The sequence below is a fragment of the Nonomuraea sp. NPDC051298 genome, assembly GCF_055586305.1.
In genome coordinates, this window is sequence record NZ_JBVJIM010000012.1 from 160,071 (window position 1) to 272,023 (window position 111,953).

Annotated in this window: 103 protein-coding genes and 1 pseudogene (1 of these 104 only partly in view); 36 read left to right on the plus strand and 68 right to left on the minus strand. The window is 71.7% G+C overall.

Annotation, left to right across the window (positions count from 1 at the left end; genetic code table 11):
* Positions 1–326: 326 nt before the first annotated feature.
* Positions 327–1,235 carry a proteasome subunit alpha gene (gene prcA / locus ACZ6S0_RS30805; protein WP_465922958.1) on the minus strand — a complete coding sequence of 303 codons (909 nt, stop codon included), beginning with the start codon at positions 1,233–1,235 and terminating at the stop codon, positions 327–329.
* Positions 1,236–1,256: 21 nt separating this feature from the next.
* Positions 1,257–2,105, minus strand: coding sequence for a proteasome subunit beta (prcB, locus tag ACZ6S0_RS30810; protein WP_465922814.1), 849 nt, complete (start codon positions 2,103–2,105; stop codon positions 1,257–1,259).
* A 212-nt stretch (positions 2,106–2,317) separates the two neighbouring features.
* Between prcB and ACZ6S0_RS30815 the strand changes: the two genes are divergently transcribed.
* A complete protein-coding gene (locus tag ACZ6S0_RS30815) occupies positions 2,318–3,691 on the plus strand; it encodes an extracellular solute-binding protein (RefSeq protein ID WP_465922815.1) in 1,374 nt (457 codons plus the stop codon).
* A 55-nt stretch (positions 3,692–3,746) separates the two neighbouring features.
* Positions 3,747–4,796: a DNA polymerase IV gene (locus tag ACZ6S0_RS30820; RefSeq protein WP_465922816.1), complete on the plus strand. Its 1,050-nt coding sequence runs from the start codon at positions 3,747–3,749 to the stop codon at positions 4,794–4,796.
* Between the two features lie 357 nt (positions 4,797–5,153).
* On the opposite strand, the gene ACZ6S0_RS30825 is transcribed toward ACZ6S0_RS30820, so the two are convergent.
* A complete protein-coding gene (locus ACZ6S0_RS30825; RefSeq protein ID WP_043627919.1) occupies positions 5,154–5,363 on the minus strand; it encodes a ubiquitin-like protein Pup in 210 nt (69 codons plus the stop codon).
* Positions 5,364–5,509: 146 nt separating this feature from the next.
* On the opposite strand from ACZ6S0_RS30825, the gene ACZ6S0_RS30830 reads away from it, so the two are divergent.
* On the plus strand, positions 5,510–5,914 hold the full coding sequence (locus ACZ6S0_RS30830) for a hypothetical protein (protein WP_344873561.1): 405 nt from the start codon (positions 5,510–5,512) through the stop codon (positions 5,912–5,914).
* Positions 5,915–5,939: 25 nt separating this feature from the next.
* Here ACZ6S0_RS30830 and dop read toward each other — a convergent pair whose 3' ends face one another.
* The 6 genes from dop to ACZ6S0_RS30860 all read right to left on the minus strand — a co-directional run bounded on the left by dop (position 5,940) and on the right by ACZ6S0_RS30860 (position 15,141).
* Positions 5,940–7,454, minus strand: coding sequence for a depupylase/deamidase Dop (gene dop / locus ACZ6S0_RS30835; RefSeq protein ID WP_465922817.1), 1,515 nt, complete (start codon positions 7,452–7,454; stop codon positions 5,940–5,942).
* Between the two features lie 86 nt (positions 7,455–7,540).
* Entirely contained in the window at positions 7,541–8,677 is a 1,137-nt protein-coding gene (locus ACZ6S0_RS30840) for an acyltransferase family protein (RefSeq protein ID WP_465922818.1), read from the minus strand.
* 22 nt (positions 8,678–8,699) lie between these two features.
* Complete coding sequence (locus ACZ6S0_RS30845; protein ID WP_465922819.1) at positions 8,700–9,731, minus strand: pyridoxal-phosphate dependent enzyme; 1,032 nt, start codon at positions 9,729–9,731, stop codon at positions 8,700–8,702.
* Positions 9,732–9,840: 109 nt separating this feature from the next.
* Positions 9,841–12,096: a carbamoyltransferase HypF gene (gene hypF / locus ACZ6S0_RS30850; protein ID WP_465922820.1), complete on the minus strand. Its 2,256-nt coding sequence runs from the start codon at positions 12,094–12,096 to the stop codon at positions 9,841–9,843.
* A gap of 226 nt (positions 12,097–12,322) precedes the next feature.
* Positions 12,323–14,095 (minus strand): proteasome ATPase, encoded by a 1,773-nt coding sequence (gene arc, locus ACZ6S0_RS30855; RefSeq protein WP_465922821.1) that lies wholly within the window; start codon positions 14,093–14,095, stop codon positions 12,323–12,325.
* Between the two features lie 194 nt (positions 14,096–14,289).
* The gene (locus tag ACZ6S0_RS30860; protein WP_465922822.1) at positions 14,290–15,141 is read right to left on the minus strand and encodes a tRNA (adenine-N1)-methyltransferase; all 852 of its coding nucleotides are present in this window, start codon (positions 15,139–15,141) and stop codon (positions 14,290–14,292) included.
* A gap of 55 nt (positions 15,142–15,196) precedes the next feature.
* Between ACZ6S0_RS30860 and ACZ6S0_RS30865 the strand changes: the two genes are divergently transcribed.
* Positions 15,197–16,354, plus strand: a complete 1,158-nt coding sequence (locus ACZ6S0_RS30865; RefSeq protein ID WP_465922823.1) for a GNAT family N-acetyltransferase — start codon at positions 15,197–15,199, stop codon at positions 16,352–16,354.
* A gap of 383 nt (positions 16,355–16,737) precedes the next feature.
* Entirely contained in the window at positions 16,738–17,595 is an 858-nt protein-coding gene (locus ACZ6S0_RS30870) for an SDR family oxidoreductase (protein ID WP_465922824.1), read from the plus strand.
* Between the two features lie 146 nt (positions 17,596–17,741).
* On the opposite strand, the gene ACZ6S0_RS30875 is transcribed toward ACZ6S0_RS30870, so the two are convergent.
* Both ACZ6S0_RS30875 and ACZ6S0_RS30880 read right to left on the minus strand, forming a co-directional pair.
* Positions 17,742–19,286, minus strand: a complete 1,545-nt coding sequence (locus ACZ6S0_RS30875; protein ID WP_465922825.1) for an FHA domain-containing protein — start codon at positions 19,284–19,286, stop codon at positions 17,742–17,744.
* 341 nt (positions 19,287–19,627) lie between these two features.
* A complete protein-coding gene (locus tag ACZ6S0_RS30880; protein WP_465922826.1) occupies positions 19,628–20,764 on the minus strand; it encodes a site-2 protease family protein in 1,137 nt (378 codons plus the stop codon).
* 115 nt (positions 20,765–20,879) lie between these two features.
* Here ACZ6S0_RS30880 and ACZ6S0_RS30885 point away from each other — a divergent pair, with 115 nt between their 5' ends.
* The 3 genes from ACZ6S0_RS30885 (at position 20,880) to ACZ6S0_RS30895 (ending at position 23,784) form a co-directional block, all read left to right on the plus strand.
* Complete coding sequence (locus ACZ6S0_RS30885) at positions 20,880–21,740, plus strand: RecB family exonuclease (RefSeq protein ID WP_465922827.1); 861 nt, start codon at positions 20,880–20,882, stop codon at positions 21,738–21,740.
* A gap of 98 nt (positions 21,741–21,838) precedes the next feature.
* Entirely contained in the window at positions 21,839–23,104 is a 1,266-nt protein-coding gene (locus ACZ6S0_RS30890) for a sensor histidine kinase (RefSeq protein ID WP_465922828.1), read from the plus strand.
* The gene (locus ACZ6S0_RS30895) at positions 23,101–23,784 is read left to right on the plus strand and encodes a response regulator (RefSeq protein WP_465922829.1); all 684 of its coding nucleotides are present in this window, start codon (positions 23,101–23,103) and stop codon (positions 23,782–23,784) included. Before ACZ6S0_RS30890 ends, ACZ6S0_RS30895 begins: the two co-directional genes overlap by 4 nt.
* A gap of 85 nt (positions 23,785–23,869) precedes the next feature.
* Here ACZ6S0_RS30895 and ACZ6S0_RS30900 read toward each other — a convergent pair whose 3' ends face one another.
* The 8 genes from ACZ6S0_RS30900 to metH all read right to left on the minus strand — a co-directional run bounded on the left by ACZ6S0_RS30900 (position 23,870) and on the right by metH (position 35,007).
* Positions 23,870–24,895 (minus strand): ABC transporter ATP-binding protein, encoded by a 1,026-nt coding sequence (locus ACZ6S0_RS30900; protein ID WP_465922830.1) that lies wholly within the window; start codon positions 24,893–24,895, stop codon positions 23,870–23,872.
* Positions 24,892–25,917, minus strand: coding sequence for an ABC transporter ATP-binding protein (locus ACZ6S0_RS30905; RefSeq protein ID WP_465922831.1), 1,026 nt, complete (start codon positions 25,915–25,917; stop codon positions 24,892–24,894). The genes ACZ6S0_RS30900 and ACZ6S0_RS30905 overlap by 4 nt, the downstream gene beginning before the upstream one ends.
* Entirely contained in the window at positions 25,914–26,927 is a 1,014-nt protein-coding gene (locus ACZ6S0_RS30910) for an ABC transporter permease (protein WP_465922959.1), read from the minus strand. The genes ACZ6S0_RS30905 and ACZ6S0_RS30910 overlap by 4 nt, the downstream gene beginning before the upstream one ends.
* Positions 26,928–27,013: 86 nt before the next feature.
* Positions 27,014–28,780 carry an ABC transporter substrate-binding protein gene (locus ACZ6S0_RS30915; RefSeq protein ID WP_465922832.1) on the minus strand — a complete coding sequence of 589 codons (1,767 nt, stop codon included), beginning with the start codon at positions 28,778–28,780 and terminating at the stop codon, positions 27,014–27,016.
* 50 nt (positions 28,781–28,830) lie between these two features.
* Positions 28,831–29,823, minus strand: a complete 993-nt coding sequence (locus ACZ6S0_RS30920; RefSeq protein ID WP_465922833.1) for an ABC transporter permease — start codon at positions 29,821–29,823, stop codon at positions 28,831–28,833.
* Between the two features lie 237 nt (positions 29,824–30,060).
* On the minus strand, positions 30,061–30,585 hold the full coding sequence (locus ACZ6S0_RS30925) for a cellulose synthase (protein ID WP_465922834.1): 525 nt from the start codon (positions 30,583–30,585) through the stop codon (positions 30,061–30,063).
* Positions 30,586–30,701: 116 nt separating this feature from the next.
* On the minus strand, positions 30,702–31,346 hold the full coding sequence (locus ACZ6S0_RS30930; protein WP_465922835.1) for an HAD family hydrolase: 645 nt from the start codon (positions 31,344–31,346) through the stop codon (positions 30,702–30,704).
* A 193-nt stretch (positions 31,347–31,539) separates the two neighbouring features.
* Entirely contained in the window at positions 31,540–35,007 is a 3,468-nt protein-coding gene (gene metH, locus ACZ6S0_RS30935; protein WP_465922836.1) for a methionine synthase, read from the minus strand.
* Between the two features lie 417 nt (positions 35,008–35,424).
* Here metH and ACZ6S0_RS30940 point away from each other — a divergent pair, with 417 nt between their 5' ends.
* Together ACZ6S0_RS30940 and ACZ6S0_RS30945 are read left to right on the plus strand one after the other, a co-directional pair.
* On the plus strand, positions 35,425–36,279 hold the full coding sequence (locus ACZ6S0_RS30940; RefSeq protein WP_344895776.1) for a PAC2 family protein: 855 nt from the start codon (positions 35,425–35,427) through the stop codon (positions 36,277–36,279).
* Positions 36,280–36,788: 509 nt separating this feature from the next.
* The gene (locus tag ACZ6S0_RS30945) at positions 36,789–37,112 is read left to right on the plus strand and encodes a TetR/AcrR family transcriptional regulator C-terminal domain-containing protein (RefSeq protein WP_465922837.1); all 324 of its coding nucleotides are present in this window, start codon (positions 36,789–36,791) and stop codon (positions 37,110–37,112) included.
* A gap of 19 nt (positions 37,113–37,131) precedes the next feature.
* On the opposite strand, the gene ACZ6S0_RS30950 is transcribed toward ACZ6S0_RS30945, so the two are convergent.
* Positions 37,132–37,848 (minus strand): sirohydrochlorin chelatase, encoded by a 717-nt coding sequence (locus tag ACZ6S0_RS30950; RefSeq protein WP_465922838.1) that lies wholly within the window; start codon positions 37,846–37,848, stop codon positions 37,132–37,134.
* Complete coding sequence (locus ACZ6S0_RS30955; protein ID WP_465922839.1) at positions 37,845–39,014, minus strand: uroporphyrinogen-III synthase; 1,170 nt, start codon at positions 39,012–39,014, stop codon at positions 37,845–37,847. Before ACZ6S0_RS30955 ends, ACZ6S0_RS30950 begins: the two co-directional genes overlap by 4 nt.
* 258 nt (positions 39,015–39,272) lie before the next feature.
* Here ACZ6S0_RS30955 and ACZ6S0_RS30960 point away from each other — a divergent pair, with 258 nt between their 5' ends.
* Positions 39,273–39,785 carry a peptide deformylase gene (locus ACZ6S0_RS30960; protein ID WP_465922840.1) on the plus strand — a complete coding sequence of 171 codons (513 nt, stop codon included), beginning with the start codon at positions 39,273–39,275 and terminating at the stop codon, positions 39,783–39,785.
* On the opposite strand, the gene ACZ6S0_RS30965 is transcribed toward ACZ6S0_RS30960, so the two are convergent.
* Together ACZ6S0_RS30965 and ACZ6S0_RS30970 are read right to left on the minus strand one after the other, a co-directional pair.
* Complete coding sequence (locus tag ACZ6S0_RS30965) at positions 39,724–40,008, minus strand: WhiB family transcriptional regulator (protein ID WP_465922841.1); 285 nt, start codon at positions 40,006–40,008, stop codon at positions 39,724–39,726. The genes ACZ6S0_RS30960 and ACZ6S0_RS30965 overlap by 62 nt on opposite strands.
* Positions 40,009–40,063: 55 nt before the next feature.
* Positions 40,064–40,657, minus strand: a complete 594-nt coding sequence (locus ACZ6S0_RS30970; protein WP_344895758.1) for a D-glycero-alpha-D-manno-heptose-1,7-bisphosphate 7-phosphatase — start codon at positions 40,655–40,657, stop codon at positions 40,064–40,066.
* Between the two features lie 145 nt (positions 40,658–40,802).
* On the opposite strand from ACZ6S0_RS30970, the gene ACZ6S0_RS30975 reads away from it, so the two are divergent.
* Complete coding sequence (locus ACZ6S0_RS30975; protein ID WP_465922842.1) at positions 40,803–41,765, plus strand: UDP-glucuronic acid decarboxylase family protein; 963 nt, start codon at positions 40,803–40,805, stop codon at positions 41,763–41,765.
* A gap of 68 nt (positions 41,766–41,833) precedes the next feature.
* On the opposite strand, the gene mshC is transcribed toward ACZ6S0_RS30975, so the two are convergent.
* From mshC to ACZ6S0_RS31000, 5 genes are read right to left on the minus strand one after another with little or no spacing between them, the layout of a single operon-like run.
* Entirely contained in the window at positions 41,834–43,060 is a 1,227-nt protein-coding gene (mshC, locus tag ACZ6S0_RS30980; protein ID WP_465922843.1) for a cysteine--1-D-myo-inosityl 2-amino-2-deoxy-alpha-D-glucopyranoside ligase, read from the minus strand.
* Positions 43,061–43,070: 10 nt separating this feature from the next.
* Positions 43,071–43,721 (minus strand): NRDE family protein, encoded by a 651-nt coding sequence (locus ACZ6S0_RS30985; RefSeq protein WP_465922844.1) that lies wholly within the window; start codon positions 43,719–43,721, stop codon positions 43,071–43,073.
* 32 nt (positions 43,722–43,753) lie between these two features.
* Positions 43,754–44,518 (minus strand): SCO1664 family protein, encoded by a 765-nt coding sequence (locus ACZ6S0_RS30990; protein WP_465922845.1) that lies wholly within the window; start codon positions 44,516–44,518, stop codon positions 43,754–43,756.
* A complete protein-coding gene (locus ACZ6S0_RS30995) occupies positions 44,515–45,063 on the minus strand; it encodes a DUF3090 domain-containing protein (RefSeq protein WP_465922846.1) in 549 nt (182 codons plus the stop codon). Before ACZ6S0_RS30995 ends, ACZ6S0_RS30990 begins: the two co-directional genes overlap by 4 nt.
* A 9-nt stretch (positions 45,064–45,072) precedes the next feature.
* The gene (locus ACZ6S0_RS31000) at positions 45,073–45,759 is read right to left on the minus strand and encodes a histidine phosphatase family protein (RefSeq protein ID WP_465922847.1); all 687 of its coding nucleotides are present in this window, start codon (positions 45,757–45,759) and stop codon (positions 45,073–45,075) included.
* A 64-nt stretch (positions 45,760–45,823) separates the two neighbouring features.
* Here ACZ6S0_RS31000 and ACZ6S0_RS31005 point away from each other — a divergent pair, with 64 nt between their 5' ends.
* Positions 45,824–46,771, plus strand: coding sequence for an aldo/keto reductase (locus tag ACZ6S0_RS31005; RefSeq protein WP_465922848.1), 948 nt, complete (start codon positions 45,824–45,826; stop codon positions 46,769–46,771).
* 247 nt (positions 46,772–47,018) lie between these two features.
* Complete coding sequence (locus ACZ6S0_RS31010; RefSeq protein WP_465922849.1) at positions 47,019–47,864, plus strand: hypothetical protein; 846 nt, start codon at positions 47,019–47,021, stop codon at positions 47,862–47,864.
* 59 nt (positions 47,865–47,923) lie between these two features.
* On the opposite strand, the gene fabI is transcribed toward ACZ6S0_RS31010, so the two are convergent.
* Both fabI and ACZ6S0_RS31020 read right to left on the minus strand, forming a co-directional pair.
* Complete coding sequence (gene fabI, locus ACZ6S0_RS31015; RefSeq protein ID WP_465922850.1) at positions 47,924–48,688, minus strand: enoyl-ACP reductase FabI; 765 nt, start codon at positions 48,686–48,688, stop codon at positions 47,924–47,926.
* A gap of 2 nt (positions 48,689–48,690) precedes the next feature.
* Complete coding sequence (locus ACZ6S0_RS31020; RefSeq protein ID WP_344895165.1) at positions 48,691–49,386, minus strand: beta-ketoacyl-ACP reductase; 696 nt, start codon at positions 49,384–49,386, stop codon at positions 48,691–48,693.
* A gap of 77 nt (positions 49,387–49,463) precedes the next feature.
* On the opposite strand from ACZ6S0_RS31020, the gene ACZ6S0_RS31025 reads away from it, so the two are divergent.
* Together ACZ6S0_RS31025 and ACZ6S0_RS31030 are read left to right on the plus strand one after the other, a co-directional pair.
* On the plus strand, positions 49,464–50,957 hold the full coding sequence (locus ACZ6S0_RS31025; protein WP_465922851.1) for a TldD/PmbA family protein: 1,494 nt from the start codon (positions 49,464–49,466) through the stop codon (positions 50,955–50,957).
* Positions 50,954–52,324, plus strand: coding sequence for a metallopeptidase TldD-related protein (locus tag ACZ6S0_RS31030; protein WP_465922852.1), 1,371 nt, complete (start codon positions 50,954–50,956; stop codon positions 52,322–52,324). Before ACZ6S0_RS31025 ends, ACZ6S0_RS31030 begins: the two co-directional genes overlap by 4 nt.
* A 260-nt stretch (positions 52,325–52,584) precedes the next feature.
* Here the strand turns inward: ACZ6S0_RS31030 and ACZ6S0_RS31035 are convergent, their stop codons facing one another.
* Positions 52,585–52,797 (minus strand): dodecin, encoded by a 213-nt coding sequence (locus tag ACZ6S0_RS31035; RefSeq protein ID WP_344873910.1) that lies wholly within the window; start codon positions 52,795–52,797, stop codon positions 52,585–52,587.
* A 20-nt stretch (positions 52,798–52,817) separates the two neighbouring features.
* On the opposite strand from ACZ6S0_RS31035, the gene ACZ6S0_RS31040 reads away from it, so the two are divergent.
* Positions 52,818–53,210, plus strand: coding sequence for a DUF3099 domain-containing protein (locus tag ACZ6S0_RS31040; protein WP_465922853.1), 393 nt, complete (start codon positions 52,818–52,820; stop codon positions 53,208–53,210).
* A gap of 307 nt (positions 53,211–53,517) precedes the next feature.
* Here ACZ6S0_RS31040 and ACZ6S0_RS31045 read toward each other — a convergent pair whose 3' ends face one another.
* The 3 genes from ACZ6S0_RS31045 to ACZ6S0_RS31055 form a co-directional block, all read right to left on the minus strand.
* Positions 53,518–53,775: a DUF6457 domain-containing protein gene (locus ACZ6S0_RS31045; protein ID WP_465922854.1), complete on the minus strand. Its 258-nt coding sequence runs from the start codon at positions 53,773–53,775 to the stop codon at positions 53,518–53,520.
* Positions 53,776–53,957: 182 nt separating this feature from the next.
* Positions 53,958–54,947 (minus strand): GTP 3',8-cyclase MoaA, encoded by a 990-nt coding sequence (moaA, locus tag ACZ6S0_RS31050; protein ID WP_465922855.1) that lies wholly within the window; start codon positions 54,945–54,947, stop codon positions 53,958–53,960.
* A gap of 117 nt (positions 54,948–55,064) precedes the next feature.
* Positions 55,065–55,475, minus strand: a complete 411-nt coding sequence (locus tag ACZ6S0_RS31055) for a winged helix-turn-helix transcriptional regulator (protein WP_465922856.1) — start codon at positions 55,473–55,475, stop codon at positions 55,065–55,067.
* 111 nt (positions 55,476–55,586) lie between these two features.
* Between ACZ6S0_RS31055 and ACZ6S0_RS31060 the strand changes: the two genes are divergently transcribed.
* Together ACZ6S0_RS31060 and ACZ6S0_RS31065 are read left to right on the plus strand one after the other, a co-directional pair.
* Positions 55,587–56,240, plus strand: coding sequence for an NAD(P)-dependent oxidoreductase (locus ACZ6S0_RS31060; protein WP_465922857.1), 654 nt, complete (start codon positions 55,587–55,589; stop codon positions 56,238–56,240).
* 110 nt (positions 56,241–56,350) lie between these two features.
* Entirely contained in the window at positions 56,351–56,812 is a 462-nt protein-coding gene (locus ACZ6S0_RS31065; RefSeq protein WP_465922858.1) for a MerR family transcriptional regulator, read from the plus strand.
* 224 nt (positions 56,813–57,036) lie between these two features.
* Here the strand turns inward: ACZ6S0_RS31065 and ACZ6S0_RS31070 are convergent, their stop codons facing one another.
* The 3 genes from ACZ6S0_RS31070 to ACZ6S0_RS31080 form a co-directional block, all read right to left on the minus strand.
* Complete coding sequence (locus ACZ6S0_RS31070) at positions 57,037–57,525, minus strand: hypothetical protein (protein ID WP_465922859.1); 489 nt, start codon at positions 57,523–57,525, stop codon at positions 57,037–57,039.
* A 154-nt stretch (positions 57,526–57,679) separates the two neighbouring features.
* Positions 57,680–59,161 carry a hypothetical protein gene (locus ACZ6S0_RS31075; RefSeq protein ID WP_465922860.1) on the minus strand — a complete coding sequence of 494 codons (1,482 nt, stop codon included), beginning with the start codon at positions 59,159–59,161 and terminating at the stop codon, positions 57,680–57,682.
* 145 nt (positions 59,162–59,306) lie between these two features.
* On the minus strand, positions 59,307–61,145 hold the full coding sequence (locus tag ACZ6S0_RS31080; RefSeq protein WP_465922861.1) for an AMP-dependent synthetase/ligase: 1,839 nt from the start codon (positions 61,143–61,145) through the stop codon (positions 59,307–59,309).
* Between the two features lie 213 nt (positions 61,146–61,358).
* Between ACZ6S0_RS31080 and ACZ6S0_RS31085 the strand changes: the two are divergent.
* From ACZ6S0_RS31085 to ACZ6S0_RS31095, 3 genes and pseudogenes are all read left to right on the plus strand, one after another.
* Positions 61,359–62,402, plus strand: a pseudogene (locus tag ACZ6S0_RS31085) (peptide MFS transporter); the annotation flags it as partial.
* 85 nt (positions 62,403–62,487) lie between these two features.
* Complete coding sequence (locus tag ACZ6S0_RS31090) at positions 62,488–62,766, plus strand: hypothetical protein (RefSeq protein WP_465922862.1); 279 nt, start codon at positions 62,488–62,490, stop codon at positions 62,764–62,766.
* Positions 62,767–62,777: 11 nt separating this feature from the next.
* Positions 62,778–63,389 carry a trimeric intracellular cation channel family protein gene (locus ACZ6S0_RS31095; protein ID WP_344873887.1) on the plus strand — a complete coding sequence of 204 codons (612 nt, stop codon included), beginning with the start codon at positions 62,778–62,780 and terminating at the stop codon, positions 63,387–63,389.
* A gap of 43 nt (positions 63,390–63,432) precedes the next feature.
* On the opposite strand, the gene yczR is transcribed toward ACZ6S0_RS31095, so the two are convergent.
* Positions 63,433–64,863, minus strand: a complete 1,431-nt coding sequence (gene yczR, locus ACZ6S0_RS31100; RefSeq protein ID WP_465922863.1) for a MocR-like transcription factor YczR — start codon at positions 64,861–64,863, stop codon at positions 63,433–63,435.
* 63 nt (positions 64,864–64,926) lie between these two features.
* On the opposite strand from yczR, the gene yczE reads away from it, so the two are divergent.
* The 4 genes from yczE to ACZ6S0_RS31120 all read left to right on the plus strand — a co-directional run bounded on the left by yczE (position 64,927) and on the right by ACZ6S0_RS31120 (position 69,926).
* Positions 64,927–65,529 (plus strand): membrane protein YczE, encoded by a 603-nt coding sequence (gene yczE, locus ACZ6S0_RS31105; RefSeq protein ID WP_465922864.1) that lies wholly within the window; start codon positions 64,927–64,929, stop codon positions 65,527–65,529.
* Positions 65,530–65,609: 80 nt separating this feature from the next.
* Complete coding sequence (locus ACZ6S0_RS31110; RefSeq protein ID WP_465922865.1) at positions 65,610–67,373, plus strand: glycoside hydrolase family 15 protein; 1,764 nt, start codon at positions 65,610–65,612, stop codon at positions 67,371–67,373.
* Between the two features lie 172 nt (positions 67,374–67,545).
* Positions 67,546–69,261, plus strand: coding sequence for a CehA/McbA family metallohydrolase domain-containing protein (locus ACZ6S0_RS31115; protein WP_465922866.1), 1,716 nt, complete (start codon positions 67,546–67,548; stop codon positions 69,259–69,261).
* The gene (locus ACZ6S0_RS31120) at positions 69,258–69,926 is read left to right on the plus strand and encodes a hypothetical protein (protein ID WP_465922867.1); all 669 of its coding nucleotides are present in this window, start codon (positions 69,258–69,260) and stop codon (positions 69,924–69,926) included. Before ACZ6S0_RS31115 ends, ACZ6S0_RS31120 begins: the two co-directional genes overlap by 4 nt.
* Before the next feature lie 22 nt (positions 69,927–69,948).
* Here ACZ6S0_RS31120 and ACZ6S0_RS31125 read toward each other — a convergent pair whose 3' ends face one another.
* The gene (locus ACZ6S0_RS31125) at positions 69,949–70,518 is read right to left on the minus strand and encodes a TetR/AcrR family transcriptional regulator (protein WP_465922868.1); all 570 of its coding nucleotides are present in this window, start codon (positions 70,516–70,518) and stop codon (positions 69,949–69,951) included.
* Positions 70,519–70,614: 96 nt separating this feature from the next.
* Between ACZ6S0_RS31125 and ACZ6S0_RS31130 the strand changes: the two genes are divergently transcribed.
* Entirely contained in the window at positions 70,615–71,451 is an 837-nt protein-coding gene (locus tag ACZ6S0_RS31130) for an SDR family oxidoreductase (protein WP_465922869.1), read from the plus strand.
* Positions 71,452–71,565: 114 nt separating this feature from the next.
* Here ACZ6S0_RS31130 and ACZ6S0_RS31135 read toward each other — a convergent pair whose 3' ends face one another.
* Positions 71,566–72,510: a lytic transglycosylase domain-containing protein gene (locus ACZ6S0_RS31135; protein ID WP_465922870.1), complete on the minus strand. Its 945-nt coding sequence runs from the start codon at positions 72,508–72,510 to the stop codon at positions 71,566–71,568.
* 309 nt (positions 72,511–72,819) lie between these two features.
* Here ACZ6S0_RS31135 and ACZ6S0_RS31140 point away from each other — a divergent pair, with 309 nt between their 5' ends.
* A complete protein-coding gene (locus tag ACZ6S0_RS31140; protein WP_465922871.1) occupies positions 72,820–74,718 on the plus strand; it encodes an aldehyde ferredoxin oxidoreductase C-terminal domain-containing protein in 1,899 nt (632 codons plus the stop codon).
* A gap of 52 nt (positions 74,719–74,770) precedes the next feature.
* Entirely contained in the window at positions 74,771–75,142 is a 372-nt protein-coding gene (locus ACZ6S0_RS31145; protein ID WP_465922872.1) for a dihydrofolate reductase family protein, read from the plus strand.
* A gap of 18 nt (positions 75,143–75,160) precedes the next feature.
* Here ACZ6S0_RS31145 and ACZ6S0_RS31150 read toward each other — a convergent pair whose 3' ends face one another.
* The 4 genes from ACZ6S0_RS31150 to ACZ6S0_RS31165 form a co-directional block, all read right to left on the minus strand.
* Positions 75,161–75,799, minus strand: a complete 639-nt coding sequence (locus tag ACZ6S0_RS31150) for a nitroreductase family protein (RefSeq protein ID WP_465922873.1) — start codon at positions 75,797–75,799, stop codon at positions 75,161–75,163.
* Between the two features lie 96 nt (positions 75,800–75,895).
* Positions 75,896–76,273, minus strand: coding sequence for a YchJ family protein (locus ACZ6S0_RS31155; RefSeq protein WP_465922874.1), 378 nt, complete (start codon positions 76,271–76,273; stop codon positions 75,896–75,898).
* 5 nt (positions 76,274–76,278) lie between these two features.
* Positions 76,279–77,112, minus strand: coding sequence for an NAD-dependent protein deacetylase (locus ACZ6S0_RS31160; protein WP_465922875.1), 834 nt, complete (start codon positions 77,110–77,112; stop codon positions 76,279–76,281).
* A 79-nt stretch (positions 77,113–77,191) separates the two neighbouring features.
* Positions 77,192–80,212, minus strand: coding sequence for a hypothetical protein (locus tag ACZ6S0_RS31165; RefSeq protein ID WP_465922876.1), 3,021 nt, complete (start codon positions 80,210–80,212; stop codon positions 77,192–77,194).
* A gap of 498 nt (positions 80,213–80,710) precedes the next feature.
* Between ACZ6S0_RS31165 and ACZ6S0_RS31170 the strand changes: the two genes are divergently transcribed.
* Positions 80,711–81,835 carry a PP2C family protein-serine/threonine phosphatase gene (locus tag ACZ6S0_RS31170; protein ID WP_465922877.1) on the plus strand — a complete coding sequence of 375 codons (1,125 nt, stop codon included), beginning with the start codon at positions 80,711–80,713 and terminating at the stop codon, positions 81,833–81,835.
* A 12-nt stretch (positions 81,836–81,847) separates the two neighbouring features.
* On the opposite strand, the gene ACZ6S0_RS31175 is transcribed toward ACZ6S0_RS31170, so the two are convergent.
* Genes ACZ6S0_RS31175 through ACZ6S0_RS31185 form a run of 3 tightly spaced genes read right to left on the minus strand, consistent with a single transcriptional unit; the run spans position 81,848 to position 83,363 of the window.
* Positions 81,848–82,252: a hypothetical protein gene (locus ACZ6S0_RS31175; RefSeq protein ID WP_465922878.1), complete on the minus strand. Its 405-nt coding sequence runs from the start codon at positions 82,250–82,252 to the stop codon at positions 81,848–81,850.
* Positions 82,249–82,656 (minus strand): hypothetical protein, encoded by a 408-nt coding sequence (locus ACZ6S0_RS31180; protein WP_465922879.1) that lies wholly within the window; start codon positions 82,654–82,656, stop codon positions 82,249–82,251. The genes ACZ6S0_RS31175 and ACZ6S0_RS31180 overlap by 4 nt, the downstream gene beginning before the upstream one ends.
* Positions 82,657–82,688: 32 nt before the next feature.
* Positions 82,689–83,363, minus strand: a complete 675-nt coding sequence (locus tag ACZ6S0_RS31185; RefSeq protein WP_465922880.1) for a hypothetical protein — start codon at positions 83,361–83,363, stop codon at positions 82,689–82,691.
* A gap of 225 nt (positions 83,364–83,588) precedes the next feature.
* Here ACZ6S0_RS31185 and ACZ6S0_RS31190 point away from each other — a divergent pair, with 225 nt between their 5' ends.
* Positions 83,589–85,892: an ATP-binding cassette domain-containing protein gene (locus ACZ6S0_RS31190; RefSeq protein WP_465922881.1), complete on the plus strand. Its 2,304-nt coding sequence runs from the start codon at positions 83,589–83,591 to the stop codon at positions 85,890–85,892.
* Between the two features lie 53 nt (positions 85,893–85,945).
* Here ACZ6S0_RS31190 and ACZ6S0_RS31195 read toward each other — a convergent pair whose 3' ends face one another.
* The 3 genes from ACZ6S0_RS31195 to ACZ6S0_RS31205 are packed head-to-tail and all read right to left on the minus strand — an operon-like array spanning position 85,946 to position 88,517.
* Complete coding sequence (locus tag ACZ6S0_RS31195; RefSeq protein ID WP_465922882.1) at positions 85,946–86,863, minus strand: hypothetical protein; 918 nt, start codon at positions 86,861–86,863, stop codon at positions 85,946–85,948.
* Between the two features lie 33 nt (positions 86,864–86,896).
* A complete protein-coding gene (locus tag ACZ6S0_RS31200) occupies positions 86,897–87,793 on the minus strand; it encodes a S66 peptidase family protein (RefSeq protein WP_465922883.1) in 897 nt (298 codons plus the stop codon).
* Positions 87,780–88,517: an SIR2 family NAD-dependent protein deacylase gene (locus ACZ6S0_RS31205; RefSeq protein WP_465922884.1), complete on the minus strand. Its 738-nt coding sequence runs from the start codon at positions 88,515–88,517 to the stop codon at positions 87,780–87,782. Before ACZ6S0_RS31205 ends, ACZ6S0_RS31200 begins: the two co-directional genes overlap by 14 nt.
* Positions 88,518–88,547: 30 nt before the next feature.
* Between ACZ6S0_RS31205 and ACZ6S0_RS31210 the strand changes: the two genes are divergently transcribed.
* Positions 88,548–89,432, plus strand: coding sequence for a sulfotransferase family protein (locus ACZ6S0_RS31210; protein ID WP_465922885.1), 885 nt, complete (start codon positions 88,548–88,550; stop codon positions 89,430–89,432).
* On the opposite strand, the gene ACZ6S0_RS31215 is transcribed toward ACZ6S0_RS31210, so the two are convergent.
* From ACZ6S0_RS31215 to ACZ6S0_RS31235, 5 genes are all read right to left on the minus strand, one after another.
* The gene (locus ACZ6S0_RS31215) at positions 89,404–91,290 is read right to left on the minus strand and encodes an ABC transporter ATP-binding protein (RefSeq protein WP_465922886.1); all 1,887 of its coding nucleotides are present in this window, start codon (positions 91,288–91,290) and stop codon (positions 89,404–89,406) included. The two genes, ACZ6S0_RS31210 and ACZ6S0_RS31215, sit on opposite strands and share 29 nt — an antisense overlap.
* A gap of 240 nt (positions 91,291–91,530) precedes the next feature.
* On the minus strand, positions 91,531–92,346 hold the full coding sequence (locus ACZ6S0_RS31220) for an enoyl-CoA hydratase/isomerase family protein (protein ID WP_465922887.1): 816 nt from the start codon (positions 92,344–92,346) through the stop codon (positions 91,531–91,533).
* 125 nt (positions 92,347–92,471) lie between these two features.
* On the minus strand, positions 92,472–92,687 hold the full coding sequence (locus ACZ6S0_RS31225) for a helix-turn-helix domain-containing protein (protein WP_020547488.1): 216 nt from the start codon (positions 92,685–92,687) through the stop codon (positions 92,472–92,474).
* Between the two features lie 113 nt (positions 92,688–92,800).
* Complete coding sequence (locus tag ACZ6S0_RS31230) at positions 92,801–94,399, minus strand: ABC-F family ATP-binding cassette domain-containing protein (protein WP_465922888.1); 1,599 nt, start codon at positions 94,397–94,399, stop codon at positions 92,801–92,803.
* A 260-nt stretch (positions 94,400–94,659) separates the two neighbouring features.
* The gene (locus ACZ6S0_RS31235; protein ID WP_465922889.1) at positions 94,660–95,316 is read right to left on the minus strand and encodes an acVLRF1 family peptidyl-tRNA hydrolase; all 657 of its coding nucleotides are present in this window, start codon (positions 95,314–95,316) and stop codon (positions 94,660–94,662) included.
* A 170-nt stretch (positions 95,317–95,486) separates the two neighbouring features.
* On the opposite strand from ACZ6S0_RS31235, the gene ACZ6S0_RS31240 reads away from it, so the two are divergent.
* A complete protein-coding gene (locus ACZ6S0_RS31240) occupies positions 95,487–96,542 on the plus strand; it encodes an EAL domain-containing protein (protein WP_465922890.1) in 1,056 nt (351 codons plus the stop codon).
* A 29-nt stretch (positions 96,543–96,571) separates the two neighbouring features.
* The gene (locus ACZ6S0_RS31245) at positions 96,572–97,885 is read left to right on the plus strand and encodes an aminotransferase class V-fold PLP-dependent enzyme (protein ID WP_465922891.1); all 1,314 of its coding nucleotides are present in this window, start codon (positions 96,572–96,574) and stop codon (positions 97,883–97,885) included.
* A 68-nt stretch (positions 97,886–97,953) separates the two neighbouring features.
* Here the strand turns inward: ACZ6S0_RS31245 and hisG are convergent, their stop codons facing one another.
* The 12 genes from hisG to ACZ6S0_RS31305 form a co-directional block, all read right to left on the minus strand.
* A complete protein-coding gene (hisG, locus tag ACZ6S0_RS31250) occupies positions 97,954–98,799 on the minus strand; it encodes an ATP phosphoribosyltransferase (protein WP_465922892.1) in 846 nt (281 codons plus the stop codon).
* 61 nt (positions 98,800–98,860) lie between these two features.
* Positions 98,861–99,124, minus strand: coding sequence for a phosphoribosyl-ATP diphosphatase (locus ACZ6S0_RS31255; protein WP_344873829.1), 264 nt, complete (start codon positions 99,122–99,124; stop codon positions 98,861–98,863).
* A gap of 265 nt (positions 99,125–99,389) precedes the next feature.
* A complete protein-coding gene (locus ACZ6S0_RS31260; protein WP_465922893.1) occupies positions 99,390–101,390 on the minus strand; it encodes a DEAD/DEAH box helicase in 2,001 nt (666 codons plus the stop codon).
* Between the two features lie 312 nt (positions 101,391–101,702).
* The gene (locus ACZ6S0_RS31265; protein WP_465922894.1) at positions 101,703–102,062 is read right to left on the minus strand and encodes a metal-sulfur cluster assembly factor; all 360 of its coding nucleotides are present in this window, start codon (positions 102,060–102,062) and stop codon (positions 101,703–101,705) included.
* Positions 102,059–102,496 (minus strand): Fe-S cluster assembly sulfur transfer protein SufU, encoded by a 438-nt coding sequence (gene sufU / locus ACZ6S0_RS31270; protein WP_344873823.1) that lies wholly within the window; start codon positions 102,494–102,496, stop codon positions 102,059–102,061. The genes ACZ6S0_RS31265 and sufU overlap by 4 nt, the downstream gene beginning before the upstream one ends.
* A gap of 2 nt (positions 102,497–102,498) precedes the next feature.
* Positions 102,499–103,755 (minus strand): cysteine desulfurase, encoded by a 1,257-nt coding sequence (locus tag ACZ6S0_RS31275; protein WP_465922895.1) that lies wholly within the window; start codon positions 103,753–103,755, stop codon positions 102,499–102,501.
* The gene (gene sufC / locus ACZ6S0_RS31280) at positions 103,752–104,498 is read right to left on the minus strand and encodes a Fe-S cluster assembly ATPase SufC (RefSeq protein WP_344873819.1); all 747 of its coding nucleotides are present in this window, start codon (positions 104,496–104,498) and stop codon (positions 103,752–103,754) included. The genes ACZ6S0_RS31275 and sufC overlap by 4 nt, the downstream gene beginning before the upstream one ends.
* A 4-nt stretch (positions 104,499–104,502) precedes the next feature.
* Positions 104,503–104,829, minus strand: coding sequence for a non-heme iron oxygenase ferredoxin subunit (locus ACZ6S0_RS31285; protein ID WP_344873817.1), 327 nt, complete (start codon positions 104,827–104,829; stop codon positions 104,503–104,505).
* Entirely contained in the window at positions 104,826–105,953 is a 1,128-nt protein-coding gene (gene sufD, locus ACZ6S0_RS31290) for a Fe-S cluster assembly protein SufD (RefSeq protein WP_465922896.1), read from the minus strand. The genes ACZ6S0_RS31285 and sufD overlap by 4 nt, the downstream gene beginning before the upstream one ends.
* Complete coding sequence (gene sufB, locus ACZ6S0_RS31295) at positions 105,953–107,365, minus strand: Fe-S cluster assembly protein SufB (RefSeq protein ID WP_465922897.1); 1,413 nt, start codon at positions 107,363–107,365, stop codon at positions 105,953–105,955. Before sufB ends, sufD begins: the two co-directional genes overlap by 1 nt.
* On the minus strand, positions 107,362–108,060 hold the full coding sequence (locus tag ACZ6S0_RS31300; protein WP_465922898.1) for a helix-turn-helix transcriptional regulator: 699 nt from the start codon (positions 108,058–108,060) through the stop codon (positions 107,362–107,364). Before ACZ6S0_RS31300 ends, sufB begins: the two co-directional genes overlap by 4 nt.
* Positions 108,061–108,156: 96 nt before the next feature.
* Positions 108,157–109,392 carry a multidrug effflux MFS transporter gene (locus ACZ6S0_RS31305; RefSeq protein WP_465922899.1) on the minus strand — a complete coding sequence of 412 codons (1,236 nt, stop codon included), beginning with the start codon at positions 109,390–109,392 and terminating at the stop codon, positions 108,157–108,159.
* Positions 109,393–109,597: 205 nt separating this feature from the next.
* On the opposite strand from ACZ6S0_RS31305, the gene ACZ6S0_RS31310 reads away from it, so the two are divergent.
* A complete protein-coding gene (locus tag ACZ6S0_RS31310) occupies positions 109,598–110,506 on the plus strand; it encodes an ABC transporter ATP-binding protein (protein WP_465922900.1) in 909 nt (302 codons plus the stop codon).
* A gap of 43 nt (positions 110,507–110,549) precedes the next feature.
* Positions 110,550–111,317, plus strand: coding sequence for an ABC transporter permease (locus ACZ6S0_RS31315; protein WP_465922901.1), 768 nt, complete (start codon positions 110,550–110,552; stop codon positions 111,315–111,317).
* On the opposite strand, the gene ACZ6S0_RS31320 is transcribed toward ACZ6S0_RS31315, so the two are convergent.
* Positions 111,279–111,953 carry the 3' portion of an MFS transporter gene (locus tag ACZ6S0_RS31320; RefSeq protein WP_465922902.1) on the minus strand. It continues 552 nt past the right edge of the window, so only the last 675 of its 1,227 coding nucleotides appear in the window; its start codon lies off the right edge, out of view; its stop codon occupies positions 111,279–111,281. The two genes, ACZ6S0_RS31315 and ACZ6S0_RS31320, sit on opposite strands and share 39 nt — an antisense overlap.

Below are 111,953 nucleotides of genomic sequence, written 5' to 3' on the forward strand. Positions count from 1 at the left end.
AAGACGCGAAGACGCGAAGACGCGAAGACGCGAAGACGCGAAGACGCGAAGACGCGAAGACGCGAAGACGCGAAGACGCGAAGACGCGAAGACGCGAAGACGCGAAGACGCGAAGACGCGAAGACGCGAAGACGCGGAGGCGCGAAGACGCGGAGGCGCGGAGATGCGGGTGGGATCTGGGCGTGTGGGGGTCTGGTGAACCCCGGGTGTGGGCGGGGGTTCGGGTGCGTGGGGTGCCGGTGAACCGGGTTTCGGCGTGTCGTCGTGCTCAGACGCGGACGCCGGAGGCCATCGCATGGCGGCCCCCGGCGTGAGCGTTACGCGTTCTAGAGCGGCGACGACCCGTCGTCGAGCGGGCCCTCAGGGGCCGTGGGCGGCGGACCGGAGGGGGACTCCCCCGTGGAGCCGCCCGTGGAGCCGCCCGAGGACTCACCCTTGGACTCACCCTTGGAGTCGTTCTTGGAGTCGTTCTTGGAGCCGCCGGCCGAGCCGCCGCCGGAGCCCTCGGCGGACTCCCCGGACGGCGGTGGGCTGGGCGCGGGCGGCGGGGTGGAGGTCTGGGCGAGCAGCCGCTCCAGCCGGGCCCCGGTCAGCCGCAGGAACTTGCGGTGCTCGCGGTTGCGGTCGAGCACCGCCACCTCGAGCTGCCCCACCGGGGGACGCTCCCCACCCGGCTCGGTCAGCGCCGTCAGCGCCACCTCCAGCGCGTCGGCCAGCGACATCGACTCGCGGTAGCGCTCCTTCAGCCGGGTCGCCACCGCCTCGGCCTGACCGCCCATGGCCGCGAAACCGTGCTCGTCGAACACCGACCCGTCGAACGTGAGGCGGTAGATGGCGTCGCCGTCCTTGGTCTCGCCGACCTCGGCGACGACGACCTCCACCTCCAGCGACTTGATCGACTCGGTGAAGATGCGGCCCAGGTTGGAGGCGTAGAGGTTGGCCAGGCCGCGGCCGGTCACGTCGGAGCGGTCGTAGGTGTAGCCGTTGATGTCGGCGTAGCGGATGCCGCCGAGCCGCAGCTCCTCGAACTCGTTGTAGCGGCCCACCGCGGCGAACCCGATGCGGTCGTAGATCTCGCTGATCTTGTGCAGCGCCCGCGACGGGTTGGGCGCGACGAACAGGATGCCGTCGACATATTGGAGCACGACCACGGAACGGCCCCGCGCGATGCCCTTGCGCGCGTAGTCGGCCTTGTCCCGCATGATCTGTTCAGGGGACGCATATCCGAAAGGCATGGACACGTGTGGTGGTCCTTTCTAGCGCAGCGGGGCGATGGGGCCGTCGGGCGAGATCACGCGGGCGTCGAGCATCTGCTGCACGTGGCCGGCGACGTCGTCGTCGGACAGGCGGCGGAAGCCGTCGGCGTCGATCACGGACACGATGGGCCAGATCTTCCTGTTGACGTCGGGCCCGCCGGTCGCCGAGTCGTCGTCGGCGGCGTCGTAGAGCGCCTGGATCAGCGTCATCACGATGTCGTCGGCCGACGCGCCGTCGCGGTAGAGCTTCTTCAGCGACCCGCGCGCGAAGATCGAGCCCGACCCGATCGCGTCGAATCTCTCCCGCTCGTACGGCCCCCCGGCCACGTCGTAGCTGAAGATGCGCCCCTCGTCCCTGACCGGGTCGTAGGCGGCGAACAGCGGGACCACCACGAGCCCCTGCATCGCCATGGCGAGGTTGCCCCTGATCATGGTGGCCAGCCGGTTGGCCTTGCCCTGGACCGACATCGTGCGGCCCTCGAGCTTTTCGTAGTGCTCCAGCTCGACCCGGTAGAGGCGGGCGAACTCGATGCCGGTGCTGGCCGTGCCCGCGATGCCCATGCACGAGTAGTCGTCGGCCCGGAACACCTTCTCCACGTCACGCTGCGAGATGACGTTGCCGGACGTGGCCCTCCGGTCGCCCGCCATGATCACCCCACCGGCGAAGGTGGCGGCCACGATCGTGGTCGCGTGCGGAACCTGGTCGCCGATCGGGGTGGCCAGCACCTCTCCCCGCCGGGGCAGCAACTCAGGCGCATACGAGCTGACGAACTCCGTGAACGAGGAACTTCCGTTGTTCTGGAAAAGCTGGTTCACCAAGCCGACGGGCAGATCCCTGTGCGATGCCACGCGACTCCCTCCAAACGTTCAGTGTTCCTAGGGCGACCCTACTCATGTTGGGTTGCTGTCTGCACTTCCCACGATCAGCTCACGGCGAACCACCCAAATGTGCCGCCCGAAAGGCCCTGTTGGCGCGGAAGGTCGTGCTCGGCTCGTTCTTTACGGCCGCCACGGCCCGTGCGATTGTCGGTATGTCTGCACGTCCTGAACGGGAGGCCGACATGTCACTCCCCAGCCGACCTGCGCTGATCGGGGCCATCGCGGTACTCGCCCTCACCTCCTGCGGCACCGGCACGGGCACGGGCACGGACACCGGCGGCGTCACCCTCACCATCGCCGCCAACTCCATCGAGGGCGGGAAGAACTCGGAGACCGCCCAATGGATCAAGCAGTGGGTGATCCCCGAGTTCGAGCGGACCCACCCCGACGTCAAGGTGCTGTTCCAGCCCAGCGGGGTCGACGACGAGCAGTACAAGACCAAGCTCGCGCTCGACCTCAAGGCGAAGGCCGGCGCCGACGTCATCGACCTCGACGGCATCTGGGTCGGCGAGTTCGCCCAGGCCGGGTACATCAGGCCGCTGGCCGAGGTCGGCGGCGCCACCGTCGAGCAGTGGGAAGGCTGGGCCCAGATCCCGCAGGCGGTGCAGGGCCTCGGCATCTTCGACGGCAAGAAGTACGGCCTGCCCCAGGGCACCGACGGCCGCGTCCTGTTCTACAACAGGACCCTGTTCAGGAAGGCCGGGCTGCCCGAGACCTGGCAGCCCAGGAGCTGGCAGGAGATCATCGACGCCGGCGCCAGGCTCAAGGCCGCCGGCGTGCCCGTCCCCATCCAGATCAACGCCGGCTCCGCCATGGGCGAGGCCACCACCATGCAGGGCGTGCTCCCCCTGCTGGCCGGCGCCGGAGCCGAGGTCTACGCCGGCGGCAAGTGGGCCGGGGCCTCCCAGTCCATGAAGGACGTGCTCGGCTTCTACCGGCAGATCTACGGCGGCAGCGGCCTCGGCGACCCCAAGCTCCAGCAGGAGGCCAAGGGCCGCGACAAGTCCTTCACCCAGTTCGCCGAGGGCGGGATAGGCATACTCGCCGAGAGCGACTACTTCTGGCGCTCCGTCATCGAACCGCAGGCCGGCGTCGCGCCCATGAAGGACCGCGACCAGGCCGTCGGCTACGCCAAGATCCCCGCCAGGCAGCCCGGCGCCGGGATCCGCGGCCAGGACTTCGTCAGCATGTCGGGCGGGGCCGTAAGAGTGCTCAACCCGTTCTCGAAGAACCCCCGGGCGGCCTGGAACCTGCTGGCCTTCATGCACTCGGCCGCCGCCACCAAGTCGCAGCTCGCCGGACAGGTGCGGATCAGCTCACGCGCCGACGTCAACGACGAGGTGCTCACCGCCGACCCGATGCTCAAGTACATCGCCGACGAGATCCTCCCCCTGACCGCCTACCGGCCGGGGCTGGCCGTCTACCCGCAGGTGTCCGCGGCCCTGCAGGAGGCCACCGCCGCCGTCGTCAGCGGTACGGGCGCCGACGAGGCGGCCACCGCCTACCAGGGCGAGCTCGAGGAACTGGTCGGCGGCGCGGCCAACGTCGCAGGCTGACCCCCCACCGGGCTCGGGCCCGGACACCACCTCCCCGCAGGACATACTGGGAGCCATGGGCACCACGTCCGCCAGGCGCTGGATCCTGCACCTCGACCTCGACCAGTTCATCGCGGCCGTCGAGCTCCTGCGGCATCCCGAGCTGCGCGGCAGGCCCGTCGTCGTCGGCGGCTCAGGCGACCCCACCCAGCCCCGTACGGTCGCCGCCACCGCCACCTACGAGGCCCGCGAGCACGGTGTGCACTCCGGCATGCCGCTGCGCACCGCCCTGCGGCGCTGCCCGGAGGCCGTCTTCCTGCCCAGCGACCCGCCCGCCTACGAGGCCGCCTCGGAGCGCGTCATGGCCGTCCTGCGCGACTTCCCCGTGCTCGTCGAGGTCTGGGGCTGGGACGAGGCGTTCCTCGGCGCCACCACCGACGATCCCGAGGCCCTCGCCGCGGACCTCCAGCACGCCGTACGCGCCCGCACCCACCTCGACTGCTCCATCGGCATCGGCGACAACAAGCACCAGGCCAAACTCGCCTCCGGGTTCGCCAAGCCCGCCGGGATCCACCGCCTCACCGGCGACAACTGGGCCGAGACGATGAACCACCGGCCCACCGACGCCCTCTGGGGCATCGGCGCCAGGACCGCCAGGAAGCTCGCCGCCCTCGGCCTGCGCACCGTCGCCCAGCTCGCCGCCGCCGACCCCGCCGAGCTGGCCCGTCACTTCGGCCCCACCAACGGCCCCTGGTACCGCTATCTGGCCCTCGGCAAGGGCGAGGCCGAGGTCGTCACCACTCCCTGGATCGCCCGCGGGCACAGCCGCGAGACCACCTTCACCTACGACCTCACCGACCCGGCAGAGGTGCCCCGCCACATCACCGGCCTCGCCGAACGGGTCACCCGCGACGCCGCCGACGCCGGTCGCGAGATCATCCGGGTCTCGGTCAAGATCCGCACCACTCCGTTCCTGACGCGTACCCGCCAGGCCAAGCTCCCCGCGCCCACCACCGACCCCGCCACCGTCAACCGCGCCGCCCTCGACCTCCTGGGCCGCCACGACCTCACCCGCCCGATCCGCCTGCTCGGCGTGGCCGTCGAGTACACCATGCCCGACCCCTGACCACGCTCACCCCAACCACGACACCCCCACTGAACCCCCGCCGGAGCCGCGCCCCGCGAGCGGGCGCGACAGAGAATGCCCCGGACCTGCCCGCCCTGGAGACCGTGGCCGGCGAACACGCCCGGGACGACCCGTCAGATGGCGCGGAGCCCGCCCTGGCGGGGCGAGCGTGCGCTCGAAGCCGTCGTCTTCACTGCTGTCCGTAACGCTGTCTTTGCCGCTGTCTTCGATGCCGTCTTCGGTGCTGCCATCGACGCCGATCGACGCCGTGGCGGTGCTGGAGCGGACGGTCCGCTCCCGGGTTTCCCGATCTCGCTCGCGCGCGTCACGAAGGCGTGACACGACTCGCGGGAGCGTCTACTGCCCGCCCTTCTGCACGTACGACCGCACGAACTCCTCGGCGTTCTCCTCGAGGACCTCGTCGATCTCGTCGAGGATCGCGTCGACGTCGTCGGTGAGCTTCTCCTGCCGTTCCTGGACGTCGGGCGCCGCCGAGGCCTCGGTCTCCTCGACTTCGGACTCGCGCCGACCGGCCTGCTTCTGACCGCCGGTGTCCTTGGTTGCCATGTCGTACCTCCGCTTGGGGGACTGCCTCTACCGCATATCTTCCCCGAACCGGGCGACATTTCGCGCCGATCGCCCAGTGATCTTGCATGGTTGACTGGATAGCGTTCCTATCCAATAATGAATCCCCGACCACGTAGGAGGTTGAGATGTCCCCTTTGTCCCTGAGTACGGCAGGTGTGCTCCTCATCACAGTCCCGTTGGTGGCCTTCGGCGGCGTGTCGCTGCTGTCGTTCCTCATGCGGAACGTCCCCGGCTACCTCGACAACCCCGTACGCCGCGGCCTGTGGCGGGCCGGTCACGCCCACGCGGGCGTGCTGGTGCTGTTCGCCCTGGTGGCGATGGTGTACGTGGACCAGGCGGCGCTGCCCGACCCGGTGAAGGCCCTGACCAGGACGCTGATCGTGGCCGCGCCGATCCTGATGCCGCTGGGCTTCTTCCTGTCGGTGGTCCGGCCGCGTGACACGAAGCCGAGCAGGCTGATCTGGCTCACCGTGGCGGGCGGCGTGGGCCTCGCGGCGGGCACGCTGACACTGGGGATCGGCCTGCTGTGAAGCGCCGGTGTGGCGGGGAGGCGGGTCAGTCGCCGCCCGTGAGCGCGGCGACGAGGTCGGCGGCGGTGCGGCAGCGGTCGAACAGCTCGCCCACGTGGGCCTTGGTGCCGCGCAGGGGTTCGAGGGTCGGGACGCGCTGGAGCGACTCTCTGCCCGGGATGTCGAAGATGACGGAGTCCCACGAGGCCGCGGCCACGGACTCGCTGTACTGGCGCAGGCAACGGCCGCGGAAGTAGGCCCGGGTGTCGCTGGGCGGGTGCTCCACGGCCCGCTGGACGTCGTCCTCGGTGACCAGGCGCTGCATGCGCCCGCGGGCGACGAGGCGGTTGTAGAGGCCGCGGTCGGGGCGGATGTCGCTGTACTGGAGGTCGACGAGCTGGAGCCGGGGGTGGGACCAGGCGAGGCCGTCACGGCTGCGGTAGCCCTCGAGCAGCTCGAGCTTGGCGACCCAGTCGAGCTCACGGGAGAGCTGCATGGGGTCTTCCGCGAGGCGGGTGAGCACGGACTCCCACCGGTCGAGGACGTCCTTGTTCATCTCCTCCTGGGCGGTGCCGCGCTCCTCGACGTATTTGCGGGCCTGCTCCAGGTATTCCATCTGGAGCTGGACGGCGGTGAGCCGGCGGCCGTCGCGCATGGGGATCTCGTAGCGGCAGCTCGGGTCGTGGGAGACGGCCCGCAGGGCCTGCACGGGGTTCTCGACGGCGAGGTCGCGGGTGAGGAAGCCCTCCTCGATCATGGCGAGGACCAGGGCGGTGGACCCGAGCTTCAGATACGTGGAGATCTCGGACATGTTGGCGTCGCCGATGATGACGTGCAGCCGGCGGTACTTCTCGGGGTCGGCGTGCGGCTCGTCGCGGGTGTTGATGATGGGCCGCTTGAGCGTGGTCTCCAGGCCCACCTCGACCTCGAAGAAGTCGGCGCGCTGGCTGATCTGGAAGCCCTCGCCCCTGGAGTCCTGGCCGATGCCGACCTTGCCGGCCCCGACCACGACCTGCCGGGAGACGAAGAACGGGGTGAGGTGCCGGACGATGTCGGCGAACGGGGTCGCGCGCCGCATCAGGTAGTTCTCGTGGCAGCCGTAGGAGGCGCCCTTGGCGTCGGTGTTGTTCTTGTAGAGCTGGATGGGCGCGTTGGAGGGGACGGCGGACGCGCGGGTGGCGGCGTCGTACATGACCCGCTCGCCGGCCTTGTCCCAGATGACGGCCGCCCGGGGGTTGGTGCACTCGGGCGAGCTGTACTCGGGGTGGGCGTGGTCGACGTAGAGCCGGGCGCCGTTGGTGAGGATGACGTTGGCCAGCCCGAGGTCCTCGTCGGTGAGCTGGCTGGAATCGGCCACCTCCCTGGCCAGGTCGAAGCCGCGCGCGTCGCGGAGCGGGTTTTCCTCCTCGAAGTCCCACCGTGCTCTGCGCGCGCGGGCCGCCGAGGCGGCCAGGTAGGCGTTCACGACCTGTGAGGAGGTCACCATCGCGTTGGCGCCTGGCTGGCCGGGTACGGAGATGCCGTACTCGGTCTCGATCCCCATCACCCGACGCACCGTCATGCAACACCCTCTGTTCGTCCGGGTCTGTCTATCCGCCGTTTATATGCCCGAGCCTATGCCCTTCACAGTGCCCCAGGGTCACAGAGTTATGGCACCGACGCCTTTTCCACCCCTACGGCAGGAGCTGCCGTGATTTGTGCGGATCTGCGGGGCTTGAGTAGCCGCTGGATGGGTCGTTCGGCAAAGGAGTAGACCAGATACGACACGACGATCGCGGCCACCGTCGTGACCGTGGCCACGGCCCAGGGCGGCAGGTCCCCGGTGAGCAGCGGGATCAGGGCCACCGCGACGACGCTATGGAACAGGTAAAGCGGGTATGTCGTGCCGCCGAGCGCGGTGAGCGTCCGTGAGGGCCTGAGCCGGAGCAGGCCGAGCGCCACGAGGGACGTCACGACGAAGATCAGGGTGATGGTGATGATCACGCCGGTGTCCGTGACGGGCATGTTCTTGAACCCGGCCACTTCGATGCGGCCGTGCACGCGGCCGAGGGCGGAGTCGATGGACAGCGCGTACCCGGCGGCGACGTAGAGCCACGGGAGCCAGGCGCTGCCGTGTTTGTGGATGAGGTAGAGAGCCATGCCGGCGACGAAGTAGGGCGCGTAGTTGGGCATGACGATCTCGTTGACGAGGTCGCTGACGGCGGTGTCGTCGAACCATCTCGCGCCGACCACCGCGGCCAGCCAGACGCCGCAGAAGACCAGCACCCGCCCGTACGTCACCCCGACGATCACCAGGATGGACATCAGCAGGTAGAAGCGCAGCTCGGCCCAGAGCGACCAGTAGACGCCGCTGGCATCGGTGATCTTGAATAACCGCTGGAACATGGTGGCGTTCACCAGGTAATCACCTGGGGAAAGTTTTGGGTCCAGCGCCTTGGCCCCGGTCAGGCCGTAGAGGGCGGCGACGGCGGCCAGGCTGAGCCAGTACGCGGGGTAGAGCCGTACGAGGCGGGAGCGGGCGAACGCGCCCAGGCCGCGCCCCCAGACGCTCATGAGGATGACGAACCCGCTGATGATGAAGAACAGCTCGACGCCCAGGATGCCCAGCCCCGCGACGGGGGCCAGCGCCGGGAACAGCTCGGCGGGCCGATCCCCCCACACCGACGCGTAGGCGACCAGGTAGTGGAAGGCGACGACGGCCAGGGCGGCGAGGAAACGCAGGAGGTCGAGTTCGGCCAGCCGGCCGTCCCCGCGAGCGTGTTTCGACCGGTTCGGTGCGTGCACGCCATATTGGACGTAACTCTGATCACTTCGGTTCCACCGGTCCCTCAGTTCCCACCAGCAACACGTGAGAGGCGTCGTCGAGGGCGAGCGCGGCGCGGGCGGAGGGGGTGAGGGCGAGCAGCCCGGCGGCTCCGGCGGCCCCGCACTCGGACAGCGCCACGTCGTGACCGGAGAGCAGGCGGGCGGCGCCGGCGGCCTGCTCGTCGCTGATGGTGACGTAGAGGTCGGCCAGGTGCCGCAGCAGGCGGTGGGCGATCAGGGACGGCTCACGGCAGTCGAGCCGGCCGAGGGTCGTGTGGCCGCCGGGGACGCGGACGGGGTGACCGGCGCGGGCGCTCTCCAGCAGGCAGGGCGCGCCGTCCGGCTCGACGACGACGATCCTGGGCCGCTCGCCCCACCGGTCGCGTACGTACCCGGCCGCGGCGGCGGCCAGCCCGCCCACCCCCGCCTGGACGAACACGTGCGTGAACGACGCCCCCGGCGGGTCGGCCAGCTCGTCGAACAGGACGCTGTAGCCCCGCATGACGTCCAGGGGGACGTCGGTGTAGCCCTCCCACGAGCTGTCGGCCACGAGCCGCCAGCCGTGCTCCCTGGCGGCGTCCGTGGCGGCCGCCATGCTGGCCTCGTAGTCGTGGCCGCTGCGCCGTACGTCGGCGCCGAGGCCGCGCAGCCGGTGCGCGAACGCCTCGGGGACGCCCTCGCTGAGGTACACCACGCAGGGCACGCCCACCTCGGCGGCGCCGGCGGCGACGGAGATCCCGTGGTTCCCCGCGCTGGCGCAGACGAACGGCGCGCCGCCGGGGTCGCGCTCGGCCAGCAGGTGCACGGCGTACGCGCCGCCGAGCGCCTTGAAGCTGCCCAGCCCCATGCGCCCGCTCTCGTCCTTGACGTGCACGGCCCCGGTCCCGGCCAGCCCGGGGATGGTGTGGACGGGCGTCGGCCGGTAGCCGGGGTGCCGGGCGAAGCGGGCGCGGGCCAGGCGGGCGTGCTCGGCGCCGATGAGCGCGCGGTCGTGGGCGGTGTACGGGGCGCGGGCGGGGTTCAGGTACTCCATGATCGCCATGCTAGGCGCGGCGCCCCCGCTCCCCCGGGCAACGCGTCGACCGACGACAGACGACCGAGGCACGGGGTGCGGGGGTGGGTGCGGGGTGCGGAGTGCGGGTTCAGGCGCCGTCCTGGGCGGCGGCGACGGCTGCCTGGCCGAGGCTGAGTCCGCCGTCGTTCGGCGGCACCCGTACGTGCGTCAGCACCCGGAACCCGGCCGCCCGCAGCCGCTCGGCGGTGCGTTCGAGCAGCAGCGCGTTCTGGAAGACCCCGCCGGACAGCGCGACGGCGGTCAGCCCGGTCGACTGCCGGATCGCGGCGCAGGCGCGGGTGACGACGGCGGCCAGCCCGTTGTGGAAGCGGCCCGCGATGACACCGCTGTCCACCCCGGCGGCGAGGTCGGCGGCGGCGGCGCGTACCAGGTCGCCGGACTGCACGACGAGCGGGCCCGCCCCGGTGACCTCGGCGGCGTAGACGCCGGTCTCCGCGGGGTCGGCGTGCTGTTCGAGCTCGATGGCGGCCTGCCCCTCGTACGTGATCCTGTCGCGGATGCCGAGCAGCGCCGAGACGGCGTCGAACAGGCGGCCGGCGCTGGAGGTGAGCGGCGAGTTGAGCCCGCCGGCGGCCAGGCGCAGCACGTCGGCCCAGTGGTCGGCGTTGCGTTCCGCCACGGCCAGGCCGGGGTGCTCGTCGCGCAGGTAGGCGGCGGCCATGCGCCACGGCTGGCGGATGGCGGCGACGCCGCCAGGCATGGGGACCTGGGCGAGGTGGCCGAGGCGTTCGTAGCCGGTCAGGTCGGCGCGCAGGAACTCGCCGCCCCACAGCGTGCCGTCGGGGCCGTGGCCCAGCCCGTCGAAGGCGACGCCGATCACGGGGCCGCGGTCGCCGTTGTCGGCCAGACAGGACGCGATGTGGGCGTGGTGGTGCTGGACGGCGACGTGGTCGACGCCGGCGATCTCCAGGGCATGGCGGGTGGACAGGTAGTCGGGGTGCGGATCGTACGCCACGACCTCGGGACGGATGCCGAACAGGCCGCAGAAGTGCTCGATGCCGTCGGCGAAGGCACGCAGGGTGTCGTGGTTCTCCAGGTCGCCGAGGTGCTGGGAGAGGAACGCGCGCCGGCCCAGGGCCAGGCAGAAGGTGCTCTTCAGCTCGGCGCCGCAGGCGAGCACGGGCCTGCGCACGGTGCGGCGCAGGGCGAGCGGCTCGGGCGCGTAGCCACGGGCGCGGCGCAGCACGGTGACCCCACCGGCGAGGGGCCTCACGACGGAGTCGTCGGCACGGACGTGGATGGGGCGGTCGTGGGTGAGGAAGGCGTCGGCGATGCCGCCGAGGCGGGTCAGGGCGTCGGCGTCCTCGTACGCGATGGGCTCGTCGCAGACGTTGCCGCTGGTCAGCACCATGGGCTCGGCCAGCTCCGCGAGCAGCAGGTGGTGCAGGGCCGTGTAGGGCAGCATGATCCCGAGGCTGCGGTTGCCGGGCGCGACGGACGGGGCGACGGGCGCGCCCGAGCGGCGGGGCAGCAGCACGACGGGCCGCGCCCGGCCGGTGAGGAGCGCCGCGGCGCTGTCGTCGATCTCGCACAGCCTGCGGGCCTGGCGGAGGTCGGCGGCCATCACCGCGAACGGTTTCTCCTCTCGGTGCTTGCGCCCGCGCAGGGCCGCGACGGCCCGTTCGTCGGAGGCGGTCACGGCCAGGTGGTAGCCGCCCAGCCCCTTGACGGCGACGACGCGCCCGGCGCGCAGCAGGGTGGCGGCGCAGGCGACGGGGTCGCCGCACAGCTCGGTGCCGCGGGCGTCGCGCAGCCGCAGCCGGGGGCCGCAGGCGGGGCAGCAGGTGGGCTGGGCGTGGAAGCGGCGGTCAGCGGGGTCGTGGTATTCGCGGGCGCAGTCTTCGCACATGCCGAACCCGGCCATGGTGGTCAGCGGCCGGTCATAGGGGACGCCGCGGACGATGGTGAATCGGGGGCCGCAGTCGGTGCAGTTGACGAACGGATACCGGTGGCGGCGGTCGCCGGGATCGGCGAGTTCGCGCAGGCAGTCGTCGCAGGTGGCGGTGTCGGCGGAGACGAGCGCGCGACCGGGCCCGGCCGGGTCGCTGGCCGCGATCGTGAACCCGCGGTGCCCGGCGGGCTCGCCGCTGACGACGGTGACGCGTTCGATCTCCGACAGGGCGGGGGCGTCGCGTTCGAGCGCGGTCAGGAACTCCTCGACTCCGGTGAGGGCCCCCTCGACCTCGATGTGCACGCCGTTCACGTCGTTGTGCACCCGTCCGGCCAGGCCCAGCCGGTTGGCGAGGGAGTAGACGAAGGGGCGGAACCCGACCCCCTGGACGATGCCCTCGACGTGCACGTCCACCCGTTTGAGCGTGGTCATCTGCCAAGTGTGCGCCTGATCGGGGTGACGCGCATGCCTATCGGCCGTGTCGGCGCGCCTTGTGGCCCAGCCTCACACCGGCCTCACACCGGCCTCCGGCGCGTACGGCGGGCGGGCGGCCGAGGACCGGCCCAGGACCAGCCCGGGACCAGCCCGGCGGGCAGGCCGGGAAAGGCGGCAGGGCCGCGCCACACGTATGGTGCGCGGCCCTGCCGTCCAGGGGGCCTTACAGGTATTGGCCGGTGTTGGCGACGGTGTCGATGGACCGGCCGGCTTCGGTGCCCTGCTTGCCGGAGACCAGCGTGCGGATGTAGACGATCCGCTCGCCCTTCTTGCCGGAGATGCGGGCCCAGTCGTCGGGGTTGGTGGTGTTGGGCAGGTCTTCGTTCTCGGAGAACTCGTCCACGCAGGCCGTGAGCAGGTGCTGCACCCGCAGGCCCTTCTGGCCGCTGTCGAGGAACTGCTTGATCGCCATCTTCTTGCCCCGGTCGACGATGTTCTGGATCATCGCGCCGGAGTTGAAGTCCTTGAAGTAGAGCACTTCCTTGTCGCCGTTGGCGTAGGTCACCTCGAGGAAGCGGTTTTCCTCGCTCTCGGTGTACATGCGCTCGACGACGCTCTGGATCATCCCCTGGATCGTGGCCTCGCGGGAGTCGGAGTGCTCCGTGAGGTCCTCGGGGTGCAGGGGCAGGTCGGCGACGAGGTACTTCGAGAAGATGTCCTTGGCCGCCTCGGCGTCCGGCCGCTCGATCTTGATCTTGACGTCCAGGCGGCCGGGCCGCAGGATCGCCGGGTCGATCATGTCCTCGCGGTTGGAGGCGCCGATGACGATGACGTTCTCCAGGCCCTCGACGCCGTCGATCTCCGACAGGAGCTGAGGGACGATGGTGTTCTCCACGTCGGACGACACGCCGGAGCCCCGGGTGCGGAAGATCGAGTCCATCTCGTCGAAGAACACGATCACCGGTGTGCCCTCCGAGGCCTTCTCACGAGCGCGCTGGAAGACCAGGCGGATGTGCCGCTCGGTCTCGCCGACGTACTTGTTGAGCAGCTCCGGGCCCTTGATGTTGAGGAAGAAGCTCTTGCCGGACTGGCCGGTCTTCTCCGCGACCTGCTTGGCCAGGGAGTTGGCGACCGCCTTGGCGATGAGCGTCTTGCCGCAGCCGGGCGGGCCGTAGAGCAGCACGCCCTTCGGGGGACGGAGCTTGTGCTCGCGGAACAGGTCGGCGTGCAGGTAGGGCAGCTCGATGGCGTCCCTGATCTGCTCGATCTGCCGCGACAGGCCGCCGATCTCCTCGTAGGAGATGTCGGGGACCTCTTCGAGCACCAGCTCTTCGACTTCGGACTTGGGTATGCGCTCGTAGACGTAGCCCGAACGAGGCTCGAGCAGCAGCGAGTCGCCCGCCCTGATGGGCTGGCCGACCAGCGACTCGGCCAGTCGCACGACGCGCTCCTCGTCGGCGTGTGAGATGACCAGGGCCCGCTTGCCCTCGTCGAGCAGTTCTTTGAGCATCACGATCTCGCCGACCTCTTCGTAGCCGAGAGCTTCGACCACGTTGAGCGCCTCGTTGAGCATGACCTCCTGGCCACGCCGGAGCGAGTCGACGTCGACGGCCGGGCTGACGTTCACCCGGAGCTTGCGGCCGCCGGTGAACACCTCGATCGTGCCGTCTTCTCTGGCCTCCAGGAAGGTGCCGAAACCGGACGGCGGCTGCGCCAGCCGGTCGACCTCCTCCTTGAGGGCGACGATCTGGTCCCTGGCCTCCTTGAGGGTTGCCACCAGGCGCTCGTTCTGGCCGGTCACGGCCGCGAGATTCGCCTGTGCCTCATGAAGACGCTCTTCGAGGACCCTGGCCTGACGGGGTGACTCGGCCAGCTTCCGCCTCAGCGCGGTGATCTCCTCCTGGAGGAAGGAGACCTGTGTTGAAAGATCAGCGACCTCCCGTTCGCGCTGCGCGGCTCGAGCCTCAGCATCATCGCGAGCTGCCACGCCCGTCACCTCCTTCCCAGTCGAGGGCGACTACTAAGGACCTTACCTATCTCGGGCCCCTCCGTAACCTGGCCGGGCAGTGTTCGTCGAGTGACATCCAGTATTCGTTGAATAATCCTCAATAGTGCGTTTAATACTCCCAGCAGCCGAACACGGCGATCTGTTCCCGTGTCACGCACGAGCGCACCCTCGTGGCCAAATTGTCATAGTTCTTCGGTGGTCCCCTTCGGTCGTCGACGGCGCGGCGGCGGGGTCACGCCGTCGGCCATGCGGCGGGCGGTGACCAGGAACCCGGTGTGGCCGATCATCCGGTGATCGGGCCGCACGGCGAGCCCTTCCACATGCCAGTCGCGAACCAGGGTCTCCCACGCATGCGGCTCGGTGAAACACCCATGATCGCGAATGGCCTCGACCGTCTTGGACATCTGCGTCGTCGTAGCCACATAACAGCAGATCACGCCGCCGGGGGTGAGCGCCTTGGCCGCCGCGTCGACACACTCCCAGGGGGCGAGCATGTCGAGGATGACGCGGTCGACGTCGATCTCGTCGATGGAGGCCACCAGGTCGCCGACGACCAGGCGCCAGTTGTCGTCCATGGGTCCGCCGTAGAACTTCTCCACGTTCTTGCGCGCGACGTCGGCGAACTCCTGGCGGCGCTCGTAGGACGTGACGTGCCCTTCGGGGCCGACCGCGCGCAGCAGGAAGCACGTCAGCGCGCCGGAGCCGACACCGGCCTCGACGACGCGGGCCCCGGGGAAGACGTCGGCCATGCCGACGATCATCGAGGCGTCCTTGGGATAGATGACGGCCGCCCCGCGCGGCATGGCCAGCGTGTAGTCCTGCAGCAGATGCCGGAAGGCGAGGTATTGGGTGCCGCCGGAGGAGCGCACGACGGAGCCCTCGGGCTGCCCGATCAGGTCGCTGTGCGGGATGGCGCCCTTGTGGGTGTGGAAGACGCCGTCCTCTTTGAGCGTGATCGTGTGGCGCTTGTTCTTGGGGTCGGTGAGCTGCACCTGATCACCCACCTGGAAAGGCCCATGCCTGCGGAAACCCATGGCGGCAAGGGTATAGGGCTTTCACGTGCGTCCGGACGCGCGATATCTATGGGGGATGCTCCCGCGCGACGTGATCTCGACCGGCTCCCTGATCCTTCGGCCCCCGGCGAAAGCCGACGCCGAGGCGATCGTGAAGATGTGCGACGACCCGGTGACGGCCCGGTTCATGCCGCTGCTGCCGCGTCCCTACACCCGGGAACACGCGCTCGCCTACGTCAAGGACGCCGCGGCCACGTGGCACGACGGCGGCGCCGAGTACACGATCACTCAGGACGGGCGGTTCGCCGGCTCGATCGGGGTGCGCCCGCCGGACCACTGGGGCGTGACGGAGCTGGGCTACGTGGTGGCGCCGTGGGCGCGGGGCGGGGGGCTGGCCGCGACGGCGGCGCGCGGGGTGACCGACTGGCTGTTCGACCAGGGGGTGCGCCGGGTCGAGCTGCAGGCCGAGGTGGAGAACGTGGCGAGCCTGCTGGTGGCGTTGAGAGCGGGTTTCCGCGAGGAGGGGCGGCGGCGGGACGCCAAGCGGCTGCGGGACGGGCGGTTCGCCGACTTCGTGATGTTCGGCAGGCTGCGCGGGGAGGGGGTGGAGCGGGTCGAGCCGTACCTGCCGTTCTTCGAGGACGGGGAGCTGGGCGACGGCGTGGTGCGGCTGACGCCGATGGCGGCCGGGGACGCCGAGGACTACCACCGGATGATGAGCGACCCCAGCGTGGCGGCGTACGCGGTGACTCCGGCCACGACGCTGGAGGACGACGAGCGGCGCTGCCGCTGCACCGGCTACTGGTGGGTGTCGGGCCAGCGGGTGGAGCTGGCGGTCAGGGACGCGGCGTCCGGGGCGTTCGCCGGGCACGTGCAGCTCGTACAGGTGGCGCCGACGCTGGGGCAGGCGATGATCGGCTACTCGCTGGCGCCGTCCTTCCGTGGCAGGGGGTTCATGACGCGGGCGGTCCGGCTGCTGGTGGAGTGGGCGTTCTCGAGCACGCCGCTGCACCGGATCGTGGCGGGGACCGACGCGGGCAACACGGCCTCGCAGGCGGTGCTGGAACGGGCCGGGTTCCTGCGGGAGGGCCTGCACCGGGAGCTGTTGCCCAAGCCGGACGGGAGCCGGGCGGACGACGTGCAGTGGGCCGTGCTGCGCCCGTCGGGCAGGACCGGGAACGGAGCCGTGCGGGCAGCGGGCCGGGATCCTCGGCACGGGGCGGCCGGGGCCTGACCGGCCCCTTCGAGCCGGGCCGCATCCAGGTGATGCGGACGTCCGGTTGGGGCCCGAATCCTCGCCGGGGACGCGATTCCACGCCGCCCCTTTCCGAAAGGTCTTCCCCATTTCCGGGCCGAACAAGATATACCTAGAATTTCCGGAAATGGCCCGCCGACGAGCGCCTCCCGAACGCCGCCGAGGCTGGAACGGCAAGCCCGCCCCAGACAGACCGGCACGGTCGGACCGGCCCAGACGGATCCCGCACGGGCAGACCGTCCCAGACGGATCCGGCACAGGCGGAGCGGTGCGGGCGGACCGGTGCGGGCGGACCGGTGCGCGGGCATTGTGACGGAGACGGCAGGCACTGCGGGAGCGCCTGAGCGGTAGCGTGCCGTTCCGTGCGGATTCTCATCGTGGGCGGGAGTGGGTTCCTGGGCGGCGAGTTGGTCCGGTTGTGCGTCGAGCGAGGTCATGACGTGGGGGCGACCCATCTGTCCCGGCCCGGCGGTCACCCGCGCGCCGAATGGCTCCCGATGGACGTGCGTTCACGCGACGACGTGCTCTCCGTGCTCGGCGCGTTCCGGCCCGAGGTGACGATCAACGCCGCCTACCGTCAGGCCGACTGGGCGACCACGGCGGACGGCGCGGCGCACGTGGCCGCGGCGGTCGCGCGGGCGGGCGGGCGGCTGGTGCACGTCTCCAGCGACGCCGTCTTCTCCGGCGACGCGCCCCGGTACGACGAGACGTGCCCGCCCGACCCGGTCACCCCGTACGGGGCGGCCAAGGCGGCGGCCGAGACCGCCGTACGGGCCCTGCTGCCCCGCTCCGCGATCGCCAGGACCTCGCTGATCATCGGGGACGGCGGCTCACCCCACGAGGCGCTGGTGCGCTCTCTGGCCTCGCGTTCCGGCCCGGCCGCCCAGCCCGGCGGGGCGGGCGCGAGCGGCCCGGTGTTGTTCACGGACGACGTGCGCTGCCCCGTACACGTCGGCGACCTGGCGGCGGCGCTGCTGGAGGTGGCCGTGCGGGAGCTGTCCGGCGTGCGGCACGTGGCGGGGGCCGACGCGCTGACCCGGTACGAGCTGGGCGTGCTGATCGCCCGCAGGGACGGCCTGGACCCCGCGCGCCTGCCCTCGGGACGCCGGGCCGACGCCGGGGTGCCGGGCCCACTGGAGGTGCGCCTGGACTGCACGGCCACGCAACGGTCCCTGACGACCCGCCTCCGCGGCGCCCACGAGTTCCTCACACCCGTGTGACGCGCCCCCGACGGCGACGGCCCACGTGACGACACCACCGGCCGACACCACCGGACGGCGTGCCAAGGCGAGCACCAGCGCGCCAAGGCGCGCGCCAGGCCCTCGGCGTCTTGGGCGCGGGCCGGGGCGGACGTCAGCGCGTCAGGCTAGCCCCGGTGCGCCTCGAAGCGGAGGGTCCGGGAGACCCCCACGCGCACGGTGGTGCCGGGTGCGATCGTGACGGGCTCGTTGGGCGGGATGTCGTAGAAGTTCGGGTCGCCGGGCGGCTGGATCTGGGTGCCGTTGACCGAGCCCAGGTCCACCAGGTTGACGTCCCAGCCGTCGAGCGCGACCCGCAGGTGGCGGCGCGAGACCGAGCCGTCGGGGCTGGTGACCTTGGCGGGCCTGGCGGTGCCCCCTGCCACCTCCGGCGCGCGCTCGGGGTCGCGCCCCAGCAGGTAGTCGCTCTCCAGGGGCAGCGCCGTGCCGTCGTCGAGGATGAGGACGCCGAGCGAGGGCCGCGGGCCCTTGTAGGGGACGAGGGTGCGCTGCACCAGGGCGATGCCGCAGACCGCGCAGTAGGGCACGCGGGGGTCGTTGAAGTGGTCGTTCTTGCAGTCGACCCCGTAGACCAGCGGGCGGTCGCCGTGCTGCTCCTGCTGCTGCTCCTGCTGGGGCGGCGGGCCGGGGTGGTCGAAGTGGTCGGGCTGGCCGAGCAGCGGCGGCGCGGGCTGGTCGTAGTGGTCGGGCGGGCCCAGGTGCTGCGGGACCTGCGGGTCAGGGGCGCCGTTGCCGGCGGGGAGCGGCTCGTCGTAGGAGGGGAACTGCTGCTCGGACAGGGACGCGGGCTGCTCCGTCGGGGGCGGGAACGAAGGCTCGTGCGGCGGCGGATAAGGCGGCTCGTGCGAGGGCTGGAACGAGGGCTCGTGCGGCGGCGGGTAGGGCGGCTCGTGCGGCGGGTAAGGGGGCTCGTGCGGCGGCGGGTAAGAGGGCTCCGGCGGCGTGAGGTAGGAGGGCTGCTCCTGCGGGGGGAGGAAGGGCGGCGGCTCCATGGCCGGCGGCGCGGGCTGCGGGCCCGAGGCGGGGCCGGGGACGGCCGGGGGCTGGTCGGCCAGCGGGTAGGGGGGCCGCTCGACGGGTGGCTGCGCCGGCGGCTGGATCAGGTCGGCCTCGAGGTGGAAGGCGGTGGCGGCCATCTCGCTGGTCAACGGCCTGGACGGGGCGGAGGCGGCCGCGGGCCGGTCGGTGAAGTCGCCGACGAGGCCGCCGCCGTGCACGATGCCGCCCTCCAAACGGACCGCGGGGTGCGGGCTGCCCGCGCCGGGCAGGCTCAGCTCGACGCTTTCGACGGGGCCGCTGACCAGCCGGTCGGCCCAGGTCAGGGAGTCACTGCCGGCCAGCCGCGTCTGGCCCGCGGAGGTGCCGATGGTGGCCGCGGCGGACCCGCTCACCAGGACGGCGACGCCGCCGCCGACGGGACCGGCGACCGCGCACGTGACGGGGTCGCCCGCCATGTTGGCCGCCAGCACCTGCGCGGCGCGGCGGGCCAGCGCCCGGCCGTCGCCGCCGGAGGCGGCCGTCTCGCGCAGCGCCCCCAGCAGGTCGTCGGCGGCCGACTCGGCCGAGTCGCACACCAGCAGCAGCCCACCCACGTAGGCGACCAGCCCGTTTCCAGGAAGCGGACGCACCACTCCGAAGCCCTGGCCGGTCATGAGTCCTCCCTCATGACGACCGTGCTGCGCTCATTGGTGCCCTCGCTGCGCTCGGTCACTCAACTCTCCTCCCCGGAAACCGGCGGTATTACGGCACCCGCACTGCCGTGCCGGTCACCAGCCATACGCATACCCAGACGACGAGGCCGTGTCGCGGCCCCCTCATCTCGATTCGATGAACCGGTCGACCGCAACAAACCCCTCAACTGTGCAAGTTTGGCCAAACAGCACACTATCGGCCAGTCACCGCATATCAGAAATCGCCGATGCCGGCCCCGGCAGACCCGAATCCGCTGGGCACGACCCTATCCATGGCCTGCCGCTTAAACGAGTGGGACTTTTCAGACCCCGGTGAAAACCCTGTTCACATCGGCCGTGGCGAGCACTCCGAAGATCTGTCCGCCGCTTTCCACCAGCAGATATTCGCTGCCCGGCGCCTCGCGCATGGCGTCGATGAGCGGCTCGCCCACGAGGTCGGCGTCGAGCACCATGGCGGGCTCGATCGACTTGGCCATGGAGCCGACGTTCACCCAGGGACGGCGGTGCTCGGGGGTGGCCTGGACGGCGGCCTCGTTGACGATGGCCAGCGGCCTGCCCTCGTGGTCGACGACGACCAGCGCGCCCGCGCCCCGCTCGGCGGCCTGGCGCAGCGCCTCGGCCAGGGGCGTCTCCGCGGTCACCGGGATGGCCCTGCGCGCCAGGGCGCGGGCGTTGACCTGCGGGATCCGCTGCCGGATCTTGGCGATGCGCAGCGACTGGGTGGCCCCCATCCAGATGAACGACGCCAGCACCAGCGGCCACACCAGGTCGAAGGGATTGAACTCGCGCCCGCTCGTCAGCGCGGTCGCCAGCGGGAAGACCACCAGCAGCGCCGCCAGCACCCGCCCGCCCCAGGCCGCCACGATCGTGCCGGAGCCGGGGCTGCCGCTCACCTTCCACACCCCGGCGCGCAGCATCCGGCCGCCGTCGAGCGGCAGCCCCGGCAGCAGGTTGAACACGCCGACGATGAGGTTGGCGAACCAGAGCTGCCAGGTGAGCACCTCGAGGATGCCGCCGTCGTTGATCACGAAGATGTCGAGGATCAGGCCCAGCCCGGCCAGCCCCAGCGAGAGCGCGGGCCCCGCCGCGGCGACCATGAACTCCTTGCCCGGCGTGGGCGGCTCCTTCTCGATCTCCGACACGCCGCCCAGGAGATAGAGGGTGATCCTGCGGACCGGCAGCCCGTACGCCTTGGCCAGCACGCTGTGGGCCAGCTCGTGCAGCAGCACCGAGACGTACAGCAGCACGGCGAACACGAACGCCACCGCGTAGGCGGCGAAGTCGTCGAGATGGGGCAGCATGGCCCGCATCTGGGGGCCGAACATCACGGTGATGAAGGCCGCCACCAGGAACCATGTCCACGAGACGTACACCGGAATGCCGAACGGCTTCCCCATCCGAAGACCGGAGAACTCCTGCCGCGGGCTCTGCTCGCTCACCGCACTCCTTGAACGTCCATTACGTGCTGTTGCTGCCTTGATGCTACGCGCCCGATCACGTGATCCTCGTCCCGCAGAGGTTATTCTGTCGGCGTCTTGACCTAGAGTGCGGTGCATGACGTTGACCGAACCGGTGATCATCGGAGCTCTCTCCCCCTCCCGGGCGGGCGATTTCATGACGTGTCCGCTGCTCTATCGCTTCCGGGTGATCGATCAGCTCCCGGAGCAGCCCTCGCAGGCGGCGGTGCGCGGCACGGTGGTCCACGCGGTGCTGGAGCGCCTCTACGATCTGCCCGCGCCGCGCCGTTCGGTCGAGGCGGCGCTGGAGCTGCTGGAGCCGCAGTGGGAGCGGCTGCTGGCCGACGACCCGCAATACGCGCGGATGTTCGCCGACGACGGCGAGCGGGCCGAGTGGCTGGGCCAGGCGCGGGCCATGCTGGAGCGCTACTTCACGCTGGAGGACCCGACGCGGCTGGAGCCGGCCGAGCGCGAGCTCTACGTGGAGGCGGTGCTCGACGGAGGGCTGCTGCTGCGGGGCTACGTCGACCGGCTCGACGTGGCGCCGACCGGCGAGGTCCGGGTGGTCGACTACAAGACGGGCAGCGCGCCGGGGCCCGACTTCGAGGCCAAGGCGCTGTTCCAGATGAAGTTCTACGCGCTGGTGCTGTGGCGGCTGCGCGGGCGGGTGCCGCGGCTGCTGCAGCTCGTCTATCTCGGCGGGCAGGGCGAGGTCCTGCGCTACGCGCCCGACGAGGCCGACCTGCTGGCCACCGAGCGCAAGGTGATGGCGCTGTGGGCGGCGATCGAGCGGTCGCTGGAGACGGGCGAGTGGCGGGCCCGGCGCAGCCGCCTGTGCGACTGGTGCGACCACCAGGCCCTGTGCCCGGAGTTCGGCGGCACCCCGCCGCCGGTGCCCGACCGCCAGCCCGGCGACACGCTGCGCGGCAGCCGTCGATCGGCCACGGACGAGCTCTGACGCGCCGCGGTCGCACGGCCACGGAGCGGGGCGCCGATCGGCGGTTATCCTCCCGAGGGAGGAGGTTACGGGCTCTCACCTGGTCTTACAGTGAAGCCGTGCGCATAGATCGGAGCAGGCTCCACGACACGGTGCTGGCCGGGGTGGTGGCGGCGGCCTCCGTGGCGCTGTTCGTGCTCTACGGGCCCGATCGCCTGCAGGCCGAGGGCGTGCCGGTCGAGGGCATGCGGCCGCCCGACCCGTTCGGCGCGCTGCTGCTGGTGCTGGCCTGCGCGCCGCTGGCCGTGCGCCGCCGCTGGCCGCTGGCGGCGATGTGCGCGGGGCTGGTGCCCGAGACGCTGCTCAACGCGATGGGCTACGGCACTGGCGTGTCCAGCCTGTCCGGCATGGTGCTGCTGTACTCGGTGGCCTCCTACCGAGGGCTGGCGATCTCGCTGGTTGCGCTGGTGCTGACGCTGATCGCCTTCGTGACGGGCGCGGCGGGCGGCCCGGCCGGGGCGGCGAGCTGGAACGAGTACGTGGTCGTGGCCGTCGTCATGGTGGCCGTGTGGGGCGCGGGCCGGAGCCTGCGGCTGCGCCGGGCCTACCTGGAGGAGCTGAGAGACCGGGCGGCGCGGCTGGAACGGGCGCACGCGGCCGACACGCGGGCGGCGCGGGCCGAGGAGCGTTCACGGATCGCCCGCGAGCTGCACGACGTGGTGGCCCACCACGTGAGCGTGATGACGGTGCAGGCCGCGGCGGCGCGGCGGGTGCTGGCCGCCGATCCCGACCTGGCGCGCGAGGCGCTGTCGGCGATCGAGCACACGGGGCGGCTGGCGATGGCGGAGATGCGCAACATCGTGGGCGTGCTGCGTACCGACAGCAGGCCGGGAGCGCGGGCCGAGCTGGGCCCGCAGCCAGGCATGCGGGACCTGCCGGCGCTGGTGGAACAGATGCGGGAGGCGGGGCTGGCGACGCGGCTGCAGGTGGAGGGTGAGCCGCTGTCGCTGCCCGCGGGGGTGGACCTGGCCGCGTACCGGCTGGTCCAGGAGGGGCTGACCAACAGCCTGCGGCACGCGGGGGCCGGGGCGAAGGCCGTGGTGACGGTCCGGCACGAGCCGCACGAGCTGGACGTACGGGTGGAGGACGACGGCAGGGGCACGGCGCCCGGCCCGCAGTCCGCCCCGCAGCCCACCCCGCAGCCCGCAGCGCACGGCTGGGCCGACGGCTGGGACGCGGTCCAGGAGCCCGCGCTGCCGCCGGGGCACGGTTTGCTGGGCATTCGCGAACGGGTGGCCCTCTATGGTGGAATCCTGAACATCGGTCCGCTACCGGGGGGCGGTTTCGAAGTGCGGGCGAGGTTCCCGTTGAAGGACGGCCAATGACGATCAGAGTGCTGCTCGTGGACGACCAGCCGCTGCTGCGCACCGGGTTCCGCCTGATCCTGGAGGCCGAGCCCGACATCACGGTGGTGGGCCAGGCAGGAGACGGAAAAGACGCGCAGGAGCAGACCAGGGCGCTGCTGCCCGACGTGGTGCTGATGGACATCCGGATGCCCGGCGTCGACGGCATCGAGGCGACCCGCAGGATCGTGCGCGAGGCGGCGCCCACCGCGCACGTGCCGAAGGTGCTGGTGCTGACCACGTTCGACCTCGACGAGTACATCGTGGAGGCGCTGCGCGCGGGCGCTTCCGGGTTCCTGCTGAAGGACGTGCCGCCCGACGAGCTGGTGCAGGCCATCCGCGTGGTGGCGGCGGGCGACGCGATCGTGGCGCCGAGCGTGACGCGGCGGCTGCTCGACCGGTTCTCCACGCGGCTGCCGTCGGCGTACGAGCAGGCGGCCCCCGCGCGGCTCGACCGGCTCACCGAGCGGGAGCTGGAGGTGCTCCGGCTCATCGCCAAGGGCATGTCGAACGCGGAGATCGCGGCCAAGCTCGTGGTGAGCGAGACGACGGTCAAGACGCACGTCGGCAACGTGCTCACCAAGCTGGGGCTGCGTGACCGGGTGCAGGCCGTGGTGCTGGCCTACGAGACCGGGCTCATCACCCCCGGAGCCATTTCCTAGCAGACCCTCACGACAGCCCGGTTCGCGGCAGGCCAGGGCGCCGCCGCCCGCCGTTCTCGTTCGGTGGCGGGCGGCGCGCCGCCGGTCAGCCGGCCTCGGCCTGGGCGGCGGCGGTGGACACCTCGGGGGCGTTCTCCGGGAAGTGGCAGGCCACCTGGTGGCCGTCGGCCCGCGTTTCCAGCGGCGGCTCCACCGTCTTGCAGATCTCCTGCGCCTTCCAGCAGCGCGTGTGGAAGCGGCAGGCGGGCGGCGGGTTGAGCGGGCTGGGCACGTCGCCGGTCAGCCGGATGCGGTCGCGGTCCTTGCGGGCCTTCGGGTCGGGCACGGGCACGGCCGACATCAGCGCGTTGGTGTACGGGTGCATGGGCGAGCTGTACAGCCGCTTGCGGTCGGCGATCTCGACGATCTTGCCCAGGTACATGACGGCGACCCGGTCGCTGATGTGCCGCACCACCGACAGGTCGTGGGCGATCACGACGTAGGTCAGGTCCAGCTCGGTCTGCAGGTCCTCCAGCAGGTTGACGACCTGGGCCTGGATGGACACGTCGAGCGCGGAGACCGGCTCGTCGGCGATGATCAGCTTGGGCTTGAGCGCGAGCGTGCGGGCGATGCCGATGCGCTGGCGCTGCCCGCCGGAGAACTCGTGCGGGTAGCGGTTGTAGTGCTCGGGGTTGAGCCCGACCACTTCGAGAATGTCCTGGACGGCCTTCTTGACGCCGTGCTCGGTCCGCACGCCCTGGATCCGGAAGGGCGCGCCGACGATGGCGCCGACCGTGTGGCGCGGGTTGAGCGACGAGTACGGGTCCTGGAAGATCATCTGCATGTCGCGCCGGAGCGGCCGGAGCCGGCCCTGGCCCATGTGCGTGATGTCCTGGCCCTCGAAGAGGATCTTGCCGCCGGTGGGCTCCAGCAGCCGCGTCACCAGCCGTCCCGTGGTGGACTTGCCGCAGCCCGACTCCCCCACCAGCCCGAGCGTCTCGCCCTTGAACACGTCGAAACTGATCCCGTCGACCGCCTTGACGGCGCCGACCTGCCTTTTGAGCAGGCCCTTCGTCACGGGAAAGTGCTTCTCCACGTTCTGCACGGAAAGAAGCGGCTCGTTGTCACTCACTGGGTCTCCAGCACTGGCTTGATCTCGTTCTGCCACAGATCCTGCCGTTCGCTTCTGGTCAGATGGCAGCGCACCAGGTGGCCACCCTCGGTCTCGGCGAGGGCCGGCACCTCGGTTCCCGCCTTGCCCTCGGTGCGCTCGGCGTACGGGCAGCGGGGGTGGAAGGCACAGCCCTGCGGCACGTTGATCAGGGACGGCGGCGAGCCCTTGATCGGCATGAGCCGCTCGGTGGGCTCGCGGTCGAGGCGCGGCATCGAGCCCAGCAGGCCCCAGGTGTAGGGGTGCTCGGGCCGGTAGAAGAGGTCGTCGGCGGTGCCGTACTCGACGCACTTGCCGGCGTACATGACGAGGATGTCGTTGGACAGCTCGGCCACCACGCCCAGGTCGTGCGTGATGACGATCAGCGCCGAGTTGAACTCGCGCTGCAGGTCGCGCATCAGGTCGAGGATCTGCGCCTGCACGGTCACGTCGAGCGCGGTGGTCGGCTCGTCGGCGATGAGCAGCTCGGGGTCGCACGACAGCGCCATCGCGATCATGGCGCGCTGCCGCATGCCGCCGGAGAACTCGTGCGGGTAGCTGTCGACTCGCCTGCCCGGCTCGGGGATGCCGACCCGGCCGAGCATGTCGACGGCGTGCTTGCGGGCCACCTGCTTGGAGACGTTGTTGTGGATCCGGTACGCCTCGATGATCTGGTGACCGACCGTGTAGTACGGGTGCATCGACGACAGCGGATCCTGGAAGATCATCGCCATCTTCTTGCCCCGCAGCCCGCGTACGTGCTCGCCGGAGGCGCCGATGAGCTCCTCCCCGTCGAGCCAGATCTCCCCGGAGATCCGCGCGCTGCTGCCCTTGTGCAGGCCGAGCACGCCGAGGCTGGTCACGCTCTTGCCGGAGCCCGACTCGCCCACGATGCCCAGGGTCTTGCCGCGCTCGACGCCGAACGACAGGCCGTCGACGGACTTGACCAGGCCGTCGTCGGTCGGGAAATGGATCTTCAGGTCCTTGACCTCAAGGAAGCTCACGACAACCTCACCCTCGGGTCGACGACGGCGTACAGCAGGTCGACGATCAGGCTCGCCACGACCACGAATCCGGCGGCGACCAGCACGACGCCCATGACCTGTGGCAGGTCCTGGTTCCTGATGGCCAGGATGGCGAACTGGCCCAGCCCGGGCAGAGTATAGGTGGTCTCGGTGAGCACGGCGCCGCCGATCAGCAGGCCGAAGTCGATGCCGAAGAGGGTCAGGATCGGGGTGAGCGCGGCGCGCAGGCCGTGCTTGACCACGACCTGGTTCTCGCGCAGGCCCTTGGCCCTGGCGGTGCGGATGTAGTCCTCCCCCATGGTCTCCAGCATCCCGGCCCGGGTGAGACGCGCGTAGCCGGCGGCGAACAGGAAGGCCAGCGTGATCCACGGCAGCAGCAGGTTGTAGGCCCACTGCGCGGGATTGGCGGTGAAGTCGGTCCACGCGCCGCCCGGCGGCGTCCAGCCCAGCCCGTAGCTGAAGACGACCAGCGAGATCATGCCGGTGAAGAAGATGGGCAGCGAGACGCCGGCCAGCGCGGTGCCCATCGAGAGCCGGTCGAACAGGCTGCCCCTGCGCAGCGCCGAGATCACTCCCACGCCCACTCCGGCCACGACCCAGATGAAGGCCGCGCCGATGGCCAGGGAGAACGTCACCGGCATCCGGTCCACCAGGTCCGGCCAGACGGGCTGGCCGCTGAGGAAGGAGTAGCCGAAGCACGGTGCCGGGCACTGTTCGACGCCGGCGCCGTAGTCGTACGTGGCGCCGGTGAAGATGCCCTTGACGAACCTGCCGTACTGCACGATCACCGGGTCGTTGAAGCCCAGCCGCTCCGCCACCAGATGGACGGTCTCCGGCGTGGCCGCACGCCCGACATATCGCGACGCCATGGCCTCCGGCGTCGCGCCGGCCCACTGGGGGACGACGAAGAAGATGCCGAACGTGACCATGCTGATCACGATGAGCATGGCGAATGCGCCGATCAGACGCCTGATGATGTATGTGACCACCGCTACCGGCCGAGTGGCCCGCCCGCCGCGCGGGCGGGCCACTCCTGCCTTCACCTGCCTTCGCTAGATCCCCGAACCTCGCCTGGTCACTCGACGCCGAGCAAGATGTAGTCGTACATGCTCTGGCCCTCGTTGTAGGCGACGTTCGTCACGCCCTGTCCGCGCATGAGCAGCGACTTGGCCCACACCACCGGAAGGATGGAGGCGTCCTCCATGACCTTCTTGTCGACGTCGACCCAGAGCTTGGCGCGGGCGGCGGTGTCGAGCTCGGCCGAGGCCTGGTCGATCAGCTTGTCGACCTCGGGGTTCTTGACACTCAGGTTGTAGTTGCCCGCGTCGCGGATGGTACGGCTGTCCACGATGGCCTGCATGAAGCCGTAACCGTCGGGCCAGTCGGAGCCCCAGCCGTGACCGGCCAGGCCGATGCCGTTCTTCTTGACGTAGTCGACGTTGCCGGCGTAGTCGGAGAAGTAGCTGGAGGCCGGGAAGCCCTTGAGGTCGAGCTTGATGTTGACCTTGGCCAGCGCCTGCTGCATCGCCTCGGCCAGCGCCTTCTCACGCGGACGGTCGGAGCGGAAGGCCATGGTGGTGGAGAACCCGTTGGGCTGCCCGCAGGCGGTCAGCGCCTCCTTGGCCTTGGTCACGTCGCCCTTGTTCTCGGGCGTGGTGTACAGGTCGAACTTCTCCTGGCCGACGATGGGGGGCGGCATGACGTTGGTGGCGATGTCGCCGCCGGCCAGCGGGCCTCCGTAGGCGGTCTGGTTGGCGACGCGGTCGGCGGCCCACATCACGGCCTTGCGGCAGTCGACGTTGTCCAGCGGGGGCGTGTCGGGGATGACCGAGACGTACCAGAGCCTGGGGATGGTCGGGTTGTCCGTACGGGCCTTCAGCGCCGGGTCGGGCAGCACCTTGCCGAGCGCGGCCGGCTGCATGCCGGTGCCCGGGATGTCGAGCTGGATGGCACCGGAGATGAGCTGGTTGTCCAGGTCGTCGGCGTTGACGTTGAGCTGGACCTCGACCCTGTCCGGCAGCGCCGGGCGGTTCGGGTCGGTCGCCGGGTCCCAGTTCTCGTTGCGGACGAGCGTGAAGCGCTTGCCGATCTCGTTCGTCTCGAACTTGTACGGGCCGGAGGAGACGACCTTCTCCTTGTACTTCGCGCCCGTGTCCTTGGCCTGCGGCACCGGGGCCGTCATCGGCATCTGGACGACGTAGTCCATGGACGCGAACGGCTTCTTCAGGTGGAAGACCACCGTGCTGTCGTCGGTCGCCTCGACGGCGGCCTTGTAGTCGACGTCGGGGGTCTCGTAGACGCCCTTGAAGTCCTCCGGCCAGGCGAGCAGCTCGTTGAGGTAGGAGGGGCCGTGCGTGAACGTCTTCTTGTCCCACGACCGCGCCACCGCGTACGCCACGTCCTTGGCGGTGATCGGGCTGCCGTCCTCGAACTTCAGGCCGCTCTTGAGCTTGTACGTCCAGGTCTTGCCGTCGGGGCTGGCCTGGCCGAGCCCTTCCGCCAGGTCGGGGATGACGGTGTTGCCCTCGGGGCCGGGCCCCGGCTTGTACATCGTCAGCGTCCGCCAGTAGAGGCGGCCGAAGTTGAACGAGTAGCCGTAGTACGTGTCAGCCGGGTCGAGGCTGTCCCAGTCGGAGGAGTGGGCCGCCTTGAGCGTCCCGCCCTTCTTCGTGGACGGGTTGTACACCTGGGTCAGGGCGGAGTTGAACGCGGGTTGCGCGCCCGCGCCGCCGGAGGCCGACTGGGCGGGCTGCTGCGGTGTGCCGCCACCTCCGCCACAGGCGGAGAGCACTAGAGCGAGCGCCGCTGTCGCGACCCCTGCCAGTGCGGTTTTCCTTCTCATTGACTAACCCCTTGGTTGGTGTGATGCGGGGGATGAAACGTTCGCGGAACTCAGCGCGCGCGCGGGTCGAAGGCGTCCCTCAACCCGTCGCCGAACAGGTTGAACGCGAGGACGGTGATGAAGATCGCCAGCCCGGGGAAGAGCACGAAGTGGGGCAGCGTGTAGAAGCGGACCGCCTCGGAGAGCATGCCACCCCAGGTCGGGGTGGGCGGGTTGATGCCGACGCCGAGGAACGAGAGCGCGGCCTCGAAGAGGATGTTGGTCGGGATCAGCAGGGTCGAGTACACCAGGATCGGCGCCATGAGGTTCGGCAGCACCTCGCGGAAGAGGATGTAGCCGTTGCGCGCTCCCAGGCTCTTGGCCGCGTCCACGAACTCGCGTTCGCGCAGCGACAGCGTCTGGCCGCGGACGATGCGGCCGATGCTGGGCCAACTGAAGAAGCCGATGATGAAGATCAGCATCGCGATGCGCAGGCCGTTGCCCTCCAGCCCGAACCCCTCGTCAGGGATGACGCCGGCCAGCGCGATCGCGAAGACCAGCAACGGGAAGGCGAGGAAGACGTCCATGAGCCGGCCGATGACCTGGTCGACCCAGCCGCCGAAGTAGCCGGCGATGACGCCCAGTGTGGTGCCGATGATGACGGACACGATCGTGGCCAGGAAGCCGATCAGCAACGAGATCCAGGCGCCGGCCACGATCCGGCTGAAGATGTCGCGCCCGTTGACCGGCTCGACGCCGAGCAGGTAGTCGCCGCTCACGCCGCCGAAGGTGCCCTTGGGCAGGAGCGTGTTCTGGTCGATCTGGTCCTGGTGGAACTCCAGGGGCGGGTGACCGAACGCGGAGATGATGGGCGAGGAGAACACCGCCAACAGGATCAGTAGCACGACGACGACGCCGCCGCCGAGAGCGATCTTGTCGCGGCGCAGCCGCATCCAGGCGATCCGGGTGAGCGACCGGCCCTGGATGGCCTTGCCCGCTCCCGCGAGCACAGACTCCGGTCGCGCTTCTGCGGTGGAACCGGAAACGTCTAGCGGTGCGGTCATGCCGAATAGCCCCCTGCTGCCGAACGACGCTGTCTATTGCGTACTGACTTTAGACCGCGGGACGCGACCTCAGGAGGCAGAATCTATGGGCTGAGCTGCGCTGACTAGTCCCTCAGACCGCTATGTGGCTAATCTGTGATTGTTGCGAAACTCATTCGTATCGATCTTGAATGGAATGTCTAGGGTGCGTTCCGGTTCCGTCTCGGAACCGTGACACAAGCGCGTCAGGGGCTGGATTTAGCTGATGCCGCGGCGCTTGAGCAACTCCTCGATGTCGGCGAAATCGTCGTCGCCCTTACCCTGCTGCTTGGCGTTGACGGCGGGCTGCGGGCGGGTCGCCGCCGCGCCGCTCGCCGCCGGCCGGCCCGCCGCGGGCGCCTGGGGCGGCTGGCCCGCCGCCGGTCGCGCGGACCTCTCGGACGGCGTGTCGGCGTCCTTCCCGCGCCCGGCCGACAGCTTCCTGCCGCGGATCACCCCCGACACCACGAACAGCACCACCGACAGCCCCGCCAGCGCCACGCCCGCCCACACGCCGGGATTGAACACCAGGCCGGTCACGAACCCCACCACGGTCGTGCCGACGGTCCACAACGCCTGCAGCGCGCCGGTCAGAAAGGCCGCCAGGGGCAGCAGCGCCCAGGCGGTCACCCGCATGCCGGCGGCCGCGCCCCTGCGCCTGAAGGCCAGGAACGCCAGCACCAGACCGGCGATGCTCACCCCGGCGCACAGCGGCAACCAGGCGATCGTGTTGAAGGTGTCCATGTCGCAGCCCCCTCGTCGTGGCTTCCTGCACTCCATCCTGGCACGCGAAACCGCGCCCGCCCCTCCTCCGCGAGAACCACTTTCCCCCTAGGGGAGCCGTCTCGGGGGCTTTCGTCTCAGGAGTGCGCCAGGGCCCTCAGGTCCGCGACCGCGACCTCGGCCAGCGACGTGACCACCAGCCGTCCCGGCGCGGGCTCGATGGGCAGCAGGCTCGGCACGGCCACGACGGCGCAGCCCGCCGCGGTCGCGGCGGCCACGCCGTTCGGGGAGTCCTCCAGCACCACGCAGCGCACCGGCTCCACCCCGAGCAGCCGGGCGGCCGTCAGGTACGGCTCCGGGTCCGGCTTCGTCCGGGTGACGTCGTCGGCGGTGACCACGCAGTCGAAGCGGTCTCTGCCGACGCTCTTGAGCACCGCGTCGGCGATCTCCCTGAGCGAGGACGTGACCAGCCCCACCGGCACGCCCTCGTCCCGCAGCGCGTCGAGCAGCTCGGAGGCGCCCGGCAGGACAGGTACCCCGGCCGTCAGGCGCGCCACCATCCCGCTGATCATCCATTCGCGCACCACGGCGGGCCGCACGTCCGCGCCGGAGACGGCCAGCATGTAGTCGACCGTGCGCTCCATGGAGCCGCCGAGCAGGTGCACCTGGTGTTCGGGCGTCCACTCGGCGCCGAGCCTGGCCATCACCTCGGTCTCGATCTCCAGCCAGACGCGCTCGCTGTCCACCAGCAGGCCGTCCATGTCGAAGAAGACCGCTTCCATCCCTCTCCCCGATCGGTAGTGCATGTGTGTGATCCCTTATGTCATGGTGCCCGCCGCGCGTGAACGGCGGGCGAGCCCACCCCCGCCCGCCCGTGAACAGCGGCTATGACTCCCCGGCCCGGCTCGTGCGCCGGGGTGCACCGTTCCAGAGCCCGCGGGCGGGCGCGGCGGGGACGCCGCCCGGGACGGGTGGTCAGACGTTGAAGTATTTGGCCTCGGGGTGGTGGGCGACCAGGGCGGAGGTGGCCTGCTCGGGGTGGAGCTGGAACTCCTCCGACAGCGTCACCCCGATGCGCTCAGGGTCGAGCAGCTCGAACAGTTGCCGCTGGTCCTCCAGGTTCGGGCAGGCCGGGTAGCCGAAGGAGTAGCGGCAGCCCTGGATGTTGACCTTGAGCATGTCGTCCAGCGACTCCTCGCCGCCGATGCTCCACTCGGAGCGGACCCGGGCGTGCCAGTATTCGGCCAGCGCCTCCGTGAGCTGCACCGACAGGCCGTGCAGCTCCAGGTAGTCGCGGTAGGCGTCTTTGGCGAACAGCTCGGCCGTGGCCTCGGAGATCTTCGACCCCATGGTGGCCACCTGGAAGCCGACCACGTCGACCTCGCCGGAGTCTTTGGCGCGGAAGAAGTCGGACAGGCACAGGTGCCGGTCACGGCGCTGGCGCGGGAAGGTGAAGCGGGTGCGCTCGCCGCCGTCGTCGCCGAGGATGATCAGCGAGTCGCCGTCGGAGACGCACGGGAAGTAGCCGTAGACGACGGCCGCCTCCAGCAGGCCCTCGGTCTGCATGCGGTCGAGCCACATGCGCAGCCGCGGCCGGCCCTCGGTCTCGACCAGCTCCTCGTAGCCGGGGCCGTCGCCGCCCCTGGTGGGCTTGAGCCCCCACTGCCCGAGGAACAGGGCGCGTTCGTCGAGGTAGGCGGCGTAGTCGGCCAGCGGGATGCCCTTGACCACCCGGTCGCCGTGGAAGGGGGAGCGCGGCACCGGGTTGACGGTGGCCACGTCGGAGCGGGCGGGCAGCTCCGCGACGGGGGTGCGCTGGAGCACCGCGCCGGTCTTGACCCGCCGCTCGCGCAGCGGCGGCAGCGTCGCGCCGGCCACGCCGCGCTTGACGGCCATGAACGCGTCCATCAGCCGCAGCCCCTCGAACGCGTCGCGGGCGTAACGCACCTCGCCCTCGAACAGCTCGGCCAGGTCCTGCTCGACGTAGGCACGGGTCAGGGCGGCGCCGCCGAGCAGCACCGGATAGTGCTGCGACAGGCCCCTGGAGTTCATCTCCTCCAGGTTTTCCCTCATGATGACCGTCGACTTCACCAGCAGCCCCGACATGCCGATGACGTCGGCCCGCTGCTCGTCGGCGGCCTCCAGGATGGCCGAGACCGGCTGCTTGATGCCCAGGTTGACCACCTGGTAGCCGTTGTTGGACAGGATGATGTCGACGAGGTTCTTGCCGATGTCGTGCACGTCGCCCTTGACGGTGGCCAGCACGATGCGGCCCTTCGTCTCGCCCTCGACCCGGTCCATGTGGGGCTCGAGGTGGGCCACGGCGGTCTTCATCACCTCGGCCGACTGCAGCACGAAGGGAAGCTGCATCTGCCCGGACCCGAACAGCTCGCCGACCGTCTTCATGCCGTCGAGCAGCACGTCGTTGATGATCTCAAGGGCGGGCCGCTGGTCGAGCGCGGTGTCGAGGTCGGCCTCGAGGCCCTTCTTCTCGCCGTCGACGATGCGCCGCTTGAGCCGCTCCCACAGCGGCAGCGCGGCCAGTTCCTCGGCCTTGCCGGCGCGCAGGGCGGCGGCGTCGACTCCCTCGAACAGCTCCATGAACCGCTGCAGCGGGTCGTAGCCGTCGCGGCGGCGGTCGTAGACCATGTCGAGGGCGACCTGGCGCTGCTCGTCGGGGATGCGGGCCATCGGCAGGATCTTGGAGGCGTGCACGATGGCGGAGTCGAGCCCGGCGTTGACGCACTCGTTGAGGAAGACCGAGTTGAGCACCATGCGGGCGGCCGGGTTGAGGCCGAAGCTGATGTTGGACAGGCCCAGCGTGGTCTGCACGGCCGGGTAGCGGCGCTTCAGCTCGCGGATGGCCTCGATGGTCTCGACGCCGTCGCGCCTGGTCTCCTCCTGGCCGGTGGCGATGGGGAAGGTCAGGCAGTCGACGATGATGTCCTCGACGCGCATGCCCCAGTTGGCGGTCAGGTCCTCGACGAGGCGGGTGGCCACGCGCACCTTCCAGTCGGCGGTGCGGGCTTGGCCCTCCTCGTCGATGGTCAGGGCGACGACGGCCGCGCCGTGCTCGCTCACGAGCCGCATGATCTTCTGGAAGCGGGAGTCGGGGCCGTCGCCGTCCTCGTAGTTGACGGAGTTGACCGCGGCGCGCCCGCCGAGCATCTCGAGACCGGCCTGCAGCACCGCGGGCTCGGTGGAGTCGAGCATGATCGGCAGGGTGGAGGCGGTGGCGAAGCGGAAGGCCAGCTCCTTCATGTCGGCCACGCCGTCGCGGCCCACGTAGTCGACGCACAGGTCGAGCATGTGGGCGCCGTCGCGGGCCTGGTCGCGGGCCGTCTCGACGCAGTCGTCCCAGCGGCCCGCCAGCATGGCCTCGCGGAAGGCCTTGGAGCCGTTGGTGTTGCAGCGCTCGCCGATGGCCAGGTAGGAGGTGTCCTGGCGGAACGGGACGGTCTGGTAGAGCGAGGAGGCGCCCGGCTCGGGGCGGGGGCGGCGCTGGACCGGCTGGTTGCCGCGCACCCGCTCGACCACCTGGCGCAGGTGCTCGGGGGTGGTGCCGCAGCAACCGCCGACCAGGGACAAGCCGTAGTCGCGGGTGAAGGAGCCGTGGGCGTCGGCCAGCTCCGCCGCGGTGAGCGGGTAGTGGGCGCCGTCGGAGGTCAGCACGGGCAGACCGGCGTTGGGCATACAGGACAGCTTGAGCCGGGAGTGGCGGGCGAGATAGCGCAGGTGCTCGCTCATCTCGGCCGGGCCCGTCGCGCAGTTGAGGCCGATGATGTCGACGCCGAGCGGCTCGATCGCGGTCAGCGCGGCGCCGATCTCGGAGCCGAGCAGCATGGCGCCGTTGGTCTCGATCGTCACCTGCGCGATGATCGGGATGTCGCGGCCGGACGCCTCAGCGGCCCGCCTGGCGCCGATGACGGCGGCCTTGACCTGGAGCAGGTCCTGGCAGGTCTCGATGATCAGGGCGTCGGCGCCGCCCGCGATCAGGCCGGCGGCGTTGTCGCGGTAGGCGTCACGCAGACTCGCGTAGGGCAGGTGGCCCAGGGTGGGCAGCTTGGTGCCGGGGCCCATGGAGCCGAGCACGAAGCGCGGCTGGTCGGGCGTGGCCCAGCGGTCGGCCGACTCGCGGGCGATGCGGGCGCCGGCCTCGGAGTATTCGTAGACGCGGTCGGCGATGTCGTATTCGCCGAGCGCGGCCAGGTTGGCGCCGAAGGTGTTGGTCTCCACGCAGTCGACGCCGACGGCGAAGTAGGCGTCGTGGACGCCGCGCACGATGTCGGGCCGGGTGACGTTGAGCACCTCGTTGCAGCCCTCGTGCCCGTGGAAGTCGTCGAGCGTGGGGTCCTGCGCCTGGAGCATCGTGCCCATCGCCCCGTCGGCCACGATGACGCGCTGGGACAACACTTCTCGGAAGGACGGGGAGGAGATGCTCATGGGAAGAGCTTATCGGGTGCCGTTCGAACGCCGGTCGCGCGCGGCTCCGGCGCGGTTGGGCACGCTCCCGCGCCGATCTCCGCCGGACGTTGTTGTACGGAGTGTCAATTGTCGGGGCGAGTTCGCGTGCCGCGTAACCGGGTTTCCGCCCCACGCCCGGATGGGCAGACTTCCTCGCCCACCCGCGCGTACGCAGGCGGCGAGACCGCCCATCACCAGGCATTACTCTACAGAGTCAGACAAATTCGCACCCCCAGTGACCGTGCCGCGAGGGCCGGCGCGGAGGCCGCGAGACGGGCGGCAGGCGGGTACGCGCCGCGCGAAAGGAGCGCGGAGGGCGGTTCCGGGGGAGATCCGTGACGGTGACACCCCCTTACCGCATAGGCTTAGCGAGACGATGGAGAGAGGAGGCGACACGTGATAGAGCTCGAAGGGCTCCCCGAGCTCGTCGACCCGGTGCTCATCGCCGCGTTCGAGGGGTGGAACGACGCGGGCGAGGCCTCCAGCGGTGTGATCGCCCATCTCGAGTCCGCCTGGAAGGCCGAGCCGCTCGTCGCGCTCGACCCCGACGACTACTACGACTTCCAGGTGACCCGCCCCGTCGTCGAGATGCACGACGGGCTGACCCAGTCGATCGTCTGGCCGACGACGCGGCTGCTGCGCGCCCGCCCGCCGGGGCTCGAGCGCGACGTCGTGCTGCTGCGCGGCATCGAGCCCAACATGCGCTGGCGCTCGTTCTGCGCCGACATCATCTACATCTGCCGCGAGCTGGGCATCGAGCTGGCGGTCATGCTGGGCGCGCTGCTCAACGACTCGCCCCACACCCGCCCCGTGCCCATCCTGGGCGGCGCCACCGACGCCGGCCTGGCCCGCTCGACGAACCTGGAGCTGAGCCGCTACGAGGGCCCGACCGGGATCGTGGGGGTGCTGCAGCACGCGTTCGGGCAGGCGGGGCTCGACGCCATCTCGCTGTGGGCGTCGGTGCCGCACTACGTCGCCCAGCCGCCCAACCCGAAGGCCACGCTGGCGCTGCTGCGGCGGCTCGAGGACGTGCTGGAGATCCCGATGCCGCTGGGCGACCTCGACGAGGAGGCCAAGGCGTGGGAGCGCGGCGTCGACGAGCTGGCCTCGCAGGACAGCGAGGTGGCCGACTACGTCAAGGAGCTGGAGGAGCGGAAGGACGCCGCCGAGCTGCCCGAGGCGAGCGGCGACGCGATCGCGGCCGAGTTCGAGCGCTACCTGCGCCGCCGCGACCGCGACACCGACGGCTGACCCCAACGGCTGGCCCGCCCCCGACTGCCGGTCCGGCATCAGTCCGGCCCGACCCCGACTACCGGTCCGACCCGTTGTTGACACCGGTCCGACACTGACAGCCAACCTTCAGCAACCAAAGCCGAGCGCTTTTCGCGGTTTCGGGTAATAATCGGTGACCCGTACAAGATTACACCAAGCTGGGGCCCCAGATTAGCGGACGAGAACCCGCGAGCACCGCGGCTACGCATGTGATGCCTACTCAACCGACCGCGCACGTTAGGCACGCCATGGCGACATCCCACGTAGACCCGTACCACACGAGCCAGGACACTCGGCGGCGCGTCCTCGAGATGGCCGTCTCACTGAGGGAGGACCGCACCGGCGGTTCGGTGGACTACTTCCTCGCCCTGTTACAGGACCGGCTCCCCTCGTGGTTGAGCCTGCTCCACGATCTCTCCCGCCGCATCGGAAAAGGGTCTGTATCCGACAATCTTCTGCCAGTTGCACAAGCGGGTATTGACTACTACATGGACATACAAAGTGCCGCGCTTCCGGCCTTCACCTCTCCCAAGGTGACCGTCCGGTTCCGCCAGGCCGTCCGCGACAACGATCTCGGCCCCCGTACGGAGACCGCGCCGCTGGCCGCGTACCTCATGGCCGAGCAGGCGCTGGGCCGGGTGCGGTCCGACGCGGACCCGGAGGCGAGCGCGCGGCTGCTGGTGGCGGGCTGCTTCCACCGGGCCTACATCGAGATGTTCATGGGCGCCGACGCCGGGCCCGCCCGCGAGGCCAGCGCCCGCGAGATCATCCGGGAGCTGCGGCTGGAACCCGCCGTCGTCCGGCCCGCCTGATCCTCGCCCTCCGCGGGGGTCAGGCCCGGCGCAGGGCACGCGGCTCGGCGGCGGACCGGTGGCGGCGCACGGCCTCGTCGTAGCGGTGCCAGATCAGCGCGGCCACGTCCGGGTCGGCCCCCAGGGGCTCGCTGACCGGGCCCGCGCCGGCCGAGGCCAGCCGGTCGTGGAAGAAGCCGGGCGCCAGCACGTACGAGGCGATCGCCACCCGGGCGGCCGGTGTCGAGCCGAGCCGGTCCATCGCCTCCTCCAGCGACGGCGCCCCCGAGGCGGCGAAGGCGGCCGTCACCGGGCGCGCCAGGCGCACGGCGAGCAGGTGGGCGGCGGCGCGCACGTCGGCCAGGGCCGCGGGGTCGGACGAGCCCGCCGCGCCGAGCAGCACGGCGTCCGTGCCCCGCAGGCCCGCCCGCGCCAGCTTGCGCGCCAGGGCCGAGGTCAGCAGCCGGTGCGGCCCCAGCCAGCCGGCCACGATCGCGTCCCGGCGGTGCTCGGCGACGATCTCCGGCAGGTCGATGTGCGCGTGGTAGCCGCCCGCCAGCAGCAGCGGGACCACGACCACCGGGCCGCGCACCACGGGCAGCACCTCGGCCAGGAGCGGCGAGCTGATCTCCAGGTAGGCGAGTTCCACGCGGTGCCGGGGACGGGCCCCGGCGACCGTCTCCGCCAGCGCCGACAGGGTCCGCTCCCCCGCGGTGCTGCGCGTGCCGTGCGCGGCCAGGACGAGTGCGGGCCTCACCGCTCTTCCATCTCGTACCGGCAGGCCAGCCGGTAGCCCCGTTTGACGACCGTCTCGACGATCCCGCCGGAGCCGAGGGCGCGGCGCAGGCGGGTGATGGCCATCTCCACGGCGTGCTCGGCCGACTCGCGGGTGGCGCTGCCCGGCAGCACCGTACGCAGGTCGGCCCGCGACACCACGTGCCCCGGCTTGTCGGCCAGGCGCTTGAGCACCGCCATGGGGGCGGGCGGGAGCGGCCGCAGCTCGCCGTCCACGACGACGGCGTGGCCGCGGATCTCCAGCCGGTGCTCGCCCGCCATGAGCCGGGTGACGCCGTGCTCGGGCAGGTGCCGGGCCAGGGCGCGGGCCAGCGCGCCGAGCCGCGAGCGGTCGGGCTGCAACGTGGGAACGCCGCGCGAGGTCAGCGGGTCGGCGGTCACGGGCCCCACGCAGGCGGCCACCACCGTGTCGCCGAACGCGGCCAGCAGCGCGTCCTCCAACCCTTCCGCGCGGGCGGCGCCCAGCATGGCGTGCACGGCCGGCGCGCTGGTGAAGGCGACCGCGTCCACCGAGCCGGAGACGGTCTGGCTGATCAGGCGGCGCAGCGGCGAGATGTCGCGGTACGGCAGCCACCGGTAGACCGGGATCTCGATCACCTCCGCCCCGGCCTCGCGCAGCTCGGCCACGAACCCGTCGAGCGGCTCACCGTGCTGCTGCACCGCGATGCGCCGCCCGTCCAGGTCCTGGGCCAGCAGGTACTCCTTGACCTCCTGGCAGGACTCGGTGGCGGGCGTCCAGTGGTCGTTGAGCCCGGCGGCGCGCACCGCTCCCCTGGCCTTGGGGCCGCGGGTCAGCAGGCGGGCCTTCGACAGGTGCTCGCCCAGGTCGCCGGACAGGCCCCAGCCCTCGGCCGCGGCCATCCAGCCGCGAAAGCCCACGCCCGTGGTGACCACCACGTCGTCGAGCGGCTCCTCCAGGCTCCAGCGGGTGGCCGCGAGCAGGTCGGCGTCCTCGGCCAGGGGGACGAGGCGGATCGCGGGAGCGCTGACCACGCGGGCGCCGCGGCGCTCCAGCAGGGCCCCGAACTCCTCGCGCCGCCTCGTCGCGGTCACGCCGACGGTGAAGCCCGACAGTGCGTCGGGCGCGGTCTCCGGGGAAGGGCCGCTCTCCAGGGGTAGCGCACTCATGCCCGCACCTCCAGATGCTCAGGCCGTGGGCCGGACCGGTGGCCAGCCCGGGGGTGAGGCCGGGGGTCAGCCCGGGGGTCGGCGCCGCCTGGCCGGGCCCCGAGCACCCGGCCAGGCATCACAGGCGCGTGTGACGCAAGTGAGATCACCCTCCGATACTGCTTTCGGGTGGTTTCACCCCTGGGTCTCCCCTGTTACCGCTGTGCTACAAGGCAGGCCCCGCACGGTTGGCGGGACGCAACCGGGGAAATGGTCGTGGTGACGACGCCGCCTATCGGGGAGTTGCGGGTGACGGTCCGGCCCATACGCACGTTCGACGATCCGGTGCTCCGCTCGGTCGCGGCACCGGTCCAGGATTTCGACCGCGAGCTGCGGCAACTGGTCAAGTCGCTGACGGCCACGATGCGCGCGGGAGCCGGGCGCGCGGGGCTGGCGGCCCCGCAGATCGGGGAGCCGGTGCGGGTGGTGGTCTACTCCTACGACGGCAAGTCGGGCCATCTGGTCAATCCGCGTCTGGAGCTGTCGGAGCGGCGCGTCACGGCCGACGAGGCGTGCCTGTCGGCGCCCGGGCTGTGGTGGCCACTGGAACGTTCCTACATGGTCACCGCGCGTGGCCGTGACATGTTCGGCAAACCCGTGACCGTGCGGGCGCTGGGCGTGCTGGCGCGGGTGCTGCAGCACGAGGCCGACCACCTCGACGGCGTGCTGTTCAGTGACCACCTCGAAGCGGCCGAACGGGAACGCTTTCTCGCCGAGGCTCTGCCAGGCTGAGCTCACGCCGCTGGCCGGGGTCGGTGCCGCCCCAGACGCCGTACGCCTGCCTGGTGTCCAGCGCGTACTTCAGGCACGTCTCACGTACGGGGCAGCGTCCGCACACCTGCTTGGCCCGCTCGACCTGCGACTGGCTCGGCCCCTGCGTGGAGATCGGGAAGAACAGCTCCGGGTCCAGGCCGAGGCAGGCGGCCCTGCGGGTCCACTCGAGCATCATCGTCATGCTGTTCGCGCCTACCCACGCCTCCGGGCGTCATGCCTGGTGGGGCCGGTGATCCTCACCAGCGGCTCCACCCCAGGGCGCGGGTCCAGGGGGCGGAGACGACGGGCACCGGCCCGTCCGCGTCGTTCAGCACCCGGTCCACGACGCCGATCAGGTCCTCCGCGACCTCGGCGGCCTGCTGGATCTCCTCCTGCGGCGTCAGCGGGGTCGGGACCAGGATCCCCCTGGCCCCCGCGGCCCTGGCGGCGTCCATGTCGCGGCCGATGTCGCCCACGACCACGCAGTCACGGGGGCTGACGTCGAGCACGGCGGCGGCTCTGATGACGAGCCCGGGGGCGGGTTTGCGGCAGGTGCAGCCGTCGGTGTCGTCGTGCACGCAGATCGCCCACGCGTCGAACGGTCCGAGCAGCTCCTCCACCCTGGCGTTCACCTGGCCCATCTCGTCCGGCGACAGCAGGCCCTTGGCGATGCCCGACTGGTTGGTGACCACGGCCACGGGCACGTCGGCGCGTCTGAGTCTGGCCAGCGCCTCCACCGCGCCCGGCATGGGCTCGACGAGGCCCGGGTCGCCGTTGTACGGCACGTCCCTGATCAAGGTTCCGTCCCGGTCGAAGAGCACGGCGCCGGGTCGTCGCTTTTCGAACACCATTCACCTCCGTCGCGTGCCCGGCAGCTACCCGGCCCCCGTACCGGCAAACAGCGGCTCCAGGGCCGTTCCCGCTCACTCAAGGTTTAACAGTCGTCTCTCTCGGTAGCGTTCTCGACATTCTCGACGCTGCCATGGAGGTCACGTCATGAGGGCTCTGGTCACCGGGGGCGCCGGGTTTCTCGGCTCCTATCTGTGCGAGCGGCTGCTGGAGGAGGGTGCGGAGGTCGTCTGCATGGACAGCTTCCTCACCGGCGGGCCGCGCAACGTCGAGCATCTCCTCGAGCGTCCCGAGTTCCGGCTCATCGAGTGCGACCTGACCGGGTACGTGCACGTGCCCGACCGGCTGGATCTCGTGCTGCACTTCGCCTCGGCCGCCTCGCCGGCCGACTACCTGCGCTACCCGATCGAGACCCTGCGGGTGGGCAGCGTCGGCACGCTGCACGCGCTGGGCCTGGCCAGGGAGAAGGGCGCCAGGTTCGTGCTGGCCTCCACCAGCGAGGTGTACGGCGACCCGCTGGAGCACCCGCAGCGGGAGACGTACTGGGGGAACGTCAACCCGGTGGGCCCGCGCAGCGTGTACGACGAGGCCAAGCGCTTCGCCGAGTCGCTCACCACCGCGTACCGGCAGTCGCGCGGCACCGACACGGGCATCGTGCGCATCTTCAACACCTACGGCCCGCGCATGCGCCCGTTCGACGGCCGGGCGATCCCGACGTTCATCCGGCAGGCGCTGACCGGCGAGCCGATCACGATCACCGGCGACGGGTCGCAGACCCGCTCCATCTGCTACGTCGACGACACCGTGTCGGGCATCCTGGCCATGGCCCGCAGCGACTTCGCCGGGCCGGTCAACATCGGCAACCCGGACGAGCTGACCATGCTCGACCTGGCCGCCCTCGTCAGGGACCTGGCCGGGTCGACGTCGGAGCTGCGCTTCATCGACCGCCCCGCCGACGACCCGACAGTACGGCGGCCCGACACCTCGCTGGCGGCCGAACGGCTCGGCTGGCAGGCCGAGATCCCGGCGAAGGAGGGGTTGCGGCGCACGATCGAGTGGTTCTCGGAGGAACTGGCCACGGCCGAGCACCTCGAACGCGTCCAGACCTGACACCCGGCCACGACCCCCACCGCTCCGGCACCCGGCCTCCCGCTCCTGGCGCGGGAGGGCGGGTGCGGTCAGCGCAGGGCGAGGCCGAGGAGCGCGTCGGCGAGGTCGCGGACGAGGCCAGGGGCGGCGGCGTCGGTGCCGCCGCCCGCGAGTGCCTCCTCGGCCCAGGCGTCGATCGCGGCCAGCGCGCCCGGCGAGTCGAGGTCGTCGGCCAGCCGCCCGCGTACGGTCGCCAGCAGCCCGTCGGCCCGCGGCCCGGCGGGCAGCGCGACGGCCGAGCGCCACAGCGCCAGCCTGCGCTCGGCCGCGGCCATCAGCTCGGGCGTGTACTCCCAGTCGGCCCGGTAGTGGTGGGCCAGCAGCACCAGCCGGATCGCCATCGGGTCGTGCTCCTGGCGCAGCTTGGAGACGAAGACCAGGTTGCCCTTGGACTTCGACATCTTCTCGCCGTCGAGCGCCACCATCCCGGCGTGCGTGTAGAACTTGGCGAACGGCCACTCACCGGTCGCGGCGTGCCCCTCGGAGGCGCCGCACTCGTGGTGCGGGAAGATCAGGTCGGAGCCGCCGCCGGCCACGTCGTAGCCGGGGCCCAGGTTGCCGAGGGCGATCGCGGTGCACTCGATGTGCCAGCCGGGCCGGCCGCGGCCCAGCCCCGACTCCCACGAGGGCTCGCCCGGCCGCTCGGCCCGCCACAGCAGCCAGTCGAGCGGGTGGCGCTTGCCCGGCCGGTCGGGGTCGCCGCCGCGCTCGGCGAACAGGGCCGGCATCTCCCGCTCGTCGTAACCGGACACCTGGCCGAACTTGGGGGCATCGGCCACGCTGAAGTAGACGTCGCCGTCGAGGTCGTACGTCACGCCCTTGGCCGCCAGCTTGCCGATCAGGTCGGCCACCTCGCCGATGACCTCGGTGACGCCGACGTATTCGCGGGGCGGCAGGATCCGCAGCGCCTCCATGTCGCCGCGGAACAGCTCGATCTCCCGCTCGGCCAGGTCGTGCCAGTCGATGCCGGTCTGCGCGGCCCGTTCGAGCAGCGGGTCGTCCACGTCGGTGGCGTTCTGGGTGTAGTGGACCTGGTGGCCCGCGTCGCGCCACATCCGGCCCACGAGGTCGAAGGCGTGGTAGGTGTTGGCGTGGCCGAGGTGGGTGGCGTCGTAGGGGGTGATGCCGCAGACGTACATCCTGGCGGTCGGGCCGGGATCGGTCTGCCTCACCTGCCTGGCCGACGTGTCGTAGAGACTCAGCGGAATGCTCTCACCAGGGAGCTGTGGAACGTTCTGGGCAGACCACGATCTCATGCCTTTGAGCCTATCCGTCCCGGTCGTCGGTCAGGTCGGTGAAGTCGTACGTCACGCCGTCCTGGGCGATCACGACCTCCATCGCCGACAGGGAGGCGAAGACCCGTCCGTCGGGGGTCTCGTGCCGGACGATGAGCGCGCCGGGGTCGGACGACGGATCGGCCTGGATGAGGTCGCCCCAGTGGGAGGCGGCGCGGAAGCGGGGCAGGTGGGCGGCGACCCGCTCGTCCTCGGGGTCGAGGCCGGAGTTGACGACCATGCTGGTGCCCTCGGGCAGGCCGGACTCGGTCATGCGCTCGCCGTCCCAGCTCAGCAGCCGCACCCGCGCGAGGTCGGCCAGCACGAGGTGGAACGGGTCGTAGCGGCTCAGGTCGGCGCCCGGCGGCTCCCCCGTGTACGCCGCCCGCAGCGCCAGGTCGCCCCGCGAGACCCGGGTGGTCTCCTCCGCCGCCCGGCCGTGACCGTTGAGCAGCGCGGCGGCGCGGCGGGCCGCCGGGTTGACGGCCAGCCAGGTGCCGCCCGCCTTGAGGTCGCGTCCGCCGATCACTCCCGGGTATTCCGGCCAGTGCTCCCCCGGCCCCTCCCAGGGCCGGTCGGTGAACTCGTCTCTCACGCCCATGAGCGTCAGCGACCGCCCGGTTCTCACGATCAGCGTGCACATGAGCACAGGGTATTAGACGGGTTTGGGGTATTTCAGATGGGGGGCCAGGGTATAGCCGGCCAGCCCTCCGACGGGTACGGATGCACCCCCGTGTCGAGCAGCCGCCGCACCCGCTGCCACGTGGCCTCCACCTCGGCCAGCGTGAGCAGCTCGCGCAGCCGCCGCCCGAGCGCGCCCGCCTCGATGTCGCGCTCGAGCTTGGCCAGCACCGCCACCGCCTCGCGGGCCAGCGGCTTGCCGCGCCACTGCCACAGGACCGTGCGCAGTTTGTCCTCGACGGAGAAGCAGACCCCGTGGTCGACGCCGTACACGTGGCCGGTGGGCAGCGGCAGCAGGTGCCCGCCCTTGCGGTCGGCGTTGTTGATCACCGCGTCGAAGACGGCCATCCGGCGTACGACCGGGTTGCGGCTCTTGACCAGCCGCATGAGGTCGATCTCGCGCTCGGTGTCGATCCAGAGCTGGACCATGCCCGGCCCGAAGGGGCCGTCGCGGTAGACCGTGGGCGGCACGACGCGCCAGCCGGTCGCCTGCGAGACCTCGAAGGCGGCGACCTCGCGGGCGGCGAGGGTGCCGTCGGGGAAGTCCCACAGCGGGCGCTCGCCGCGTACGGGCTTGTAGACGCAGGCCGCCGAGCGGGAGCCCAGCTTGACCGAGCAGTAGAGCGTCATGTTGGTCGCCTCGACGAGGCGGCCCGCGACCTCCAGGCTGCCGTCGCGCAGCAGCGTGAGCGCCTCCTCGTCGTGCATGGCAGGCGGGGGGGCGGGCTGGACGGCCGGTTCGCTCTCCGGAGCGGTCATGAAGCCGCCTCACCCCCGCGGTAGCCGTTGAGGCGTACGCAGACGTGTCCGGTGGCGTCGAGCGGCTGCCCGCACAGGGGGCACGGCGGCCGGCCCGCCGCGACGATCTGGAGTGCGCGCTGGGTGAAGGCGCGGGCGGCTCCCGCGCTGATGCGCACGCGCAGCACCGCCGGGTCGGGCATCTCGAGGTCGTCTTCCTCCACGACCTCCTGCGCCTCTATCACCACCTGCGACTTCTCGGCGTCCCAGGTGAGCGCCATGGTGCCGACGCGGAAGTCCTCCGCGACCGGCGAGTCGAGCGGCCCGTCGTCGGTCAGGTCGGCCGGGGCGAGCGCGGGCACGTGAGCGGTGCCCCCGCTGAGCCGCAGCACCTCGTCGAGCAGCTCGTCGAGCCTGCCCGCGAGCGCCGCGACCTGCAATTTCTCCAGCGCCACCGTGGTCAGTCTGCCCTCGGCCCTGGCCTGCAGAAAAAAGACCCGCGCGCCCGGCTGCCCCAAGGCACCGGCGACGAACCTCTCTGGTGGGTCGTAGTCGAAGACCGGCATAGCCTGACCTTACGTGGTTCCGGGTCCACCGCCGACGGCGGCATCGCTCCCGGTGATGTTTTCTCCCCCGTCTTTTTCCTCCGAATCCTCGGGTAGCCGCAATTCCCCCATATCGTTAACCTTGAGAACAAAGGGACGCAAGGGGGCATAGCGAATGACGGTGAGGGCCGCAGGATCGGCTGTTATCCGCTGAAACTGATCAAGATGGAGCCCCAGAGCGTCCGCGACGATCGCCTTGATCACGTCACCGTGGCTGCAAACCAGGTAGACACCCTTCTCTCCGAGGTGTCGATTCCACTCCCTGACCGCCGCGACCGCGCGGTGCTGCATCTCCGGCAGCGACTCCCCTCCCGGGAACGTCACCGCGCTCGGATGCGCCTGCACCACCCGCCACAGCGGCTCCTTGGCCAGCTCCGCCAGCGGCCGGCCGGTCCACTCGCCGTAGCCGCACTCGATGAACCGGTCGTCGGTCCGCACCTCGATCCCGCGTCCTTCCGCGACTGATTGGGCCGTTTCCCGGCAGCGCTCCAGCGGACTGGAGACAATGGCATCGAGCTTGACGCCCGCGACGCGCTCGGCGAGCGCGACGGCCTGCGCCCTGCCCGCCTCGCTCAGGTGCACCCCCGGGGTACGGCCGGCCAGCACCGGCCCGGTGAGGTCCGTCAGCCCGTGCCGGGCCAGAAGCAACGTGGTCATCCCGCAAGTGTCGCAGGCGTCGATCACGACGTTTCAACGACCTGGACGGTAACCTGGCGGGATCATGGAGCAGCGCTATGTCGGCCACAGCGGCCTGTCGGTGTCCCGGCTGGGGCTCGGCACGATGACCTGGGGGCGTGACACCGACGCGGACGAGGCCGCCGCCCAGCTCCGCACGTTCCTCGACGCGGGCGGCAACCTCGTCGACACGGCCGACGTCTACACCGGTGGCGACTCCGAGCGGCTGCTGGGCCGGATGCTGCGCGACTCTGTGCCGCGCTCGGAGCTGGTGATCTCCACCAAGGCGGTGGTGACGCCGACGGGCCGCCGTCCCCGCGACGCCTCCCGGCGCCACCTGATCGCCGCGGTCGACGACTCGCTCAACCGGCTCGGGCTCGACTACGTCGACCTGTGGCAACTGCACACGTACGACGAAGCGGTGCCCCTGGAGGAGACCCTGGCCGCGCTCGACGCGATCGTCTCCTCCGGCCGCGCGGTCTACGCGGGCGTGTGCGACTACGCCGGCTGGCAGCTCGCCGCCGCCGCCGTCTCCCAGCGGATGGTCCCGGGCCGCATCCCGATCACCGCGGCCCAGGCCGAATACTCGCTGCTGGCCCGCGAGCCCGAGCGCGAGCTGCTGCCCGCCGCCGCGCACCTCGGGGTGGGCGTGCTGGCCTGGTCGCCGCTCGGGCGCGGGGTGCTGACCGGCAAATACCGCACCGGCATCCCGGCCGACTCACGCGCGGCGACCCCGCACTTCGCCGACTTCGTCCGCCCCTACCTCGACGAGCGCAGCCGCCGGGTCGTCGAGTCCGTCATGACCGCCGCCGACGGGCTCGGCGTCTCGCCGCTGGCCGTGGCGCTGTCGTGGGTGCGCGACCAGCCGGGGGTCGCCTCGGCGATCGTCGGAGCCCGTACGCATGCGCAGCTCAAAGGCGTTCTCCCCGCGGAGGACGTGGTGCTGCCGATAGAGATCCGAGAGGCCCTCGATGACGTGTCGTCACTCGACTGACGCGCCCTGCACTCCCCGGGCCGACACGGCCGGCCGCCCCGTCGACGGCCCGTGCGCCTCCCCCGGCGCGGAGTGCCACCACTCGCGCGCGCCGGACCGCCGCGCGGGCGGTCGCGCCGACGGGGAACCAGAGACAGTCTCGCTTATCACTACTCGATACCGAATCGCAACTTTACCCAGGAAACGCCTGCGTCTGACGGTCGCTGTCCATCAGGATTTCCTCCGTAAGCGACGCAGGAGGGGACGGATGGGGAGCAGGGCCGCGATCTCGGCCGGAGTTCTCGCGGTGGCGCTGGCGGCCGTCCCCGTGGCGGCGCCCGCCGCCTCGGCCGCCGTACAGGACTGCACGCGCGACGGGGGCCTGCTCGCCGGGGTGACCAACACCCTGTGCAACGTCGTGCAGGCCGTCACCGGCACCGTCGACACCCTGACCGGGGGCACCGCCGACAAGGTCACCGACGGGGTCGACAAGACCACCGACGAGGTGCTGAGCCGCGTCGGGGAGGCGGCGCCGACCACCAGGTCCACCCCCACGGAACGCCCTGCCCCCTCGGCCACCGAGTCCGCCCCCGAGCCGGACAGTTCGGGGCTGATGCCCGACCCGCTCGGCTCCGTGTGCGTGCCGGTGCTGGCCTGCGAGGGTGAGGTCGTCGGCACGATGACGCCGCGCCCCACGCCCTCGCCGTCGCCGTCGGCCGGGCGTACACAGGGCACGCGCGACGGCGGGGCGTCGGCGTCCGCCTCGGCGATGCCGCGCGCCACCCGCCCGGAGAGCAGGCAGCCGCAGACCGCCGACACGGGCCGGCCGGTGCAGGAGAAGGAGACGGCGCGGGCCGAGGAGCCGCGGGTCGACCTGTTGTGGCCCAACCCGTTCGCGCACGAGCTGGCCGTGCCGATGCAGAACCAGCAGGTCGTGCGGCCCAGCCCGCCCGCCTCCGACGTGCTCGGCACGGCGCTCACGATCGCGCTGCTGGGCTCGGCGGTGCTGGCCACGCGGATCGTGCAGCAGCGGCGGCACCGGGCCGAGCCCGCCGAGACGATCCCGTTCGAGCCCGGCCGCACGGCGGGCAACGGCCGCCACCGGCTCGCCTGACCCCGCCTCCCCGTCCCCGGCGGGCGGGGCCGGGGAGGCGGTCTCCCGTGAAGGGGCGGCTATCCGCCGATGGCGTGGACGCCGCCGTCGACGTGGACGATCTCACCCGTCGTCGCGGGGAACCAGTCGGACATCAACGCCACGCACGCCTTGGCCGCCGGGATCGTGTCGGACAGGTCCCAGCCCAGCGGCGCCTTCTCCGGCCAACTGTCCTCGAACTCCTTGAAGCCCGGGATCGACTTGGCGGCCATCGTCCGCAGCGGCCCGGCCGCCACCAGGTTGACCCGGATGTTCTGCTTGCCCAGGTCGCGCGCCAGATAGCGGTTGCAGGACTCGAGGCCCGCCTTGGCCACGCCCATCCAGTCGTAGACCGGCCACGCCTTGGTGGCGTCGAAGTCGATGCCGACCACCGCGCCACCCTCCTTCATGAGGGGCAGGCAGGCCACGGCCAGCGACTTGAACGAGTAGGTCGACACCTGCACCGCCGTGGCGACGTCGTCCCACGGGGTGTTGAGGAAGTTGCCCCCCAGCGCCGACTGCGGCGCGAAGGCGATCGAGTGGACCACCCCGTCGAGGCCGTCGACGTGCTCGCCGACCCGGGCCGCGAGCGTGTCGAGGTGCTCGGTGTTCTGGACGTCGAGCTCCAGCACCGGCGCGGGCGCGGGCAGGCGCTTGGCGATGCGCTCGACCAGGCTCAGCCGCCCGAACCCGGTCAGCACGACCGTCGCGCCCTCCTCCTGGGCGAGCTTGGCCACCGAGAACGCGATCGAGGCGTCGGTCAGGACGCCCGTCACGAGGATCCGCTTGCCTTCGAGAATGCCCATCGTCAGTGCCCCATTCCGAGTCCGCCGTCGACCGGGATCACGGCCCCGGTGATGTAGGAGGCGTCGTCGCCGGCCAGGAAGCGCACGACGCGAGCCACCTCCTCGGGTGCCGCCTGCCGCCCGAGGGGGATGTTGGCCACGATCGCCTCCTGGTCGAGGCCGGCGGTCATGTCGGTGGCGACGAAGCCGGGCGACACGACGTTGACCGTGATGTTGCGCGAGCCGTATTCGCGCGCCATGGATCGGGCGAAGCCGATCAGACCGGCCTTGGAGGCGGCGTAGTTGGTCTGCCCGGCCTGGCCGCTCAGGCCGATGACGGAGGAGATGAAGATGACCCGGCCGCGCTTGAGCCGCATCATGGGCCTGATGGCCCGCTTGGCGACCCGGTAGGCGCCGGTGAGGTTGGCGTCGATGACGTCGGTGAAGGTCTCCTCCTTCATCATCGCCAGCAGGGTGTCCTTGGTGATGCCGGCGTTGGAGACCAGGACCTCGACCGGGCCGTGCTCGGCCTCCACCTTGTCGAAGGCGGCCTCGACGTCGGCGGTGCTGGTGACGTCGCAGCGCACGCCGAACAGGCCCTCGGGAGGCTCCCCCGATCGGTAGGTGACCGCGACGGCGTCGCCCGTCGCGGCGAGTTCACGGGCGATCGCGAGGCCTATGCCGCGATTGCCCCCGGTGACGAGTACTGAGCGTGCCATGACACCTGACGCTATCCCCTACCGGCGGGTATCCGCTTGTCCGGGGGGCACAAGATCACAGGGTTAGGATCGTTGACATGCGCCAGATCGATCCCGATTTCCTGGAGCTGCCCCTGCGGCAGCTCGCGGACGCCGCCTTGCAACGCGCTCGCGACCTCGGCGCCGAGCACGCCGACTTCCGGCTCGAACGCGTCAGGGCCGAGACCCTGAGCCTGTACGACGCCCGCCTCGAGGGCGCCATGGACGCCGACGACCTGGGTTACGCCGTGCGTGTCGTCAAGGGCGGCACGTGGGGCTTCGCCGCCGGCATCCGCCTGACCCCCGAGGCCGCCGCCGTGGTGGCCGAGCAGGCGGTGCGGGTGGCCGAGGTGAGCGCCCCGATCAACCGGGAGCCCATCGAGCTGGCTCCGGAGCCGGTGCACGCCGAGGCGGTGTGGGTGTCGGCCTACGACGTCGACCCGTTCGAGGTGGCCTCGGCCGACAAGGTGAGCCTGCTCGCCGACTGGTCGGCCGGGCTGCTGAAGGGCGCCGACCACGTCTCGGCCCGGCTGCTGCAGGTCAAGGAGCAGAAGTTCTACGCCGACACGGCCGGCACGGTGACCACGCAGCAGCGGGTGCGGGTGCACCCGAAGCTCAACGCGATGAAGGCGACCGCCGGCGGCTTCGACGACATGTCGACGATCGCGCCGCCGGTCGGCCGCGGCTACGAATACCTGACCGGCACCGGCTGGGACTGGCAGGACGAGCTGTCCAGGCTGCCTGAGCTGCTGGCGGAGAAGCTGGCCGCGCCGTCGGTCGAGGCGGGCGACTACGACCTGGTGATCGACCCGTCCAACCTGTGGCTGACGATCCACGAGTCGATCGGCCACGCCACCGAGCTGGACCGGGCGCTGGGCTACGAGGCGGCGTACGCGGGCACCAGCTTCGCCACCTTCGACCAGCTCGGCGAGCTGGTCTACGGCTCGCCGCTGATGAACGTGACCGGCGACAGGACCGTCACCCACGGCCTGGCCACGATCGGCTACGACGACGAGGGCGTGCGGGGGCAGAGCTTCGACATCGTCAAGGACGGCGTCCTCGTGGGCTACCAGCTCGACCGCAGGATGGCGCTGATGAAGGGCTTCGGCCGCTCGAACGGGTGCGCGTTCGCCGACTCCCCCGGCCACATGCCGATCCAGCGCATGGCGAACGTCTCGCTGGCCGCGGCCCCCGGCGGCCCTTCGACCGACGAGCTGATCGCCGGGGTCGAGCGGGGCGTCTACATCGTCGGCGACAAGAGCTGGTCGATCGACATGCAGCGCTACAACTTCCAGTTCACGGGGCAGCGGGCCTACAAGATCTCGCACGGCAGGCTCGACGGGCAGCTCAGAGACTTCGCCTACCAGGCCACGACCACGGACTTCTGGCAGTCGATGGACGCGGTCGGCGGGCCGGAGACGTACGTGCTCGGCGGCGCCTTCAACTGCGGCAAGGGGCAGCCGGGGCAGGTCGCGCCGGTCAGCCACGGGTGCCCGTCGGCGCTGTTCAGGGGCGTACGGATCCTCAACACGGTGCAGGAGGGCGGAAAGTGACGCCTCAGGAGATGGTGGAGAGGGCGCTCGCGCTCTCCGCGAACGACGACTGCGTGGTGCTGGTGGACGAGGGGTCCACCGCCAACCTGCGCTTCGCGGGCAACACGCTGACCACGAACGGGGTCGCCCGCTCGTCCAGGCTGACCGTGATCTCGATCGCGGGGCAGGGCGTGGGGGTGGTGTCGCGCTCCGCCGTACGCGACGAGCAGCTCGCCGACGTGGTGGCCGCGGCCGACGCGGCGGCGCGCGACGCCCGGCCCGCCGAGGACGCCCGCGCGCTGGTCGAGGCGGCCCCCGCCGCCCCGCACTGGGACGACGAGGTGCGGCCGACCGACATCGGGGTCTTCGAGGGGTTCGCGCCCGCGCTCGGCGAGGCGTTCGCGGCGGCGGAGTCCGGCGACAGGAAGCTGTACGGTTTCGCGGAGCACTCGCTGACCTCCACGTTCCTCGGCACGTCGACCGGCGTGCGGCTGCGGCACGACCAGCCGACCGGGCGGCTCGAGCTCAACGCCAAGTCCGGCGACCTCAAGCGCTCGGCGTGGACCGGCGTGTCCACCCAGGACTTCACCGACGTCGACGTGGCCGCGCTCGGCTCCTCGCTGGCCCAGCGGCTGGAGTGGGCCAAGAACCGGGTCGACCTGCCGGCGGGCCGCTACGAGACGCTGCTGCCGCCGAGCGCGGTGGCCGACCTGATGATCTACCTGTTCTGGTCGGCGGGGGCGAGAGACGCGCTCGACGGGCGTTCGGTGTTCGCCAAGCCCGGCGGGGGCACGCGGGTGGGCGAGCAGCTCGCCACCCTGCCCGTGTCGCTGACGAGCGATCCGGCGGCGGCGGGCGTCGCGTGCGCGCCGTTCGTGACGGCCCACGCCTCCAGCCGGGAGAGTTCGGTTTTCGACAACGGGTTGCCGTTGGCGCGTACCGACTGGATCCGTGACGGGCGGCTGGAGGCGCTGCTGCAGACCCGCTACTCGGCGGAGCTGAGCGGGCTGCCGGTGACGCCCGGCGTCGACAACCTGATCATGACGGGGCCCGACGGCGGGCGGCCGCTGGAGGAGATGATCGCCGCCACGCGGCACGGCCTGCTGGTCACCTGCCTGTGGTACATCCGCGAGGTCGACCCGCAGACGCTGCTGGTCACCGGGCTGACCCGCGACGGGGTCTACCTGGTGGAGCACGGGGAGGTCGTGGGCGAGGTGAACAACTTCCGGTTCAACGAGAGCCCGGTCGACCTGCTGGGGCGGGTGTCCGAGGTGGGGGCGAGCGAGCGTACGCTGCCGCGCGAGTGGAGCGACTACTTCCAGCGGACCGTGATGCCGGCGGTGCGGGTGCCCGACTTCAACATGTCCACGGTCAGCCAGGCGAGCTGACCCCGCCCGTCCCCGCGCCCCTTCCAGGGCCCCTGCCGGGCATCCCGGACGGGGCCCGCGCGGCCCTGCGGCCTGTTCGGCCCTGCGGCCTGTTCGGCCCTGCGGCCTGTTCGGCCCTGCGGGCGGAGAAGGGCTGAGAGGGGCGCTGCGCGGCGCCGAGGGGGCGGGGGAGGGCGGGAGGCACCCGTGATCTCCTGCGCCCTCTCGCCGCCCCTGGCGGGTTCGCCGGCCGTCCCGGATGGTCGCCGGGGCCGGGCGGGTCAGGCGTCCTCGAGGCGGAAGCCGACCTTCATGCCGACCTGGAAGTGCGCGACCTCCCCCGCGTCCAGGTGCCCCCGGATCTCCGTCACCTCGAACCAGTCGAGGTGACGCAGCGTCTCCGACGCTCTCCTGAGGCCGTTGCGGATGGCCTGGTCGACGCTCTCACCCGAGGTGCCGACGATCTCGGTGACCCGATAGGTACGATCCGTCATCTCCACATCCTCCTTACCTGATGGCCATGATCGCATGCCCCCCGAACGCGTTCCGGGCCACCTTCGCCACCGACCCCATCCGGGTCTACGGTGGAAGTATGAAGGGGTGGCGCAGGAAGTCGGACGTCCACCAGGTGACGGACGCCAAGCCGTCGCTGTCGGCCGACATCCGCAGACGCGAGATCAGCTACCTGATCAAGATGGGGATCCGCACGCTCTGCCTGATCCTGGCGGTCGTGGTGCCGGTGCCGTGGCCGTACCGCCTGCTCTTCATCGCCGGCGCGGTCTTTTTGCCATACATAGCCGTAATCGGGGCCAATGAGAGGGGCGAGCCCGCCCCACCGCCTACCTTTCAGTCCCCTGAAGCTAACCAAACCGAGATACCGCTGCATCGACGCGAGATCGGGTCGTGACTAAGTCTTGACGCATCCCATGGGTTGTAGGTGTACGCTTTAGCCAAGCGCTCCGGTCCCCCGTCGGAGTGCTGGTGCCGGCGTTCCGGGCCCCCGTCGGAACGCCGATGAAGCGACGCCGGGTGGTTTGCCCCCGTAACCACCCGGCGTCGCCCTTTTCCCGGACAAATTTTCGATCAGCGCCTGCCGTCCAGGGCAGATTGGGTAGGGCGGCTTTCCCGAAATCGTTTGCACCCGCTCCCGCAACCGTTATTCACAGGAAATCTTCAGGCGGGAGCGGGCTTGACTTGAAGAGTTCGTTCGAGTGTCAGCGGTCGGTCAGGGTCTCGGTGGTCGCCTCGCCCCAGTTCTTCGCCAATGTGGTCAGTTTCGCCACAGCGTCCTCAGAGGCCGTGCCGGCCCCCTGAGCGAGCCCGAGCAGATACGCCGTCAGCGGCGCGGCCGGCCTCGCGACCCCGTGGGCGACCTCCTTGGTGAGGTCGAGGATCTGGTCGCGGTCCACACTGGCCGGGTCGATCCCCAGCTCCTTGCAGGCCAGGATGGTCCATTCGTGCAGTACGTTCATGCGAGCCTCCTTCAGGTCGTCCATTGTGTCGCAATCGAGGCGATGCGGGGCGGCCGGGAGTGCCGGGCGGACGCGTGCGAGCGGGGGCGGAGGCCCGTGAGCAGGCGACCGTGCGTACGCGGGCCGGGCGTGTCGCCGGAGGTGGCGGGGCGTGCCCGGGGGCCTCGTCGCGCGGGGCCTCGTCAGCCGCCGATGGCGGACATGGGGCGGGACGGCTGCAGGAACGACGGATCGTCGATGCCGTGCCCGGCGCGCTTGCGTGCGACGGCCGCGGTCCACCGCGCGGCGAGTTCCTCGTCGGAGGCGCCCGCGCGCATCGGCGTCTTGAGGTCGGACTCCTCGGTGGCGAACAGGCAGTTGCGCACCTGACCGTCGGCGGTGAGCCGGACGCGGTCGCAGGCCCCGCAGAACGGGCGCGTCACCGAGCCGATCACGCCCACCCTGGCGGGCCCCCCGTCCACCAGGAACCGCTCCGCCGGAGCGCTGCCGCGCTCCTCCAGGCCGTCGGGCACGAGGGCGTACGCCTCGGACAGGAGCCGCAGGATCTCGTCGGCGGTCACCATGTTCTCGCGGCTCCAGCCGTGCTGGGCGTCCAGCGGCATCTGCTCGATGAAGCGCAGCTCGTAGCCCTGGTCGAGACACCAGCGCAGCAGCGGCACGGCCTCGTGGTCGTTGACGCCGCGCATCAGCACGGAGTTCACCTTGACCGGGCGCAGGCCCGCGCGGTCGGCGGCGGCCAGCCCCGCGACCACGTCGGCGTGCCGGTCGCGGTGCGCGAGCCGTTTGAACGTGGCCGGGTCGAGCGTGTCGAGGGAGACGTTGACCCGGTGAAGCCCGGCCTCGGCCAGGGCGTCGGCCAGGCGGGCCAGCCCGATGCCATTCGTGGTGAGGGAGACCTGGGGCTCGGGGGTCAGGGCCGTGGTGCGGGCGACGATGTCGACCAGCTCGCGCCTGAGGAGGGGCTCGCCGCCGGTGTAGCGGACCTCGGTGATGCCCAGGTGCTCGACGCCGATCGTCACCAGCCGGACGATCTCGTCGGCGGTGAGGAGCTGGGCGTTCGGCAGCCATTCGAGGCCCTCGGGGGGCATGCAGTACGTACAGCGGAGGTTGCACTTGTCCGTGAGGGACACCCGCAGATCCGTCGCCACCCGTCCGAACGAGTCTCGCAACATGGGCGTCACCTCCTGTTAGCTCGCCTGGCGGCCCAGCCTATGACGACCGTCGGCCGGGCCTCAAAATCCGGCGCCTCGTGGCACGTCAACACATTGTCCCCTAGATCGATTCCTTGCTCACCTGGTGGGGCGGGTGGTCGCGGGGCCGGTGGACCACGGGACGGCGGCCGACCAGGAGTCGCGGGCGCGCACCAGCTCGTCCAGGTGCCTGCGCGACCACTCACATCCGGCGTTCATCGGTTCGAGGAGGCTGCGGCCGAGGTCGGTCAGCTCGTACACGACGCGCGGCGGTATCTCGTCGTACGCGGTGCGCGTGAGCAGGCCGTCGCGCTCCATGGCGCGCAGGGACGCGGTGAGCACCTTCGGGGTGATGCCGCGCAGCGGCGTCTGGAGCTCGGTGAAGCGCCGTGGCCCGGACTCCAGGCAGCGGATGATCTTCGCGGTCCATTTGTCGCCGATGCGGATGGGCGCGGCGACCGGAGGGCAGCCGGTGAACATGTCGGGATCCAGCGGGGCTGAGTCGGCCATCCCGTCATCGTAGGTAACTATCGTTGCGGAAAGCGACGCCCCCGCCTCTACCGTCTGCGTGGTGACCGGCGTGCCGGTCACCGGTCGAAGGTTTCGCGGACGGGAGTCGGGATGAGCAGAATCGTGGTGTTCGGGGCCGGTGGGCGGGCCGGGCGCAGGGTCGTCGAGGAGGCGGCCGGGCGCGGGCACGACGTCACCGCCGTGGTACGGGATCCGGCGCGGCACCCGGATCCGTACGGTGGCGGCGACAGGGTACGCGTGGTCGCGGGAGACGTCACCGACGGCGACAGCGTGGCGGCGGTGGCCGCCGGGCACGACGCGGCGGTGCAGGCGACGGCACGGCTGGACGTGCCGTCGGTCGAGTTCTACACCGCGGCCACGCGCGCGCTGGTGGACGGGCTGGCGCGGGCCGGGGTGCCGCGGCTGGTGGCGGTGGGCATCGGAAGCCTGCTGGAGGTCTCCCCCGGGGTCCGGCTCATCGACACGCCCGGCTTCCCCGCCGAGGCGCGGGAGTTCTCGCTGGGGCACGCGGCCGAGTTGGAGGTGCTGGCGGGGGCGGCGCTCGACTGGGTGGTGGTCGCGCCGCCGCCGGTGCTCCTGGACGAGCAGGCGGCCAGGACCGGACGCCACCGGTTCGGGGACGGGCGGGTGCCGGAGTCCGCGCAGGGGGATCCGGTGTTCTCCTTCGCGGATCTGGCGGTGGCGCTCGTGGACGAGGTGGAGTCACCCGCGCACCACCGGGTCCAGGTCGCCGTGTCCTACTGAGGCGCCGTGTCCTACTGAGGCGCCGTGTCCTACTGAGGTGCCGTGTCCTGCTGAGGCACCGGGTCCGCCGCTCTTTGACAGCCGGATCCGATCCGCAGGTTAATGTGAACATGAAGTCGGCCACGGAGATGGGCATCGGCGAGTTGGCGGCGCGGTTCGGGCTGGCCACGCACGTGTTGCGGCACTGGGAGACGATGGGGCTGATCCGGCCGGTGCGGCGCAGCGGCGGACGGCGGAGATACAGCGAGGACCAGGTCTCCCGGGTGACGATGATCGTGCGGGGGAAGGCGGCCGGGCTGCGCCTGGAGCAGTTGCGCGAGATGTTCGAGGCCGGGTCCGCCGGGGAGCGGCGGGAGTTGCTGCGGCGGCACCGGGCCGAGCTGGAGTGGCGGGTCCGGCAGGTGGAGGCGTCGAAGACGCTGGTCGAGCACGCGCTGGAGTGCTCGGAGCCGGATTTCACGCTGTGCCCGAAATTTCGGGCGATGTGCGCGCAGGGCCTGCCGGACGGACTCTCCGCCTCCGCACATCACTGGCCCGCGCACAGCCATCCCGCGCAGGACGGCCCAGGGTAGGGCGACTCGGGGTAGGGCGACTCGGGGTAGGGCGACTCGGGGCAGAGTCACTCAGGTCACGGCGGCTCGGGGCAGGACGGCTCGGGGCAGAGCCACTCAAGTCACGGCGGCTCGGGGCAGGACGGCTCGGGGGTGCTGGGGGCTGTCGAACGCTGAACGCCCGGCCGTGGTGGCCAGGCGTTCAGGTGGTGCGTGTTCGGCTGTGGCCGGTGGGCCGGGTGCCGTCAGCGGCGGCCGACGACCTTCACCCAGTCCGTGCCCTCCGAGGAGGAGAGGTACTGGCTGCCCTCGAACACCGCGCGCCACGTGCCCGACGTACGGGCCGGCACCGACAGTTCGAAGTAGCCCTTGCCGGTGGTGCGGACCGTGTCCACGTGCTCCCACCGGCCGCTGCCGGCGGGCTTGAAGAGGATCACGATCCGCTTCCACGCCAGGCGGTGCCAGTTCTCCTGCTTCTTGCAGCGATCGGCGTGGTGCACCGAGACGAAGCCGCTGATGTAGTCCTCGTCACACTGGACGGACAGCTTGCCCTGGATGTCGAGGGGCCTGCCCCGCCAGGCGGGCTCGGGGTTGACGTCGAGTTGGAGGCTGGTGTGGCCGCCGGCGACGTCGGGGTCGAGGCCCGGGTCGTCCGCGAGCGCGGGCGAGGCGGCCGTGGCCACCACCGTCGCGCCCAGGGCGGCAGCCGCCAGGCCGGCGGCTAGGCGTCGCATCTTCAAATCAGAATCCTTCCCCGTCCGAAAAACGAACCCCAAAATGGGGCACGTCAACCAATGACGCGTAAGGCCAAGGAAAAGTTGCGACGAAGTTGATCACGATTCCGCAACGACATATTGCGAAATGCGTGGGGGGTTATTGATTAATGGCTTACTGTTCGATTTGTCGGGATTTAGAGGTTTCTGTAGCGTAGTGTCCGGTTCCGGGATAGTGGACGCGCCAGTGGCCGCCCGTACGTCCCTGCACCGTGCCGACGAACTCCCCGGCCGCGTCGGTCGTGGTCTCCCCCACCCGCTCCCACCGCGAGGTGGTGTCGGGACGCCAGAGGATCTCCAGCCGCTGCTTGGCGAACGGGCCGTAGTCGGTCAGGCCGCGCGGGTCCACCCGGGTGAGCGAGCCGCGCAGCCGGACGCCGTCCGCCTGGGCCGACTTCTCCGCCCGTACCGACGCGAGCTTGGTCTCGCGCTTCAGCTCGAACGAGGCGTACTGCGTGACCGTCGCCCCGTCGCGGCCCTTGGCGGTGGCGGTGATCGTCCAGGTTCCGGTGGGGTAGAAGCGGTTCAGCCGCTTGTCGGGCAGGAAGCGCCAGGTCTGCCAGCCGTCCGTCATCCGGTACGGGCTGGGCATCAGACGCCACACCAGCCGGGGCGGGATCTCCGGGGTGACCTGGCCGGGGATCCCCACCTTGGGCGCCGCGGCGTAGACCGGGAACGGCTGCGGGTCCAGCACGGCGGCGTCCGGCTGCACGTGAGCGTGGCTCGGGTACTCGTGGACGGGACGCGGGTGGGTGGACGTCCGGTTCGGGCCTGCCTGGCCTGGCTGCGGGTACGTGGTGCCCGGCTGCTGTTTCGGGCCGGGCTGCGCGTGTCCGGCGGTGTGCGGGTAGGCGGCGGGGCCGCCCCTGCCGGGTGCGACGGGCGCCGGTGTGCTGACCGTGCCCGAGCCGGCGACAGGGGCCGCGACCTGGGACGGCGCGTGCGGCCGCGTTCCCGCGTGGGTGCGCGGCCGTACTCCCGCCTCGGTGCGCGGCCGCGCTCCCGCCTCGGCGTGCGGCCGCGTTCCCGCCTGGGTGTGTGGCCGCGTCGCGTGGGTGTGCGGCCGCGTTCCCGCGTGAGTCTGTGGCCGCGTTCTTTCTGGGACGTGCGTCGATGCCTGGGCCGCGGTGAGGGGCGGGGTGAGGGCCTGTGACTGGGCCGGGTTCTGGCCGGGCGCCAGGACCTGGGCCTGGACGGGCGGCCGTGCCGGTGTCTGGGCGGTGGCCTGACCCGGTGCCTGCGCCGGGTGCTGGACCGGCGCCTGGCCGGGGACCGCTGGTGGCTGTGCTGGTGGCTGGGCCGGTGGCTGTGCTGGCGGCTGGGCCGGCGGCTGGCCGGGTGCGGCGACCGGCGGGGTCGGCGGCGTCTGGGCGGGCGGGGCGCCGGGCTCGACCTTGACGGTGACGCCGTCCTTGCCCCGTGCGCCTCTGGCGATCACGTCGATCACCAGGCGGACGGAACCGCGCGCCCCGACCACGGGCTCTGCGGGCCGTACGGTGATGGAGCGGATTTCGGGTTCGGACGCTGCGGCGGTGGCGGGCGCGGGCGCCGTGAGCGACCCCGCCGCGAGCGAGACGAGAAGAAGGCTTCTGCTCATGATCGAGACGGTAGGAACCGGCCGGTAATGGCCAGGACCACAACACACGCCCCGAATGGCAAAAACTCGGCTCAGCCCGCACACACCCCCCGGCTGAACGTGGGCCGTCACAGACGCGAACGGGCTGCCCACCGGCTTCGACGGTTCAGTGCGGGCCGTATAAGCGCTCGATGAGGTCGGCGTACCTGGCGTGGATGACGCGGCGCTTGAGCTTGAGGCTCGGCGTCAGCTCCTCGGTCTCGGCCGTCCACTCCGTGCCCAGCAGCGCCCACCTCTTCACCTGCTGCACCCGCGCCAGCTTGGCGTTGGCGGCCCGTATCGCCGCATCGATCTCCCTCAGCACGTCGTGGTGCTCGGCCAGTTCGGCGAGGGTGGTGAAGGCGATGCCGCGGGCCTGGGCCCAGCCGGGCGCGACCTCGGGGTCCAGGGTGAGCAGGGCCACCGGGTGGGGCCGGTCGTCGCCGTACGCCAGGGCCTGGCCGATGAGGCTGTGCTCTGTGAGGCGGTTCTCGATCTCGGCCGGGGAGATGTTCTCGCCGCCGGCCGTGATGATCAGCTCCTTCTTGCGGTCGACGACCCGGTAGAAGCCGTCCTCGTCGACCGTGCCGATGTCGCCGGTGTGCAGCCAGCCGTCGGCGTCGATCAACTCGGCGGTGGCCTCGGGACGGTTGAGGTAGCCGAGGGTGTTGAGCGGGCTGCGGGTGAGGAGTTCGCCGTCCTCGGCGATGCGGATCTCGACGCCGGGCTCGGCCGTGCCGACGGTGCCCAGGCGGTAGCGGGCGGGGCTGTTGCCGGTGAAGGCGCCGGTCGTCTCGGTCATGCCGTACACGTCGATGACCTTGATGCCGAGGCCGGCGTAGAAGCGCTGCACCTCGGCGGACAGCGGGGCGGCGCCGGTGGCGGTCCACTCGGCGCGGTCGAACCCGATCATGCCGCGGATGACCGACAGCAGCGCGGCGTCGGCCTTCTCGTACGCGTCCCGGATCTCGGGGGTGACGGTGTGGCCGTACTGGCCTGCCTCGACGTACGCGACGCCCGCCGCCATGGCCTCGCGTACGGCGGCCTGCCGCTCCTCTGGCTGGGTGGCGAGGACGGCCAGCAGGCGGGCCATCATCTTCTCCCACACCCGGGGCACGCCGAAGAACACCATCGGCCTGACCTGCCCCAGCGTGGCGGCCAGGTTGGCCAGGTCGGTGCAGAAGTGCACGTGGGACGCCTTGGCCAGGGGCAGGTAGAGGCTCAGGGCGCGCTCGGCGATGTGCGCGTAGGTGAGGTAGGAGATCTGCGTGCCGCCCGTGGGCAGCGAGGTGAGCCGGTCGGTGGCGGCGACCTCGTAGAAGATGTTGGTGTGGGTGAGCGGCACGCCCTTGGGGGTGCCGGTGGTGCCGGAGGTGTAGAGCACGGTGGCCATGTCGGAGGGGGTGACGGCGCGCCAGCGCGACTCGATCGAGCCGGGGTCGGCGGCCAGCCGCTCGCGGCCGAGGTCGAGGAAGTCGGCCCAGCTCATGAAGCGTTCGCCGGGCGGGGTCTCCGCGAGCATGATGATCTTGCGGAGGCCGTCCAGCGAGTCGAGCACCGGCTCCCAGCGGGCGAGTTCGGCCCGGCCGCCGAGCACGGCGTAGCGGGCGCGGACGTCGGTGGCCACGAACGCGATCTGGTCGGGAGCGAAGGTGGAGTAGATCGTGCAGCCGACGCCGCCCGCGTGCACGGCCCCGAGGTCGGCCAGGACGTGTTCGCTGCGGTTGACCATCATGAGCGCCACGGCCTCGCCGGGTTCGAGACCGAGCGCGACGAAGGCGGCGGCGATCTCCAGCACCCGCTGCCGCGCCTGGCCGTACGTCAGCGTGCTCCAGCCGTCGCCGTCGGGATCGGAGTACGCGGGGGCGTCGTGATGCCGCTCGGCCGTCTGCCTGAGCTGTTCGCACACCGTTCGGCCAGAGATCTGCCGCTCGATCTCGGCCCGGACTTCGAGGACATCGGCCATGGCACCCGCCTCCAGTCAGTATTCACTTGCGTGAATGGCATGCATCGCACCACAGGCCCGGGGTGGCGGCAAGCGCTTGTGAGAAAACACCAACACCCTTCACGTAAAGTGATCGAACGATCGCGTAGTGTGTTTCGGGGGGCGTGGATGCGGGAGGGCGGGCGGACGTTCCTCGGGCATCCCTGGGGCCTGGCCACGCTGTTCTGCACGGAGATGTGGGAGCGCTTCTCGTGGTACGGCCTGCGCGCCATCCTGGCCACCTTCATGGCCGCCTCGCCCGCGCACCAGGGGCTGGGCCTGTCGCAGGAGACGTCCCAGGCGGTCGTCGGCATCTACGGCGCGCTCATCTACCTCGTGGCGCTGCCGGGCGGCTGGATCGCCGACCGGATCCTGGGGGCGCGGCGCTCGGTGTTCTGGGGCGGGTTCGTCATCATGCTCGGGCACGTCAGCCTGGCGATCCCGGTGACGTCGCCGTTCTTCGTCTGGCTGGGGCTGCTGCTCATCATCACCGGCACCGGCCTGCTCAAGCCGAACATCTCGGTCATGGTCGGCCGCCTCTACCCCGACGAGGACGACGGGCGCAGGGACGCCGGGTTCTCGCTGTTCTATCTGGGCGTCAACCTGGGCGCCTTCTTCGCCCCCATCGTGGTCGGCCACCTGGCCGCGGGCGACCGCTGGCACCTGGGCTTCAGCGCGGCGGCGATCGGCATGGCGCTGGGCCTGATCCAGTACGTCTGGGGCGGGCGGGCCCTGCGCGGCGTCGGCGAGCGCCCCGGCCTGCGCCTGTCCCGCCGGGAACGCCACCGGCTCAGCCGCCTCGTGGCGCTCGGCGTCGCGCTGACCGCGCTCGCGCTGGCAGCGTGGGCGGCGACCGGCACGCTCACCGTCGACCGGTTCACCGTGGCCGTCACGGTGGTCATCCTGATCGTGCCGATCGTCTGCTTCGCCGTCATCCTGCTGGGCGGCCACGGCCTGTCCGAGGACGAGCGCGTCCGGATGCGGGCCTACGTCTGGCTGTTCGCGGCGGCGGCGGTCTTCTGGATGATCTACGACCTGGCGCCGAGCAAGCTGCTGTTCTTCGCCGCCGACCACACCGACCTGTCGCTGTCGGGCATCCCGATCCAGGCCGCCACGACGCAGGCGTTCAACCCGCTGTTCATCATGGTCTTCGTGCCGGTGTTCGCGGCGTTGTGGGTGCGGCTGGGCACGCGGGTGAGCACGCCGCAGAAGTTCGCGTTCGCGCTGGTCATGATAGGGCTGAGCTTCGTGGTCATGGCCGTGGCGGCGGCGCTGGCCGGGCAGGGTGTCGGTGTGGTGGCTGGTGGCGGTCTACCTGATCCAGGTGTTCGGCGAGCTGGCGCTGAGCCCGGTCGGGCTGTCGGTGACGACGAAGCTGGCGCCGGAGGCGTACAAGGGGCAGATGCTGGGTGTCTGGTTCATCTCGGTGTCGGTGGGCGACGCGGTCGGCGGGCAGACGGGGCGGCTCGGCCGGGTGCTCTCGGAGCCGGCGTACTATCTGCTGCTGGCGGTCGTGGCGGTGGCGGCGGGGCTGGCGTTGTTCGCGTTCGCCCGCAGGCTCCGGGCGATGATGGCGGAGCACCATGAGCCTCTCATGCGGTAGACATTCCGAACGTGTCTGAACTACTCGACCTCGCGGGAATCTTCGTCTTCGCCCTGTCGGGCGCGCTCATGGGCGTGCGCAAACGGCTGGACGTGGTCGGCATGGGGGTGCTGGCCGAGATGACCGCGCTGGGCGGCGGCGTCGTCCGCGACCTCATACTCAACGTGCGCCCGGCCGCCTTCCAGAGCCTCGGGTACGTGCTGGTGCCGCTGGTCGCGACGGTGATCGTCTTCTTCTTCCATCCGCACGTGGCCCGGGTGATGCCGGCGATCCTCGTGCTGGACGCGGCCGGGCTCGGCCTGTTCTGCGCGGTCGGCACGGAGAAGGCCATGGAGTACGGCCTCAGCCCCCTGCACTCCACCCTCCTCGGGGTCACCACGGCGGTGGGCGGCGGCATGCTGCGCGACGTGCTGGCCGGGGAGATCCCCACCCTGCTGTACGACCGGCAGCTCTACGCGGTGCCGGCCCTGCTGGGCTCGGCGGTGATGGCGGCCCTGTCGGCGTACGGGCTGCACGGGTGGCCGGCCACGCTGGCGGCGGCGGTGCTCGCGTTCGGACTGCGGATCACGGCCATGCGGCGCAAGTGGCGGGCGCCGCTGGCCAGGGGCGTCGGCGGGGACTGAGCACGCGGGCCGTGCACGCACGCCATCTCGGTCAGCGAGGCGCTCACACCATCGCGATCAGCGAGTCCGAGGGGCGGGGCGGGCCGAGCGGGCCGTGGTCGCGGGCGGCCCGGACCCGGATGATCGCGTCGGCCAGCACCTGGGGCGGCTGGGTGAAGGGCAGGCGCAGGTAGCCCTCCAGGGTGCCCTCCAGGCCGAACCAGGGGCCGGGCGCGAGGCGTACGCCGTGGCTGGCCGCCGCCTCCGCGAGCGGGGTCGAGCCACCGCGGTCCAGGCGCACCCACAGGGCGCCGCCGCCGCGCGGCGGCTCGTACGTCCACTCGGGCAGGTGCTCGCGCAGCCCCGCCACCAGGGCGTCGCGCGAGGCCCGCAGCGTGCGGCGGCGCTCGGCGCGCGTCTCCTCCAGCCGGTCGAACAGGCGGGCCACGACGAGCTGCTCCAGGACCGGGCCGGCCAGGTCGACCGAGGCGCGGAAGCCGGCCAGGCGGCGGATCAGCGCGGCGGTGGCGCGGATCCAGCCGATGCGCAGGCCGCCCCACCACAGCTTGGAGGCCGACCCGACGCTGATCACGCGGCTGTCGGTGTCGAAGGCGGCCAGCGGGGAGGTGTGCGGCACCTCGTCCAGGACCAGCTCCGACCAGGACTCGTCCGCCAGCAGCAGCGTGTCGGACCGCCGGGCGGCGCCGACGACGGCGGCGCGTACGGGGTCCTCCATGAGAGCGCCCGTCGGGTTCTGGAAGTCGGGCATGAGGTAGGCCAGCCGCGCCCCGGACTGGCGCATCGCCCCGGCGACCGCGTCCGGCTGCCAGCCCGCGTGGGAGATCCCGACCGGGACGATGCGGGCGCCGCGGTGCCGGGCCGCGTCGATGGCGTGCGGATAGGTCGGCGACTCCACCACCACCGGGTCGCCCGCACCGACGAGCAGGCCGAGGACGAGTTGGACGGCGTGCTGGGCGCCGGCGGTGACGAGGATCTGCTCCGGCCGGGTGGCCACGCCCCTGACGGTGTAGCGGGCGGCGATGCGTTCCCTGAGCGCGGGCAGGCCCATGGGGTCGTAGCCGTTGCCCATGCCGTAGCGGGGCAGGTCGGCCACGGCCTGCGCCATGGCGTCGGCCAGGGCCGACGGCGCGGGCGGGGCGGCGGCGTGGAGCTGGATGAGGCCGTCGCCGTCGGTGCTCAGCCACGGGTTGTCGGCGGTGGTGGCCGGGTCGGGCAGGGCGGTCCAGCTTCCCGAGCCCTGGCGGCTCTCCAGGTAGCCGCGTTCGCGCAGCAGGTCGTAGGCCGCGGTGATGGTGGTGCGGCTGACCTTGAGGGTCTCGGCGAGGTGGCGTTCGGCGGGCATGCGGACGCGTACGGGGATCTGGCCGTCCATGATCAGCCCGCGTACGGCGTCGGCGAGGGCGCGGTAGTACGGCCGCGCCGCCGGCTCCACCCCGACCAGCCGGGCCACCTGTCCTGCTGACATATGCCTCATAAGGCCACTTTTCGTGATTGGCCCTGTATTTGGCAAGTCCGAGGATGCCACCGTGGAGCCATCATGAGCGAGACAACCGTCCCCCGGCCCAGCTCTCTTCCCGCCCGGCTCCTGCGGCTCTACGGCGGCCTGGCGATGTACGGGCTCGGCATCGGCCTGCAGGTCGAGTCCGGCCTCGGCAACGGCCCCTGGGACGTCTTCCACCAGGGCGTGGGCCTGCGCGCGGGGCTGTCCATCGGGACGGTCATCATCATCGTGGGCGCCCTGGTGATGCTGCTGTGGATCCCGCTGAAGCAGCGGCCCGGCCTCGGCACGGTCAGCAACGTGGTGTTCGTCGGCCTGTTCGCCGACGCCGCGATGTACCTGCTGCCCGCGGCCGGGCACCTGGCACTCCAGGCGTGCTACGTGGCGCTGGGCGTGTCCTCCATCGCGCTGGCCACGGTCCTGTACATCGGGGCCGGGATGGGGGCGGGCCCGCGCGACGGCATCATGACGGGCCTGGTGCGGCTCGGGCTCTCGGTACGGCTCTCCCGCCTGCTCATCGAGGTCACCGTGCTGTTCGCCGGCTGGCTGATGGGCGGGACGGTGGGCGTCGGCACCCTGGTGTTCGCGCTGGCCATCGGGCCGCTGACGCAGCTACTGACCCGCTGGTTCCCCCTGACGTGATCCCGTGACCGGGGCCGGGCATGACGCGACATGATCGACCCGGCCACGGGATCACCCCCGCGCCGAGTAGCTTCTAGGGCATGCGGATCGAGGATTACGCCCTGATCGGTGACATGCAGTCGGCCGCGCTCGTGGCGCGCGACGGTTCGATCGACTGGCTCTGCCTGCCGAGGTTCGACTCCCCCTCGTGCTTCGCGGCGCTGCTCGGCAGCGAGCGCAACGGGCACTGGTGGCTCGGGCCCACCGGCAGGAGACCGGCGACCCGGCGACGCTACCGGCCCGACACGCTGGTCCTGGAGAGCGAGTGGGACACCCCGACGGGGACCGTCCGGGTGATCGACTTCATGCCGCCCCGCGACCGCAACCCCGACGTCGTACGCATCGTCGAGGGTGTCTCCGGCTCCGTCGAGGTCTCCACGCAACTGCGGGTGCGCTTCGACTACGGGCGCATCGTGCCGTGGGTGCGGCGTACGGACGGGCATCTGCAGGCCATCGGCGGGCCCGACTCCGCGTGGCTGCACTCCCCCGTGCCGCTCAAGGGCGGCGACTACGCCCACCGGGCCACCTTCACCGTCGAGGAGGGCGACCGGCTGCCGTTCGTGTTCACCTGGCACCCCTCCCACGAGCCGATGCCGCCGCGGATCGAGTCCGAGGAGCAGCTCGCCGAGACCGAGGCGTTCTGGGCGGAGTGGGTGGCCCGATGCACCTACCAGGGGCCCTACCGGGAGGCCGTGGTCCGGTCGCTGATCACGCTCAAGGGCCTCACGTACGCGCCGACCGGCGGCATCGTGGCCGCGCCCACCACGTCCCTGCCCGAGGACATCGGCGGGGTGCGCAACTGGGACTACCGCTTCTGCTGGCTGCGCGACGCGACGCTGACGCTCGACGCGCTGATCAGCTCCGGCTACCTGGAGGAGGCCGCCGACTGGCGGTCGTGGCTGCTGCGCGCCATCGCCGGCCGACCGCAGGACCTGCAGATCATGTACGGCGTCGCGGGCGAGCGCCGCCTGCCCGAGCTGCGCCTCGACTGGCTCGACGGCTACGAGGGCTCCCGCCCGGTGCGCATCGGGAACGAGGCGGTCACGCAGCTCCAGCTCGACGTGTACGGCGAGGTGATGAACTGCCTCTACGTCTCGCGCACCAGCGGCCTGTCGGCCGACGACCGGGCGTGGAGCATCCAGCGCCAGCTCCTCGACTACGTGGAGGACCACTGGGACGAGCCCGACGAGGGCCTGTGGGAGGTCCGCGGGCCGCGGCGGCACTTCGTGCACTCGAAGGTGATGTGCTGGGTGGCGCTCGACCGGGCGGTCAGGTACGTCGAGGACTTCGGGCGTACCGGGCCGGTGGACAAGTGGCGCACGCTGCGCGACGTCATCCACGCGGAGATCTGCGAGCAGGGCTACGACGCGCGGCGCAACACCTTCACCCAGTCGTACGGCTCGGCGGAGCTGGACGCGGCGCTGCTCATGCTCCCCATGGTGGGCTTCCTGCCCATCGACGACCCCAGGGTGAAGGGCACGGTGGCGGCGATCGAGAACGAGCTGATGTCCGACGGTTTCGTCCTGCGTTACCCCATCGCCGCCGACAACGACGTGGACGGCCTGCCGGGCGGCGAGGGCGCGTTCCTGGCGTGCAGCTTCTGGCTGGTCGAGGTCATGGCGATGCAGGGGCGCAAGGAGGAGGCGGAGGCCCTGTTCGAGCGGCTGCTCGCGCTGCGCAACGACGTGGGGCTGCTGGCGGAGGAGTGGGACCCGCGCTACGACCGTCTGGTCGGCAACTTCCCGCAGGCGTTCAGCCACGTTCCCCTGGTGCACGCCGCCCGCGCCCTGTCGCGGCTGTCCTGAGCCTTCGGGGGTTCGCCCGTTCTGGACAGATCATCCCTTTCGCCGCAATACCTCCTTAGCGGGCATCTGACAGGCACGTCCCGATCTTCTGACGTTCATGTCCGGTTCATCCGATTCCGCCACGCTCCCGCCGTAGCCGGAGCACCCTCCCGGCGGGACGGAGCGACACCCCATGAGCCATGGGCACCACCACCACGGGCACGACCACACGCACGACCACGAGCACGGGCGCCTCGGGGACAACGAGGCCGCCGAGGCGCGGGACCTGTCGATTCCCGACGGCGAACTGCCGCCGGACCAGCTCACCCGGCGGCGCATGTTCCGCCGCGCCGGGCTGCTCGGCGCCGGGCTGACCGCCGTAGGCGTGCTCGGCACGCAGGGCCAGGCGGCCGCCACCACCCGGGACGAAGGCCGCGGCCACGAGCCCAGGGACGGCTACCAGTGGCTGGCCGGTGACCACCACATCCACACCCAGTACAGCTCCGACGGCATCTACCGGGTCATCGACCAGGTACGCCACGGCAACGCGTACGGCCTGGGCTGGATGGTCATCACCGACCACGGCAGCACCACGCACGCCAAGATCGGGGTGGACAAGGTCAACCCCGACATCGTCGCGGCCCGCGCCGCCGTCAAGGACACGCTGGTCTTCCAGGGCCTGGAGTGGAACATTCCAGCGGCCGAGCACGGCACCGTGTTCGTCGCCCCCGGGCGGGGCGAGGTCGAGACGCTCAAGGAGTTCGAGAACTCCTTCGACGGGTCGGTGAAGGGCGCGAGCTCCAACACGCCGCAGAACGAGGCGCTGGCCATCGCCGGGCTGAACTTCCTGGCCGAGGCCGTACGCAAGCGGCGGGTGCCGGACGCGCTGTTCTTCGCCAACCACCCGTCCAGGAAGGGCATCGACTCCCCGCACGAGATCCGCGGCTGGCGCGACACCGCGCCGTCCATCGCGGTCGGCATGGAGGGCGCCCCCGGCCACCAGGCCGCCGGCATCCCCAAGCCGAACGGCCCCGGCGGCGGGCGCGGCTTCTACGACAGCAACCCCGGCGCCGACTCCTTCCCCGGCTACCCGGCCGAGAGCTACAAGACCTTCGGCGGGTTCGACTGGATGACCGCGACCGTGGGCGGCCTGTGGGACAGCCTCCTGGCCGAGGGCAAGCCGTGGTGGATCACCGCGAACTCCGACTCCCACTCGGTGCACGGCGACACCAGCGAACGCGGCCCAGGCAGCGACTTCAACGCCAACGGCCGCTACGAGGACCCCGTCTACAAGGGCGTGCCCAACTTCGGCTCCGGCGACTTCTGGCCCGGCTACTACAGCAGGACGCACGTCGGCGCGCAGAGCTTCTCCTACGGCGCGGTCATGGACGGCCTGCGCGCCGGGCGGATCTGGGTCGACCACGGCGGCCTGATCAGCGGCCTCGTGGTGCGGGCCCGCCAGACCGGCACCGGGCAGCGCGGGGTCACGCTCGGCGACACCCTCCAGGTGCGCAAGGGCGCCCGCGTCGAGCTGGCCATCGAGATCACCCTCGCCGGGCGGCCGAACTGGGTCCAGGTCGTCCCCACACTGGCCCGGGTGGACGTCATCCAGGGCGACGTGACCGGCCCGGTCTCCGACAAGGACGCCTTCACCACGCCGAACACGAAGGTCGTGCAGTCGTACGAGGTGAACAAGAGCACCGGCACCGTCACCTTCACCTACCGGCTCGACGCCATCGACCGTCCGGTGTACGTGCGGCTGCGCGGCACCGACGGCAAGCGCAGCGCCCCGGGGCTGCTGGGCGCGGCGGTGGACCCGCACGGCCCGCAGATCGACGTGTACGGCGACGCCGACCCGTGGAACGACCTGTGGTTCTACAGCAACCCGATCTGGATCCTGCCGCGTTGACGAACCTCGAACCGGTGACCGGCCGGCCGCCGGTGCTGGGCATCGACGCGGGGACGCGGACGCTTCGTGAGGCCGAGCACCTGCTCCACATCGTGGCGCGGGCGCTCGGCCTGCCCGGCGACGCGGTCGGCTGCACCCACTTCGTCCCGGCGGGGCAGGCGGGCGACGAGCCGCACGTCGCCTGCTCGCTGGCCGTGCCAGAACCCATCACGGCGACGGTGCCGGAGCTGATGGCGAAGCTGATGTCGGAGTCGGCGTCGGAGCTGATGGCGGAGCTGATGGCGGGGTCGGCGTCGGAGGTGTCGTGGGCGCTGTCGTGGGCGCTGGGCGACGCGGGTACGGGGCCGCTGGCCGCGGGGGCGGCGCTCGCCGCGGCCGAGCACGCGGAGCGCCGCGGCGGGCGGGTCGTCACCTTCCCCGGCCGCGACCTGCTCACCGGCATCCTCGGCGCGGGCGCCATCCGCGACGGCTCGGCCATCGACCGGGTGCTCGTGCTGGCCTCTCCCGGCCCGCCCGCCGACGACGTGCCGGTGGTGACCAACGACCACGTCAGGCCCGTCTGGCGGGACGGCCTCATGACCCTGCTCACCATGCCGGCCGCCGAGGGCCGGCTCACCCCGGCCGAGGTGCCGAACCCCACCCCCTGCTGCGCCGACCACGCCTGACCGCCCGCCGGACCCGCGTCCGTCAGTGCTGTCCGAGCAGGGCTTTGGTGACTGCGGTGACCGCGGTGACCACGGCGGTGCGGTGTTCTCGAAGGCGTTGACCGCTGTCCTCATCGTGAGGGTTGCGGATCTTCGCTTCGGTCGTGTTCCAGCTCATGACCATGCCCAGCACGATCATCATGACGTCCGTGGCGAGTGACATCCCGACGCCGTAGTGCTCGGCAACGGCTGCGGCCTTGGAGGCGTGGGCTTCCACTTCGCCCGCGGAGGCTTCCGGGGTCTCCAGCATCTTCCACTGGTTCAGACGCTGCACTCCGGGGTCGGCTACCAGGGCGTCGAAGAGCGCGCCGGCGTATCCGGGAAGGTTGTCCGGAGTGAAGGGAGCTGCGTCCGCCAGGATGCGCAGCCGGTCCGCCATGACCGCGTCGAACAGGGCCTCCTTGGAGCCGAAGTGGTGGTATGCGGCTTGTTTGTTCACCGAGGCGGCCTCGGCGATCCGGGCGACTCGGGCGCCGGCCATGCCGACCCTGAGGAACTCCTCGTATGCGGCGGTCAGCAGTCGCGCGCGTGTGGCGGCGGGGTCGTACGGCATGCCCCCATCCTATTTCAACCGTCCGTTTGACATCATCCGCGGCCGCCCCTAGGTTCAAGAATGTCAATCAACCGGTTGAAACAGAAGGGTGACGTCATGACATCGAAGACTTGGTTCATCACGGGAGCCACCGCGGGCATCGGCCGCGCTGTCACCGAGCAGCTCCTCGCCGCAGGACACCGTGTAGCCGCCACGGCGCGGCGTACCGAGGCTCTGGTTGACCTGGCGCAGAAGTACCCGGACCTGTTGTGGACAGCGGCGCTGGATGTGACCGACACCAAGGCGCTGCGTGCCGTCGTCGATCGCGTCTTCGCTGAGGTGGGGCCGGTGGATGTGGTGTTCTCCAACGCGGGACGCGGTTCGGTCGGTGCGGCCGAGGAACTGTCGGACCAGGCGATCGATGACCAGATCGCGCTGAACATGACCGCGCCGATTCAGCTACTGCGGGCCGTGCTTCCGCACCTGCGGGAACAGGGCGGGGGCCGGTTCATCCAGACCTCGACCATGGGCGCGCACATCTCCACCCCCGGCGCCGGCATGTACCACGCCTCGAAGTGGGGCGTGGAGGGCTTCTTCGAGTCCGTGATCCCTGAGGTCGCCCCCTTCGGCGTCCAGATCACCATGGTCGAGCCCGGCATCATCCGCACCACCTTCGGCGCCAACCTCGACATCGCGCCGGGGATGCCCGAGTACGCCGACGGCCCGGCCGGCCAGCTCCGCAGCTATCTCGAAACCGTCGGCAGCGTCACCGCCGAGGCGCCCGGAGACCCGCAGAAGGTCGCCTCCGCGATCATTGCCTCGGCCGACGCGAGCCAGGCGCCCCGCCGCCTGGCCCTCGGCAGCGACGCCTACGACGCCATACGGATCGCTCTGACCGGCCGCATCGCCGAGCTCGACGCCGGCAAGGCGACCGCCGTCTCCACCGACTTCTGACACCACCCGGCTCAGCCACCGGGCCGTCGTGCCTCACCCACGCCACGACCGGTGCGCGCAAGGGTGGCAGTCCTGTGATCGGCTACAAACGCGCCCGGCCATAAGCCGATACAGCTAGGGGCCGGTCAGGCGGCGCTCACCTGCCGTGGTCAGCACGAACACCTGCCAGTTGTAGTAGGCGTAGTACGCCCGCGGATCGCGCTTGATCTGGCGGGCGTGCAGCAGGATCGCCTCCACGTACGCCTGCGAGGGGTTGTAGGCGTGCAGCGCCCGCCGGTAGTCGCGCGGGGCTCCGCTGGCCTTGAGGTAGTTGGCCGCTCCCATGACCGCGTCGCGCGGGTTCTGGACGTCGCCGCCCAGCCCGTACGCCTTCCAGGTCGCCGGCATGAACTGCATCGGACCCTGGGCACCAGCGTGGCTGTCGGACCTCACCCGGCCGAACTTCGTCTCCGCGAACATCACCGCCGCCAGCACCTCCCACTCCACCCCGAACCGCCGTTCGGCCTTCTTGAAGAGGCCGAGCAGCTCGGCGGCGGGGCGGGCCCGCTGGGTCTTGAACACGGCCGCCGGCTTGATGGGCCTGGCCAGGGCGAGCAGCCCGCGGATGGCGGCCGTGTTGTCCTTGGCCTGGGCGGCCAGTCCGGCGGGCAGGCGGGCGAAGGCGCGGGAGGCCAGCTCGGGGTGGCGGGCGGCGTGGCGGTAGATGCGCTGCTGGTACAGGGCCAGCAGCTCGACGTCCGCGGGCGGCCGGGCGGACGCCGCCGAGTCGCCCTCGGTCCAGGCGTCGATGGCCTGGCCGAGCTTGGCGGTGGTGTCGCGCAGGGCCGTGGCCAGGCGGGCGGCGTTCTCGGGGATCTTCTCGTCGGGCGCGGGGAGCGGCTCCTCCCGCGCGGCTTCGGCACTCGCCGACGGGGCGGGCGTCGCCGACGGAGCGGGAGTCGCGGCGTGCTCCTGGGCGGAGGGCCCGCGCGCGGGAACGCCGCGAGCGCCGTCGGCGGGGATCGCGCAGGCCGCCACCGCGAAGAACACCGCGGACCACGCCGCGAGGCGCGCTGGCACCCCCCGGGAGACGGTCACGAGGATGGGCCCGGAGATCGGCCCGGCGGTGGGCGCGGCGGTGGGTCCGGCGGTGGGTCCGGGGGTGGGTCCGGCGGTGGGTCCGGGGGTGGGCGGGCGGCCCCGGCGGGGGCGTCGACTGCGGCGGTGGAGTCGTGGGTGCTGCGGGCGTGCCTCCATGGCAACGCAACCTACCGGTGCGGCGGCGGGGACGCCTCACATGGCGCGGCGGGTCGCGGGTCTTCGTGGCCGGCTTGCGTCCGCCGGGCGAGGTGTGATGTCGTGCCGCTCCTGGCTCTAGGAGGATTTGTCATGCCGTTCATCGTGGATGTGACCAGCGGGAACGTGGAGTGGGAAGATCGGTCCGCGGAGAGGGGGCACTACGGGGGATCCGTTCTCGGGCTGCGGTTGATGAGTGAGCGCACGCCTGCCGGGCTCGACCCGTACGACCCTCGGGCCCTGCTGTACGTGGCGGCCGGGAGGCTGGGCGGCACGGCCGCGCCGGGGCTGGCCAAGGCCGTGTTCCTGGCCAAGTCGCCGTTGACCGGGGTGGCCGGGGAGGCGCACGCGCTCGGGCCGTTCGCGGCGGGGATGCGGGCCGCCGGGGCCGAGGCGGTGGCGGTCGTGGGGCGGGCGGAGCGGCTGTCGTACGTGCTGGTGGCGGGCGGGGAGTTGAGCGTGCACGAGTGCGAGGAACTGCGCGGGCTCGGCATCGCCGCCACCACCGACGCGCTGCGGGCCAGGCACGGCGCGGGCGCGCACGTGGCGGCGATCGGCCCGGCCGGGGAGAGCCTCGTCCGGTACGCGAGCGTGGTGACCGACCACGCCTTCGCGGCCGGGCGATACGGGCTGGGGGCGGTCTTCGGGTCCAAGAACCTCAAGGCGATGGTGTGCGTGGGCGACGCGCCGGTCGAGGTCGCCGACCCGGCGGCGGTCGCGGAGCTGGCCGCGTACTATCGGGCGGCGCTGGCCACGAACCCGCTCGCCGCTCTCCAGGCCGGGGAGCCGGGGTTCGCGGGGTGGGCAGGTGACCCGCTCGACCCGGGGTACGCCGCGGTGCGCAACTTCTCGGTGCCCGGCCCGCCCGGCCTGCGCGTCCCGGCCGCCGCCGACTACGACGGCCGCGCCGTCTCCACCACCGGCTCCTGCCCCGGCTGCCCGAACGACTGCCTCAAGGTCTACGCCCCGCCGTCCCGCCCCACGCCCGCGCCGGAGCCCGGTGCGCGCGCCTCCGGGCAGGAGACCGCGGCGGACGCCACGGCCGGGCCCGCGCGTGGCGTCGGTGAGCGGCGGACGGGTGGGCTGGGGCAGGAGGCGTTCCTGTCGCTCGGGTGGAACCTGGGCATCGACGACCTCGACACCGTCCTGGCCGCCAACGCCCGCTGCAACGACCTCGGCCTCGACCCCGTCTCGCTGGGCGGGACGCTCGCGTTCGCCATGGAGTGCGCCGAGCGCGGCCTGCTGCCCGGCGGCCCCGCCTTCGGGGACGCGGCGGCGCTGCCGGGGCTGATCGAGGACGTGGCCGCCAGGTCCGGCCCGCTCGGCGACCTGCTCGCGGAGGGCTCGGCGAGGGCGGCGCGGCGCATCGGGCCGGGCGCGGAGGCGTACGCGATGACGGTCAAGGGCGCCGAGCTGCCGTGCTTCGACCCGCGCCCGCAGCCGGGCGTCGGCCTCGGCTACGCGATCGCGCCCGGCGGCCCGCGCTACGACGCCTTGGAGCACGACCTCGACTTCGACCCCGTCGCCGGGCTCGCGTACAGCTTCCCCGAGGCGGCCCGCGTCGGCGCCGCCCCGGCCCCGGCGGGCGAGCTGGACGAGGAGCGCGGCCGTCGCAGCGCCCGGCTGCTGCGGTTGTGGAGCGGGCTCGACGCGCTCAACGTGTGCGTCTTCGCCTCCTCCCCGACCAGGCCGCTCACCGTCGACCGCCTGGCCGCCCTGGTCACGGCGGTGCTCGGGACGGAGTTCACACCGGCGGACCTGCTGGCGGCGGGCCAGGCCCGGCTGGACGAGATGCGCGCGTACGCCCTGCGGGAGGCCGCCGCGCGGCCGGAGGGCGACGGGTTCCCCGCGCGACTGGAGGAGGAGCTTCCCGCGCGGTTCCACGAGGAGCCGATCACCGCGGGTCCGCACCGGGGGGCGGTGCTCGGCCGGGAGGCGTTCGCGCGGGCCGTCGCCGCCTTCCGCGAGGAGCTGGGCCGGCCGCTCCGATGAGTTCCGCCGGGATCCGCCGTCTCAACTCCGGCGGCCTTTCGAGAGGTGGATCATGAGCAAGCTGCTGTACTCGGTGAGCGTGTCGGCGGACGGCTTCATCGCGGGACCGGGAGGCGACATGTCCTGGCTGGCCCCGTTCACGGGGCCGAACCCGCTGGTCGACGACCTCATCGGCCAGGTGGGCGCGATCCTGGCGGGCAACCGCACCTTCCGTGGCGACGATCCGTACCGGGACACGGACGCCGAGGGCGAGGCGTTCGGCGGTGGCTGGGAGGGGCCCCAGTTCGTGCTGACGCACCACATCCCCGAGACGCCGGTGCCGGGCGTGGAGTTCGCCGGTGACCTGGCGAGCGCCGTCGCCGCGGCGAAGGCCGCCGCCGGCGGCAAGTACGTCAACGTGCTCGGCGCCGACGTCGCCCGCTGACGAACCGGCCGCGGGCCCTCACCAGTGATCGAGGTGGAGCACCTCGTCGAGCGGCTGACGGGAGGCGGGCTGGAACGTCTCCCCCGTGTAGTACGCCGTGGGCACCAGCACGCCCTGCCGCACGTCGCCGGGGATGCCGAGCAACTCGGCGATCTCGCCCTCGTACGCCAGGTGCAGCGTGGTCCAGGCCGTGCCCAGACCTCGGGCGCGGGCGGCGAGCATGTAGCTCCACGCGGCCGGCAGCAGCGACCCCCAGAGCCCGGCCTGGTTGCCCTCGGGCAGGCCGCCGGGCACCGTGATGCAGGCGAGCACCAGCACCGGCACCTCACCCATCCGGTCGGCCAGGTAGGCGGCGCTGTCGGACACCCGCCGCTGCGTCACCGACCGGGCCGGATCGTCCTGGAACAGTTTCCCGGCCGACGACTCCGAGTCGTAGTACCTGCGCCACGAGCGCCCGTAGTAGTCGCCGATCGCCTGGCGCCGGGCGGCGTCGGTCACCACGATCCAGTGCCAGCCCTGAGCGTTGCCCCCGGTGGGCGCCTGAAGGGCGATCTCCAGGCACTCGCGGACCAGGCCCATCGGGACGGGACGGGTGAGGTCGAGGCGTTTGCGCACGCTGCGCGTGGTGGTGAGCAACTCGTCTGCTGAGATCGTCATGCGGTCATCATGCCCATTTCCGGACGCCCGTTTCCGCACCCGGCCGCAGTCCTCGACCCGGCTCCCGCTGCTCCCCGCCGCGCCCGCCCGCGCGTTCTACAGCGCGCCCAGGTAGACCCAGCGGCCCTCGTGGCGGACGAACCGGCTGTGCTCCTCCATCTCCCCCGGCCGGCCACGGTCGAGGTAGTGGGCGCGGAAGCGTACGGTGCCCTCGGTGTGCACGACGCTGCCCCCGGCGCTCTCCAGCACCTCCAGCCGCACCCACGTCACCCGCTTGTCCAGCCCGGCGCGGGCCGGTCGGGTGGTGGGGTGCCAGGTGCGCAGCAGGTAACCCTCGTCGCGCACGCCGAACGCGGCGAAGCGGGAGCGCATGAGCTGCTCGGCGGTGGCGGCCGCCGCCTCGCCCCGGTGGAACCTGCCGCAGCAGTCGGGGTAGTCGGCGGGCAGGCCGCAGGGGCAGGCGCGGGCGGGCATGGGCACTATTCTGCCCCGAGGAGAGCGGTGAGGTCGGTCAGGGTCGAGCCGAGCGGGGCGTCGAGGGTGAGTGACGCGTCGGCGTCGCCGCCCGTCGGCCCCTGGTTGACGATCGCGATGGGGAGGCCGAGCGCGGCGGCCTTGGTGACGAACCGCAGCCCCGACCTGATCGCCAGGGACGACCCGAGCACGAGCAACGCCTGCGCCCCGCCCACCATGGCGAAGCACTCGTCCACGCGCGGCCGGGGCACGTTCTCGCCGAAGAACACCACGTCCGGCTTGAGCAGCCCCCCGCAGCCCGTGCAGTCGACCACCCGGAACCCCGCCACCTGCTCGTCGGTGAGCACGGCGTCGCCGTCGGGGTTGATCACGCCGTCGGCCTCCCATCCGGGGTTCGCCTCGTTCAGGCGGTGCTCCAGCTCGGCGCGCGGGGTGCGTTCGCGGCACGACAGGCAGGCCACGCGGTCGAGCCCGCCGTGCAGCTCGATCACCCGCCGCGCCCCGGCGGCCTGGTGCAGGCCGTCGACGTTCTGCGTGACGATGCCGGTCAGCAGGCCGTGCCGCTCCAGCGCGGCCACCGCCCGGTGCCCGGCGTTGGGCCGGGCATGCCCGATCTCCCGCCAGCCGACGTGACTGCGCGCCCAGTATCGCTGCCGGGCCTGCGCGCTGCCGACGAACCGCTGGTACGTCATCGGGTCCGCGCGCCGCGCCCGGCCGGTCGGCCCCCGGTAGTCGGGGATGCCCGACTCGGTCGACAGCCCCGCCCCGCTGAGCACGGCCACCCCGCCCCGGGCGACGAGCCCGGCCAGCTCATCCACCTTCGTGGTGCTCGGTGTCACGTCTCTATGGTGCCCCAGCTCCCAGATGACTCGGCCGCCGGTCCGCCCGGGCCGCGGCGGACCCCGCGCACCGGGCGGATCAGCCGTCCGCGCCCGGCCACGGGTACGGGTGCACGAAAGGCCGCCGCGGCGGGTTCGCCCGGGGCGCCCACCCGGGGCGGCCGTCGCGAGCCGCTGCGCCGCCTCTCTCCGTACGGAGGGTGGCGGCGGTGTCCCGTTTCTCCCCGGCTGCCCGCAGGTAGACGCAGCGCAGTTCGGCGGCGAACCGCTGTGCGCCCTCCCGCAGCCAGCACTCGTCCGGCCCCGGCAGCACCTCGGTCACCGTGACCCGGTCCGTCCCCGCCGCCAGGTGGGCCAGCCCTTCCAGGAGAGCGGGCGAACGCGTGTCGACGTAGGCGGGCTCCCGTTCGCGTCCCGTCGAGGCGAAGAACGCGACAGGCAGGTCGTACGCCTCCCTCAGGCGGGCCATCGCCACCAGGAGGTCGCGATCGCCGCCCGCCTGCCCCAGCTCCTCGAACGAGGCCCGCCCCACCTGCCAGCGCCGCTTCGACATGACGACGTTGTCCCAGGTCAGCCGGGGCGTGTGCGGCCCGTCGAGCAGGCGGGGCAGCCGGACCCTGGGCAGCGCCAGCGCGGTGTGCAGGGCGGTGTCGTGCTCGCCGTTGTGGAACAGCAGCGGCTCGTCCATCCCCTTGGCGTGCAGGACCGCACGCTGCCCGTCGCTGTGCACGTACAGCTCGTCGAGCCCGATGCGGCGGCGGTCCTGGCCGGCCGCCACGCCGCCCAGCTCCAGCACGGGCCCCGGCAGCTCCAGCGGCGGCACCCCGCCACTGCGGCGCGAGATGACGTTGAGCACGCGGAACCCGGACAGGGCCCGCCCGACCGCCGCGTCCCGCTCCGCGAGGCACGCGGCGGCCTCGTCGTGGAACTGCAGGGCCCAGGGGGTGAGCAGCACCGCGTCGTGGAGGCGGCCGAGGACGAGCGGCGTCGTCCCCGGCTCGTACGCCTCCAGCGCGGACACCGCCACCATGACGTCGGCCGAGCACAGCACGGGCGCGGCCGGTGGGGCGGGTTCGTCGAGCAGCCCGGCGAGGTCCAGCTCGGACGTGCCCGCAGGAGCCTCGCGTACGAGGGCGGCCACGCGCTCGGCGAGCCTGCCGCCGTGCTCGATCTCGAGGTCGCCGGTCGCCCGCAGGGCCTCGGACAGTTCGTACGTGCCCGGGCCGAGCCGCCCGGCCAGCAGCCGGTTGGTCCGCAGCCTGGTCAGCTCGGCCTCCTCGGCGAGCAGGCCGAGCACCCGGGGCACCCGCTCGCGCAGGTCGGCCGCGAGCGCGCCGCCCACGGTGACCCGCAGCGTCCCGGCGGCGGCTTCGTGCACGGTCGCCCGATCGTCGCGCCGCCCGCCCCCGGCGAGCGACTGGACGCGGCGCTGCACGGCCAGCTTCACGTCGGGGGACGCGGTGGGGTAATGGGCGAGCAGTTCGCCGATCTCGTCGACGCGCCGGGCCGTCGGCAGCTCCGCGTCCTGGACCGGCTTCGTCCCGGCCCGTCCGCGCTGCGCCGGTACGCCGACTGAGGCCACGAACCTCCGCCTGGCCGCCCCGGACGCCTCCACGAGCCCCCGCCCGCGCACCCCCCGCGCCTCGGACGGCTCAGGCCGGTCTACGTGCTCGCGCCCCTCGGGGGTCTCGCGCACGTCGGCGGGCCGCCGCGCCTCCGAGGGCTCCCGTACCCGGGAGGACTCGCCGCCGTCCGGGCGGCCCAGCGCCTTCGAGGGCTCCCGTACCCCGGAGGACTCACCGCCATCCGTGCGGCCCAGCGCCTTCGAGGGCTCCCGTACCCCGGAGGACTCATCGCCATCCGTGCGGCCCAGTGGCTCCGAGGGCTCCCGTGCCCCGGAGCGCTCGGCGGCCTCCGCGAGCCCCGGCGCCCCCGACGGCTCGCCGGCCTCGGCTCTGGTGAGGCTGCACTCGCAGGCGTCCGCTCCCCTGACGCGCCCGCGCCCTGTCGGGCCCGGTGACCCGGAGGGCGGAGGGGAGGCCGGGGGCCTGGCGGACAGGCGGTCGCGCAGCCAGCCCAGCGGGTCGCAGACGGTGGCGGGCGGGCAGAGGTCGTGGGTGAGAAGGCCGCGCCGCACCGCGACGGCCAGCGCCGCGGAGGCGCGTTCCATGCCGGTCCCCGTCTCGGCCGCGATCTCGGCCAGCGTACGGCCGCCGTCGCAGTGCCCCACGAACGCCGCCCCGTCGGCGACCGCCCCCGTCCACGTCTTGCGCCGCGGCACCAGCCCCGCCGCGAGCGCGGGGTCGGCGAGGATGCGCTGCTGGAGCGCCTCGCTCACCTGCGCGGCCGGGTGCGCCACCCGGCGCGCCCACTCCCGGTGCCCCGCCCAGACGTAGCCGGACGGGCCGGGCCCGACGCTCCCGTAGTTGACGGGCCCGTAGCACCCCTCAGTCTCGCAGGCGGCCGACAGCCGCTGCACCTGGAAGGCGAGCCTCCTGCGCAGCGCGCCACCGTCGGCACCACCGTCGGCACCACCGTCGGCACCACCGTCGGCGCCTCCCCGCTCAGAGCGCCCGGCGGCGTTTCTGTGCGTGCTCCCCACGACACCCCGGTGCGGGCCTCCCTTGGCCGCGTCGCTCCGCAGGTCCCGGTAGAGGCCGGGCTCGGCGCACACGAGCGCGTCGAGGAAGCGCTCGTCGGCCAGGAGTCCGTTCACGGCCGTCCGCGAGAAGGCCGCGTCGCCCGGGACCAGCCCGGCCAGCGTGCGGCGCGCCTCCTCCAGCCGCTCCGTCACCTCGTTCCACGCCGCCGGCCAGTGGCCGGGAAGCGGCGTGCCGGGCGGCAGCGGGCGCAGGTCACGCAGGCGCCCCCGCAGCCCGCGCGGCAACCGCCCGCCCTCCGCCGCCCCTTCCCGAGGGGGGCCCGCGCCGCACGCGGGCGCGTCGGCGAGCAGGTCGAGTGCCCGTCTCTCCAGCCGTACGACCGCCGCGGCCGCCTCCGCCGCCCTGGGATAGACCAGGGACAGGACGAGCTCCCACGAGAACCCGGCGCCGCGGACGACCACGGCCGGCAGCAGGGTCCAGTCGTGCTCGATGTCCATGAGGACCGCTCCCTTTCCTGACACGAATTCGCCGCCGCACCCGCTTCTCAACTCAGATGCTTACAAGATCGATTTCCAATGTCAACGCGTTTGGCGATTAAAAGAAAGTGAGAACCCGCAATCCCTCTCCCCACCCCACGAAGATTTACCGTCGTACGCCAGCAAATCCCGCCATAAGGGACAGCGCTGTTTACTTTGAGTAGCCGTACTACCTATCCTTCCAGTACACAGCGTCATCGATCACACCCTCCCCTCGCCCGGGAAAGAGCACCGACACGAATTAACACCTCCACAGAACGCCTCCAGAATTTCCTAGCTGGAAAACCAGAAAGAACCACAGGGAACAACCGAACAACGGCCGTCCCGAATATTCGCGCGAATGCGTCCCCCGCCGTTGTCTTTCGGCTGCCGGGGCAAGCCGGGGTCAAGGGTGCGCGCCAACACGTCGGAGAGGGGAAACAGACTGATAGAAGATGACATGGGGGTGAAGGGGGAACAGTGAAGGACGACCCTCGGCGGCGACCGCGGCGCAGGACCGGGCCACACCTGTGGACGCCGGTGTTCGTGGTGGGCCTCCTCGTGGTCACCCTCGTGATCGTCGCCCTCGACGTGATCACGGGCACGGCGCTGCGCCTCTTCCCGCTGCTGATCTTCCTGCCGGCCATCGTGGCCGCCCTCGGCGCGGTCTGGCAGACGGTCGTCGCGTCGGTGTGGGTGCTGGTGGTGGAGGTGTGCACCGCCTTCTACCTGGGCGGGGCGCCCGGCGACATCCTGCTGGCGGCCGCGTTCACCGGCGTGTTCGGGATGTTGAGCGTGATCGGCTGCCGCTACCGGGTGAGCCGCGAGGAGGAGGTCCACCGGCTGCGCTCGGCGGCCACCGCCCTCCAGGAACTCATCGTGCGCCCCCTGCCCCTCCGTACGGCGCAGGTGACCATGGAGGGCCTCTACCACCCGGTGGAGGAGGAGGCCGCCGTGGGCGGCGACATCTACGACGTGGCCGTCTCCCGGCGCGGCACGAGGGTGATCATCGCGGACGTCCAGGGCAAGGGCCTGTCGGCGATCGGCACGGCGCTGGCGCTGCTGGGGTCGTTCAGGGAGGCGGCCTACCGGGAGGAGACGCTCACGGGCGTCGTGGCCGCCCTGGAGAACTCCGTGGTCAGGCACAACTTCTTCGCCACCAGGAGGGGCGAGCTGGAGCGGCTGGTGACCGCCCTCGTGCTCGACTTCGGCCCGGAGACGGGCGAGTCGGTCGAGGTGGTCAACTGCGGCCACATCCCCCCGTACATCCTGCACGACGGCGACGCCTACCAGGTGAACCTGGGTGAGCCCGCCGTGCCGCTCGGCCTGGCGGCGCTGGCGAGGTCGCCGCGCAGGCGCGTGCGCTTCACGTTCCCGTACGGCGCGACGCTGCTGCTGTGCACCGACGGGGTGACCGAGGCCCGCGACCCGGGCGGCCACTTCTACCCGCTGGAGGAGCGGCTGCACGCCTGGGCCGAGGCCCCGCCCGGCGACCTCGCCAGCACGCTGGGCGAGGACCTGCGGGTCTTCACCCGGTCGACGCCGCGCGACGACATCGCGATCCTCAGCCTCCGCAGGACAGGACCGCCTCCCGGCCGGCCATGACCCCCTGTGGTCTCAGGTGAGCAGCTCGTTCACCGTGACGGTCGCCACGGCGTCGAGCGCCTGCTGCCCGGCCTGCCGGACGAACGGCGCCAGCGTCGCGCCCGTCGCCCCGCCCGTCGCCAGGGTCTCGGCCAGCGCGGCGGCGGTGAGCGCGTACTGGAGCAGGGTGACGCCCTTGTGGGCGAGCACGATCGAGGCGGACACCTTCAGCCCCAGCCCCAGGACCCGCGTCTCGCCGCCGGCCGCGTCGTGGTGCGGCTCCCCCTCGGCGCCCGCGGCGTGGTGCTCCCGCATGGCGGCGGCGTGCTCGTCGTGCTCGTCGCCCATCCGGACCAGCGCCTCCTCGTCACCGTCGGAGTACACCCGCCCGAGGAACACCTCGATCGGCGCCAGCGCGGCCGGCAGTTCGAGGCTCACCGGACGCCACCGGCGACGGCCGCCCCGCCGCCCGCCGCGCCGCCCGCCGCACTGCCTGTCACACTGCCTGCCCCGCCGCCCGTCGCGCTGCCTGCCCCGTCACCTGCCCCGTCACCTGCGCTGCCACCTGCCCTGTCACTCGCCCCGTCACTCGCTGTCTCCCGCCCGGCGAGACAGGTGGCGGGGTGGCCCGGATGGCGGGCCGCGTGCTCGTCCCGAGCCGTGCGGTAGCACAGGCCGAGGGCCCGGCTGACGGGATTGTTGACGCCCCAGGGGGTGCCGTAGGCCGCCATGCGTTCATGGAAGGCCCTGGCGCGCGCCGCCGCCTCCGCGCACGTGGTGGCGACGTCCCTCGCCACGCGGCGCGGCCGGACCCGGTCGTCGACTCTCAGCCCGTCACCCACACGTTCCCCCTCGGGTCACCCACACTCTCCCCTTACGAACGCGGCCGGATTCCGGCCATCATCGCGGACATGCCCTGCGCGTACGCCCGCATCCGCTGCACGCTCAGCTCCCTCAGCTCCGCCACCCTGGCCATGACCTGCTCGGTGCCTGCACCGGCCCCGGCCCGCCGCCGCAGCACCGCCGCGTCCAGGTCGTCGAGGGCGGCGTTGACCGCGGCGGTCACGCGTTCCCCCAGCGCCCGCGTCCCGCCGTACAGGGCGCGGGGCGCCACGCTCAGCGACACCAGCCGGGGCCCCGGCGCGCACACGGCGCTCACCAGCCCCTCGGACCTGCCGCGCACGTCGTCGTCGCGCACACCGCCGATCGTCTCCAGCATCTCCACGAGCCGGTCGAACAGCTCGCCCAGCTCGATCCCCGGCACCCCTGACGGCACCTCGGCCTCCGCGCGCAGCGCGGCTGCGCTCACCTCGATCGAGGCCGTCACGCGCGCCATCCGCGCGTCCAGATCGGCCCGCACGGCGCGCAGCTCCCTGGCCAGCGCCAACGGTTCGACGAACGGCACGGCCTCCTCGCCGGGGACCTCCCGGCCGAAGGCTCCGTCCACCGCCTCGGCCACGCGCCCGGCCACGATCTCGGGCCGCTCACGCAGCAGGCGGGGGTCGATCACGAGCGAGACGAGCCTCCCGTGCGCGAGCATCGCGCGCACGCCGGACTCACGATGATTCCCCAGCAACTCGACGAACTCCGGCCGACGTTCTCCACCACCGCTGTCACGGTACCCAGAGGGGCGGTGACCTGCGACGGCGATCGCCGGTCGTTCCCCACGAGTTCACGACCTGTTGTCGCGCCGCCCGATCATCCCCGCGTCGATGTAAGCTGTCCCGGCCAATCCCCTTACAGCATAAAAAGTCGGCCGAGATGGAAGGGTTCCGTGCTCTCCAGCCACCAGGCAAGCACCGTACAGTCCCGCGATCACAGCGCCGCGGACAGCCACGACCACATCCAGGTCCGTGGCGCCAGGGAGAACAACCTCAAGGGCGTCTCCCTCGAGATCCCCAAGCGGCGTCTCACCGTCTTCACCGGAGTGTCCGGCTCCGGCAAGTCCTCGCTCGTCTTCGACACCATCGCGGCGGAGTCGCGGCGGCTGATCGACGAGACGTACACCGCGTTCGTCCAGGCGTTCATGCCGAGCCTGGCCCGTCCCGACGTCGACGCGCTGCACAACCTGAGCGCGGCGATCATCGTGGACCAGGAGCGGATGGGCGCCAACGCCCGTTCCACTGTGGGCACCGCCACCGACGCGCACACCATGCTGCGGATCATCTTCAGCCGGATCGCCGAGCCCCACGTCGGTTCTGCGGGCGCCTTCAGCTTCAACCTCGCCGAGGGCATGTGCCCCCGGTGCGAGGGGCTGGGCAAGGCGACCGAGATCGACGTGGACGAACTGGTCGACCGGGAGCTGTCGCTCAACGAGGGCGCGATCAAGGCCCCTGGTTACCCCGTCGACAGTTGGTCCTGGCAGGTCGTGGCCGGCTCAGGGCTGTTCGACCCCGCCGTCAAGCTGAAGGACTTCACCCCCGAGCAGTGGGACGACCTGCTGCACAAGCCCGCCACGAAGCTCAAGTACGGCACCAGCAACTTCACCTACGAGGGCCTGGCCGTCCGCGTCCGGCGCGCCTACCTGGGCAAGGACCGCGACTCGCTGCAGCCCGCGGCGCGCGCCTTCGCCGACCGCGCGCTCAAACTGGCCTCCTGCCCGTCCTGCGGCGGCTCCCGGCTGAACGAGGCCGCGCTCTCGGCCCGCATCCACGGCAGGAACATCGCCGACTGCTCGGCCATGCAGATCAACGAGCTGGCCGGCTTCGTGCGCGGCATCGGCAACCCGGCGGTCGGGCCGGTGCTGGAGGGGCTGCGTTCGACCCTCGACTCGCTGGTCGAGATCGGGCTGGGCTACCTCAGCCTCGACCGCGAGTCGGGCACGCTGTCGGGCGGCGAGGCGCAGCGGGTCAAGATGGTGCGCCATCTCAACTCCAGCCTGACCGACGTCACGTACGTCTTCGACGAGCCCACGGCCGGGCTGCACCCGCACGACATCCAGCGGATGAACAACCTGCTGCTGCAGCTCCGCGACAAGGGCAACACGGTGCTCGTGGTCGAGCACAAGCCGGAGACGATCGCGATCGCCGACCACGTGGTGGACCTCGGGCCGGGCGCGGGCACCAGCGGCGGCCGGATCTGCTACGCCGGCGACCTCGACGGGCTGCCCGCCTCGGGCACGCTGACCGGCCGCTACCTCGACCACCGCGTCCGGCTGCGTGACGACGTCCGCAAGCCGACCGGCCACCTGCCGATCAGGAACGCCACCCTGCACAACCTGCGCGACGTGAGCGTGGACCTCCCGCTCGGCGTGCTGACCGTGGTGACGGGCGTGGCGGGGTCGGGCAAGAGCAGCCTGATCCACGGGCACGTGGCCGGGCTGGACGGCGTGGTGGTGGCCGACCAGTCGCCGATCCGCGGCTCGCGGCGGAGCAACCCGGCCACCTACACCGGCGTGCTCGACCCGATCCGCACCGCCTTCGCCAAGGCCAACGGGGTCAAGGCGGGCCTGTTCAGCGCCAACTCCGAGGGCGCCTGCCCGGCCTGCAAGGGCATCGGGCTCATCTACACCGACCTGGCCATGATGGCCACGGTGGCCTCGGTGTGCGAGCAGTGCGAGGGCCGCCGGTTCACGCCGGAGGTGCTGACGTACCGGCTGCGCGGCAAGAACATCAGCGAGGTGCTGGAGATGCCCGTGGCCGAGGCCCGCGAGTTCTTCCCCAGCGGGCAGGCCGGCACGATCCTCGACCGCCTGGTGTCCGTCGGCCTCGGCTACCTGGGCCTGGGCCAGCCGCTCACGACGCTGTCGGGCGGCGAGCGGCAGCGGCTCAAGCTGGCCATCCACATGGCCAGGAACGGCAGCACGTACGTGCTGGACGAGCCCACCACCGGGCTGCACCTGGCCGACGTGGACAAGCTCCTGTCGCTGCTCGACCGCCTGGTGGACGACGGCAACACGGTCATCGTCATCGAGCACCACCAGGCCGTCATGGCCCACGCCGACTGGATCGTGGACCTCGGCCCAGGGGCCGGTCACGACGGCGGCCAGGTGGTCTTCTCCGGGACCCCGGGTGAGCTGGTGGCGACCGGCGACTCGCTCACGGCCATCCACCTGCGCGACTACGTCAACCGCCCCTGACATCCGGCCCGCCCTTCCCGCCCTTCCCACCGGGGAGGGCGGGCGCCGGAGCGTCAGACGGCCAGGCGGGCGAGGACGCGGGCGAACTCCGGCGGCGGCGCCACCACGAGCCTGGTCTGCCCGCTCTGGCCGACGATGTCGGCCTTGATGTGCGTCAGCCGCTCCCGGTGCCACCAGTACACCTGGGAGCTGAGCCCGTCGGTGCGGGCCGCGTGCACCCGCAGCCGCTCGATGGCCCGGACGACGCCGATCCCGTCGACGGGGTGCACGAGCAGCGTGTACGGGTCCGGCAGCACGACGAGCACCCCGTCGGCGGGCACCGGCAGGTACTCCTCCAGCCAGCGCAGATGCGTGGCGGCCGACGGGCTCGCCGCGGTCAGCCTGGTCACCGGCGTGCCCGACAGTCCGATGCCCTCCAGCCACAGCCGGTCCTGCCCGCGTACGTTGGCCACGGCCAGGTCGAGGGCCTGCCCGGTGGGCAGCGGCCAGCACCCCGACTCCTCGGGCCGTACGGGCCGCCCGCCCACAGTGAGCAGTTCGACCAGGTCGGCGTTGAGGTGACGGCCGACCACGCGGGTCAGGTCGGGCACCTCGTCCACGGCCTCCACCCGGGTCCCCAGCAGAGGTCTGGCCTGGTCCAGGTCGCACACGTCGAACCGCTCGCCGGACGTGGCCACGGCGTGCGCGAGGTGCTCGGAGACCAGCATCGGCCAGTCCTCCCTGGCCCTGCGCCCGGCCTCGCGGCGCAGCCCGGTCAGCTTGACCAGCAGCTCGGCGCCGTCACCGGGCGCCCTGACCGGCCCGTCTCCGAGCGGCCCGTCGCCGGTGGGCCTGAGCGTCACGGAGCGGCCGTCGTGGGCGAATTCGAAGGAGTATCCGAGGGACTCCGCGACGAGGGCCACCAGCGAGTCGAGGTCGACGTCCTCCACCGGGCGGCGCGGGGGCTCGCGGTCACGACTGAACAAGCTCACGCGCCGTGTCCCTTTCTGTCGGATTCGTCCCTCCTACCTTGCCTGTTCCTGATTGCGGGTCACGCCGGTCAGCGAGCACGATTCGGTATCGATAACACCAAGTGCCCCAAGCCACACACTCATCTGCGGCGTCCCATGCCCCACCGGCAACCCCGCCAGAATCGGCACTCCGAGCGGCTTCAGCCGGTCCTCGAGCACCAGGTACGGGTCGCCGCAGTCGACCCACGACCCGAGCGCGATCCCCCGCACCCCGTCGAACGCGCCCGACTGCAGGAGCTGGGTGAGCATGCGGTCGACCCGGTACGGCTCCTCGCCGATGTCCTCCAGGAACGCGATCCGCCCGGCGAACGACGGCTGCCACCTGGTGCCGCACATCGACGCGAGCAGCGACAGGTTACCGCCGCTCAGCACCCCCTCGGCCCGCCCCGGCGCGAGCACCCGGTCACCCGTGGCCACGGTACGCGTGCCGAACAGCGCCTCGCGCAGGCTCTCCCACGTACGCGGCTCCGGCCCCTCGTCGTCACCGGCGATGGGGTCGCAGGCGGCCATCGGCCCGTGCAGCGTGGACACGCCCAGCTCGATGGCGAAGGCGTTGTGCAGCGCCGTGATGTCGCTCGACCCGAGCAGCACCTTGGGCCCCGCCGCCCGCATGGCGTCCCAGTCGAGCAGGCCGAGCAGGCGGCCCGCGCCGTACCCGCCGCGGCAGCAGAACACCCCGGAGACGGCCGGGTCGCACCACGCCTCCTGCAGGTCGGCGGCCCTGGCGGTGTCATCGCCCGCCAGGAAGTCGAGGGGCTGGCGGTCGAGCGCGTGCGCGCCGACCACCACCTTCAGCCCGAGGCCCGTCAGCCGCTCGACGCCGCGGCGCAGCAGGTCGGCGCTGGGCGGCCCGGACGGCGAGACGACGGCGACGGTGTCACCTGGCCGCATCGATCAACTCCTTGACGAGTGCCGGCAGGGCTTCCCCGATCGGCTCGTGGATCACCTGGTCGGCGTAGGGGTCGTAGGGCGTGGGGGCGGCGTTCACGATCACCAGGCGAGCGCCGGCGTCGAGCGCCTCGCCGCAGAGCCCGGCGGCCGGGTGCACGGTCAGCGACGTGCCCACCGCCACGAACAGGTCGCACGAGCGGGCCGCGTCCAGCGCCGCGCCCAGCACCTCGGGCCTGAGCGACTGGCCGAAGGAGATCGTGTTCGACTTCTGGAGGCCGCCGCAGCGGGGGCACGGCGGGTCGGCCTCGCCCGCGGCCACCCTGGCCAGCACCTCGCTCATGGGCGTGATCAGGTCGCAGGACAGGCACTCCGCGCGGTGCAGGGTGCCGTGCAGCTCGATGATCTTCTCCGGGGCGGAGCCGGCCCGCTGGTGCAGCTCGTCGATGTTCTGGGTGATCAGGGCGCGCAGCAGCCCCGCGCGCTCCAGGTCGACGAGGGCTCCGTGGGCGGCGTTCGGCCGCGCGTCCCAGGCCGGGTGAACGAGCCTGGCCTGCCACGAGGCGCGCCTGACCTCGGGGTCGGCCAGGTAGCGGTCGATGGTCGCGTTGGCCTCGGCCGCCGGGTTCCTGGTCCACACCCCCTGCGGGCCCCGGTAGTCGGGGATGCCGGAATCGGTGGAGATGCCCGCTCCGGTGAGCACCGACACTGACGTTGGCTCGGTCACGTGGCAAACGGTGTCACACTTACCTCTCGTATGCGACTTCCGCCCCACATCCTCGTGGTCAACGGCATCAAGGTCCGCCGGCCGGTCTTCCTGCTCGGAGCGCCGCATTCCGGCGTGGACCTCCTGGCCCGCGCCCTGAAACGCTCCCCCGGCTTCCACGTGACGATGGGCCGCGCGAGCGTGGCGCACGTGGTGTACGCCTTCGCCCGCAAGCCGTCCATCGCCCGCACGTCGGGGGCCGTACGCGTGATGCGCGACGCCCTCGCCGAGTCGTGGCAGGTGCTGCCCCGCTCGTGCGGCGAATGCGCCGAGCCGTGCCGGGACGCGGGCGGCGTGACCGGCACCGGTCCCTGCGTCTCGGCCACCGACGTCACCCGGTTCGGCGACGGCAGCCCCGACCTGCTCTACAGCGTGCCCACGCTGCTCCAGGCGTTCCCCGACGCCCGGTTCGTGCAGCTCGTCCGCGACGGCAGGGACGTCGTGGCCGACATGCTGGCCGATCCGACGTGCCTGGCCTGGTTCAAGCCCGCCATGGTGGCGGAGCAGACCGAGTTCCCCAACGCGTTCCTGGGCGTCAACAAGGACGAGCACCTGCCACGGTGGAAGACCATGCCGACGGCGGGCAAGAGCGCGCTGCGCTGGCGCAGCGCGGTGCGGCTCAGCGCCGAGCTGCGCCGTGAGCTGCCCGAGCCGCAGCTCCTGACGATGCGCTACGAGGAGCTGGTGAACCAGCCGCCGCAGTCGGTGGCCACCCTGGCGGAGTTTCTGGGCACGCGGGTGTCGAAGGTCGTCCTGTACGACACCCGCGTGCCCAAGGTCGGCGCCTGGCGGACCCGGCTGCGCCCCGACGACCTGGAGCTGGTGGAGAAGGTGGCCAGGGAGGAGCTCACCCGGCTGGGCTACCTGAAGAGCTGAACTGGGTGCGGTACAGCTCGGCGTAGAGCCCGCCGCGCGCCAGCAGCTCATCGTGCCCGCCGCGCTCGGCGATGCGGCCGTCGTGGACCACGAGGATCTCGTCGGCCTCCCTGATCGTCGACAGCCGGTGCGCGATGACCAGCGACGTGCGCCCCTCCAGCGCCGTCTTCAGCGCCACCTGCACGGCCGCCTCCGACTCGGAGTCGAGGTGGGCGGTGGCCTCGTCGAGGACGACCACGCGCGGCGCCTTCAGCAGCAGCCGGGCCAGCGCCAGCCGCTGCTTCTCGCCGCCCGACAGGCGGTAGCCGCGCTCGCCCACCACGGTCTCCAGCCCCTCGGGCAGGCCCTCGACCAGCTCGCCGATCTGCGCGGCGCGCAGCGCCTCCCAGATCTCCTCGTCGCTCGCCTCAGGACGGGCGTAGCGGAGGTTGGCCCCGATCGTGTCGTGGAAGAGGTGGGCGTCCTGCATGACCACGCCCACGGTGTCGCGCAGCGAGTCGAGCGTGGCCTCGCGCACGTCGAGCCCGTTGATCCGCACCGCGCCCTCGTTGACGTCGTAGAGCCGCGACACCAGCGAGGTCATCGTGGTCTTGCCCGCGCCGCTGTGGCCGACGAGCGCGATGAGCTGCCCGGGGGCGGCCGTGAACGACACGCCCTTGAGCACCGGCTGGGACGGGCCGGTGTCCTGCCTGGCCACCGACTCCAGCGAGGCCAGCGACACCTCGGCGGCGGCCGGGTAGCGGAAGCGCACGTCGTCGAACTCGATCGTCACCGGGCCGCCGGGCACCAGCACCGCGCCCGGCCGCTGCGCCACCATGGGCTCGAGGTCGAGGATCTCGAAGACGCGGTCGAAGCTCACGAGCGCGGTCATCACGTCGACGTGCACGTTGGACAGGGACGTGAGCGGGCCGTACAGGCGCATCAGCAGCGCGGCCAGGGCCACCAGGGTGCCCAGCTCGAAGGCGCCGGAGATCGACAGGACGCCGCCGATGCCGTAGACGAGGGCCGTAGCCAGCGCCGCGATCAGGCCGAGTGCGACCCGGAACACGGTGCCGTACATGGCGACTGTCACGCCGACGTCGCGCACCCTGGCCGCCCGGCGACCGAACACCTCGGCGTCGTCGGCCGGCCGGCCGTAGAGCTTGGCGACCGTCGCCCCCGCCACGTTGAAGCGCTCGGTGGTGACCGAGCTCATCTCGGCGTCGAGCTGCATCTGCTCGCGGGTCAGCACCGACATGCGGCGGCCGACGTATTTCGCGGGCACGACGAAGATCGGCAGCAGCACCAGCGCGACCAGCGTGACCTGCCACGACAGCACCAGCATCGCGCCCAGCACCAGCACGAGGCTCACGACGTTGGCGACGACCGAGGACAGGGTGCTCGTCAGCGCGCGCTGGGCGCCGATCACGTCGGTGTTGAGCCTGCTGACCAGCGCGCCGGTCTGGGCGCGCATGAAGAACGCGACCGGCATGCGCTGCACGTGGTCGAACACCTCGGTGCGCAGGTCGTAGATCAGGCCCTCGCCGATGCGGGCCGAGAACCAGCGCTGCACCAGGGTCAGCCCGGCGTCCACGACCGCGAGCGCGGCGATCGCCACGGCCAGGCCGACGACCACGCCGGGCCGCCGGGGCAGGATGCCGTCGTCGATGATCGCCTTCATCAGCAGCGGGTTGGCGATCACGATCACCGCGCCGGCCACGACGAGCACCAGGAACGCCGTGATGTGCCTGAGGTGCGGGCGGGCGTAGTGGGCGATGCGCCGCACGGTGCCGGGCCGCAGCCGCTGCTTGGTGACCGAGCCGTCGCGCCGCAGGGACGCCATCACCTGGGGCCCGAAGCCACCGCCCATCATCGCCATCCGGCAGATCCCTCCTCTGTCGAGGACGACAGCGTTGCCGGGGCAGGTGCGGATTCCCGGCTCAGCTCACCGCGAAACTCGCCCCTCTGCGTCCGGAATGTGGGGGACCGTCCGGACGTGTACCGCCTTCTGCGCCCCGCTGAGACCCCTTGGCGTCCCGCTCACCGGGATCTGCTGGTCAGGGGGCCGGGAAGGGTTTGACGCCGCTCCACGGGCGACACAGAGGCGCGCGCCGGACCGTCAGCCGAAGAGGGCCTTGATCCGTGCGGCCTGCTCGACCGCCTCGGCCGCACTCTGCTCCTCCAGGGTGCGTCCCAGCGCCCCCTGGAGGAGCCGCTTGGTCGCGACAGCAGCGTCCCTGTCGGTGGACAGCAACTGCGCGGCCTTGTCCTGTACCGCTTGTTCCAGGTCGCCCCCGGCGACCACTTTCTCCGCGAGGCCGATGCGCACGGCCTCTTCGGCGTGCACGATCCTGGCGGTCAGGCAGATGTCGATCGCCTTGGCCAGGCCGACCAGATCGACGAGGGGCTTGGTCCCCGTGAGATCGGGCACCAGACCCAGGGCGGGCTCTTTCATGCAGAACGCGACATCCTCGGCCACGATCCGCAGATCACAGGCGAGCGCGAGTTGGAATCCCGCACCGATCGCGTGCCCCTGCACTGCTGCGATGGAAACGATCTCCGGGCGGCGCAGCCACAGGAACCCCGCTTGGGCCTGACTGACGCGCTGCTCGAAGCCGGCGCCCTCGCTCTTGGCCGCCGAACTGAACGAGCCCTGTCCGGGCACCCCCTCAGGTGTGAACATTCGCAGGTCGATCCCTGCCGAGAAGGACGGTCCCTCACCTTTCACGACGACGACGCGCACCTGCTCGGGCAGGCTCTCGCCGATGCGAGCCAGCTCCGACCATGTCGCGAACGTCTGAGCGTTGCGCTTTTCCGGCCGGTCCAGCGTGATCGTCGCTATCTCACCGTCCACCTCGAGGCGAACTCCGCTCCGTGCCGAGCCGGAGTCGTCGTCCGCGTTCCCCCCGCGCTGTCGCGCCTGCGCTTCCGCCATCGCCCGCTCCCTCGCGTCCGGACTGCTGACCGTCGCGCCCGAGCCTACAGAACATGGTTCTGGCTCGGGCGCGACGTCGGCCGACTAAGGACGGGCGGCTGCGGTCGCACGTTCCGAGGCGGTCGTCAGCGCTTGGACTTGCCCCGGGTCGCCCCGCCGCGCCCACGCAGAGTCACACCGGACTCGCTCAGGATGCGGTGGATGAACCCGTAGGACCGACCGGTCGAAGCTGCCAGGGCGCGGATGCTTTCGCCCGCGGCGTAGCGCTTCTTGAGATCGCCGGCCAGTTTTTCCCGGTCGGCCCCGGTGACCCGGGTGCCCTTCTTCAGTGTCTCGGCCACGAGTACCTCCTGTAGTGCCGGACTTCCGCAGCGTTACTCCGCCATGATCAGTCATTTCAGCGGGATCGGCTACCTACTCCACGGGAAAAGATCCGTACCCACTCAAATTAAGATCAGGCAAGTGCCACAAGATCGGAAAATTCGTCGCTCCATGCGTCTTCAGTTCCGTCAGGTAGCAAGATCACCCTATCCGGTGACAGGGCGTCAACGGCACCCTCGTCATGTGTGACTAGGACGATTGCTCCTGAATACGACCTCAGAGCATTGAGAACCTGCTCGCGACTGACCGGATCGAGGTTGTTCGTGGGCTCGTCGAGAAGGAGGACATTGGCGCTCGAGAGCACCAGGATCGCGAGAGCGAGACGGGTCTTCTCACCGCCGGACAGCACGCCCGCGGGCTTGTCGACGTCGTCGCCGGTGAACAGGAACGAGCCCAGCACCTTGCGCAACTCGGTGTCGGTGAACTCGCCGCCGGCCGAACGCATGTTCTCCAGCAGGGTGCGGCCGGGGTCGAGGGTCTCGTGCTCCTGCGCGTAGTAGCCGACTTTCAGGCCGTGTCCCGGCCTGAGCGCGCCGGTGTCGGGGCGCTCGATGCCGCCCAGCAGGCGCAGCAGCGTGGTCTTCCCCGCACCGTTCAGGCCCAGGATGACCACCCGGTGACCTCGGTCGATGGCCACGTCGACGTCGGTGAAGACCTCCAGCGACCCGTACGACTTGGACAGTCCCTCGGCCATGAGCGGCGTGCGCCCGCACGGCTGCGGCTCGGGGAAGCGCAGCCGCGCCACCTTGTCGCTCTGACGCTCCTCCTCGGTGCCCGAGAGCAGCCGGTGCGCCCGGCGCATCATGTCCTGGGCCGCCTTCGCCTTGGTGGCCTTGGCGCGCATCTTGTCGGCCTGCGCCAGCAGCGCACCGGCCTGTTTCTCGGCGTTGGCGCGCTCGCGCTTCCTGCGCTTCTCGTCGGTCTCCCGCTGGGCGAGGTACGCCTTCCAGCCGACGTTGTAGTGATCGATCACCGCCCGGTTGGCGTCCAGGTGCAGGACCTTGTTGACCGTGGCTTCAAGAAGGCCGACATCGTGGCTGATGATCACCAAGCCACCTTGATGACTGCGCAAAAAATCGCGAAGCCACCCGATTGAGTCCGCATCTAGGTGGTTTGTCGGCTCGTCTAGAAGGAGAGTTTCCGCCCCGCTGAAAAGAATTCGGGCCAATTCCACGCGCCTGCGCTGACCGCCGGAAAGCGTTTGCAACGGCTGTCCGAGCACGCGATCGGGCAGCCCGAGACTGGAGGCGATGGAGGCCGCCTCGGACTCCGCCGCGTAACCTCCGAGCACGTGCATTTGATCTTCGAGCCGTCCGTACCGCTTGACGGCCTTCTCCCGGGTGCGCTCGTCGGCGGAGGACATGCCCAGCTCCGCCTCGCGCAGCTTGCGGATGACCTCGTCGAGGCCGCGCGCCGAGAGGATGCGGTCGCGGGCCAGCACCTGCAGGTCGCCCGTACGCGGGTCCTGGGGGAGGTAACCGACGTTGCCGGTGGTGGTGACGCTGCCGGTCGCGGGCAGGCCCTCGCCCGCCAGGACCTTGGTCAGCGTCGTCTTGCCCGCGCCGTTGCGGCCGACGAGCCCGATCTTGTCGCCGGGATTGACCCGGAAGGAGGCTTTCTCGATGAGCAGGCGCGCGCCCGCGCGCAGCTCGATATCATTAGCGATGATCATGGTGACCGGACACTCCCGAGCTAGGAAACGAGGATTGGGCGTGCGACGCCGGTCAATCGGGAGTATGCATACCGATCAGTGTACGGCCACGGGCTCGGACGGCACCGCCTCCTTCGTCTTCCCGCCGGACGCCTGATCGCCCGCCGTTTCGGCCTCTCCCCGGCCCGGCCGCGCCACCCCGACCGAAAAGGCCACGCGCCCGGCGGCGTCCCTCAGGCCGGGCTCCCACGTCCCTCGGGCCGGGCTCCCACCCGGCCTCCTCAGGCCGGATCGACCACGCGCACGCGTACCGACCGGAACTGGGCCGGGGTGTCACGCAGGACCGCGAGCCGCGGATCCGGCACCACCAGGAACGGCTCCCGCTCCAGCGCCAGCAGCGGCGCCAGCCGGCGATCGGGCCGCAGCGCGTCCACCGCCCTGCGGTCGCCGCCCAGCACCACCCCGTCCAGCTCCCCCAGGTACGGCGTCAGCACCCGCACCGCCGTCTCCACCGCGTCGTCGAACACCTGGGCGGCCTGGTTGCGCCGCCGCCTGGCGAAGCGCTGCTGCGACCACCCACCGGCCGCCGTACGCCCCTGCACCAGCCGCGACCCCACCTTCGAGGCCACCAGCACGCCCCCGTGGAAGACCCCCGCCGCGTAGCCGCCGAGCCGCACCAGGAACACCCCCACCCACCGCTCGGCCCCGGCGTGCGCGACGAACCGGGTCACGTGCGGCGGCCCCGGCGGCGTCATGGGCGGGAACGGCACGTGCAGCTCGGCCAGCGCCCCGTCCGCGGCCACCAGCCGGACGACCCGCGCGTCACCGCTCGCAGAGAAGGGCCCGTGACGGTCGGCGAACCCGTCGATCCACGGGTGCAGCCGCTCCTGCGGCACCGCGACCCACCGGCCGCCCCCCTTCGCCGGACGCGCGCTCATGCCGCGAAGACTACGCGAAGACCACGCGAGGACCGGCGTCTCCCGGGCTGCCCGCCGCTCCCGGCGTCCCGTCGCCTGTCTGACAAGGCTTTTCCGAAACGTCCATCCCCCCATGTCAGGTGGGGAACCTAAACAGAAATGTCGGTAAATTTTGTTTCGCGGGGCTTCTGATGCCGCTGTGGCGGGAGCACGATCTGTACGTGTCCTCCCTGCTCACCAGTCCAATGGTGGATCTTGACACCGGGGCCGTCATCGCGCATCCGGCCATCGTGGACGCCTCCGGCTCCCTTCGTGCGGCTCCGCTGCCCATGGTGCTGGAGCTGCCCGTCCGGGTGGTGCTGTCGGGCGCGGGCGCGCTGGCCCCCCTGCACGAGGCGCTGCGCCGGTCCGGCCGCCATCCCCGCGAGGCGATCCTGCTGCTCTCTGGACCGTGCCAGGAGCAGGACCGTCCGCTGCTCAAGGTCGGGCTCGACAGCCTGCGCACGATCGGCTACCTGCTCGGCTTCGCGGACGTCGGCATCTCCGGCGCCGCGCTCGACCTGGTGGCTGAGGCGTCCCCGTACCTGCTGGCCCTCGACCCCGAGGTGGTGGCGCGCATCCCCGCCGACCACCGCGCGACGGCGGTCGCGCGCGCGGTGGTGACGCTGGCGCGCGGCATCGGCGCGCACGTCATGGCGCCGGGCGTGGAACGCGAGGCCCAGGTGTCGGTGGTACGCGGCCTCGGCGTACGGCTGGCCCACGGGCCGCTGCTCGCGCCGGGCCCCGACGGCAAGGTACGCGTGCCGCTGCCGGTCAGCGACGACGCCGCCGACACGGGCCTGCTCGGCCCCCGCGTGCAGGAACTGCTGCTGCCGGCCGTGACGCTGCCCGTGGAGGCGAAGGCCGAAGAGGCGGTGGCGGCGTTCGGGCACGAGCCGACGATCACCAGCGTGATCCTGGTGGACGAGTTCCAGCGGCCCAAGGGCAGCCTGGACCGCAGCCGGTTCCTGCTGTCGTTCGCCGCCCGCTACGGCCACGCGCTGCACGGCTCGAAACCGGCGCAGCGCCTGGCCGACCCGCCGCGTACGGTGCCGCGCACGACCCCGGCGATCGCCGCCATGCAGGCGGCGGGACGGGACGCGGCCCGCGTCTACGACGACCTGGTGGTCACCGACGAGCTGAACCGCTGCCTGGGCATCGTCCGCGTCTCCGACCTGATCAGGCAGGTGGCCGCCATCAGGTCGTGACCGTCCGCCGCGGCGGGTAGGACACCGGCATGCTCACCAGACGGTCCCTGCTCGGCGCGGGGCTGCTGACCGGGGCGGCGGCGTGCACCGCCGACGCCCCTGCCACGCCGCCCGGGAACGCCGCCTTCGACCCCGCCGACTGGGCCTCGGTCCTGTCGCAGTTCGCGCTCGACCCCGCCTACGGCCAGTTCGCCGCGTTCGTGCTGGCCCCCGCGCCCGCGCCGGTGCGCGAGGCGATCAGGACGCACCGCGACGCCCTCGACGCCGACCCCCACTACACGCCGCCCGGCGGCGCCCCCGACCAGACGGTACGCCGGGCCGCCGCCCGCTACCTGGCCGCGGAGCCGGACGCGATCGCCCTGACCGACAGCACCACGATGGGCCTGGCCCTGCTCTACTCCGGCCTGCTCCTGCGCCCCGGCCAGGACGTGCTCACCACCGAGCACGACTTCCTGGCCACCCACGAGGGCCTGCGCCTGCTGTCCGCCCGCACGGGAGCCGAGGTCCGCAAGGTCAGGCTGTACGACGACCCGGCCCGCGCCTCGGCCGACCGCATGGTGTCGGCGATCAAGGAGGGCCTCGGCCCCCGCACCAGGGTGGTCGCCATCACCTGGGTCCACTCGAGCACCGGCGTCCGCGTCCCGGTCCGCGCCGTCGCCGACCTGCTGGCCGAGGCGAACCGGCACCGCGACGAGCACGACAGGGCGCTGCTGTGCGTGGACGGCGTGCACGGCTTCGGCGCGCTGTCCGACGGGGTGGCGGACCTGGGCTGCGACTTCCTGGCCAGCGGCACGCACAAGTGGCTGTTCGGCCCGCGCGGGACCGGCCTCGTGTGGGGCCGTGCCTGGGAGGCGATCGCGCCGATCGTGCCCAGTTTCAGCGGGCCCGCGTTCGCCGCCTGGCATCAAGACGCCGCGGCGGGCCCGAGGGCCGGCGCCGGGACGAGCCCGGGGGCGACGACGGCGGAGCTGGTCACGCCGGGCGGCTACAAGGCGTTCGAGCACCGGTGGGCGATGCCCGAGGCGTTCGCGTTCATGACGGCCATCGGCAAGGACCGGGTACGGCGGCGTATGCAGGAGCTGGCCTCCCGGCTCAAGGCGGGCCTGGCCGGGCTGCCCCACGTCACCCTGGCCACCCCGGCCGAGCCGGAGCTGTCGGCGGGGCTGGTGTGCTGCTCGGTGGCGGGCCTGCCGCCGCAGGAGGCGGTCGAGCGCCTGCGCGGGCGCAAGGTGATCGCGAGCACCACGCCGTACCACGCGCCGCTGCTGCGCTTCGGCACCAGCATCGTGACCACCCCCGAGCAGGTGGACCACGCGATCCAGGCGGTGGCGGCGCTACGTTGACCGCCGTCCGGGCGCCGGGGGTCGGACTGCGGGACGCCCGCCGGGCCCGGTGGCCCGGCGGGCAGAGGTCACAGGCGGCAGGCGTAGATGTCGGTGACCAGAATGGCCCTCGCGCCGATGTCCCAGAGCTGGTCCATCACGTGCTGGTGGCCCTTGCGGCGGACCATGGCGCGCACGGCCACCCAGCCCTCGCGGTGCAGCGGCGAGACCGTGGGGCCCTCCATGCCGGGCGTCAGCTCGATGGCCTCCTCGATGCGCTCGGCGCGGATGTCGTAGTCCATCATGACGAAGTCGCGGGCGTGCACGACGCCCTGGAACCGGCGTACGAGCTGGTCGACGCTCGACGTGTCGGGCGCGCTGTGCCGCTTGATCAGCACGGCCTCGGAGCGCATGATCGGCTCGCCGAACACCTCCAGCCCGACGTTGCGCAGCGTGGTGCCGGTCTCGACGACGTCGGCCACGGCGTCGGCCACGCCGAGCCGGATGGCGGTCTCGACGGCGCCGTCCAGCTTGATCACCCGGGCGTCGACGCCCTGGTCGGACAGGTACTTGTCGAGCAGCCCCGCGTAGGAGGTGGCGATACGGCGGCCGTTGAGGTCGCCGACGGCCGTCATCGTGCCGGCCGGGGCGGCCAGGCGGAAGGTGGAGCCGCCGAAGCCGAGCGACATGATCTCCTCGACCGGGGCGCCGGAGTCGACCAGCATGTCCCTGCCGGTGATGCCGACGTCGAGGGTGCCCTCGCCGACGTAGACGGCGATGTCGCGGGGGCGCAGGAAGAACAGCTCGCAGCCGCTGGCCTCGTCGAGAACGACGAGCTCCTTGCTGTCTCTGCGCGGCCGGTAGCCGGCCTCTTTCAGCATGCTCTGGGCGGCCTCGCTGAGCGCGCCCTTGTTGGGTACTGCCAGACGCAGCATGTCACAGGTCCTTACGTGTCTCGCTCTCGCTATCTCTTCGGTGGCCGGGCGCCGCGGCGCCCTAGAGATGCTTGTAGACCTGGTCGAGGCCGATGCCCTTGGCGATCATGAGCACCTGCACGTGGTAGAGGAGCTGCGAGATCTCCTCGGCCGCCCTGTCGTCCGACTCGTGCTCGGCCGCCATCCAGCTCTCGGCGGCCTCCTCGACGACCTTCTTGCCGATGGCATGGACGCCGGCGTCGAGCGCGGCCACGGTGCCCGAGCCCGCGGGCCGGGTGCGTGCCTTGTCTGACAACTCGGCGAACAGCTCTTCGAAGGTCTTCATGGTCTCTCTCGTCGTTCGTCTGACGTGCCTGACAAGCCTAGTCTGCGCCATCGGGTGGCGGGGTCCCGCGTCCGCCACGCGAGACGGTGCCATCAGGCGTTCATCCCGGAGCCATCTTTGCTCCAGCCGCCCGTCCGGCCGCCGCCACGGCCGCCACAGAGCCCCGCACACGGCCCCGCGAAACGACGCCGCCCGCCGCGCCCTCCCCCGCGCAAGCGGGAAGGAGGGCCGGGCGGGCGGTCAGACGTGACGCGGTGGCACGTGGTCAGCGCTCGTAGCGGCGGCCCGAGTTCCGGCGGTGGCCTCCGCCGTTGCCGCGCTCGTCACCGCGGCCGCCGCCGGAGCGGTAGCCGTCGCGCGGCGCGCGGTCGTCGGAGCGGACCCCGCGGTCACGGTCGGCCGAGAACGGACGCCCCCGGTCGGAACCGCCCCGGGGACCCCTGTCGTCCTGCCGGAACCCGCCGCCACCCTGGCCGCGGTCGTCCTGACGAACCGGGCGCTCGTCGGAGCGGTAGCCGCCCCGCGCCTGGCCGCCGTCTCCGCGCCGGTCGTCGCCGAACGCGCGCGGGGCCCGGTCGTCGCCATAGGCCCGCGACCGGTCGCCACCGAACGCCCGGGACCGGTCGTCGCCGAACGGACGCGATCGGTCGTCACCGAACGTGCGGGGGCGGTCCTCGCCGAACGTGCGGGGCTCCTGCGAACGCCCGTAGGGCCGCTCGCCCTGGCCGTGCCGGCGCGGACGCCGGTCCTCGCCGCCCGAGGCGAAGGGCCGCTCGCCCTCCTCGTGGCGGCGCGGACGGCGCTCGGGGCCGAAGTCGTCCTGGTGCCGCCTCGGACGGCGCTCGCCGTCGAAGTCGCGGCGGCCGCCACGGCGCCCCCTGCGCTCGGACACGCCACCGCCACCGCCGCCCTCGCGGCGCGGGCGCAGCGGCTTGCGGACGTCGGGCTCCCACACGGGGATGGCCTCGCCGCTCGGCGTGCGCGCGCCGGTCACCTCCGCCACCCTCGGGTGGCCGGGCGTGGCCTTGAGCCGGTACGGGTGGATCCCGGCGCGGCGCGTGAGGGAGTCGGTCGAGCGGCGCTCGTTGGGCAGCACCAGCGTGACGACCGTGCCCCGCTCGCCGGCGCGCGCCGTACGGCCGCCCCTGTGCAGGTAGCTCTTGTGGTCCTGCGGCGGGTCGACGTGCAGCACCAGGCTGATGTTGTCGACGTGGATGCCGCGCGCCGCGACGTCGGTGCAGACGAGCACGTTGATGGAGCCCTCGCGGAACTCCGACAGGATGCGCGTGCGCTGGTTCTGGCGCTTGCCGCCGTGCAGGCCGCCCGACTTGACGCCGACCCTGGCCAGTTGCTTGCACAGCCGGTCGACGCCGTGCTGGGTGCGGACGAAGATGATGGTACGGCCCTCGCGGTTGGCGATCTCGGCCGTGACGTCGAACTTGTCGTCGCGCGTGACCTGCATCACGTGGTGCTCCATGGTGTCGACCGGGGAGGTCGCGGGGGCCACGGAATGGGTGATGGGGTTCTTGAGGAAGCGCTGCACCAGCTTGTCGACGTCACCGTCGAGCGTGGCCGAGAACAGCAGGCGCTGCCCGTCGGCGGCCGTCTGGGCCAGCAGGTCGGTGACGACCGGGAAGAAGCCGAGGTCGCACATGTGGTCGGCCTCGTCGAGGACGCTGACCTCGACGTCGCCCAGCGAGCACTCGCCCTGCCGGATCAGGTCGCCCAGGCGGCCGGGGGTGGCGATGACGATGTCGATACCGCGCCGCAGGGCCTCGATCTGCTTGCCCATGGACATGCCGCCCACGACCACCTTCATGCGCAGCCCGAGGCCGCGGCCGAGAGGTTCGAGGGCGTCGTGCACCTGGAGGGCCAGCTCACGGGTGGGGACGAGGATCATCGCGCGGGGGCGGCCGGGAACGGGCTTCACGCCGGCGATGCGGGCCATGGTGGGCAGGCCGAAGGCGAGCGTCTTGCCGGAGCCGGTCTGACCGCGGCCGAGGACGTCGTTACCGGCCAGCACGTCGGGGATGGTCGCGCTCTGGATGGGGAACGGGCTGTCGAAGCCCAGCCGAGCCAGTCCGTTCACCAGCGGCTTGGGCAGGCCGAGCAGCTCGAACTCGGACGGGCCGCCCTGCTCGGCCGAGGCCGCGGCGGGGGAGCCGGTGGAGGTGTCCGCGGACGTCTCGGCGGGGGTCTCTGCCGAGACCTGCGCCGGCTCTTCGGTCGAGGGTTCGCCGAGCGCGGGCATGGCAGTGTCAAGCATGGTCACGAAAGTCGTGCCTTTCCATCGAAGTGGCACGTCACTTCTGCGAAAGGACGAGCCGGGGCAGGCGGCGCGGCGGCCGCACAGGTTCAGGACACCCGCCGTCATGGGGGCGGGGTGAAGATGAGGGGGATACACCGGGCACCGGCGCAGGCGATGCGTGACATGCGATGAGACGTCAGGTGTACCTGTTTGCCAACGCCGGGGATGTTATCGGATATTCCCCCGTGATGGGTCGGGAGTTTCCCAAACCCGCGATCGGCACACTGAAACGGCTGACCATTTTCCGTCAGCCGTAACAGCAGGAAAAGATCAGACGTTGAAGCCTAGCATACGGAGCTGCTCGCGCCCCTCGTCGGTGATCTTGTCGGGGCCCCACGGCGGCAGCCACACCCAGTTGATCTTCACGTCGGAGACCATGCCCTCGAGCGCCGAGTGCGCCTGGTCCTCGATGACGTCGGTCAGTGGGCAGGCCGCGCTGGTCAGCGTCATGTCGATGGTGGCCACCGGCTGCCCGCCGTCGGAGGGATCGAGGTTGAGCCCGTAGATCAGGCCCAGATCGACGACGTTGATGCCGAGCTCGGGGTCGACGACGTCCTTGAGCGCCTCCATGACCTCGTCGGCGGTCGCGTCGCCGTCGAACCCGGTCGGCGTCTCCACTGGCTTGCTCATTGGGCACTCCTCACAACAGCGTCCTTGTAGGCCATCCAGGAAAGCAGCGCGCACTTGACCCGGGCCGGGAACTTGGCCACGCCCGCGAACGCCACCGCGTCGCCGAGCACCTCCTCGTCGGCCTCCACCTGTCCCCTGCCCTGCATCAGCCTGGTGAACTCGTCCACCACGGAGAGCGTCTCCTCCACCGTGGAGCCCGTGGCCAGCTCGTGCAGCACGGAGGCGGCGGCCTGGCTGATCGAACAGCCCTGCCCGTCGTAGGAGACGTCGACGATCTTGCCGGCGTCGCCCAGCTTGACCCTGAGCGTGATCTCGTCGCCGCACGTCGGGTTCACGTGGTGAACCTCGGCGTCGTACGGCTCACGCAGCCCCCGCCCCTGCGGGTGCTTGTAGTGCTCCAGGATCAGCTCCTGGTACATCGACTCGCCGATCATGGCTATGCGAACACCTTCTGAACGTGGTGCAGACCGCGCACCAGGGCATCGATCTCGGCCGTGGTGTTGTACAGGTAGAACGACGCCCGCGTGGTCGCCGCTATTCCGAAGCGCAGGTGCAGGGGCCGGGCGCAGTGGTGCCCGACGCGTACGGCGACCCCGAACCGGTCGTCGAGGATCTGCCCGACGTCGTGCGGGTGGATGCCCTCCAGCGTGAACGACACCGTGCCCCCGCGCTCCTCCAGCGTCTCGGGGCCGATGACGCGCAGGCTCGGCACCTCGCGCAGCGCCTCCAGCGCGTACGCCGTCAGCTCCCGCTCGTGCGCCTCGACCGCCTCCATGCCGACCTCGGTGAGGTAGTCGACCGCCGCGCCGAGCCCGATGGCCTCGACGATCGGCGGCGTGCCCGCCTCGAACTTGTGCGGCAGCGGCGCGTACGTCGAGTGGTCCATCCAGACCGCCTCGATCATCTCGCCGCCGCCCAGGAACGGGGGCATGGCCTCCAGCAGCTCGGCCCGCCCCCAGAGCACGCCGATGCCGGAGGGGCCGAGCATCTTGTGACCGGTGAAGGCCACGAAGTCGGCGCCCAGCTCGGCCACGTTCACCGGGTGGTGCGGCACGGACTGGGAGGCGTCGAGCGCGATCAGCGCGCCGGCCTCGTGCGCCCGCCGGGCCACCTCGGCGACCGGGTTGACGGTGCCCAGGACGTTGGACTGGTGGGCGACCGAGACGATCTTCGTCCGCTCGGTGATGAGGTCGGGCGCGTAGTCGAGCCGCCCGTCGTCGGTGACCCCGAACCACTTCAGCGTCGCGCCGGTGCGCTGCGCGAGCAACTGCCACGGCACGATGTTGGAGTGGTGCTCCATCTCGGAGACGACGATCTCGTCACCGGGGCCGAGCGTGAAGCGCGGGTCGGTGTTGACCGGGTTGCCGAAGGAGTAGGCGATGAGGTTGAGCGCCTCGGAGGCGTTCTTGGTGAAGATCACCTCGTCGCGCGACGGCGCCCCCACGAAGCCCGCGACCTTGTCGCGGGCGCTCTCGTAGGCGTCGGTCGACTCGGCGCCGAGCACGTGCATGGCGCGGCCGACGTTGCTGTAGTGCAGCGCCAGGTGCTCGCGCATGGTCTCGATGACCTGGCTGGGCTTCTGTGAGGAGTTGCCCGAGTCGAGGTAGACGAGCGGACGCCCGTCGGGCAGCTCGCGGGAGAAGATCGGGAAGTCTTTCCTGATCTTCTCCACATCGAGGCCGGAGGAAGTCATGCAGATGCCTTCGTGTACTGCTCGTAGCCCTCGGCCTCGAGCTTCTCGGCCAGTTCTGGCCCGCCCTCCTCGACGATCCGGCCGCCCGCGAAGACGTGCACGAAGTCGGGCTTCACGTAACGCAGGATGCGGGTGTAGTGGGTGATCAGCAGCACGCCGGTCTCGCCGGAGGCGCGGAAGCGGTTGATGCCCTCCGACACCACGCGCAGGGCGTCGACGTCGAGACCGGAGTCGGTCTCGTCGAGCACCGCGATCTTCGGCTTGAGCAGTTCGAGCTGGAGGATCTCGTGGCGCTTCTTCTCACCGCCGGAGAAGCCCTCGTTGAGGTTGCGCTGGGCGAAGGCGGAGTCGATGGACAGCGCGTCCATCCCGTTCTTGAGGTCTTTGGCGAACTCGCGCAGCTTGGGCGCCTCGCCGCGGATGGCGGTGACGGCCGAGCGCAGGAAGTTCGAGACGGACACGCCGGGGACCTCGACCGGGTACTGCATGGCCAGGAACAGGCCGGCGCGGGCCCGCTCGTCGACGGACAGCTCCAGCAGGTCCACGCCGTCGAGCAGCACCTGGCCGCCGGTGATCGTGTATTTGGGATGACCGGCGATCGCGTAGGCGAGCGTCGACTTGCCCGAGCCGTTGGGGCCCATGATGGCATGGGTCTGCCCGGAGTTCACGGTCAGGTTGACGCCGCGCAGGATTTCCTTGTCCTCGACGGCGACCTGGAGGTCACGGATCTCAAGGGTGGACATGTGCTTAGGACTCCTTCGAGAGCGAGACGAGGACGTCATCGCCGTCGATCTTCACTGTGTAGACGTTCACGGGCTTGGTGGCGGGCGGCCCGGTGGGCTTTCCGCTGCGGACGTCGAAGCACGAGCCGTGCAGCCAGCACTCCAGCGTGTCGTCGTAGACCTCTCCCTCGCTGAGCTTGACCTCGGCGTGGGAGCAGACGTCGTGCAGGGCGAAGACCTCCGTGCCCCTGCGGACCAGGGCCACCGGGGTCTCCTCCGCCCCGACCTCGACGCCGAGCACGCCCCCGTCGGGGATGTCCTCGACCTTGCACACCTTGACGAAGGCGCTCATCGGGTGAGCTCCGCCTCGACCGCGCCGAGGACGCGCTCGCGGATCTCCTCGATCTGGATCTTCTCGATGAGCTGGCCGAGGAAGCCCCTGACGACCAGGCGGCGGGCCTCGTCGTAGGGGATGCCGCGGGCCTGGAGGTAGAAGAGGTGCTCGTCGTCGAGGCGGCCGGAGGTGGAGGCGTGCCCCGCTCCCGCGACCTCGCCGGTGAGGATCTCCAGGTTGGGCACCGAGTCGGCGCGGGCGCCGTCGGTGAGGATGAGGTTGCGGTTGAGCTCGTAGGTGTCGGTGCCCTCGGCCTCGACCCGGATGATCACGTCGCCGATCCAGACGGCGTGCGCCTCCTCGCCCTGCAGCGCGCCGCGGTAGTCGACGTTGCTCTTGCAGTTGGGCTGCGAGTGGTCGACCAGGAGGCGGTGCTCCAGGTGCTGGCCGGCGTCGACGAAGTAGACGCCCGACAGGTCGGCGTCGCCGCCGGGGGCGGTGTAGGTGACGGTGGGCGACAGGCGTACGAGGTCGCCGCCGAGCGTCACCACGAAGCTGCGAAACGTCGCGTCCTTGGCGAGCTGGGCGTGGTGGTGGGAGACGTGGACGGCGTCGTGCTCCCAGTCCTGCAGGCTGACGACCCTGAGGTTGGCGCCCTCGCCGACGACGAACTCGATGTTGTCGGCGTAGATCGCGCTGCCCTTGTGGTCGAGCACCACCACGGCCTCGGCCAGCGGCTCCACCTTGACCACGATGTGGCCGTAGGCGGCGCCGGCGCCGGCCGGCTCGCCGTGCAGCGTCAGGACGGTCGGCTTGGACGTCACGGCCTCGCGCGGCACCGTGATCACGGTGGCCTTCTCGAAGCCGTGCCACGCCTGGGCGCTGACCCGGTCGCTCGGCACGAACGACTTGCCCACGCGGGCGTCGTCGCGGCCGACCGTCTCGACGGTGACCTCGGGGGCGGCGTCCACGTCGACGCGTACGTGCCCCACGGCCTGGGCCTTGCCGCTGTGCAGGCCCTTCAGCCGCGACAGCGGCGTGAACCGCCACGACTCCTCGCGCCCGGTCGGCACCTCGAAGTCGGCCAGGTCGAACGACGCCTTCTCGTGCAGGGTCGACAGGGGCTTCTCGTTCAGGCCCATCAGCCGACGGCTCCTTCCATCTGCAGCTCGATCAGCCGGTTCAGCTCGAGCGCGTATTCCATGGGCAGCTCACGCGCGATCGGCTCCACGAAGCCGCGCACGATCATCGCCATCGCCTCGTCCTCGTCGAGCCCGCGGCTCATGAGGTAGAAGAGCTGGTCCTCGCTGACCTTGGAGACCGTGGCCTCGTGGCCCATCGAGACGTCGTCCTCGCGGACGTCGACGTAGGGGTAGGTGTCGGAGCGGCTGATCTGGTCGACCAGCAGGGCGTCGCACTTGACGGTGCTGGCGCTGCCGTGGGCACCCTCCTCGATCTGCACCAGACCGCGGTAGGAGGTGCGCCCGCCGCCGCGCGCCACCGACTTGGAGATGACGCTGGAGCGGGTGTTGGGCGCCAGGTGCACCATCTTCGAGCCGGCGTCCTGGTGCTGGCCCTCGCCGGCGAACGCGACGCTCAGCGTCTCGCCCCTGGCGTGCTCGCCCATGAGGTAGACGGCCGGGTACTTCATCGTGACCTTGGAGCCGATGTTGCCGTCGATCCACTCCATGGTGGCGCCCTCGTAGGCGACGGCGCGCTTGGTCACCAGGTTGTAGACGTTGTTGGACCAGTTCTGGATGGTCGTGTAGCGGCAGCGGGCGTTCTTCTTCACGATGATCTCCACGACCGCGCTGTGCAGCGAGTCGGAGGAGTAGATCGGGGCGGTGCAGCCCTCGACGTAGTGGACGTAGCTGTTCTCGTCCACGATGATCAGCGTGCGCTCGAACTGGCCCATGTTCTCGGTGTTGATCCGGAAGTATGCCTGCAGCGGGATCTCGACCTCGACGTTCGGCGGCACGTAGATGAACGAGCCACCCGACCACACGGAGGTGTTGAGCGCGGCGAACTTGTTGTCGCCCACCGGGATCACCGAGCCGAAGTACTCCTTGAAGAGCTCTTCGTGCTCACGCAGCCCCGTGTCGGTGTCGACGAAGATGACACCCTTCTCCTCGAGGTCTTCCCGGATCTTGTGGTAGACGACCTCGGACTCGTACTGGGCCGCGACGCCGGCGATGAGGCGCTGCTTCTCCGCCTCGGGGATGCCGAGCTTGTCGTAGGTGTTCTTGATGTCGGCGGGCAGCTCGTCCCAGGAAGCGGCCTGCTTCTCGGTGGAGCGCACGAAGTACTTGATGTTGTCGAAGTCGATGTCGGTGAGGTCGGAGCCCCACGTCGGCAGCGGCTTCCTGTCGAACAGGCGGAGGCCCTTCAGGCGAAGGTCGAGCATCCACTCCGGCTCGCTCTTGAGTGCGGAGATGTCGCGGACGACCTCCTCGGACAGGCCGCGCTTGGCCGCCGCGCCCGCGGCATCCGGGTCGGCCCAGCCGAACTTGTAATTCCCGAGGCCTTCCAGCTCCGGGCGGTCGGTGACAGTCACCTTCCGGTCTCCTTGCTCTTGTCTCTATGTGCGGGATCGGCCAGCGACTGGGGGCTCACGTGCGTCGTGCACACCCCGTCGCCGTGGGCGATCGTGGCCAGGCGCTGCACCGGTGTGCCGAGCAGTTGCGCGAACGCCTCCGTCTCGGCCTCACAAAGCTGCGGGAACTCCGCGGCCGCGTGCGCCACCGGGCAGTGATGCTGGCAGAGCTGGTCGCCGCCGGACTTGGCCTTGCTGGCCGAGGCGGCGTACCCCTCTACCGACAGCGCCTGCGCCAGCACCTGGACGCGCTGGTCCGCGGGCACCGTCCGCATGGCCGGCTCCAGCCGCCGCAGCAGGCTCGACACCTGCTCGCGGGCGAAGTCGGTCACGGCTCGCTCGCCCATGCGCTCGGCCACGAAGCGCAGCGCGCTGCCGGCCAGGTCGTCATAGGCGTGCTCGAAGGCACTGCGCCCCGCGTCGGTGATCGCGAACAGCTTGGCCGGCCGTCCGCGTCCGCGCTGCCCGCGCGGCCGCACCGTACGGGGCTCGATCATCCCGTCGGCCAGCAGCGCGTCGAGGTGACGGCGTACGGCGGCGGGGGTGAGCCCGAGCCGCTCGCCCAGGGACGCTGCCGCGACGGGACCATGCTCAAGAATCAGCCTGGCGACCCGAGCGCGGGTGCCGCGCTCGCCGCCGGGCTCCATCGTGGGCATGTTTTTCACAACATCAGTGTGCCGTAATTCCTTCCCGGTTCACAAACGGATCCGAGCAGGCCGGGGAATGGAATTTGTCACGCAGGGTAGCCTTACCTAACCTTTGCTCGCCCCAGAATCACGGCCCAGAACCATGAAGGCCAGGCACGAGCAGAGGACGAGCCCGAGCATGACACACGCCATGGGCAGCGCGGTGCCGGATCCGGCGAGTCCGACCAGCGGAGCCGCGGCGGCGCCCAGCGCGAACTGCAGCACGCCCGTCAGCGCCGAGGCGCTCCCCGCCACCTGCGCGGGCTGGGAGCCGAGCGCCAGCGCGCTGGTGCCGGGCAGCGTCAGGCCCTGGCCCAGCATAATCACGAACAGCCCGCCCACGACGGCCCACAGGCCGAGCCCGGCGAGCACCGCGGTCAGCAGCAGGATCGCGCCCGCCAGGGCGGCGGCCAGGCCGGCGCGCACCAGCAGCACGGGCGACACCCGTCCGGAGAGCCGGCCGCCGAGCTGGGCGGTGCCGGTCAGGGCCAGGGCGTTGAGCGCGAAGACGAGCGAGTACTGCTGGGGCGTGGCCCCGTACACGTCCTGGAGCACGAACGGCGAGCCGGAGATGTAGCCGAACATGGCGCCGAAGGACAGCCCGCCGGTCAGCGCGAAGCCCATGAAGGAGCGGTCGCGCAGGAGCTGCCAGAACGTGCGCACGGTGTGCCCGAGCCCGCCGCTCTCGCGCTGGGACGCGGGCAACGTCTCGCGCACGCCCCCCAGGACGGCCAGCAGCAGCACCAGCCCCGCGACGCTGAGCACCACGAACACGCCCCGCCACGAGGTGAACGTCAGCAGTTGCGCCCCCGCGATCGGGGCCAGGATCGGCGCCAGGCCGCTGACGAGCATCAGCGTGGCGAAGATCCGGGCGATGGCGGCCCCGTCGTACAGGTCGCGTACGACGGCCCGCACGATCACCAGCGCCGCCCCGCCCAGCACCCCCTGCAGCAGGCGGAAGGCGATCAGCGTCGGCACCGAGGGGGCGAAGGCGCACAGCAGCGAGGCGGCCATGAACCCGGCCACGCCCACGATCAGCGGCACCCGCCGCCCGCGCACGTCGCTCACCGGCCCGGCGATCACCTGCCCGACGGAGACGCCGATGAGGCAGGCGGTGAGGGTGAGCTGGACCTGGGCGGGGGCGCTGAGCATCTCGGAGGTGATGGCGGGCAGCGCGGGGAGATACATGTCGATGGAGAGCGGCCCGATCGCCGACAACGCGCCGAGGATCAGCAGCAGTAACCCGCGGCGGCTCTTCTGCTCCGGTCGGACGGCGGCGGACGTGGCTTCAGCCACGGACATGCGTGCTCCCCTTTCCCTCGTGGGCCTGTGGCCCACGTGGGCCGAGTGCTCCAACCCCGATCCGATCCTCCTAATTCCCGATTATCTGATATTTCGCTAGATATTCCATGACGTTTCGTGGGGTCGGGTGACAGCCGTAGGGCACGCCTCGCGGGATGGTCACCTGCGGGCCGGACCGCCGGTCGGAGTCCCTAGACTCGTGGCCATGGATTCCCCAGCCGTCGAGATCGTCGACCTGGTCAAACGCTACGGCGGCCACACCGCCGTCGACGGCCTGACGTTCCGCGCCGAGCGCCGCGCCGTCACCGCGGTCCTCGGTCCCAACGGCGCGGGCAAGACGTCCACCGTGGAGATCTGCGAGGGGTTCCGCAAGGCCGACGCGGGCGCCGTCAGGGTGCTGGGGCTGGCGCCGTGGCAGCCGGAGCTGCGGGCGCGGGTGGGGGCCATGCCGCAGGCCGGGGGCGTGCCTCCGGCGATGCGCTGCGCGGAGTGGCTGCGGCTGATGGCGCGCTTCTACGCCCGCCCGCTCGATCCCGGGGCGCTGCTGGAGCGGCTGGGGCTCACCGATCACGCGCGCACCCCCTACCGGCGGATGTCTGGCGGGCAGCAGCAGCGGCTGTCGCTGGCCGCGGCCGTCATCGGCCGGCCCGAGCTGGTCTTCCTCGACGAGCCGACGGCCGGGCTCGACCCGCAGGCCAGGCACGCGTGCTGGGAGCTGGTGGGCGAGCTGCGCGGGGCGGGCGTGTCGGTGGTGCTGACCACCCACCACATGGACGAGGCCGAGCGGCTGGCCGACCACGTGGTCATCATCGACCGCGGGCGCGTGGTGGCCGAGGGCACCCCCGCCTCGCTGACCGGCGCCGAACGTCAGCTCAGGTTCAGGGCCCGGCCGGGGCTGGCGCTGGAAGAGCTGCTCAACGCGCTCCCGGCGGGCAGCGCGGCCAAGGAGTCGCCCGCCGGCCACTACATCATCGAGGGCCAGGTGGGGCCCGAGCTGCTGGCCACGGCGACGGCCTGGTGCGCGGCCGAGGGCGTCACGGCCGACGACCTGCGCATCGAACGCCGCACCCTCGAAGACGTCTTCCTCGAACTGACCGGCAGGGAGCTGCGATGACCACGCCCGGCTCGTTCCGCGCGCCGACCAGGAGGGCGCCTCGATGACCGCGCTCGACCTCACCCCCGCGCCCGGCGCGGCGCCGTTCCCGCGCATGGTGCTGGCGCAGGCGGGCGCGGAGCTGCGGGCGATGCTGCGCAACGGCGAGCAGCTCCTGCTGACGCTGGTCATCCCGGTGCTGCTGCTGGCCGGGTTCTCGCTGACGTCGCTGATCGACGTCGGCGGCGGGCGGCGGGTCGACTTCCTGGCCCCGGGCGTGCTGGCGCTGGCGGTCATGTCCACGGCGTTCACCGGGCAGGCCATCGCGACCGGGTTCGAGCGCCGCTACGGCGTGCTCAAGCGGCTGGGCGCGACCCCGCTGTCCAGGAGCGGGCTCATGCTCGCCAAGACGGCGGCGGTGGTGGGCGTGGAGCTCATCCAGGCCGTGGTGATCGTGGCCGTCGGGCTGGCGCTGGGGTGGCGGCCGCAGGGGTCGTTCCTGAGCGCGGCGCTGCTGGTCGTGGTGGGCACGGCGGCCTTCAGCGGGCTGGGGCTGCTGATGGCCGGCACGCTGCGCGCGGAGGCCACGCTGGCGGCGGCGAACCTGGTCTACCTGGTGCTGCTGGGGGCGGGCGGGGTGGTGTTCCCGCTGACGAAGTTCCCCGAGGGGGCCCGCCCGGTCCTGGAGGCGCTGCCCATCTCGGCCCTGACGACCGGCCTGCGCGCGGTGCTCTCCCAGGGGGCGGCGCTCCCTCTGGTCCCGCTGGCGGTGCTGGCCGCGTGGGCGGTGCTGTCACTGGGCCTGGTGTCGCGTACGTTCCGCTGGGAGTGACGTTCCCGCGGGGTGCCGGGCGCCGTAGCGGCGGCGGCTGAGCGCGGCCACCGCCGTCAGGGGGATCGCGGCGGCCGCCGCGAGGCCGAAGAGCAGACCGTACCGTCCGTCCTCGGCCAGCGGGCCCGCCGCCCACGACGAGACCGCGCTGCCCACGAACAGCGCGCAGGCGAAGAACGCGATCGTCGTCCCCCTGGCCTCGGGCACCACGGAGGTCGCCCAGGTCTGCAACGAGGAGTGCAGGAACGACCACCCGCCGCCCAGCAGCAGCGCCGTGACGGCCACGGCGGGCACGCTCACGTGCACGGTCACGACGGCGAAGCCCAGGCAGAGCTGCGTCCCGCCGACGACCATGAGCACGGGTGCGGGCCACCGGCCCGACAGGCGCTTGACGAGCCGGGAGAACGCCCACAGCCCCAGCCCGTACGCGGTGATGGCCAGGCCCGCCACGGCGGCGGCCAGCCCGGCGTACTGGAGCGCGGTGGCCAGGAACGGCATGGTCCCGAGCATGATCGCCCCCTCGGTGAAGGACAGCCCGAACACCAGCAGCGCCCACCGGTGCCCGAGCACCAGGCGCAGGTACCGGCCCACGCCGTGCCCGGCCCGCTCCTCCTGCCGGGGCGGCTCGGGCAGCGA

What these genes read in the sequence shown, in the direction of transcription:
- ACZ6S0_RS31245 (WP_465922891.1), top strand. Translation starts at nt 96,572, where the DNA reads ATGCTCACCAGACGGTCCCTGCTCGGCGCGGGGCTGCTGACCGGGGCG.
- ACZ6S0_RS30920 (WP_465922833.1), bottom strand. Translation starts at nt 29,823, where the DNA reads ATGACCGCACCGCTAGACGTTTCCGGTTCCACCGCAGAAGCGCGACCG.
- ACZ6S0_RS30995 (WP_465922846.1), bottom strand. Translation starts at nt 45,063, where the DNA reads ATGCCGGTCTTCGACTACGACCCACCAGAGAGGTTCGTCGCCGGTGCC.
- ACZ6S0_RS31055 (WP_465922856.1), bottom strand. Translation starts at nt 55,475, where the DNA reads ATGGCCGACTCAGCCCCGCTGGATCCCGACATGTTCACCGGCTGCCCT.
- ACZ6S0_RS30830 (WP_344873561.1), top strand. Translation starts at nt 5,510, where the DNA reads ATGTCCCCTTTGTCCCTGAGTACGGCAGGTGTGCTCCTCATCACAGTC.
- ACZ6S0_RS31230 (WP_465922888.1), bottom strand. Translation starts at nt 94,399, where the DNA reads ATGATCATCGCTAATGATATCGAGCTGCGCGCGGGCGCGCGCCTGCTC.
- dop (WP_465922817.1), bottom strand. Translation starts at nt 7,454, where the DNA reads ATGACGGTGCGTCGGGTGATGGGGATCGAGACCGAGTACGGCATCTCC.
- ACZ6S0_RS31255 (WP_344873829.1), bottom strand. Translation starts at nt 99,124, where the DNA reads ATGAAGACCTTCGAAGAGCTGTTCGCCGAGTTGTCAGACAAGGCACGC.
- ACZ6S0_RS31005 (WP_465922848.1), top strand. Translation starts at nt 45,824, where the DNA reads ATGGAGCAGCGCTATGTCGGCCACAGCGGCCTGTCGGTGTCCCGGCTG.
- ACZ6S0_RS31125 (WP_465922868.1), bottom strand. Translation starts at nt 70,518, where the DNA reads ATGCCGTACGACCCCGCCGCCACACGCGCGCGACTGCTGACCGCCGCA.
- mshC (WP_465922843.1), bottom strand. Translation starts at nt 43,060, where the DNA reads ATGAGATCGTGGTCTGCCCAGAACGTTCCACAGCTCCCTGGTGAGAGC.
- ACZ6S0_RS31020 (WP_344895165.1), bottom strand. Translation starts at nt 49,386, where the DNA reads ATGGCACGCTCAGTACTCGTCACCGGGGGCAATCGCGGCATAGGCCTC.
- ACZ6S0_RS31155 (WP_465922874.1), bottom strand. Translation starts at nt 76,273, where the DNA reads ATGCCCGCCCGCGCCTGCCCCTGCGGCCTGCCCGCCGACTACCCCGAC.
- ACZ6S0_RS31010 (WP_465922849.1), top strand. Translation starts at nt 47,019, where the DNA reads ATGGGGAGCAGGGCCGCGATCTCGGCCGGAGTTCTCGCGGTGGCGCTG.
- yczE (WP_465922864.1), top strand. Translation starts at nt 64,927, where the DNA reads ATGAGCGAGACAACCGTCCCCCGGCCCAGCTCTCTTCCCGCCCGGCTC.
- ACZ6S0_RS31165 (WP_465922876.1), bottom strand. Translation starts at nt 80,212, where the DNA reads ATGGACATCGAGCACGACTGGACCCTGCTGCCGGCCGTGGTCGTCCGC.
- ACZ6S0_RS30985 (WP_465922844.1), bottom strand. Translation starts at nt 43,721, where the DNA reads ATGTGCACGCTGATCGTGAGAACCGGGCGGTCGCTGACGCTCATGGGC.
- ACZ6S0_RS31070 (WP_465922859.1), bottom strand. Translation starts at nt 57,525, where the DNA reads ATGCGACGCCTAGCCGCCGGCCTGGCGGCTGCCGCCCTGGGCGCGACG.
- ACZ6S0_RS31080 (WP_465922861.1), bottom strand. Translation starts at nt 61,145, where the DNA reads ATGGCCGATGTCCTCGAAGTCCGGGCCGAGATCGAGCGGCAGATCTCT.
- ACZ6S0_RS31115 (WP_465922866.1), top strand. Translation starts at nt 67,546, where the DNA reads ATGAGCCATGGGCACCACCACCACGGGCACGACCACACGCACGACCAC.
- moaA (WP_465922855.1), bottom strand. Translation starts at nt 54,947, where the DNA reads ATGTTGCGAGACTCGTTCGGACGGGTGGCGACGGATCTGCGGGTGTCC.
- ACZ6S0_RS31220 (WP_465922887.1), bottom strand. Translation starts at nt 92,346, where the DNA reads ATGGCGGAAGCGCAGGCGCGACAGCGCGGGGGGAACGCGGACGACGAC.
- hisG (WP_465922892.1), bottom strand. Translation starts at nt 98,799, where the DNA reads ATGCTGCGTCTGGCAGTACCCAACAAGGGCGCGCTCAGCGAGGCCGCC.
- ACZ6S0_RS30815 (WP_465922815.1), top strand. Translation starts at nt 2,318, where the DNA reads ATGTCACTCCCCAGCCGACCTGCGCTGATCGGGGCCATCGCGGTACTC.
- ACZ6S0_RS31130 (WP_465922869.1), top strand. Translation starts at nt 70,615, where the DNA reads ATGACATCGAAGACTTGGTTCATCACGGGAGCCACCGCGGGCATCGGC.
- ACZ6S0_RS31315 (WP_465922901.1), top strand. Translation starts at nt 110,550, where the DNA reads ATGACCGCGCTCGACCTCACCCCCGCGCCCGGCGCGGCGCCGTTCCCG.
- ACZ6S0_RS31145 (WP_465922872.1), top strand. Translation starts at nt 74,771, where the DNA reads ATGAGCAAGCTGCTGTACTCGGTGAGCGTGTCGGCGGACGGCTTCATC.
- yczR (WP_465922863.1), bottom strand. Translation starts at nt 64,863, where the DNA reads ATGAGGCATATGTCAGCAGGACAGGTGGCCCGGCTGGTCGGGGTGGAG.
- ACZ6S0_RS31300 (WP_465922898.1), bottom strand. Translation starts at nt 108,060, where the DNA reads ATGCCCACGATGGAGCCCGGCGGCGAGCGCGGCACCCGCGCTCGGGTC.
- ACZ6S0_RS31260 (WP_465922893.1), bottom strand. Translation starts at nt 101,390, where the DNA reads ATGCTTGACACTGCCATGCCCGCGCTCGGCGAACCCTCGACCGAAGAG.
- fabI (WP_465922850.1), bottom strand. Translation starts at nt 48,688, where the DNA reads ATGGGCATTCTCGAAGGCAAGCGGATCCTCGTGACGGGCGTCCTGACC.
- ACZ6S0_RS31140 (WP_465922871.1), top strand. Translation starts at nt 72,820, where the DNA reads ATGCCGTTCATCGTGGATGTGACCAGCGGGAACGTGGAGTGGGAAGAT.
- ACZ6S0_RS31060 (WP_465922857.1), top strand. Translation starts at nt 55,587, where the DNA reads ATGAGCAGAATCGTGGTGTTCGGGGCCGGTGGGCGGGCCGGGCGCAGG.
- ACZ6S0_RS30975 (WP_465922842.1), top strand. Translation starts at nt 40,803, where the DNA reads ATGAGGGCTCTGGTCACCGGGGGCGCCGGGTTTCTCGGCTCCTATCTG.
- ACZ6S0_RS30970 (WP_344895758.1), bottom strand. Translation starts at nt 40,657, where the DNA reads ATGGTGTTCGAAAAGCGACGACCCGGCGCCGTGCTCTTCGACCGGGAC.
- ACZ6S0_RS31240 (WP_465922890.1), top strand. Translation starts at nt 95,487, where the DNA reads ATGCCGCTGTGGCGGGAGCACGATCTGTACGTGTCCTCCCTGCTCACC.
- ACZ6S0_RS30955 (WP_465922839.1), bottom strand. Translation starts at nt 39,014, where the DNA reads ATGAGTGCGCTACCCCTGGAGAGCGGCCCTTCCCCGGAGACCGCGCCC.
- ACZ6S0_RS30930 (WP_465922835.1), bottom strand. Translation starts at nt 31,346, where the DNA reads ATGGAAGCGGTCTTCTTCGACATGGACGGCCTGCTGGTGGACAGCGAG.
- ACZ6S0_RS31265 (WP_465922894.1), bottom strand. Translation starts at nt 102,062, where the DNA reads ATGAGCAAGCCAGTGGAGACGCCGACCGGGTTCGACGGCGACGCGACC.
- ACZ6S0_RS31040 (WP_465922853.1), top strand. Translation starts at nt 52,818, where the DNA reads ATGGCCATGATCGCATGCCCCCCGAACGCGTTCCGGGCCACCTTCGCC.
- ACZ6S0_RS31075 (WP_465922860.1), bottom strand. Translation starts at nt 59,161, where the DNA reads ATGAGCAGAAGCCTTCTTCTCGTCTCGCTCGCGGCGGGGTCGCTCACG.
- ACZ6S0_RS31150 (WP_465922873.1), bottom strand. Translation starts at nt 75,799, where the DNA reads ATGACGATCTCAGCAGACGAGTTGCTCACCACCACGCGCAGCGTGCGC.
- ACZ6S0_RS30820 (WP_465922816.1), top strand. Translation starts at nt 3,747, where the DNA reads ATGGGCACCACGTCCGCCAGGCGCTGGATCCTGCACCTCGACCTCGAC.
- ACZ6S0_RS30860 (WP_465922822.1), bottom strand. Translation starts at nt 15,141, where the DNA reads ATGGGTTTCCGCAGGCATGGGCCTTTCCAGGTGGGTGATCAGGTGCAG.
- ACZ6S0_RS30885 (WP_465922827.1), top strand. Translation starts at nt 20,880, where the DNA reads ATGACGTTGACCGAACCGGTGATCATCGGAGCTCTCTCCCCCTCCCGG.
- ACZ6S0_RS30915 (WP_465922832.1), bottom strand. Translation starts at nt 28,780, where the DNA reads ATGAGAAGGAAAACCGCACTGGCAGGGGTCGCGACAGCGGCGCTCGCT.
- ACZ6S0_RS31275 (WP_465922895.1), bottom strand. Translation starts at nt 103,755, where the DNA reads ATGACTTCCTCCGGCCTCGATGTGGAGAAGATCAGGAAAGACTTCCCG.
- ACZ6S0_RS30825 (WP_043627919.1), bottom strand. Translation starts at nt 5,363, where the DNA reads ATGGCAACCAAGGACACCGGCGGTCAGAAGCAGGCCGGTCGGCGCGAG.
- ACZ6S0_RS31305 (WP_465922899.1), bottom strand. Translation starts at nt 109,392, where the DNA reads ATGTCCGTGGCTGAAGCCACGTCCGCCGCCGTCCGACCGGAGCAGAAG.
- ACZ6S0_RS31310 (WP_465922900.1), top strand. Translation starts at nt 109,598, where the DNA reads ATGGATTCCCCAGCCGTCGAGATCGTCGACCTGGTCAAACGCTACGGC.
- ACZ6S0_RS31235 (WP_465922889.1), bottom strand. Translation starts at nt 95,316, where the DNA reads ATGAGCGCGCGTCCGGCGAAGGGGGGCGGCCGGTGGGTCGCGGTGCCG.
- ACZ6S0_RS31045 (WP_465922854.1), bottom strand. Translation starts at nt 53,775, where the DNA reads ATGAACGTACTGCACGAATGGACCATCCTGGCCTGCAAGGAGCTGGGG.
- prcA (WP_465922958.1), bottom strand. Translation starts at nt 1,235, where the DNA reads ATGCCTTTCGGATATGCGTCCCCTGAACAGATCATGCGGGACAAGGCC.
- ACZ6S0_RS31035 (WP_344873910.1), bottom strand. Translation starts at nt 52,797, where the DNA reads ATGACGGATCGTACCTATCGGGTCACCGAGATCGTCGGCACCTCGGGT.
- sufU (WP_344873823.1), bottom strand. Translation starts at nt 102,496, where the DNA reads ATGATCGGCGAGTCGATGTACCAGGAGCTGATCCTGGAGCACTACAAG.
- ACZ6S0_RS30945 (WP_465922837.1), top strand. Translation starts at nt 36,789, where the DNA reads ATGGACATACAAAGTGCCGCGCTTCCGGCCTTCACCTCTCCCAAGGTG.
- ACZ6S0_RS30965 (WP_465922841.1), bottom strand. Translation starts at nt 40,008, where the DNA reads ATGACGATGATGCTCGAGTGGACCCGCAGGGCCGCCTGCCTCGGCCTG.
- ACZ6S0_RS30990 (WP_465922845.1), bottom strand. Translation starts at nt 44,518, where the DNA reads ATGACCGCTCCGGAGAGCGAACCGGCCGTCCAGCCCGCCCCCCCGCCT.
- sufC (WP_344873819.1), bottom strand. Translation starts at nt 104,498, where the DNA reads ATGTCCACCCTTGAGATCCGTGACCTCCAGGTCGCCGTCGAGGACAAG.
- ACZ6S0_RS31000 (WP_465922847.1), bottom strand. Translation starts at nt 45,759, where the DNA reads ATGACCACGTTGCTTCTGGCCCGGCACGGGCTGACGGACCTCACCGGG.
- ACZ6S0_RS31025 (WP_465922851.1), top strand. Translation starts at nt 49,464, where the DNA reads ATGCGCCAGATCGATCCCGATTTCCTGGAGCTGCCCCTGCGGCAGCTC.
- ACZ6S0_RS31215 (WP_465922886.1), bottom strand. Translation starts at nt 91,290, where the DNA reads ATGGCGATGATGGGCGGTGGCTTCGGGCCCCAGGTGATGGCGTCCCTG.
- sufD (WP_465922896.1), bottom strand. Translation starts at nt 105,953, where the DNA reads ATGGGCCTGAACGAGAAGCCCCTGTCGACCCTGCACGAGAAGGCGTCG.
- ACZ6S0_RS30875 (WP_465922825.1), bottom strand. Translation starts at nt 19,286, where the DNA reads ATGACCGGCCAGGGCTTCGGAGTGGTGCGTCCGCTTCCTGGAAACGGG.
- ACZ6S0_RS31110 (WP_465922865.1), top strand. Translation starts at nt 65,610, where the DNA reads ATGCGGATCGAGGATTACGCCCTGATCGGTGACATGCAGTCGGCCGCG.
- hypF (WP_465922820.1), bottom strand. Translation starts at nt 12,096, where the DNA reads ATGACCACGCTCAAACGGGTGGACGTGCACGTCGAGGGCATCGTCCAG.
- ACZ6S0_RS30865 (WP_465922823.1), top strand. Translation starts at nt 15,197, where the DNA reads ATGCTCCCGCGCGACGTGATCTCGACCGGCTCCCTGATCCTTCGGCCC.
- ACZ6S0_RS30925 (WP_465922834.1), bottom strand. Translation starts at nt 30,585, where the DNA reads ATGGACACCTTCAACACGATCGCCTGGTTGCCGCTGTGCGCCGGGGTG.
- ACZ6S0_RS30895 (WP_465922829.1), top strand. Translation starts at nt 23,101, where the DNA reads ATGACGATCAGAGTGCTGCTCGTGGACGACCAGCCGCTGCTGCGCACC.
- ACZ6S0_RS31200 (WP_465922883.1), bottom strand. Translation starts at nt 87,793, where the DNA reads ATGCGGCCAGGTGACACCGTCGCCGTCGTCTCGCCGTCCGGGCCGCCC.
- ACZ6S0_RS31210 (WP_465922885.1), top strand. Translation starts at nt 88,548, where the DNA reads ATGCGACTTCCGCCCCACATCCTCGTGGTCAACGGCATCAAGGTCCGC.
- ACZ6S0_RS30845 (WP_465922819.1), bottom strand. Translation starts at nt 9,731, where the DNA reads ATGGAGTACCTGAACCCCGCCCGCGCCCCGTACACCGCCCACGACCGC.
- ACZ6S0_RS31065 (WP_465922858.1), top strand. Translation starts at nt 56,351, where the DNA reads ATGAAGTCGGCCACGGAGATGGGCATCGGCGAGTTGGCGGCGCGGTTC.
- metH (WP_465922836.1), bottom strand. Translation starts at nt 35,007, where the DNA reads ATGAGCATCTCCTCCCCGTCCTTCCGAGAAGTGTTGTCCCAGCGCGTC.
- ACZ6S0_RS31285 (WP_344873817.1), bottom strand. Translation starts at nt 104,829, where the DNA reads ATGAGCGCCTTCGTCAAGGTGTGCAAGGTCGAGGACATCCCCGACGGG.